General features: G+C 57.9%; 102 protein-coding genes, 3 tRNA genes and 1 other RNA gene (2 of these 106 cut by a window edge). 60 read left to right on the top strand and 46 right to left on the bottom strand.

From position 1 onward, the window contains the following. Nucleotides 1-318, top strand: partial view of a DUF4245 domain-containing protein gene (locus CKROP_RS02870; RefSeq protein WP_012731238.1) — the 3' portion only. Its footprint begins 300 nt before the window's first position; the window shows 318 of its 618 coding nt (coding positions 301-618); its start codon lies beyond the left edge, outside the window; it ends in the stop codon at nucleotides 316-318. Here CKROP_RS02870 and CKROP_RS02875 read toward each other — a convergent pair. The 7 genes from CKROP_RS02875 to CKROP_RS02905 form a co-directional block, all read right to left on the bottom strand. Continuing rightward, nucleotides 246-581 carry an exodeoxyribonuclease VII small subunit gene (locus CKROP_RS02875; protein ID WP_041628768.1) on the bottom strand — a complete coding sequence of 112 codons (336 nt, stop codon included), beginning with the start codon at nucleotides 579-581 and terminating at the stop codon, nucleotides 246-248. The genes CKROP_RS02870 and CKROP_RS02875 overlap by 73 nt on opposite strands. A 64-nt stretch (nucleotides 582-645) precedes the next feature. Further along, nucleotides 646-1,920 (bottom strand): exodeoxyribonuclease VII large subunit, encoded by a 1,275-nt coding sequence (xseA, locus tag CKROP_RS02880; protein WP_012731239.1) that lies wholly within the window; start codon nucleotides 1,918-1,920, stop codon nucleotides 646-648. A gap of 118 nt (nucleotides 1,921-2,038) precedes the next feature. After that, nucleotides 2,039-2,944: a DUF6542 domain-containing protein gene (locus tag CKROP_RS02885; protein WP_012731240.1), complete on the bottom strand. Its 906-nt coding sequence runs from the start codon at nucleotides 2,942-2,944 to the stop codon at nucleotides 2,039-2,041. Between the two features lie 26 nt (nucleotides 2,945-2,970). Further along, complete coding sequence (locus CKROP_RS02890; RefSeq protein WP_012731241.1) at nucleotides 2,971-4,317, bottom strand: AI-2E family transporter; 1,347 nt, start codon at nucleotides 4,315-4,317, stop codon at nucleotides 2,971-2,973. Continuing rightward, entirely contained in the window at nucleotides 4,317-5,678 is a 1,362-nt protein-coding gene (locus CKROP_RS02895; protein ID WP_012731242.1) for an AI-2E family transporter, read from the bottom strand. Before CKROP_RS02895 ends, CKROP_RS02890 begins: the two co-directional genes overlap by 1 nt. Nucleotides 5,679-5,736: 58 nt before the next feature. Continuing rightward, nucleotides 5,737-5,901 carry a methionine/alanine import NSS transporter subunit MetS gene (gene metS, locus CKROP_RS02900; protein ID WP_012731243.1) on the bottom strand — a complete coding sequence of 55 codons (165 nt, stop codon included), beginning with the start codon at nucleotides 5,899-5,901 and terminating at the stop codon, nucleotides 5,737-5,739. Continuing rightward, complete coding sequence (locus tag CKROP_RS02905) at nucleotides 5,898-7,667, bottom strand: sodium-dependent transporter (RefSeq protein WP_012731244.1); 1,770 nt, start codon at nucleotides 7,665-7,667, stop codon at nucleotides 5,898-5,900. The genes metS and CKROP_RS02905 overlap by 4 nt, the downstream gene beginning before the upstream one ends. 329 nt (nucleotides 7,668-7,996) lie before the next feature. On the opposite strand from CKROP_RS02905, the gene ychF reads away from it, so the two are divergent. From ychF to alsS, 4 genes are all read left to right on the top strand, one after another. Then, nucleotides 7,997-9,076 (top strand): redox-regulated ATPase YchF, encoded by a 1,080-nt coding sequence (gene ychF / locus CKROP_RS02910; RefSeq protein WP_041628770.1) that lies wholly within the window; start codon nucleotides 7,997-7,999, stop codon nucleotides 9,074-9,076. After that, a complete protein-coding gene (locus CKROP_RS10595; protein WP_052292340.1) occupies nucleotides 9,077-9,481 on the top strand; it encodes an alcohol dehydrogenase catalytic domain-containing protein in 405 nt (134 codons plus the stop codon). After that, nucleotides 9,468-10,031, top strand: a complete 564-nt coding sequence (locus tag CKROP_RS10600; RefSeq protein WP_169302949.1) for a zinc-binding dehydrogenase — start codon at nucleotides 9,468-9,470, stop codon at nucleotides 10,029-10,031. Before CKROP_RS10595 ends, CKROP_RS10600 begins: the two co-directional genes overlap by 14 nt. Before the next feature lie 389 nt (nucleotides 10,032-10,420). Next, nucleotides 10,421-12,082, top strand: a complete 1,662-nt coding sequence (alsS, locus tag CKROP_RS02920; protein WP_012731246.1) for an acetolactate synthase AlsS — start codon at nucleotides 10,421-10,423, stop codon at nucleotides 12,080-12,082. A 22-nt stretch (nucleotides 12,083-12,104) separates the two neighbouring features. Here alsS and CKROP_RS02925 read toward each other — a convergent pair whose 3' ends face one another. Both CKROP_RS02925 and CKROP_RS02930 read right to left on the bottom strand, forming a co-directional pair. Continuing rightward, the gene (locus CKROP_RS02925) at nucleotides 12,105-12,461 is read right to left on the bottom strand and encodes a hypothetical protein (RefSeq protein WP_012731247.1); all 357 of its coding nucleotides are present in this window, start codon (nucleotides 12,459-12,461) and stop codon (nucleotides 12,105-12,107) included. A 74-nt stretch (nucleotides 12,462-12,535) separates the two neighbouring features. After that, complete coding sequence (locus CKROP_RS02930; RefSeq protein ID WP_012731248.1) at nucleotides 12,536-13,432, bottom strand: aldo/keto reductase; 897 nt, start codon at nucleotides 13,430-13,432, stop codon at nucleotides 12,536-12,538. Between the two features lie 421 nt (nucleotides 13,433-13,853). On the opposite strand from CKROP_RS02930, the gene CKROP_RS02935 reads away from it, so the two are divergent. From CKROP_RS02935 to CKROP_RS02950, 4 genes are all read left to right on the top strand, one after another. Continuing rightward, nucleotides 13,854-14,546: a TetR/AcrR family transcriptional regulator gene (locus CKROP_RS02935; protein WP_012731250.1), complete on the top strand. Its 693-nt coding sequence runs from the start codon at nucleotides 13,854-13,856 to the stop codon at nucleotides 14,544-14,546. Nucleotides 14,547-14,711: 165 nt separating this feature from the next. After that, complete coding sequence (locus CKROP_RS02940) at nucleotides 14,712-15,569, top strand: aldo/keto reductase (protein ID WP_012731251.1); 858 nt, start codon at nucleotides 14,712-14,714, stop codon at nucleotides 15,567-15,569. 188 nt (nucleotides 15,570-15,757) lie between these two features. Beyond that, a complete protein-coding gene (gene gdhA, locus CKROP_RS02945) occupies nucleotides 15,758-17,101 on the top strand; it encodes an NADP-specific glutamate dehydrogenase (protein WP_041629182.1) in 1,344 nt (447 codons plus the stop codon). Between the two features lie 111 nt (nucleotides 17,102-17,212). Beyond that, nucleotides 17,213-18,253, top strand: coding sequence for an LLM class flavin-dependent oxidoreductase (locus tag CKROP_RS02950; protein WP_012731253.1), 1,041 nt, complete (start codon nucleotides 17,213-17,215; stop codon nucleotides 18,251-18,253). 14 nt (nucleotides 18,254-18,267) lie between these two features. Here CKROP_RS02950 and CKROP_RS02955 read toward each other — a convergent pair whose 3' ends face one another. From CKROP_RS02955 to CKROP_RS02970, 4 genes are all read right to left on the bottom strand, one after another. Continuing rightward, entirely contained in the window at nucleotides 18,268-18,933 is a 666-nt protein-coding gene (locus tag CKROP_RS02955; protein WP_012731254.1) for a YdhK family protein, read from the bottom strand. A gap of 270 nt (nucleotides 18,934-19,203) precedes the next feature. Further along, nucleotides 19,204-19,458 (bottom strand): hypothetical protein, encoded by a 255-nt coding sequence (locus tag CKROP_RS02960; RefSeq protein WP_012731255.1) that lies wholly within the window; start codon nucleotides 19,456-19,458, stop codon nucleotides 19,204-19,206. A gap of 157 nt (nucleotides 19,459-19,615) precedes the next feature. Beyond that, complete coding sequence (locus tag CKROP_RS02965; protein WP_041628771.1) at nucleotides 19,616-21,388, bottom strand: choline/carnitine O-acyltransferase; 1,773 nt, start codon at nucleotides 21,386-21,388, stop codon at nucleotides 19,616-19,618. A gap of 96 nt (nucleotides 21,389-21,484) precedes the next feature. Then, nucleotides 21,485-22,939: an MFS transporter gene (locus tag CKROP_RS02970; protein ID WP_012731257.1), complete on the bottom strand. Its 1,455-nt coding sequence runs from the start codon at nucleotides 22,937-22,939 to the stop codon at nucleotides 21,485-21,487. 199 nt (nucleotides 22,940-23,138) lie between these two features. Between CKROP_RS02970 and CKROP_RS02975 the strand changes: the two genes are divergently transcribed. Further along, nucleotides 23,139-23,966, top strand: coding sequence for a TetR/AcrR family transcriptional regulator (locus CKROP_RS02975; protein ID WP_012731258.1), 828 nt, complete (start codon nucleotides 23,139-23,141; stop codon nucleotides 23,964-23,966). Between the two features lie 33 nt (nucleotides 23,967-23,999). Here the strand turns inward: CKROP_RS02975 and CKROP_RS02980 are convergent, their stop codons facing one another. Next, a complete protein-coding gene (locus CKROP_RS02980) occupies nucleotides 24,000-24,929 on the bottom strand; it encodes a patatin-like phospholipase family protein (RefSeq protein ID WP_012731259.1) in 930 nt (309 codons plus the stop codon). Nucleotides 24,930-25,125: 196 nt separating this feature from the next. Here CKROP_RS02980 and CKROP_RS02985 point away from each other — a divergent pair, with 196 nt between their 5' ends. The 4 genes from CKROP_RS02985 to CKROP_RS03000 are packed head-to-tail and all read left to right on the top strand — an operon-like array spanning nucleotide 25,126 to nucleotide 28,850. Further along, complete coding sequence (locus tag CKROP_RS02985; protein ID WP_012731260.1) at nucleotides 25,126-25,740, top strand: ECF transporter S component; 615 nt, start codon at nucleotides 25,126-25,128, stop codon at nucleotides 25,738-25,740. Next, the gene (locus CKROP_RS02990; RefSeq protein WP_012731261.1) at nucleotides 25,740-27,353 is read left to right on the top strand and encodes an ABC transporter ATP-binding protein; all 1,614 of its coding nucleotides are present in this window, start codon (nucleotides 25,740-25,742) and stop codon (nucleotides 27,351-27,353) included. The genes CKROP_RS02985 and CKROP_RS02990 overlap by 1 nt, the downstream gene beginning before the upstream one ends. Next, the gene (locus CKROP_RS02995; protein WP_012731262.1) at nucleotides 27,350-28,117 is read left to right on the top strand and encodes an energy-coupling factor transporter transmembrane component T family protein; all 768 of its coding nucleotides are present in this window, start codon (nucleotides 27,350-27,352) and stop codon (nucleotides 28,115-28,117) included. Before CKROP_RS02990 ends, CKROP_RS02995 begins: the two co-directional genes overlap by 4 nt. Nucleotides 28,118-28,130: 13 nt before the next feature. Beyond that, nucleotides 28,131-28,850 carry a hypothetical protein gene (locus CKROP_RS03000; protein ID WP_012731263.1) on the top strand — a complete coding sequence of 240 codons (720 nt, stop codon included), beginning with the start codon at nucleotides 28,131-28,133 and terminating at the stop codon, nucleotides 28,848-28,850. Between the two features lie 62 nt (nucleotides 28,851-28,912). Here CKROP_RS03000 and CKROP_RS03005 read toward each other — a convergent pair whose 3' ends face one another. Beyond that, nucleotides 28,913-29,665 (bottom strand): DUF4232 domain-containing protein, encoded by a 753-nt coding sequence (locus CKROP_RS03005; protein ID WP_012731264.1) that lies wholly within the window; start codon nucleotides 29,663-29,665, stop codon nucleotides 28,913-28,915. 193 nt (nucleotides 29,666-29,858) lie between these two features. On the opposite strand from CKROP_RS03005, the gene CKROP_RS03010 reads away from it, so the two are divergent. Further along, nucleotides 29,859-31,028, top strand: coding sequence for an acyl-CoA dehydrogenase (locus CKROP_RS03010; RefSeq protein ID WP_012731265.1), 1,170 nt, complete (start codon nucleotides 29,859-29,861; stop codon nucleotides 31,026-31,028). A 3-nt stretch (nucleotides 31,029-31,031) separates the two neighbouring features. On the opposite strand, the gene CKROP_RS03015 is transcribed toward CKROP_RS03010, so the two are convergent. Continuing rightward, the gene (locus CKROP_RS03015) at nucleotides 31,032-31,346 is read right to left on the bottom strand and encodes a DMT family transporter (protein WP_012731266.1); all 315 of its coding nucleotides are present in this window, start codon (nucleotides 31,344-31,346) and stop codon (nucleotides 31,032-31,034) included. 44 nt (nucleotides 31,347-31,390) lie between these two features. On the opposite strand from CKROP_RS03015, the gene CKROP_RS03020 reads away from it, so the two are divergent. Then, complete coding sequence (locus tag CKROP_RS03020) at nucleotides 31,391-33,163, top strand: formate--tetrahydrofolate ligase (RefSeq protein WP_012731267.1); 1,773 nt, start codon at nucleotides 31,391-31,393, stop codon at nucleotides 33,161-33,163. A gap of 71 nt (nucleotides 33,164-33,234) precedes the next feature. Here the strand turns inward: CKROP_RS03020 and CKROP_RS03025 are convergent, their stop codons facing one another. Then, complete coding sequence (locus tag CKROP_RS03025; protein ID WP_012731268.1) at nucleotides 33,235-34,014, bottom strand: HAD hydrolase-like protein; 780 nt, start codon at nucleotides 34,012-34,014, stop codon at nucleotides 33,235-33,237. An 83-nt stretch (nucleotides 34,015-34,097) separates the two neighbouring features. Between CKROP_RS03025 and CKROP_RS03030 the strand changes: the two genes are divergently transcribed. Then, on the top strand, nucleotides 34,098-35,312 hold the full coding sequence (locus CKROP_RS03030) for a TIGR03364 family FAD-dependent oxidoreductase (protein ID WP_012731269.1): 1,215 nt from the start codon (nucleotides 34,098-34,100) through the stop codon (nucleotides 35,310-35,312). A 94-nt stretch (nucleotides 35,313-35,406) separates the two neighbouring features. Here the strand turns inward: CKROP_RS03030 and CKROP_RS03035 are convergent, their stop codons facing one another. From CKROP_RS03035 to bchH, 4 genes are read right to left on the bottom strand one after another with little or no spacing between them, the layout of a single operon-like run. Further along, on the bottom strand, nucleotides 35,407-36,015 hold the full coding sequence (locus CKROP_RS03035; protein WP_041628773.1) for a DUF402 domain-containing protein: 609 nt from the start codon (nucleotides 36,013-36,015) through the stop codon (nucleotides 35,407-35,409). After that, the gene (locus CKROP_RS03040) at nucleotides 35,966-37,963 is read right to left on the bottom strand and encodes a VWA domain-containing protein (RefSeq protein ID WP_012731271.1); all 1,998 of its coding nucleotides are present in this window, start codon (nucleotides 37,961-37,963) and stop codon (nucleotides 35,966-35,968) included. Before CKROP_RS03040 ends, CKROP_RS03035 begins: the two co-directional genes overlap by 50 nt. Nucleotides 37,964-38,011: 48 nt before the next feature. Further along, a complete protein-coding gene (locus tag CKROP_RS03045; RefSeq protein WP_012731272.1) occupies nucleotides 38,012-38,947 on the bottom strand; it encodes a magnesium chelatase ATPase subunit I in 936 nt (311 codons plus the stop codon). Nucleotides 38,948-38,967: 20 nt separating this feature from the next. Then, nucleotides 38,968-42,738 (bottom strand): magnesium chelatase subunit H, encoded by a 3,771-nt coding sequence (bchH, locus tag CKROP_RS03050; protein WP_012731273.1) that lies wholly within the window; start codon nucleotides 42,736-42,738, stop codon nucleotides 38,968-38,970. A gap of 223 nt (nucleotides 42,739-42,961) precedes the next feature. Here bchH and typA point away from each other — a divergent pair, with 223 nt between their 5' ends. From typA to dapC, 6 genes are all read left to right on the top strand, one after another. Continuing rightward, nucleotides 42,962-44,884, top strand: coding sequence for a translational GTPase TypA (gene typA / locus CKROP_RS03055; RefSeq protein WP_041628774.1), 1,923 nt, complete (start codon nucleotides 42,962-42,964; stop codon nucleotides 44,882-44,884). A 69-nt stretch (nucleotides 44,885-44,953) separates the two neighbouring features. Further along, nucleotides 44,954-46,969, top strand: a complete 2,016-nt coding sequence (locus CKROP_RS03060) for an ABC transporter family substrate-binding protein (RefSeq protein ID WP_041628775.1) — start codon at nucleotides 44,954-44,956, stop codon at nucleotides 46,967-46,969. Beyond that, nucleotides 46,962-48,155 carry a PIG-L family deacetylase gene (locus tag CKROP_RS11915; protein WP_052292343.1) on the top strand — a complete coding sequence of 398 codons (1,194 nt, stop codon included), beginning with the start codon at nucleotides 46,962-46,964 and terminating at the stop codon, nucleotides 48,153-48,155. The genes CKROP_RS03060 and CKROP_RS11915 overlap by 8 nt, the downstream gene beginning before the upstream one ends. Before the next feature lie 13 nt (nucleotides 48,156-48,168). After that, nucleotides 48,169-48,681, top strand: a complete 513-nt coding sequence (locus tag CKROP_RS03070) for a hypothetical protein (protein ID WP_012731277.1) — start codon at nucleotides 48,169-48,171, stop codon at nucleotides 48,679-48,681. A 244-nt stretch (nucleotides 48,682-48,925) separates the two neighbouring features. Then, nucleotides 48,926-49,243 carry a ferredoxin gene (fdxA, locus tag CKROP_RS03075; protein WP_012731278.1) on the top strand — a complete coding sequence of 106 codons (318 nt, stop codon included), beginning with the start codon at nucleotides 48,926-48,928 and terminating at the stop codon, nucleotides 49,241-49,243. A 120-nt stretch (nucleotides 49,244-49,363) separates the two neighbouring features. Beyond that, a complete protein-coding gene (gene dapC, locus CKROP_RS03080; RefSeq protein WP_012731279.1) occupies nucleotides 49,364-50,512 on the top strand; it encodes a succinyldiaminopimelate transaminase in 1,149 nt (382 codons plus the stop codon). 8 nt (nucleotides 50,513-50,520) lie between these two features. On the opposite strand, the gene CKROP_RS03085 is transcribed toward dapC, so the two are convergent. The 3 genes from CKROP_RS03085 to CKROP_RS03095 form a co-directional block, all read right to left on the bottom strand. Continuing rightward, nucleotides 50,521-50,721 (bottom strand): hypothetical protein, encoded by a 201-nt coding sequence (locus CKROP_RS03085; protein ID WP_012731280.1) that lies wholly within the window; start codon nucleotides 50,719-50,721, stop codon nucleotides 50,521-50,523. 25 nt (nucleotides 50,722-50,746) lie between these two features. Continuing rightward, nucleotides 50,747-51,736, bottom strand: coding sequence for a 2,3,4,5-tetrahydropyridine-2,6-dicarboxylate N-succinyltransferase (dapD, locus tag CKROP_RS03090; protein WP_012731281.1), 990 nt, complete (start codon nucleotides 51,734-51,736; stop codon nucleotides 50,747-50,749). 66 nt (nucleotides 51,737-51,802) lie between these two features. After that, the gene (locus CKROP_RS03095; RefSeq protein WP_012731282.1) at nucleotides 51,803-53,206 is read right to left on the bottom strand and encodes an amino acid permease; all 1,404 of its coding nucleotides are present in this window, start codon (nucleotides 53,204-53,206) and stop codon (nucleotides 51,803-51,805) included. A gap of 179 nt (nucleotides 53,207-53,385) precedes the next feature. Between CKROP_RS03095 and dapE the strand changes: the two genes are divergently transcribed. The 7 genes from dapE to CKROP_RS03125 all read left to right on the top strand — a co-directional run bounded on the left by dapE (nucleotide 53,386) and on the right by CKROP_RS03125 (nucleotide 59,565). Further along, on the top strand, nucleotides 53,386-54,519 hold the full coding sequence (gene dapE, locus CKROP_RS03100; protein WP_012731283.1) for a succinyl-diaminopimelate desuccinylase: 1,134 nt from the start codon (nucleotides 53,386-53,388) through the stop codon (nucleotides 54,517-54,519). A gap of 37 nt (nucleotides 54,520-54,556) precedes the next feature. After that, nucleotides 54,557-55,504 (top strand): LOG family protein, encoded by a 948-nt coding sequence (locus CKROP_RS03105; RefSeq protein ID WP_420838948.1) that lies wholly within the window; start codon nucleotides 54,557-54,559, stop codon nucleotides 55,502-55,504. 124 nt (nucleotides 55,505-55,628) lie between these two features. Next, complete coding sequence (gene folP / locus CKROP_RS03110; RefSeq protein ID WP_012731285.1) at nucleotides 55,629-56,441, top strand: dihydropteroate synthase; 813 nt, start codon at nucleotides 55,629-55,631, stop codon at nucleotides 56,439-56,441. A 38-nt stretch (nucleotides 56,442-56,479) separates the two neighbouring features. Then, complete coding sequence (locus tag CKROP_RS10605; RefSeq protein WP_169302950.1) at nucleotides 56,480-57,049, top strand: DivIVA domain-containing protein; 570 nt, start codon at nucleotides 56,480-56,482, stop codon at nucleotides 57,047-57,049. A gap of 160 nt (nucleotides 57,050-57,209) precedes the next feature. After that, a complete protein-coding gene (locus CKROP_RS11070; RefSeq protein ID WP_012731287.1) occupies nucleotides 57,210-57,377 on the top strand; it encodes a DUF3117 domain-containing protein in 168 nt (55 codons plus the stop codon). Nucleotides 57,378-57,453: 76 nt separating this feature from the next. After that, nucleotides 57,454-58,326 carry a methyltransferase domain-containing protein gene (locus CKROP_RS03120; protein WP_012731288.1) on the top strand — a complete coding sequence of 291 codons (873 nt, stop codon included), beginning with the start codon at nucleotides 57,454-57,456 and terminating at the stop codon, nucleotides 58,324-58,326. 342 nt (nucleotides 58,327-58,668) lie between these two features. After that, a complete protein-coding gene (locus CKROP_RS03125; protein WP_081429386.1) occupies nucleotides 58,669-59,565 on the top strand; it encodes a MarR family winged helix-turn-helix transcriptional regulator in 897 nt (298 codons plus the stop codon). 107 nt (nucleotides 59,566-59,672) lie between these two features. Here CKROP_RS03125 and glgA read toward each other — a convergent pair whose 3' ends face one another. Then, entirely contained in the window at nucleotides 59,673-60,851 is a 1,179-nt protein-coding gene (gene glgA / locus CKROP_RS03130) for a glycogen synthase (protein WP_012731290.1), read from the bottom strand. A gap of 113 nt (nucleotides 60,852-60,964) precedes the next feature. Here glgA and glgC point away from each other — a divergent pair, with 113 nt between their 5' ends. After that, nucleotides 60,965-62,200, top strand: a complete 1,236-nt coding sequence (gene glgC, locus CKROP_RS03135; RefSeq protein WP_012731291.1) for a glucose-1-phosphate adenylyltransferase — start codon at nucleotides 60,965-60,967, stop codon at nucleotides 62,198-62,200. A gap of 9 nt (nucleotides 62,201-62,209) precedes the next feature. Here the strand turns inward: glgC and CKROP_RS03140 are convergent, their stop codons facing one another. Continuing rightward, nucleotides 62,210-62,866, bottom strand: a complete 657-nt coding sequence (locus tag CKROP_RS03140) for an O-methyltransferase (protein WP_012731292.1) — start codon at nucleotides 62,864-62,866, stop codon at nucleotides 62,210-62,212. A 216-nt stretch (nucleotides 62,867-63,082) separates the two neighbouring features. Here CKROP_RS03140 and sigE point away from each other — a divergent pair, with 216 nt between their 5' ends. The 3 genes from sigE to CKROP_RS10610 all read left to right on the top strand — a co-directional run bounded on the left by sigE (nucleotide 63,083) and on the right by CKROP_RS10610 (nucleotide 65,143). Then, the gene (sigE, locus tag CKROP_RS03145; protein WP_012731293.1) at nucleotides 63,083-63,766 is read left to right on the top strand and encodes an RNA polymerase sigma factor SigE; all 684 of its coding nucleotides are present in this window, start codon (nucleotides 63,083-63,085) and stop codon (nucleotides 63,764-63,766) included. Between the two features lie 117 nt (nucleotides 63,767-63,883). Beyond that, nucleotides 63,884-64,438, top strand: a complete 555-nt coding sequence (locus CKROP_RS03150; protein WP_012731294.1) for an anti-sigma factor family protein — start codon at nucleotides 63,884-63,886, stop codon at nucleotides 64,436-64,438. Between the two features lie 60 nt (nucleotides 64,439-64,498). Beyond that, nucleotides 64,499-65,143 (top strand): twin-arginine translocase TatA/TatE family subunit, encoded by a 645-nt coding sequence (locus CKROP_RS10610; protein ID WP_148209628.1) that lies wholly within the window; start codon nucleotides 64,499-64,501, stop codon nucleotides 65,141-65,143. A gap of 19 nt (nucleotides 65,144-65,162) precedes the next feature. Here the strand turns inward: CKROP_RS10610 and CKROP_RS03160 are convergent, their stop codons facing one another. Genes CKROP_RS03160 through CKROP_RS03170 form a run of 3 tightly spaced genes read right to left on the bottom strand, consistent with a single transcriptional unit; the run spans nucleotide 65,163 to nucleotide 68,381 of the window. Further along, nucleotides 65,163-66,299 (bottom strand): Mrp/NBP35 family ATP-binding protein, encoded by a 1,137-nt coding sequence (locus tag CKROP_RS03160; RefSeq protein ID WP_012731296.1) that lies wholly within the window; start codon nucleotides 66,297-66,299, stop codon nucleotides 65,163-65,165. Nucleotides 66,300-66,311: 12 nt separating this feature from the next. Further along, nucleotides 66,312-66,899: a DUF1003 domain-containing protein gene (locus CKROP_RS03165; RefSeq protein ID WP_012731297.1), complete on the bottom strand. Its 588-nt coding sequence runs from the start codon at nucleotides 66,897-66,899 to the stop codon at nucleotides 66,312-66,314. Between the two features lie 21 nt (nucleotides 66,900-66,920). After that, a complete protein-coding gene (locus CKROP_RS03170) occupies nucleotides 66,921-68,381 on the bottom strand; it encodes a magnesium transporter MgtE N-terminal domain-containing protein (protein ID WP_081429387.1) in 1,461 nt (486 codons plus the stop codon). A gap of 55 nt (nucleotides 68,382-68,436) precedes the next feature. Here CKROP_RS03170 and CKROP_RS03175 point away from each other — a divergent pair, with 55 nt between their 5' ends. Continuing rightward, complete coding sequence (locus CKROP_RS03175) at nucleotides 68,437-68,958, top strand: general stress protein (protein WP_012731299.1); 522 nt, start codon at nucleotides 68,437-68,439, stop codon at nucleotides 68,956-68,958. Between the two features lie 7 nt (nucleotides 68,959-68,965). Here the strand turns inward: CKROP_RS03175 and corA are convergent, their stop codons facing one another. Beyond that, on the bottom strand, nucleotides 68,966-70,138 hold the full coding sequence (gene corA, locus CKROP_RS03180; protein WP_012731300.1) for a magnesium/cobalt transporter CorA: 1,173 nt from the start codon (nucleotides 70,136-70,138) through the stop codon (nucleotides 68,966-68,968). Between the two features lie 133 nt (nucleotides 70,139-70,271). On the opposite strand from corA, the gene CKROP_RS03185 reads away from it, so the two are divergent. Together CKROP_RS03185 and CKROP_RS03190 are read left to right on the top strand one after the other, a co-directional pair. After that, nucleotides 70,272-70,601, top strand: coding sequence for a hypothetical protein (locus tag CKROP_RS03185; protein ID WP_012731301.1), 330 nt, complete (start codon nucleotides 70,272-70,274; stop codon nucleotides 70,599-70,601). Nucleotides 70,602-70,620: 19 nt separating this feature from the next. Beyond that, nucleotides 70,621-71,400 (top strand): type 1 glutamine amidotransferase family protein, encoded by a 780-nt coding sequence (locus tag CKROP_RS03190; RefSeq protein ID WP_148209629.1) that lies wholly within the window; start codon nucleotides 70,621-70,623, stop codon nucleotides 71,398-71,400. 131 nt (nucleotides 71,401-71,531) lie between these two features. On the opposite strand, the gene CKROP_RS03195 is transcribed toward CKROP_RS03190, so the two are convergent. From CKROP_RS03195 to CKROP_RS03205, 3 genes are all read right to left on the bottom strand, one after another. Next, nucleotides 71,532-75,386 carry a multifunctional oxoglutarate decarboxylase/oxoglutarate dehydrogenase thiamine pyrophosphate-binding subunit/dihydrolipoyllysine-residue succinyltransferase subunit gene (locus CKROP_RS03195; protein ID WP_420838947.1) on the bottom strand — a complete coding sequence of 1,285 codons (3,855 nt, stop codon included), beginning with the start codon at nucleotides 75,384-75,386 and terminating at the stop codon, nucleotides 71,532-71,534. A 180-nt stretch (nucleotides 75,387-75,566) separates the two neighbouring features. Then, nucleotides 75,567-79,622, bottom strand: coding sequence for an ABC transporter ATP-binding protein (locus tag CKROP_RS03200; protein WP_012731304.1), 4,056 nt, complete (start codon nucleotides 79,620-79,622; stop codon nucleotides 75,567-75,569). A 20-nt stretch (nucleotides 79,623-79,642) separates the two neighbouring features. Then, nucleotides 79,643-80,533, bottom strand: coding sequence for a hypothetical protein (locus CKROP_RS03205; protein ID WP_012731305.1), 891 nt, complete (start codon nucleotides 80,531-80,533; stop codon nucleotides 79,643-79,645). A gap of 203 nt (nucleotides 80,534-80,736) precedes the next feature. Here CKROP_RS03205 and CKROP_RS03210 point away from each other — a divergent pair, with 203 nt between their 5' ends. Next, complete coding sequence (locus CKROP_RS03210; RefSeq protein ID WP_012731306.1) at nucleotides 80,737-82,119, top strand: glycine--tRNA ligase; 1,383 nt, start codon at nucleotides 80,737-80,739, stop codon at nucleotides 82,117-82,119. After that, a complete protein-coding gene (locus tag CKROP_RS10615; protein ID WP_012731307.1) occupies nucleotides 82,120-82,812 on the top strand; it encodes a hypothetical protein in 693 nt (230 codons plus the stop codon). A gap of 118 nt (nucleotides 82,813-82,930) precedes the next feature. On the opposite strand, the gene CKROP_RS03220 is transcribed toward CKROP_RS10615, so the two are convergent. Continuing rightward, on the bottom strand, nucleotides 82,931-85,201 hold the full coding sequence (locus CKROP_RS03220) for a TPM domain-containing protein (protein ID WP_012731308.1): 2,271 nt from the start codon (nucleotides 85,199-85,201) through the stop codon (nucleotides 82,931-82,933). Between the two features lie 131 nt (nucleotides 85,202-85,332). Here CKROP_RS03220 and CKROP_RS03225 point away from each other — a divergent pair, with 131 nt between their 5' ends. Both CKROP_RS03225 and CKROP_RS03230 read left to right on the top strand, forming a co-directional pair. Then, nucleotides 85,333-85,950: a YdcF family protein gene (locus CKROP_RS03225; RefSeq protein WP_237698438.1), complete on the top strand. Its 618-nt coding sequence runs from the start codon at nucleotides 85,333-85,335 to the stop codon at nucleotides 85,948-85,950. A gap of 60 nt (nucleotides 85,951-86,010) precedes the next feature. Next, on the top strand, nucleotides 86,011-87,321 hold the full coding sequence (locus tag CKROP_RS03230; RefSeq protein ID WP_041629202.1) for a deoxyguanosinetriphosphate triphosphohydrolase: 1,311 nt from the start codon (nucleotides 86,011-86,013) through the stop codon (nucleotides 87,319-87,321). A gap of 21 nt (nucleotides 87,322-87,342) precedes the next feature. Here the strand turns inward: CKROP_RS03230 and CKROP_RS03235 are convergent, their stop codons facing one another. After that, complete coding sequence (locus CKROP_RS03235) at nucleotides 87,343-87,672, bottom strand: guanyl-specific ribonuclease (protein ID WP_052292344.1); 330 nt, start codon at nucleotides 87,670-87,672, stop codon at nucleotides 87,343-87,345. Between the two features lie 298 nt (nucleotides 87,673-87,970). On the opposite strand from CKROP_RS03235, the gene dnaG reads away from it, so the two are divergent. After that, the gene (gene dnaG / locus CKROP_RS03245) at nucleotides 87,971-89,908 is read left to right on the top strand and encodes a DNA primase (protein WP_012731312.1); all 1,938 of its coding nucleotides are present in this window, start codon (nucleotides 87,971-87,973) and stop codon (nucleotides 89,906-89,908) included. 111 nt (nucleotides 89,909-90,019) lie between these two features. Here dnaG and CKROP_RS03250 read toward each other — a convergent pair whose 3' ends face one another. Next, nucleotides 90,020-90,277, bottom strand: a complete 258-nt coding sequence (locus CKROP_RS03250; RefSeq protein ID WP_193339735.1) for a hypothetical protein — start codon at nucleotides 90,275-90,277, stop codon at nucleotides 90,020-90,022. Nucleotides 90,278-90,316: 39 nt separating this feature from the next. Further along, entirely contained in the window at nucleotides 90,317-91,189 is an 873-nt protein-coding gene (locus CKROP_RS03255) for an aldo/keto reductase (RefSeq protein WP_148209630.1), read from the bottom strand. 346 nt (nucleotides 91,190-91,535) lie between these two features. Here CKROP_RS03255 and CKROP_RS10620 point away from each other — a divergent pair, with 346 nt between their 5' ends. Both CKROP_RS10620 and CKROP_RS03265 read left to right on the top strand, forming a co-directional pair. Continuing rightward, complete coding sequence (locus CKROP_RS10620) at nucleotides 91,536-93,950, top strand: MFS transporter (protein WP_012731315.1); 2,415 nt, start codon at nucleotides 91,536-91,538, stop codon at nucleotides 93,948-93,950. A 232-nt stretch (nucleotides 93,951-94,182) separates the two neighbouring features. Continuing rightward, nucleotides 94,183-95,109: a hypothetical protein gene (locus CKROP_RS03265; RefSeq protein WP_012731316.1), complete on the top strand. Its 927-nt coding sequence runs from the start codon at nucleotides 94,183-94,185 to the stop codon at nucleotides 95,107-95,109. Between the two features lie 91 nt (nucleotides 95,110-95,200). Here the strand turns inward: CKROP_RS03265 and CKROP_RS03270 are convergent, their stop codons facing one another. Continuing rightward, nucleotides 95,201-95,593 carry a hypothetical protein gene (locus tag CKROP_RS03270; RefSeq protein ID WP_148209631.1) on the bottom strand — a complete coding sequence of 131 codons (393 nt, stop codon included), beginning with the start codon at nucleotides 95,591-95,593 and terminating at the stop codon, nucleotides 95,201-95,203. A gap of 81 nt (nucleotides 95,594-95,674) precedes the next feature. Continuing rightward, nucleotides 95,675-96,385, bottom strand: coding sequence for a DUF1720 domain-containing protein (locus CKROP_RS03275; protein WP_012731317.1), 711 nt, complete (start codon nucleotides 96,383-96,385; stop codon nucleotides 95,675-95,677). A gap of 211 nt (nucleotides 96,386-96,596) precedes the next feature. Here CKROP_RS03275 and CKROP_RS03280 point away from each other — a divergent pair. The 5 genes from CKROP_RS03280 (at nucleotide 96,597) to CKROP_RS10625 (ending at nucleotide 99,049) form a co-directional block, all read left to right on the top strand. Beyond that, nucleotides 96,597-96,669: transfer RNA gene (locus CKROP_RS03280), tRNA-Asn, on the top strand. A gap of 148 nt (nucleotides 96,670-96,817) precedes the next feature. Next, a tRNA-Ile gene (locus CKROP_RS03285) sits at nucleotides 96,818-96,891 on the top strand. Between the two features lie 69 nt (nucleotides 96,892-96,960). Further along, the gene (locus CKROP_RS03290) at nucleotides 96,961-97,719 is read left to right on the top strand and encodes a trimeric intracellular cation channel family protein (protein WP_012731318.1); all 759 of its coding nucleotides are present in this window, start codon (nucleotides 96,961-96,963) and stop codon (nucleotides 97,717-97,719) included. Beyond that, nucleotides 97,643-98,437, top strand: coding sequence for a serine hydrolase domain-containing protein (locus CKROP_RS03295; protein ID WP_041628778.1), 795 nt, complete (start codon nucleotides 97,643-97,645; stop codon nucleotides 98,435-98,437). The genes CKROP_RS03290 and CKROP_RS03295 overlap by 77 nt, the downstream gene beginning before the upstream one ends. 120 nt (nucleotides 98,438-98,557) lie before the next feature. Then, nucleotides 98,558-99,049: a DUF3145 family protein gene (locus CKROP_RS10625; RefSeq protein WP_081429391.1), complete on the top strand. Its 492-nt coding sequence runs from the start codon at nucleotides 98,558-98,560 to the stop codon at nucleotides 99,047-99,049. 46 nt (nucleotides 99,050-99,095) lie between these two features. Here the strand turns inward: CKROP_RS10625 and CKROP_RS03305 are convergent, their stop codons facing one another. Together CKROP_RS03305 and aceE are read right to left on the bottom strand one after the other, a co-directional pair. Further along, nucleotides 99,096-99,323: an acyl carrier protein gene (locus tag CKROP_RS03305; protein ID WP_012731321.1), complete on the bottom strand. Its 228-nt coding sequence runs from the start codon at nucleotides 99,321-99,323 to the stop codon at nucleotides 99,096-99,098. Nucleotides 99,324-99,435: 112 nt separating this feature from the next. Beyond that, nucleotides 99,436-102,156, bottom strand: coding sequence for a pyruvate dehydrogenase (acetyl-transferring), homodimeric type (aceE, locus tag CKROP_RS03310; RefSeq protein ID WP_012731322.1), 2,721 nt, complete (start codon nucleotides 102,154-102,156; stop codon nucleotides 99,436-99,438). Nucleotides 102,157-102,449: 293 nt separating this feature from the next. Here aceE and CKROP_RS03315 point away from each other — a divergent pair, with 293 nt between their 5' ends. The 5 genes from CKROP_RS03315 (at nucleotide 102,450) to CKROP_RS03335 (ending at nucleotide 106,279) form a co-directional block, all read left to right on the top strand. After that, nucleotides 102,450-102,830: a DUF3052 domain-containing protein gene (locus CKROP_RS03315; protein ID WP_052292458.1), complete on the top strand. Its 381-nt coding sequence runs from the start codon at nucleotides 102,450-102,452 to the stop codon at nucleotides 102,828-102,830. Nucleotides 102,831-103,030: 200 nt separating this feature from the next. Further along, nucleotides 103,031-103,103 (top strand) — tRNA-Val (locus tag CKROP_RS03320). Between the two features lie 316 nt (nucleotides 103,104-103,419). After that, nucleotides 103,420-104,298, top strand: a complete 879-nt coding sequence (locus CKROP_RS10630; RefSeq protein WP_148209632.1) for a hypothetical protein — start codon at nucleotides 103,420-103,422, stop codon at nucleotides 104,296-104,298. 32 nt (nucleotides 104,299-104,330) lie between these two features. Further along, a complete protein-coding gene (locus CKROP_RS10635; protein WP_012731325.1) occupies nucleotides 104,331-105,332 on the top strand; it encodes a hypothetical protein in 1,002 nt (333 codons plus the stop codon). Next, nucleotides 105,326-106,279 (top strand): CobD/CbiB family cobalamin biosynthesis protein, encoded by a 954-nt coding sequence (locus CKROP_RS03335; protein WP_012731326.1) that lies wholly within the window; start codon nucleotides 105,326-105,328, stop codon nucleotides 106,277-106,279. Before CKROP_RS10635 ends, CKROP_RS03335 begins: the two co-directional genes overlap by 7 nt. Before the next feature lie 17 nt (nucleotides 106,280-106,296). Here CKROP_RS03335 and CKROP_RS03340 read toward each other — a convergent pair whose 3' ends face one another. Further along, nucleotides 106,297-107,418: an SURF1 family cytochrome oxidase biogenesis protein gene (locus CKROP_RS03340; RefSeq protein WP_012731327.1), complete on the bottom strand. Its 1,122-nt coding sequence runs from the start codon at nucleotides 107,416-107,418 to the stop codon at nucleotides 106,297-106,299. A 2-nt stretch (nucleotides 107,419-107,420) separates the two neighbouring features. Continuing rightward, entirely contained in the window at nucleotides 107,421-107,918 is a 498-nt protein-coding gene (locus CKROP_RS03345; protein ID WP_012731328.1) for a low molecular weight protein-tyrosine-phosphatase, read from the bottom strand. 13 nt (nucleotides 107,919-107,931) lie between these two features. Here CKROP_RS03345 and CKROP_RS03350 point away from each other — a divergent pair, with 13 nt between their 5' ends. From CKROP_RS03350 to rnpB, 5 genes are all read left to right on the top strand, one after another. Then, a complete protein-coding gene (locus tag CKROP_RS03350; protein WP_237698439.1) occupies nucleotides 107,932-109,296 on the top strand; it encodes a pyridoxal phosphate-dependent aminotransferase in 1,365 nt (454 codons plus the stop codon). 72 nt (nucleotides 109,297-109,368) lie between these two features. After that, nucleotides 109,369-110,487 carry a Nif3-like dinuclear metal center hexameric protein gene (locus CKROP_RS03355; RefSeq protein WP_012731330.1) on the top strand — a complete coding sequence of 373 codons (1,119 nt, stop codon included), beginning with the start codon at nucleotides 109,369-109,371 and terminating at the stop codon, nucleotides 110,485-110,487. 157 nt (nucleotides 110,488-110,644) lie between these two features. After that, nucleotides 110,645-111,394: a zinc ribbon domain-containing protein gene (locus CKROP_RS10640; protein ID WP_012731331.1), complete on the top strand. Its 750-nt coding sequence runs from the start codon at nucleotides 110,645-110,647 to the stop codon at nucleotides 111,392-111,394. Continuing rightward, nucleotides 111,394-112,071 carry a histidine phosphatase family protein gene (locus tag CKROP_RS03365; protein WP_012731332.1) on the top strand — a complete coding sequence of 226 codons (678 nt, stop codon included), beginning with the start codon at nucleotides 111,394-111,396 and terminating at the stop codon, nucleotides 112,069-112,071. Before CKROP_RS10640 ends, CKROP_RS03365 begins: the two co-directional genes overlap by 1 nt. Before the next feature lie 11 nt (nucleotides 112,072-112,082). Next, nucleotides 112,083-112,538: RNase P RNA component class A (gene rnpB, locus CKROP_RS11000), an RNA gene on the top strand. 36 nt (nucleotides 112,539-112,574) lie between these two features. Here the strand turns inward: rnpB and CKROP_RS03370 are convergent. Then, complete coding sequence (locus CKROP_RS03370) at nucleotides 112,575-113,885, bottom strand: hypothetical protein (protein WP_012731333.1); 1,311 nt, start codon at nucleotides 113,883-113,885, stop codon at nucleotides 112,575-112,577. Nucleotides 113,886-114,082: 197 nt separating this feature from the next. Here CKROP_RS03370 and CKROP_RS03375 point away from each other — a divergent pair, with 197 nt between their 5' ends. Then, entirely contained in the window at nucleotides 114,083-114,274 is a 192-nt protein-coding gene (locus CKROP_RS03375) for a hypothetical protein (protein WP_012731334.1), read from the top strand. A 7-nt stretch (nucleotides 114,275-114,281) separates the two neighbouring features. Here the strand turns inward: CKROP_RS03375 and CKROP_RS03380 are convergent, their stop codons facing one another. Further along, nucleotides 114,282-115,025, bottom strand: a complete 744-nt coding sequence (locus CKROP_RS03380) for a CYTH domain-containing protein (RefSeq protein ID WP_012731335.1) — start codon at nucleotides 115,023-115,025, stop codon at nucleotides 114,282-114,284. A 28-nt stretch (nucleotides 115,026-115,053) separates the two neighbouring features. Continuing rightward, nucleotides 115,054-115,343: the final stretch of a 3-methyl-2-oxobutanoate hydroxymethyltransferase gene (gene panB / locus CKROP_RS03385; RefSeq protein WP_012731336.1), read on the bottom strand. The gene runs 568 nt beyond the window's last position; the window shows 290 of its 858 coding nt (coding positions 569-858); its start codon lies off the right edge, out of view; its stop codon occupies nucleotides 115,054-115,056.

Genomic DNA, 115,343 nt, shown 5'->3' on the forward strand with positions numbered 1-115,343 from the left:
GTCCATGACAAAGACTGGATCCGATTTGTTCAAACGAGCGCATCCGTCGACGACGTAGCCCAGGGGCTCGACGGTAAAGCCCGGGAAGAAAAGGGAACCAAAGACATCGACGGAACAACGTGGCATGTGTTTGAGGGGTCCGACGATGACGTCCGCACGGCATGGGTCGTGGATAAGAAAGACGTGCGATGGGCTGTATCGGGCACCGGCAGCACCGATGAATTCGCGACGATGGCGAAGGCTATTCAGGAAGCAAAGCCAGAGCCGTCTGCAGGGGAATCGGCCCCGTCCGAAGCGTCGTCTTCACCTTCGGCGTAATCACTATCTTCTAAGGCTTTCTCAACGCGGTGGCGGGCTCCCTCGAGGTAGTCTTCGCAGGTCCGGGCCAGTGCCTCGCCTCGCTCCCAGTACAAAAGTGACTCATCAAGGCTCATTTGGCCAAGTTCGAGAATCCGCACGACTTCAATGAGTTCCTGGCGTGCTTCTTCATAGGATAATTCTTCGACGGGCTTAAAGCGGGGGTTGGATTCGCCGGAACCGATGGTGAATGAGTCGGAATCGTTGCGGTCGGGCTGTGTCATAGATAGCTCCTTCGAAAGCATTACGTGTGGTTAATCGTGGCGTGTGGATAATCGTGGGGTTGGCTCATTGAGCTGGCGAGGTCGACATCGTGGCCGCAACGATTGATCCGTCGTTGAGCCGGATCCGCAGCTGGGATCCCGGCGGAGTTTGATCAATCGAGGTCGCCACTTCGGACTCTTCACCGGGGCGCTGTACCTGGACGATGGAATATCCTCGAGCAAGTGTTGCCGACGGGCCCAATGCTGAGACTTGCCCGCGCAGATGAGCGATCTCGGAGTTCGCTCGCTCCAGCAAGAGCGTGATATTTCGCCTGATGGACGACGCATCGCGTGCCACATTTTCCGCGTGGCGGTTTATCGGTGTCATCGGGTCAGCCATCACGGGCCGTTGGCGCAGGTCATTCAGACGATCACGCTCATAGTCCAGCCATCGGAAGAGCGCTTGCTGCCCGCGCTGCCGACAATCACGGATTCCCTCGAGCTCAGTAGCCATATCGATCACGACACGTTTTGCCGCATCCGTGGGAGTCGCCGCCCGCAGGTCGGCTACGTCGTCGAGAACAGGGTTATCGGTCTCGTGCCCAATAGCGCTGATAATCGGTGTCCTCAGCGTGCTGACATGGCGAACGAGGCTTTCGTCGGAAAAAGGAAGAAGATCTTCGACGGAACCGCCGCCGCGCGCCACGATGATGACGTCGACGGTGGGATCACGATCAAGAATGGTGAGCGCCTCTTTGACTTCAGGGACAGCGCTGGCGCCCTGGACTGGTGGATTGAGTGTCCGAATGTTCACCGCAGGCCATCGCTCTTGCGCGATAGAAATTACGTCGCGTTCTGCGGCAGAACCCCGGCCAGTAATGAGCCCGATGCGTCGGGGGAGAACGGGGAGTGGCTTTTTCCGCTCGGGCGCGAGTAATCCTTCGGCAGCGAGGAGCTTACGTAGTTGCTCGATGCGAGCGAGCAGTTCACCAATCCCCACAGGGCGGATGTCGGTAATGGATAGTTTCAGCTGGCCACGACTGACGGAATAATTCGGTTTCCCCAGAACAATGACCCGGTCACCATGCGACAGCGGAGTGGGAAGAGACGTAATGACATGATTCTTGGCGATCAGTTCGATCGACATCTCCGCTTCGACGTCACGGAGAGTGAGGAACGTCCAGTACCGGGTTTGCTTCATCTGAGTGAGCTGACCCTCTACCCACACTGAACCGAGTTTCGAAATCCAGTCTCCGATTTTGCGGTTGAGGATGCGGACGGGCCACGGGGCTTCGGGGGAGGTAAGTCCGCCTCGAGCGGTGCGTGACCCCGACGTGGTCGGATCCTGTTTCGCAGTCATATGCCCCACTTTAATGGCTAGCTAGGACATAACTGCTAGCTCGTGCGAAAGTGCTGAGTGCCACGGGTTTTCTCTGTGGTTTCGACGTGGGTGCTGTAGCCCGGTCCGCGCAGCCCACTTAGTCCCGACGCGAGTGCCGCGGCCGCGTCGTCCGGGGTGGAAGGGAGGATGTGCCGTCGTCGGGACGGTAAGTCCGCGGTGTGAATTTCTTCGACGGATACGTGGAAGACTGATCGCGGTACCGTTCGCGATCCCCTTGGTGCGTCGGCCGGGAAGGGGCGTCATGCTGCCGACGCGATACTTCGGAGCCCTCATATCGATCCTCATACCGGCTGCTCACTCGCGAGGAGCGGTTCGTCTCATATGAACGTGGCTGGTGACGCCGCGACGGTGAGGAGGACCGTCGAGAATCGGTGCGTGCCGAATCTACCGACGTGCTCGTCGAGTCAGACCGATATTCCTGGGGCCGGTGGGCACGAGAAGTAGAAGCTCGTTGCTTTTGTTGCCCATTCCGCGGTGCCCGCGATGAGGCAGTTTGACGTCGTGCAGTGACGCGTGCGGTTTGCCGTCGATACAACCAGCACCGCACAACCGCGATGATCGCGCTGATCACGACCGTCCAGAAGAGGACGAAGAAGTGCTGGACAACCGGGAAGAAGTTCGCCAACAGTGAGGTCTTAGAAAACACCCCGACGCCCTCGGAATGTCCGCTCAGCTTTCCGGCGAGGAGGGAACAGATGGGCGTGAGCACTGTGAAAAGGATGGGTTGCGCACAGACGGTGACGAGCAGCCCTTGTACCTGGACGAGCAGCGTCGTGATGAGTGACGATGCAACGAAGAAAATGAAGTACCACCGGCCCAGGGTTCCGTCACCGGCCGAACTGATGAGCATGCCGGTCGCCATGGAGGCAGCGATGATCGCCAGGGGAGCCCACCAGAGCAGTCCCCAGAACCGATTGTCGTTGCTGTTGGAGCGCCCCGAAGAAGTTCTCGGGGAGGCAGCAGGAGTTCGATATTCTGACACAGGGAATTAGGGTACCCGTTTAAGTCCTATTTATTGGTAGGCAGACCGGTAACGGGCATTGTTGGGGTTGTTTCGGAGTCTCGTCGTACATTTTCAGTATATTGACGATTGCTTAGCGCTTTCTTTCGGGTCGTAACTTCTTTATCGATAAGTTCACTAAAGTATCGCAACCACACCGCAATGGTGGCCATAACGGGGACAGCCAGGAACGCACCGATAATTCCATACAAATTACTGCCGACGGTGACCGAAAGAAGAACAATCACCGGGTGGAGATTCATCGCCTTTGACTGCAGAACAGGGGAGAGAACATTTCCTTCAAGTTGCTGAACCGCGATGATGATGGCGAGCACGATTAATGCTGTCGTGAGTCCATTCGATACGAGGGCAATAAGAACGGCGACGGCTCCCGCGACGATCGCACCAACGATGGGGATGAAACCACCCATAAATGTGATGACGGCCAGCGGCAGAGCAAGCGGCACGTTGAGAATGATCAGCCCCAGGCCGATGAAGAAAGCGTCGATGAGGGAAACAACCGCTTGAGCACGGATGAATCCTCCGAGCGTGTTCCAGGACCGCTGCAGGAGTTCAACGATGTGGCCTTCGCCCCGTTTGCCTGAAATTTTCCCAAGCCAGGGGAGGAAACGATCGCCGTCTTTCAGGAAGAAGAAGGTGATCATCAGAATAACGCCGAGCATCACTGCTAATTCTGATGCTTTATTCACACCGGTGACGACGCCCGCAATGATTTGATCCGAGCTGGATTTAATCTTGTCGATTCCCTCGTCCAGGTAATCATTGACCTGTTGATCGTTGAGATTAAGCGGCGGGCCCTGAACGTAGTTCTGAACCTTTTCCAGCCCTTTGATAGATTGATCCGCCAATTGGGAGGATTGTTCGACAGCACTCGGCGCGATGAGGCTGAACAGTCCGACGATGATAGCCAAGGCTCCTAAGACAGAGACCAAGGCCGCGAGCCACCGGGGGAAGTGCGCTTTGCGCATCCAATTCGTTGGAACCCAGAGCAGCGTGCAGATAATGAGGGCGATCAAGATAGGAAGAACGCCGCGCCACAGCAGACCGATTGCTCGCCATGCGACGATGCCACCGGCGATGAGGAGGATCAGCCGTATTGACCAAGCAGCGGTGATGGAGACGACGTCACCAATGACTGCGAGGCGGTCCTTGGGGGCGTCCGAGGGGTCGACCTCGGGGTGGTGTTCGCCACCGCGGAATGGCGTACTGGGGTCGTGAGAGTGGCCCTCCGCGTTGTCCGCGTTCGTCGACGGGGCTACCTTGCGGCTTCCCTTCGACGCGGCCGAGTCTTCCGCGTCCTGACCGTGCTTTGTGCGGCGGTTGAAGAGTGACATTATTTGTTCTCCTCCGTGCCGTCGTCGTTAGTAGATGTGGTACCGCGTGCGTCCGAGTGTTCCGGCTCTGGCCCAGGCCGTGCCGTCAGCGAACTGTGGTCCGTCGTTGTGCTTGTTTCAGGATCAAGAACGACGATGGGCTGCACGGGATCAACAACGTGACTATCCACCTGCTCACTGGCGTATCGGAGTAGGACAGCACCCACGGCCGCGAGGGGAACGGCGAGGAACGCTCCGACAACACCGTAAACGCTCCCACCGATGGCCACCGACGCCAGAATGATGACCGGATGCAGATTCATTGCCCGCGATTGCAGGATGGGGGAGAGCACGTTGCCTTCAATTTGGTGCACCAACAGGATGAGCAGCGCGGTCAGCAGCGCCGAGATCCACCCATTGGCGACGAACGCGATGACAACCGCCACAGCACCCGCAACGAGCGCGCCGAAAATCGGGATAAACCCGCAGAAGAAGTTGAGTACAGCGAGCGCGAGAGCCAGCGGAACATGAAGAATCGACAGCCCAATCGCGATAAAGACTGAGTTCAGGAAGGAAATGATTGCCTGCGCACGGATGAACCCTCCGAGAGTTTTCCATGACCGAGCGAATATTTCGTGGAGATGCGTTCCGATCGAGCCAGAAAACTGACGGTCAATCCACGGTAAAAACTTGTGGCCGTCGTTCAGGAAGAAGAAGGTCAGCATGAGGACAATGCCCAAGGTGACCGCGACTGACGACGCAGCCGACGCTCCTGACAAGACGGAGCTAACAAGGGAGCCGGAATGCTCCTGAATGTGAGCCGCGGCTTGGTCAAGAGCCTGGTTGAGCTGGGCGTCTTTGATGTTGAGCGGGGGCCCGTTGAGCGCTTCTTTAGTTTCCCGTAAGGAGTGGGAGGCGCGGTGGGCCAAAGACTCAGACTGGTCGATAACGCTCGTCGTGACGAGGCTGAGCGTGCCAATCACAATCACTGCAGCACCCAAGATCACCACAATCGCCGACAGCGCGTGTGGGACCTTGTGCTTGGTGAGCCAGTGAACCGGCGGCCACAGCAAAGTGCAGACAATGATCGAGATCATCACTGGCAGGAGTGCACTCCAGATCAGTCCTAACCCATACCAGAGAAGAAACGCAGCTAGGGCGATCGCGAGGAACCGCAAACACCACAAGGCTAGGCGCTTGATATTCACGGCGATCGACGCCGAGCGGCTTGCCTCGGTGAGCGGCGCATGGGCGTAATACGGAACGCCCATGACATCGTCGGCGTTATCGCGATTGGCCAGCTGACTCGCATGTTTTTGGCTGAGGGGAGCGAGCGAACCGGGCACGCGCCCCGGTTCTGGTTCGGAAGAGGATTTCATCATCACGGACTATTGTGCACTATTCGGTCAGATTAGTGTGATCTCTGAAGCACCGTTGCTTTTAATAACCCTGATCGTAGAGCTTTTCATCGGTGGCTTCGGGGTCGTCGCCGAGCTTCCCGGAGGTCTCATCGGGGTGCTTCATCAGCGAGTACGTGCTCGTCGCTAGGCCACCCCAGATGACCAACATGAACAGGACCATCATCATGACTGCTGTTCCACTCATTGGTCTTTATCCTTTCCGTTCTTCGCGTCGCTCATTGTCGACGTCGTATCCGCGGTGTTGCCACTCGTGACAGGCTGACTCGATGAGCCGCCACGCTGCGCATCGAGCGAGACCGCCTCGACGCGACCGCGACGTTGGCGTCGGCGCTGTTCGGCGGCGAAACCAGCTTTGCGCGCTTCATGGCTCTGAGGTGTGACGATGCGCTGATGCACGTTGAACTCCACGCCGAAGTCCGTACCGGGCGGGCCGGATAGAGACGGGTTTCCGCGCCAAGGAACAACGGACATCATGAAGGCGACGACCACGATGAGCCCGACAACACCCCATCCGTAGAGATCGATCTGTTGGTCGGAGTAATCCCCGTAGTTGGACTTGAACAGGTTCTGGAGCTCCTGGATCAGCGTGTAGCCAAGAATGATCGGCGTGACGTTGGTGACGCAGATTCGCCAGAAGTTACCCACTTGGAACGACGACACTGCGTTGAGGTGCAGAGAGAATTCGTCGAGTCGACGCAAAATCCAATCGACGCACACGATGGTGATCAAGGAGACGCACACAATGCCGACGTTGTTGGTGTACTTATCCATGATGTCCAGCGTGGATAGACCGGACGTCGTGGAAAAGAGGGCCAACGAAATAATGCCCATGACCACGCCGGTGCCGATGGCCGCACTCTTACGATCAAGGTTCAACTTGTCTTTCACCGCGGAGACAACGACCTCCAACAGTGAGAAGAGCGACGTGAAGCCCGCAATGGCGAGCGAACCGAAGAAAAGGACACCGAAGACGGCGCCACCAGGCATGGAATTGATGATCGTCGGGAATGCCACGAACGCAAGGCCAATACCGTTGGAGACGACCTTATCCACGGGAACGCCTTCTTGCGTCGCCATGTAGCCCAATGCGGCGAAGACACCGATGCCGGCCAGAAGCTCAAACCCCGAGTTCGCGAAGCCGGTCACCAGGCCGGTTCCGGTGAGGTTGGTGCGTGGTTTCAGGTACGACGAATAGGTCAGCATGATGCCGAATCCCACGGATAGTGAGAAGAAAATCTGCCCGTACGCTGCGACCCAGACTTCTGTATTCGTCAGTGCGGACCAGTTCGGGGTAAAGAGTGCGTCCAATCCCTTTGACGCGCCGTCCATAAACAGTGCGTAGATCACAACGATGAGGAACAGCACGGTGAGCAAGGGCATAAACAACTTAGAGACTTTGCCGATGCCCTCGTCGACACCCATTGCCAACACGATGATCGTCGCTACCCACACTAAAGCTAGGGCGATAGCGATTTGCCAGACGATCGACGTCGAAAATGTTTGTGTTGCTTCGGAATGGAGGAACTCGTCGGAGAAATAGGCGTCGGGTTTGCTTCCCCATGCGCGGGTGAATGATTTGATGGTGTACAACCCGGCCCACCCAATGATGGCCGCGTAGTAAATCGAAATGAAGAAGGCGATGCCGACCTGGATCCAGCCAATGGGCTCGGTCCAACCGCTGATGCGCTTAAACACAAGGGGAGCTGACCCGCGGAACCGGTGTCCCAGGGTGTAGTCGAGGAATAGAAGCGGGATTCCTGCAGTCAGCAGCGCGATGATGTACGGAATGAGGAACGCGCCGCCACCATTGGAATACGCCACATAGGGGAAGCGCCAAATATTTCCTAGACCGACGGCTGAACCGATGGCAGCCAGGAGAAAAGCTGAGCGGGAAGAGAACGTTTCGCGCGATGCAGCGGAAGCGTCACTCTCTGAGGGGGAATGAGACATATAAAAGATGCCTTTCCGCTAAGGCTTCGACCCAACCGAGTCAGGCGGCTAGTAAGCGCATCTGCATGGCTCGACGGGAGTTGCCGTGATGGGGAGAAATGGATTGGTCCGTACGGGTGGGGGACGCAAGCCGGCATCACGCCGGGGGTGGTGGCGTGCTCGACCGTGAAAATACTATCACCCTGTGTCCGACGTCCCGACGGCGTTCCGCCGAGGTTTTGTCGGCACGAATGGCGCGTGACGTGCGACAGTGTGTCGCTGGTGGGCTGTCCCGCTGAGTCGAGGTCCCCGCATCGATGGCGATTTTTACTGCACGTAGGATGTGTGGCATGAGTCTTACCCTCGGAATTGTCGGTCTACCCAATGTAGGAAAGTCCACCCTTTTCAACGCCCTGACCCGCAACAATGTGCTGGCGGCTAATTACCCCTTCGCGACGATCGAGCCCAACGTCGGCCTGGTCGAATTACCGGACGCGCGCCTGAAACGCTTGGCGGAGATGTTCGATTCTGCGGAGATCATCCCGGCGACGGTCTCGTTCGTGGATATTGCGGGAATCGTGAAAGGCGCCTCTGAAGGGGAGGGGCTGGGCAACCAGTTCCTGGCGAACATTCGCGAGGCAGACGCGATTTGCCAGGTTGTTCGTGCTTTTACGGATGACGACGTGGTGCATGTTGATGGAAAGGTCGATCCATCGAGCGATATTGACGTTATTGAGACTGAGCTGATCTTGGCGGACCTGCAGACCCTTGAAAAAGCGCTGCCCCGTCTCGAGAAGGAAGCGAAGAAGGATAAAGACAAGGCGGCGGAACGCGACGCCGTCGGCGAGGCCTTGAAGGTGCTGGAGGATGGCCACACGTTGTTCTCCGCGAAAGATTCGGTTGACTTATCGGCGTTGAAAGAATTGAACCTGTTGACGGCAAAGCCGTTCCTTTACGTTTTCAATTCGGACGAAGCCGTCCTGACTGATGAGGCAAAGAAGAAGGAATTGACGGAGTTGGTTGCTCCGGCTCAAGCGGTGTTCCTCGATGCCGAGACCGAGGCTGAATTACTGGAGCTTGACGACGACGAAGCCGCGGAACTGCTGGCATCCGTGGGGCAGGATGAACCCGGTCTGAACAAGCTGGCACGCGCTGGTTTTGCCACGCTGGGGTTGCAGACGTACCTCACTGCTGGCCCGAAAGAGGCGCGCGCGTGGACTATTCATCAAGGGGATACTGCGCCTCAAGCGGCCGGCGTTATTCACTCCGACTTTGAACGTGGATTTATTAAGGCAGAGATCGTTTCGTATGATGATTTGAATGAGTTGGGCTCCATGGCGGAGGCCCGGGCGCATGGCAAGGTCCGTCAAGAAGGTAAGGATTATGTCATGCAAGATGGTGATGTTGTTGAATTCAAGTTCAATGTTTAATTGATTCGCGTTTCTTCTCCGCCCGGCGAGCTCCCCATTCCCGAGACCGGACCGGGGGAGATCCGGGCGAAGGTTCGGGCGAGCGGGCTCAATCCCTCTGATTTCCAGCGTGCTGGTTACGAGTTACCTGGTGCTCCATACCCATTTGTTCTGGGAATCGACGTTGCCGGCGTGGTTGATGCGATCGGCCCGGATGTTCGCCGTTGTCAGATCGGTGATCGGGTAGCTGTCCATAACGATATTCGTCGACGCGGTGGATTTGAGGAATATGCGGCGGTGGACGCGCGTGCCACCGCGATCATTCCCGATAATGTGTCGTGCACGTCTGCAGCTGCTGTTCCTTCTGCCGGCCTGACCGCTTACCAGGCAATTTATCGGAAACTGCATGCAGGTGACGAGCAGTGATACGGTTCTGAACACCGGTGCAGGTGGCGGTGTCGGTGGCTTTGCTGTCCAAATTGCGGCCAACCGAGGTGCTCATGTCGTCGGGGTCGCGTCGGGAAAGCATGAAAATCGTGTGCGGTCCTTGGGCGCTCACGATTTTATTGATTATCGGACTACCGACGTCGGTGATCGGGTGAAGGAGATCACGAACGGGAGGGGCGTTGATGCCGTTCTTGATGTAGTGGGGTCTGAGTCAGCGACTGAAAAGCTTCAATTGCTGGCGTTTGGTGGTCGGATTGCGACGACGGCGGGTGACCCTGATTTCAGCACAGTGAACTCGCTCGATACCGGGCTGTCATGGTTTGGACTGGCCACCGGGCTGGCTTACTTACATGGAACCGACAGTGATGTTGAGGAGCTGGGGCTGATGTTGGAAGAGCTCTTTGCCCTGGTTCGCGACGGCGATGTTGATCCGATGGTGACCTCAACGATTGGTCTCGAAGAGGTGCCGCATAGGCTCGCGGAGATGGCTGCAGGCAAATCGGGAGGGAAAACTGTCGCCGTGCTCTAACGGTGCCCTGATCTTAGGATGCATAGCATTTCGGCAAATCCCTCGATGCTGTTTTCTTTAGTGCATCCTTCTTTAATACATCATGGGCCATTGGGGGTACCGAAGAAAAATTTTTATTGCTTCACTATGACGAAAAGTGATCCCTCTTATTCCACGCTTCTTTAGTTAGAAGGGGCCGGATTAAGGATTTCTATTTTCGGTTGAATAGTCGATCTACTGCTTTTCGGTTTGAACTGCTTAGCTCTAAGTTATAGCCGGTCATGCTTGATGGTGTACCATCGGCGGACGGTACAACGCAGTCTCTTAATCACGTCGGCTCTTGAGTCTGACGTGTGGAGCAAACGGCTCATCCTTATCTTTTCTCCTGCCTGATAAGAAAGTGTGACTCAGTGAAAAGCGCACAGCTCATTGTCCAAACCCTTCGAGCACAAGGTGTCCGGTATATTTTCGGGGTTCCCGGAGCCAAAATCGATGAAGTGTACGACGCTCTTGTCGACGCGGACGATATTGAGGTCATTGTATGTCGTCATGAGCAAAATGCCACGTTTATGGCCCAGGCTATCGGCCGATTAACCGGGAAACCGGGGGTTGTTTTGGTTACCTCGGGGCCGGGGACGACGAACCTGGCAACCGGGCTTGTTACGGCAAATACTGAGCAGGATCCCGTCGTTGCAATTGCGGGCACCGTAGGGTTGCCAGACAGGCTGAAGAGAACGCACCAGTCTCTCGATGCTGTGAACTTTTTAGCACCGATCACCAAATTCACTGCTGAATCGACGTGTGTCGATGACGTTTCGGAACTGATCACCAACGCATTCCGTGAAGCCCAGCAAGAGCCGCGCGGTGCCGCCGCCGTCATGGTCCCGGCGGACGTCGCTGGGTCTGAAACATCTGCCCCTCTTCTTGAGTTTCCTGACCCGGCGCCTCTGGGGCCGGCATCGCAGGCGCTCGTCGATAAGGCTAAAGAACGCATTGAAAACGCTAAATTGCCCGTTCTGCTCGTGGGAATGCGAGGGGCAGGGGAGAGTGCGGTCCGCGAACTCCGCCAATTAGTGAAGACCACGAATCTTCCTGTTGTTGAAACCTTCCAAGGAGCAGGCGTTATTTCTCGTGAATTAGAGAATAACTTCCTTGGGCGTGTTGGTTTGTTTAAAAACCAACCTGGTGATGTTCTGCTCAATAAGGCAGACTTAATTATTTCTGTTGGTTATGATTCGGTGGAATATGATCCGCGTGTGTGGAATTTCAATGGCCAGCACGACATTATCCATATCGATTCCATTCAGGCCGACGTCGATACTCACTACCGGCCAACCTTAGAACTCGTCGGCGATATTTCGGGCACACTTCATGAGCTAAATAGTGTGATGGATCCGATTGACGTTGAAGAGACTGAGCGCTCATTTATTGATCGACGGCTTGAAGCCTTGGCTCGTACTCAGCGTCAGGGTGCAGAGCAGGCGACGAGTGATTCGGGTGTTAATCCTGCTCGGCTGGTGCTTACACTCCGGGAGCTTATTACCGACGACAAAACAACGGTGGCGGCGGATATCGGGACGCATTCCATTTATCTCGCGCGGTATTTCCGCACGTATGAGCCCCGGACGTTGCTGTTTTCTAATGGCCAGCAGACCCTCGGCGTTGCGTTGCCGTGGGCAATCGCAGCGGCTTTAGTTAACCGGGATCACCCAGTTGTATCTGTGTCCGGCGATGGCGGTTTCCTTTATTCAGCGCAGGAATTGGAGACGGCGACGCGATTAGGACTCCATCTTGTCCACGTTATTATGCGAGATAATTCGTATGACATGGTCAAGTTCCAACAGGAGAACAAATTTGGCCGCCCGTCAGCCGTTGAATTAGGCGACTATGACGCGGTGAAATACGCAGAAGCATTCGGGGCCAAAGGGTACCGGGTTCACATGCTGGAAGACTTTTCCACCGCGTTTTCCCAAGCAATGGACGACGACGGGGTATCGATCGTCGATGTGTCCGTCGATTACACGGACAGCGTGTCGTTAGCTCAGCACTTAGACTTCTCCGTGCTGAACTAATAACCGCTAGTTTCTCGGGCGCTTAATCCTTCTTAGCGTCTTTCTGACGCTCTGCCTGCTTGACGGCGTGCTCGAGTTCGTTTTTATCCATGTCGGATCGGCCCTCGATATTCAGGCGCTTAGCGTCTTCATAGAGCTGAGCTTTCGTCCGTCCTTGTGGGCCCTGGTGGGAGCGTTGTCCCCCTCGCTCAGAGGGAGAATTATCATTGACAGACGTCGATGAAGCCTGTTCAGATTCACCCTGTTGCGCACGGGTTTTATTGACCGTGCGGGCTGCGATCTCTTCGGCAGTACTTTCCGAGCGGCCCTTGTCCTTGAGTGAATCCTTAATGTGCTCGTATTGCCGTTCGCGTTTCTTATTCCATGCTTGTTGAGGCATAACAATCACCGTCCTTGTCCTATAACGATATTCTCGTCGATCGGGGTTCGGAGGCAATTGGGTGATATGAAACGCTATGCTTCGGGAATATCTGCACCATATTCTTCGATCGTGATGTCAGTGGGTGCCGGGCCAGTACGGTGTCCGGTATCCAACGCATCGATGGTGGCCAGTTCATCTTTCGTTAACGAGAAATCGAATACGTCGAAATTCTCCTTGATACGAGACTCATGCACTGACTTTGGAATTGCAGAACGACCCTCATCAATATGCCACCGCAACATAACTTGTGCCGCAGTTTTACCGTACTTCGCCCCAATTTCTTTGAGAGTGGGGTTATCAAGAGTACTGGTCCGGTCTTCTCCCCATCCCGGGTAGAACGTAATTCCACCAATCGGTGACCATGCCTGTGAGAGAACACCATGTTTGGCGTCCGCCTCGAGTGTCTCCGTGTTTCGGAAATAAGGATGAATTTCCACCTGATTAACCGCGGGAACTACCTCCGTCTCTTCGACAAGTTTGTCGAGATGCTCGGGCAGGAAATTGCTGACGCCGATGGCCCGCACACGTCCCTCTTTCAACAGGGATTCCAATCCACGATATGCATCGAGCGTGAGGTCAAAGTGGGAAGGCAGTGATTGATGCAAAATCAACAGGTCAATTGTGTCAACACCCAATTTCCCCGCGGATTTGTCGAAAGCGTGGCGGGTTTTGTCATAGCCGAAGTCGTTAATCCACACCTTGGTTTCTAGGAAGACCTCGTCGCGGGAAACACCGGAGTTTCGGAGGCCTTCACCAACTTCGCGTTCGTTGCCATAGATGGCCGCCGTGTCGATATGGCGATATCCGGTTCGTAACGCGGTTTCTACAGCTTGTGCGGTGTCTTCCGGGCTGGATTGGAAAACGCCGAAACCCAGGGATGGGAGTTCAACACCATTGTTCAAAGTTAGGGTAGGGATGGAATTCGTCATGATTCTCCAATCAGATTTGATAGCTGCTCATCGCAGTGTGCGCCGACAAGCACTCGTCGGAAATGCTCGCTGAGAAAATAAATTCTTTTTACACAATCGCGACGACGATAAAAACGTTGTGGATCTTGGTGGAATTGTTGGCAAAAAGTTGGGGGTCTCGAGTTGCTTACCCGACAGGGTTTCATTTGCCTTTGACAATCGTCGTTGTTGGTTCGCTGCTCAGTAGTGTCACCTCCACGAAGTCATTGTCGGGTGTGAGCTCGGTTCGATGCCTTAAGTGGATGTCAAGTATCCGCTACCACGTAGCGTAGCAAAGATGTGGATATCGTGCATCCACTTGTTATGGTTGCTGTGGCGAAAACACGCGAACTGATATCTTCCGTCGCTCTTAATGGGAAAACAGTGGAGGAAACCTACCCTGATGGCTCAATCCAAATTGCGAAAAGATGCTGCTCACAATCGGGAATTGCTCCTCGAAGCGGGGCGAGACTTATTCGCTCAGCGGGGCTTGCGCGTCACTCTTAATGATGTTGCTCATCATGCCGGGGTAGGGGTTGGAACTGCTTATCGCCGTTTTCCAAATAAGGAAGCGCTGTTGGAGGCGATCGTCGAACGACAAGTAGACGAATTGGAAGAGATTCTTCACGATGCACTCGAAGAAGACGACCCATGGGCCGGCATTGTTACATATTTAGAGAGGTCGTTGGTCCTCCAGACGCACGACCGCGCCATGGCACAGTTGCTTTCTGGACGCCATATGTCACCCGAGAGCTTCGACCGCGAACGGGATCGGCTTGCTCCGCTGATTAATTCCCTCGCTGACCGTGCTCGCCGGGCAGGGGTGATCCGACATGACATTGTCGGAACGGATCTTGTCATGATTCAGATAGCCGTCGTATCAGTGGCGTTGACCTGCACAGATCGAGAAGGTGTGAGTAGACGTGATGATGTTGCAGAGGTGTATCGACGGTATCTGTGGATTATGCTTGACGGACTCAAACCCGCACGTGATGGTGTTTCGCCCTTGCCCGTCGATCCTTTAACCACGGAGCAAGCCCACGCCCTCTTGGGCTCAAACGGTGTACCGTCGAAACTCGGGAAGGATTTTTCCTGACCGTAACGTAGATGAATCGCGGTTTAACTGTCACTATATTGTCGGCCACTCTGGCATTTCTGTTATTTCAGTCAGTTCATACTTATGTGTTATAGAAAACCATGTGGTTCGCGAAGTGGCTCCCAATCTTTGTATTAGTTTCATTTATTTGAGAAAGGTGACGACATGAGCGTCATAGAAGAGAAATATACGTTGGCCAGTGGGGTTGAGGTCCCGAAACTAGGGCTTGGTACCTGGTTTATTGACGACGACAAAGCGGCGCAAGCTGTTCGCGACGCCGTGAAGATTGGTTACCGCAACATTGACACTGCTCAAGCGTATGGCAATGAGCGTGGCGTCGGTGAAGGAATACGGACGGCGGATATTCCGCGAGAAGATTTATTTGTCTCAACGAAGCTAGCTGCTGAAATTAAAAATTATGAAGAAGCAGTTAAGGCTATCGATGGGTCCCTGGAGACCATGGGTTTGGATTATGTGGATCTGATGCTCATTCATTCGCCACAACCGTGGGATGATTTCCGTGGTGGCGACTACTCCGAGGGGAACCGCCAAGCATGGCGTGCTTTGGAGGAAGCGTATCAAGCTGGGAAAATTCGTGCTATCGGCGTTTCGAACTTCTTGGAGTCGGACCTCAATAACATCTTAGATTCTTGTTCGGTCAAGCCATTAGTTAATCAGCTGCTTGTGCATGTGGGAAATACACCCCATGAACTGCTGTCTTTCTGCGCATCTAACGACATACTTGTTGAAGCCTATTCGCCAATTGCTCACGGCGAAATGCTGAAGAATAAAGACGTTGCCGAGATAGCGGAGAAATATGGCGTAAGTATTCCGCAACTGTGCATTCGTTACACCCTGCAATTGGGAACGGTATCGCTGCCAAAGACAGCCAATCCGGATCATATGCAGAGCAATGCAGACGTTGATTTCGTTATATCGGATGAAGAAATGGATGCACTGAAGAAACTAGATGCCCAAGATTATGGCGAGAGCAGCCAATTCCCCGTGTACTCCGGGAAGTAAAGCTCGCTGTTGGGTACATAGTCCACTCCGTTACGACTATCCGCGCTCCATTCACACACTATTGGTTCGGCCAGACTCCACCAATGGTGTGGTCCGCCCTGAGGGATAAGTCACAACTCGATCGTCGCTGGAATTTCGTGCACTACACTGATCGACGCATGTTTGAAATCAACCCCGGAAGGGAGATCATGGACGTCGACAAAACAGTTGATGAGTATTACCAGCAGATTCTCAAGCGGAACCCGGGCGAGCCTGAATTTCATCAAGCCGCTCAGGAGATCCTCAGCAGTCTGAAGTACGTCCTCCGAAAAGACGATCACTACGCAGATGAAGGCCTTATCCAACGTCTCGCTGAACCTGAACGTCAAATTATCTTCCGTGTTCCGTGGATTGATGACCAAGGGAATGTCCAGGTCAACCGCGGTTTCCGTGTTCAGTTTAATTCCGTCCTCGGGCCATATAAGGGCGGTCTCCGCCTCCACCCCTCTGTGAACCTGGGCATTATCAAGTTCCTTGGCTTTGAACAGATCTTCAAAAATTCCTTGACCGGCCTACCCATCGGTGGCGGTAAAGGCGGTTCGGACTTTGATCCGAAAGGTAAGTCCGAACATGAAGTGATGAGATTCTGCCAGTCGTTCATGCTGGAGCTCCAACGCCATATCGGCGAGGACATCGACGTTCCCGCAGGTGACATCGGCGTCGGTGGGCGCGAAATCGGCTACCTTTTCGGTCAGTATCGACGCATCACGGGCCGTCATGAGTCCGGAGTTCTCACTGGTAAAGGCCTCACCTGGGGTGGATCTCTCGTCCGCACGGAAGCCACAGGGTACGGCGTCGTCTACTTCATGCAGGAAATGATGGCGTCGAACAAAGAGCGGCTCCATGGCGCCAAAGTCATCGTCTCTGGCTCGGGGAACGTAGCTATTTACGCCATTGAAAAGGCACAAGAGCTTGGTGCCACGGTGGTCGCGTTTTCCGATTCGTCGGGGTATGTCTCTACTCCCGAAGGGGTGGACGTCGAGCTTCTCAAAGATGTCAAAGAAGTGCGTCGCGGCCGTGTGTCGGACTATGCCAACGAAACCGACAAGGCGACGTTCCACGAAAAGGGCAACATTTGGGAAGTTAAGGCCGACGTCGCGCTCCCGTGTGCCACGCAGAACGAGTTGGGTGAGGAAGACGCCAAGATGCTCGCGGACAATGGCTGCAAGTATGTGGCTGAGGGCGCGAATATGCCTTGCACGCCGGAAGCGATCGACGTCTTCAATACCCGCCACACACTTTTTGCCCCTGGCAAAGCGGCTAACGCCGGTGGTGTGGCGACCTCCGCGCTGGAGATGCAGCAGAACGCGTCGCGTGATTCATGGTCGTTCAACTACACCGATCAGCGTTTGCGTGACACGATGCATAACATCTTCAGGGCCTGCAATGACACCGCCAATGAGTATGAAGTCCCTGGTGACTACGTTGTCGGTGCAAATATTGCCGGTTTCAAGAAGGTTGCGGATGCCATGCTCGCGCAGGGTGTGATTTAGTAGCGCCTGATTGATTAGGGCGCGGCTGAACCGTCGCCACGATGAGGGGATCATGTATCCCCTCATTTCTTCATGACGAATGTCTTACTAATCAATGGTGTTCCTATAAGCATGAAGAAATTTGGGTCTTTGAGTTTCGGCCACTATTCGGGACGTGCGACCGATGGCAACGGATACACGGCTCGCAATGCTTTGCAAGAAGCCGTCGAATTAGCGAAAGCCGCCGATGAGTTAGGCGTTAATGGTTCATATCTTCGTGTGCATCACTATCTTCCGCAGCACGCGAGCCCCATTCCGTTATTGTCCGCCATGGCAGCGGTGACGAAGAATCTCGAAGTGGGCACTGGCGTCATCGATATGCGCTACGAAAACCCGCTTTACCTGGCAGAAGAGGCCGCTGCCCTCGATTTACTCAGTAATGGCCGCGTTGCCCTCGGTGTGTCGCGGGGATCACCCGAAGCTGCTGACCGCGGTTGGGAGTCCTTTGGGTACACCGGCTCAACAGATCCTCGCGGCTCCGATATTGCCCACCAGCATTTCGACACCTTCCTCCGTGCAGTGCGCGGGGAACCCATGGCCACCGCCGCGGAGGATCAGTATCCTGCGATGTACCGGCCGGGCGCTGGTCTGCCGGTTATGCCTCAGTCGCCCGGTTTGGATCGCCGCATCTGGTGGGGTGCTGGCCGTCGTGAAACCGCAGAGTGGGCTGCTGAACAGGGCGTTAATCTGATGAGTTCCACGCTCCTCACTGAGGCCACCGGCGAAGCCTTCGCGGACCTCCAGGCGCAACAATTGCAGCACTACCACGACGCGTGGAAACGGGCGGGCCACGATTGGACCCCGCGGGTGTCGGTAAGCAGGACTATTTTCCCGATTATCGACGGCTACGACCGCAAACTCTACTTAGGGGGCCAATCCAAAGACGGTATTGGCGTGATCGATGGTGTTAATGCAACCTTTGGAAAGACCTACGCAGCCGAGCCGGACAAACTCGTCGAGCAATTGCGTAATGACGCAGCCGTGATCGATGCGGATACGCTCATGCTGACTACTCCGAGCCAGCTCGGCGTCGAAGCGAATAAGAAAATTCTTAAGTCCTTCGCTTTGTATGTCGCGCCTGAGCTCGGCTGGGAACCAGCTAATCAGGATTAATTAACTGATGGAGATTAGTTGTTAGCGGGCTTGATCTCGTCCTCGACGACCCACTTGTGGTTGGTGACTTTCATGCCGTCGGCTTCATAATTCACCATGTACACAGTTTGGTCAGTAGAGGACACAATCTTTCCTTTGGCGCCCTTCATTCCTTTCATATGGTCTGCTTCGATAGTGACTTCGGTGCCATCAGGAATTCTTTCGGTGCCAGCATCTTTTATTTCTTGCTGAACGACCCACTTGTGGTTTTTCACCGGCTTGCCGCCATCGGTCGGGGTGTAATCCACTTCATACGTGTACGTGGAGAACGCTCCCGCGATCGTGGCCTTCGCGCCCTTCATGCCCTTCATATGGTCAGCGGTCAACGTGACAGTGCTACCGACGGGGTAGGTAGGGTGAGCATCAACCGTGATGCCTTCCGGTGCGGCACCGCCGTCCATGGAATGATCCATCCCTTGGTGAGCGTCGTTGTCCTGAGAATCGCTCGGTTGAGACGACTCTGACGTGCTCGTTTCGGATGATGACGACTGCTGAGACGCAGTGGTGGTTGCTGAGGTTGTGTCCTCGGATGACTGGTCAGAATCCTCATCGACCGTGCATCCGCTGAGAACGAGTGCACTGCTGACAGCGCCCACGGTGAGTAGTGAGGCAATACGGCTTCGGCGGCGTAATGAACGCATGATCCCTCTTCTTTTATTTCTTATACTTCGCTGTTCTATACCACTAATACGCCCACTGTAATACGCCATTTTTCCCGAGGGTAGCGATTCACTTTTATTGCGCACCATTGTCGGCGCACACATGAGTGAGTGGTGAACGAGGGCTGAACCGCAGCGTCGAAAAGCGGACAGCGTCGGGATATGTTCAGCGTCGAAACACAGCTAGCAGTTCGTCATCGGATCCGAGCGGAGTGGTGTGCCACTGGATCCTGAAGGAAAGCTATGCCAATCTCACGCCATGGGGTTATAGAGTTTCGTATGAGTGACTAACACTTCGCGATCACCGGTGGGCTGTTGGAGTTCTTTATTCAGCTCCGCCATGACTGCTTCGCGTGCTCCGTCGTAGTTATCAAAAAAGCCGAGTACGTCACTATCTGATTTCTTTTCACCGTTATTCTTAACGACCACATAGGTGGCGGCGTCTGGAGCAGAAACCTGATGCTTAATGTGGGTAAAAGGATCTCTATAGATGAATGACGTTGACACGAATAAGTCTCCTGAGTTCTAAGTCCAGATTGTTAGGGCAATCGCCGGAAACAAGTTTAGTAGTTAGTTCACCAAAAGTGGGCGCGTATACCCCTCTATTTAGTGTTATGACCAATTATTGATACGGGACCGTTACAGTCCCGGTGTTCTAGCACCCTTATTCATGGAGCGACGTGACAAAAGACCACAACAGATCCGATGCCTGTGGAAGCGCGCGAAGGAAATCATCAGGCTGATCAGCGCGTGAAGGATGCCATGTCACGCAATACTCGAAGGACTCGGGCTGGGGTGTATAGCTGATCCCAAAACCCTCCGGCACACTGGGAACAAAGGCATAGCGCACGAAATAATCGGCCCCACCAATCGACGTGGTGGAAAGGAAATCATATGTCGTTGCAGCAACACCCGGGTCGGTTAGAAACCCTGTCCCGGTGAGCTCTTTGCCTGCTTCTTCCATAGCGGCGGCCGTAAACCGGAGACCCAAAAGGTGGCGATCGACGCCGGCCCCACGCTTGCACGCCTTGACCCACGCTCGATGGGCGCCGAGGACATCGTCAAGATCCTGGCGCGTTGCCTCTCCACCAAGCAAAAGCGACGCGAATTCCACAGCTTGTGGAGTGACCGCGCGCAAACACTCAGTACGCCCGGCGCGGTATTCACGCATGTCAACGGCTTCGTACACTCCTCGCGCCCGGCCGTAGGTCTTGAGTTGCGCGATCGTCAAAATGAGTTGTTGCGCGGCGTCGGCACTAATTCGGAAGGGAAGCTGATCGGCAGGTGGGTGGGGGACTGTCACGATATGCGTGGCTATGTCGGTGAGATCCTGGGACACGCCTTCCGCAGCTTCTTTAAGAGTAGAGATGTCCTCACCCGACCATTTCCAGGTCAACTCTTCCGGTGGCGCGACCGGTTCCGGGGAAGCAGACACGGACGCGGGAACAGTGACATCATGCATCCGCCGTACCGCTGTGACCAGCGTCGCGCCGTCCACAGTGGAATGTTCCACGTTTAGGCTCAACCAGGAGTCGGCCAGGCTTATCTCATAGCTGATCGGTTTGTATGCCCAACTGTGTCCCGGCTCGAATGCGGAGCGGCGGAGATGGTCTGCGTCGTCACGTGCCTCGTCGGTCAGGGTCACGGTGAAGAGGAAATTCGTCAGGCGTCGGTAGGTGTGTTGGTTGTGGGGTTGCTTGAGTGCTTGCTCCAGGATCGGGGCAAGAGTCTCGCTACCGACGGCTGACGGTACGGCAAAACCGAGGTCAACAGCGGTTTGCTCACGTAATGCAGGTTTGTCTGCGTCGGGGTGAATAATTGCGGTGATCGACTCTGCGAGGGAGTCGATATCACGGAGCGCTCCGTCATGATTGGTTACGGGCACGGCGAAGAGTCGCCCTGCCCAGAACACGCCTATTTCTCGATCGCGGTCACCCAATTCGGAGCGATGAATTGTGTCGAAGTCGGGCTGTGGGTGGCGTATTCCGCCATCAAAACACTGCCATTGGTCCATCGTGGTGGGGTTTCCGCGGGCATCGGTTTCCTGAGGAGTGGTGCCTCGGGCTTGGTCGAGGTGAATGGTTGCGGCGCGGTAGATGAACTCCGCTGCCCGGCCGACGCCCGGGGTAGAGGGCAAAAATCCCGAGTTGATCTGGAACGACACATTCGTACTGTGAAGCAATGAGGTGCGCGTGGAGAGGTAGCTGCGCAACCATTCCGCTGAAAACCAACTCCGGCCCGCCTCTCGCTCTGTGGCCGCGAATTTTTCAAGTTTGGCTTGGACTTCTGGCCCCGAATGCTGCAAGAAAGCTGAACCCGCGGTGCGCGTGGTGTCCACGACGTCCGCGGGTGCGACGGCACGAGCAGCGGACACGAGCGCTGCGACAGTCTGTTCAAGTGAAGGCAGGGGAAGGGTTTTCGGTTCCGGTGCGGTCATGTATTTATCTTCTCTACCCAGGGAGCCGACGGACAACCCCCGCCGGCTGTTTTCCACCCCCTTGCTGCACCCGATCGCCACTTTCCCTATAGCCGGCTACAGCCCTTCGGTGTCATGTGAATTGCTGAGCGTCCGTAGTCCGATAGCTGCGGTAACCGTGAGCAACCCAGCAATAATCGTGAAGGCGATGCGCTGCGAGTGAACGAATGTGTCAACGACGGCGTCGCTCCATGCACCATGCGGAAGGTCCACACCAACCACGATCGCCATGACAGTACCGATAACCGCAACACCGATCGAGTTGCCGAGCTCCTGCGCGGTGTCGTTCAGTGCCGCGCCGATCGAGGTGTGCTCTTCGGGCAGCGAACCAATCAATCCCACAGCAGCCGTGGTCATCACGGTCCGCATACCGATGGTCATGAGCAGCATTCCGGTCGCGCACCAGGCGTAGTTCGTGCCGACGCCGACCCACCACACAACCAGGCTGACCAGGACGAATGCGGTACCAACGGCACAGGTAAAACGCTGTCCATACTTTTCAACCATCTTGTCGACGACGGGCCCAGCGGCCAGCATGCCAATGACGAACGGCAGGTTTGCTACGCCCGCAACCCACGGCCGCCATCCCCAGGCGTATTGGTACAGTTCGGCCGACGCGAACATGACCGCCGCCATGGCCAGCTGAGTTGCGACCTGCAGGATAGCCGAGCCGGTCAGGGTAGGGATCCGGAAGAATGACAGGTCCAGCATCGGGTCTTTAGCTGTGTGTTCCCGCCAGATGAAGGCGACGAGCGCGAGAACGGATCCGCCAAGGGACATTAGGGTTCGCGGAGCACCCCACCCGAGTTCTGCACCGTTCGTCAACGCATAGAGCAACAGGCTGACGGCTAACCCGGAGAAGATGGCGCCGGCGAAGTCGATCGGGCCACTCTTTTTCGCTTGTGTGTCGTCGTGGGCTAGTCCAAAGTAGACGCCTAACCAGGCGATTAACGCTGTCGGAGCATTGAGCATCAGCAGCCAATGCCAGTCCCAGTTTTCGACGGCCAAACCTGACAGCACGGGTCCGATAGCGAAGCCCGCCATCGATACGGTGATGATCACGCCGATGGCTTTTCCGCGCAGGGCGTCGTCATCAAACAATCTAAAAACTAGAGACATGGTCAGTGGCGCAATGCCGGCGGCGAAGGCACCCGATAATGCACGGATGGCGATGAGCTGGCCTGTGGTGTGGCAGAACATCACACATAATCCCGCGAGACCGAAGAGGGCCAGGCCCCACAATAAAGTTCGACGACGGCCGAGTCTGTCTCCCAGGGTGCCGCCGACCATGAGGAACGCGCCGAAGGTGAGTGAATAGGCGCTGACGATCCATTGCAGACCGGTGGAGGTGGAGCCGAGGTCGCGGCCGATGACGGGGAGGGCGATGTTCAGGATTGAGTTGTCGAGCATTTCGACGAGCATCGTGAGGCAGAGGCCGAGGAGAGCCGGCCACGCTTCGAGTAGCGATTGAGCTTTTCTGTCCTCGCGAGGAGGAGCCGTGATGGTTGTCATGAGTGCCCTTTGTTCGTGGTTGTGACTTCGTGTTCATGGAACAGATTCGTGAAAAGACTGATCGAGTACCGCATTCGGAGGGGCGAGCGCTATCGGTAGCGATCCTTATCGAATGACGTTCGGTTACTCGAATTGTGTTCGAATATAGAACGACGTTCGTTTGGTGTCAAGGGGAGAGGCCGGCTGATACGATCGAGACATGCCCAGCAGCGAAAAGACAACCGATCGGAAGCGTTCACCAGGTAAAAAGCTGCCTCCCTCGGTGCAACGACCATCGGCACGCCGATCGGCCCGCCGCGCGGTGCTGTCAGAGGAATCCATCATTCGCGTGGCAATTGCGCTTCTGGACCGTGATGGCGCGGACAAACTGACCTTGCGCAAGATTGCGTCCGAACTCGACGCCGGTGTGGCGAGTTTGTACTGGTACGCCAGCGGAAAAGATCAACTTCTCGCCATGGTGTCGGATGAACTCATCCGCAGAGCGATCGCAAAGAGTGAAGAACTTGAGCAGCACGGACTACTGGCGCCAGACGCTTTCTCTGAAGTGTCCTTTGCTGAACCTCATCCCTCGACGAGTGACGTAGCGGCTGAGGCCTTGGCTCAGATTCGACGCTTATTATTGTGCCTTTTTGAACAAATGATTGAGCACCGTTGGCTCGCCCTTCAATTAATGAATAATGGCCCCGACCAGTGGTATGCGCTCCGGTTTTGGGAACTGATTGGCCGACAAATTCAACGGCTTGGTTTACATAAACGCGAAGAATTATTCGCCACCAACGCCGTCGTCAATTATGCATCGGGAATTGGTGCGGAAGCATCGAGCCACACAGGGCATAAAAACTTGGATCCAGCTGAAGCTGAAGAAGATATGCATGCTCAAATTAACGAGTGGGAACAATTAGACCCAGTGGAGTTTCCGTTTGTTCACGATATTGTGGAGGAATTTACCGAGCATGATGATATTGCCGAATATTCCTACGGCTTAGAGTTGCTCCTCGGCGGACTGGAAAGGCAAACCTGGAAATAAGCCTTGGCCCGTGGGAGTGAACCGGTTTGCGGCCTACCCGCGTAAGAATTCCTCCCACCGTGGCCATTCGCGTACTACCTGGTCAACGCCCATTTCATAGGACTTCTGCAATTTCTCCACGTTCCGCTCTTTGTTGTGGACAGGCATCTGGTCGGGATAGAACACCATTGCCCGTCCTTCTTTTTCCCATTGCGCTATTTTTTCTTTGGAGCGGTTGTAATGTTCTGCGCGCTGAAGAATAGCTTCTGCAACAGCAGGTTGTTTGCGGAAGTAACTCCGAATCAGACGGGCCTGTGACATGGGTTCCCGTCGAAAAGACTTCGGACGAGTAAGGATGAAGAGGAATTTAGAATAACCGTCCTCGATGGCAGCATCATAGGCAAATCCGCCCGTCGGTCCCATTGCGCCGTCGTAATAGTCATGCCCGTCAACATGGGTCACCGGCATAAAGAACGGAATTGTTGAGGATGCGCGGGTGTAGGCAGATAACTGTTCCAGCGTCTGAACGTCGTCGCGTCGCCACCATGTCATATCCCCGGTATCGGCACGTAGTGCGCCGATAGCGAATTCGGGAGAACTTTTCATAAAGGCGTCGAAATCCATCTCGGCTATTTCGCCAGGCATAACGGATTCGGTGTAGATAAATTCAGTATTGAAATATCCTTTGCCTTTAGCGAAAGTTTTCCATCCTCCGAATCGTGGGTCCTCAACAAAATCCACAAAAGATGCTTTAGCTCTCGTCCGATTCTTAATGAGGAAATTGACAACATGCGTTGTTCCTGCTGATATTCCGCCGACCCACCCCGGGTTAACCTTGTGGTCAATGAGCGCCTGAACTGCACCAACGGTGTAACTATTCCGCATTCCGCCACCTTCGAAAACAATGGCAACATCTGGGCAGTCCAGGGGAGAATCGGACGTTCCCCACGGGGTGGTCGAGGGATCTTCAGCAGATGACGTCATAAACTCAGCATAACCTGAGTGTTATCCTCAGATCAGTACTTCGCGGGAGCCCAGCATAGAGGGCTGAGAAAACACTTTTCCTTCACCGCGCGGATATCGTCGTCGTGCCGATATCGCGAACGGATATCACGTGCCGGGGAAGAATGTTGACCGTATGAACCTGATCCGGGTTATACCGGCGATAGGGAGTAAAGCTGTGAGGAAAGATAAAAATACTGGTAACGCGCGTCCTGCCCGACGGTGGAGGGTCGTCGACATCATTACGGCCGCCGTGTTGGGCGTGGCGACGGGCTTAATTTTCTGGGTCTGGAACGGCCTGGGTGGCGCATGGTACAGCGCTATCGAGTCGCTTTTGCCCGGTTTTGGTGGCCTCGTGACCGGGGTTTGGTTGCTCGGCGGCGTGTTGGGTGGCCTGATCATACGCAAGCCGGGTGCCGCGATCATGGTGGAAGTCATCGCCGCCATCATCTCTGCGGTACTGGGCAACCAGTGGGGGATCACCACGGTGTATTCCGGTTTGGCTCAGGGGATCGGCGCCGAACTCGTCTTCATGGCGTTCATGTACGCCCGCTACACCTTGACCGTCGCCATGCTGTCCGGGGTGGGCGCGTCGGTCATCGAGTGGTGCTACGAATGGGCGTCGGGAAACTATGCCCGGTCAGTCCAATACAACCTGATCTACCTTGTCTCCCTGTCCGTGTCGGGTGCCATTCTTGCCGGTGCTCTGGGCTTCTTCCTGGTCCGGGCGCTCGCTCGTGCGGGTGCGTTGGACCGGTTCGCTGCTGGGCGGGAAAGCACTGAGCTGGTCTAGTGGCGCACGTACACGACGACGTTCGGACGCCCGCGCGGGTAGTGGCCGAGAGCTTCGGTTGGCGGCACGCGGGGCGTCGGCAACCGGCATTAGCCGATGTGAATTTTCGCATCGAGCCAGGCGAGAAAGTCCTGCTCCTCGGCACATCAGGCTCGGGGAAGTCGACGCTGATGGCGGGGATGGCCGGGGTCCTCGGCGACTCGGATGACGGCGATTACGCCGGTCGATTGCTCATAAACGGGGTGGATGCTCGCAGTGTCCGCGGGCAGGTCGGCCTGGTGCTGCAGGACCCCGATTCGCAGGTCATTTCCTCGCGGGTTGGCGACGATATTGCCTTCGGCTGCGAGAACTTGGGTTTCCCGCGTGCGGAAATCTGGGAGCGTGTCCGGTGGGCTCGTGACCTCGTCGGGCTCACTGTTCCCCTTGAGCACCCCACCGAGCAGCTCTCCGGCGGGCAGAAGCAGCGCTTGGCTCTCGCTGGTGTCCTGGCCATGGGTGCCGGCTTGATCCTCTTGGATGAGCCCACCGCGAATATCGACCCTGAGGGCGTGGCCGATGTCCGCAAAGCCGTGATCGCCGCCGCCGAGAGCACCGGCGCAACAGTCGTCATCGTCGAGCACCGCGTCGACGTCTGGCGCGATGTTGTTGACCGGATCATGGTGGTGGGGGATTCCGCGATTCGTGCCGACGGTCCCACCGACGAGGTTATTCGCATGATGGGGGAGCAGCTCGCGCATGATGGAGTGTGGATTCCCGACGTTCCTCTGCCGCTTGCTAATTCGTGGCGACGAAAGCGTCAGGACCACGCTGGGTCTGACCAGCAGCGCGCTGTGTCTGACCAGCACCGCGCTGTGTCGGGTGAAGCAGGCGAGGGCCGTGGGGCGTCATCGACGAACACGCTGCTCCGGACGCATGACCTGGCCGTCGGCTGGGATGGTCGCGCGGTAAACACCGGCATCTCGCTTGACGTGACTCCCGAGCCGACGGTCATCACCGGGCCCAACGGTGCCGGTAAAACAACTGTTGCCTTGACGCTCGCCGGGCTGTTGGCGCCGGTGGAGGGCGACATCGATGCATCAGCACTCATCGCCAGGGAAACGGCCGGCAAGGCCGCGTCGGTAGCAATCCATAGAAAGCGTGACGCCAGTAAAAACCCGATGGAGTGGTCGTCGAGGGCCTTAGCGCAGCGCATCGGGACCGTGTTCCAGGACCCTGAGCACCAATTTGTGGCGCGCACCGTCCGCGACGAATTGCTCGTCGGCCCCCGGGTGTGTGGGATTGATCCTGATGTTGGTGAGCGCCGTGCCGATGAACTTCTCCGACGCCTACATCTAGAAAACCTAGCCAAGGCGAATCCGTTTACCTTGTCGGGTGGCCAGAAACGTCGGCTCTCTGTGGCGACGGTGTTGTCCACCCATCCCGACGTGGTGATTGCGGATGAACCGACGTTTGGCCAGGATAGGACCACGTTTATCCAGCTCATTGAGTTGCTGCGCGAGATGAGTGACGACGGTGTGGGGGTGCTCGCCATCACGCATGATCCGCTGGTAGTGGATCTGCTGGGTGTGCGCCACGTCCGGTTGGCCTCGGGAGGAATGGAGGTTCAGCGATGACCCGCACCACGCCCCGAGGTGTGAACTTCAACCCGACGGCTCGCATTGCCGCGATGGCTCTTATTGCAACGCCACTTCTCATTTCGGTCGATATCGTGTCAGCCGGTGTGGCGTTGGTGTGCGAACTGCTGGTCGCCCCGTTCCTGGGGATGGGGTGGGGCCGGATTATTCATCGCGGGTGGCCGGTTTTTTTGCTCGCGCCGCTCACGGGTGTGTCGATGCTGCTCTATGGTCGGCCTGAGGGTAAAGAATATCTATCCTTCGCATTCGCCCACATCACGGACAATTCGGTGTCCCTAGCTCTAGCGATCATGGTGAGGGTCCTGGCCATCGCCCTGCCCGCAGTCATCCTGTCCGCTGATACCGACCCCACCGACCTTGGCGACGGTCTAGCGCAAATCTGGCATTTGCCCGAGCGATTCGTCATTGGATCCGTGGCCGGTGTGCGCTTGGTGAGTTTGTTCGAGCGTGATTATTCGGCGATGCACCGTGCTCGTCGTGCCCGTGGCCTGGCGGACTCGGGCCGAATTCGTCGTACGCTCACTATTTTCTTCGCCTTGTTAGTTCTTGCGCTTCGTCGCGGCGGGAAGTTGGCGACGGCCATGGAAGCCCGCGGGTTCGGCTCGGACCGGCCCCGGACCTGGGCTCGAGAATCACGCCTAGGGTGGCCGGACTGGGTATTGATGGTCGGTGCGCTCGTCGTCGCGCTGATGGCCCTGGTGACAGCGTGGATGACCGGATACTTGCGCTTCTTGGGGGCATGATGCGGAGGCGGCGATGACAAGCGACATCACCAGGTTGTTTCGCGAATCGGGAGCGACGTCTTCGCGGTTAGCCTCCGCTGTTGGAATCAGAGTGGCCAGTACCGACGAGGGGCCGGCCGTATTACGTCGGTTAGTCAATCAAGGAACGATTCCCGATTGTTTTTCCGCGGGGCCGGGGAGCACCGTGCTCATCGACGGATTGTCGGGGTCGGGCAAAACAACGCTCGCGAAATACCTGGCAGAGATGACCGGGGCCCGGGTGATCCACTGTGACGAGTTTTATCCCGGATGGTCTGGGCTCATGGAGGCCTCCCGGATCGTGGCGGATTCCGTTTTGGCACTTGCCGACGCTGGTTATCGCCGGTGGGATTGGACGGCCAACGAGCCCGGGGACTGGGTAGCTGTGGATCCGGCCGAGCCGCTCATCGTTGAGGGCGTCGGCGCGGTAACGCCCGCTTCGATGGACGCTGCCCGTCGGAGATTGTTAGACCAGCGACGGTTGCGAAGTGGTCAGCGGCCGCGTCGAAGTGGTCAGCTCCCGAAACCCCAGGAAGATGCGGACATCGTGGCTATTGAGGTGCGCGCTGATGCACACCGTCGACAGCAGCGGGCACTACACCGCGACCCAGGATTTAAAGAGTTTTGGGCTATGTGGGCTGAGCAGGAAGCCGACTATGAAGCCTCGCGCGGGAAGCCAACCGTCGCTATATGGAATGACCTCACCGCTGGATAAGACTTAGCCGTCCCCACTGGCCGCGTTTACTGGCCTAGCTCCCCGGCAGCTCCGGCAAATTCCTATTTCTTGGTGATCGGCCCAACATGCATGTCCACGGTATCGCCCGAACATGCGTCGGTGGGGTAATCAACAAAGAGAGCAGCCTTCTCGTCAGGCGGATATATCCGCAGGCCACGAGCCTGTTGGGGCTTACACGACTTCGGGGAGTAATTCCCCGCCTGCGCTTTCTTGACCGTCACAGTGGCAGCCTCCCCAGGGGCAACGGTGACCAGAGACGCCGTGGCATTGCGGTCCTTATCAGCCGGCTTACCAATCTGGTGCCCATCGTTCCCGCCGACGGCACTGACACCGGGATATCCATAAAACGTGCAAGAATGATCGGACTGGTTAGTCAGCGTGATCGTGAGATAACTGGACCCGGCCGCTCCGCTCTCAGTCTTCAGGGACGCTGCGATATCCGCTGTGTGGCACCGATCGTCACGCCCCGTCGACGCAGCACCCGCCGCATTGTGCGCTGCCGCGTCGTTAGGTTCTGAACCATTCTTCGTCGACGGCCCTACTGTCGACGAACCAGACAGCGACGGCGACGGCGCGGCGGATGATTCTGACGGGATGCCCTGTGCCTGTGAACTCACGGAAGGAACCGTCGACTCTGATCCCGTGTTGGTGGAGGACGTACCGCTCCCACATGCTGCGAGGACACACGCGCTCACCGTAAGTGCAGCGAAGACGGCGCCGCGCCGGGCTAATACGCAGCGCCGGGCCGATCCATGAGAGCGTGCGTGTCGCTGTGGCTTCGGTGAGTGGTTCATATGTCCGAGTGTAGCCGTCGGCAATGGTGAGGCTGGGTGGAGAAAACCGAATTAGCACCCAATTACGTGAACTATGTCTCATAGATCGCCGGAAACCTTTAAAATCACAGTCATTCGTTGTTAAAAAAGTGGCGTATCTGTGTCTGATCGCGGGCGTGCGTCTTACCGATTTCTATGTGTGAGAGGAACCGTCATGGCTCTGAACTCTGATTTTGATCTTTACCAGTTGCCGGAGGATTACCAAGGGGTGCGCGAAGCCATCCGGGAGATCGCGGAGAAAAGCATCGCCCCGCACGCCGCTGATGTCGACGAGAATGAGCGTTTTCCTCAGGAAGCCCTGGACGCGCTGGTAGAGACGGGTTTCAACGCTGTGCACATTCCAGAGGAGTACGGCGGAGCCGGCGGGGATTCGGTCATGGCGTGCATCGTCATTGAGGAAGTCGCGCGCGTGTGTGGTTCGTCCTCGTTGATCCCGGCCGTGAACAAGTTGGGGACGATGGGGCTCATTTTGAAGGGCTCAGAGGAGCTGAAACAGCAGGTGCTCCCGGATATCGCCGGCGGGAAGATGGCTTCGTACGCGTTGTCGGAACGAGGAGCAGGCTCCGACGCGGGATCGATGAAGACGCGTGCTCGCAAAGATGGCGACTCGTGGGTGCTCAATGGGTCGAAATGTTGGATCACTAACGGCGGCAAGTCCACCTGGTACACCGTGATGGCGGTCACCGACCCGGACAAAGGCGCTAACGGTATCTCCGCATTCATGGTCCACGCCGACGATGAAGGCTTCGTCGTCGGCCCCAAAGAGAAGAAGCTGGGGATCAAAGGGTCTCCGACGGCTGAGTTGTACTTCGAGGATTGCCGCATTCCCGCTGATCGCATTATTGGCGACGAGGGGACAGGCTTTAAGACTGCCCTAGAGACCCTGGATCACACGCGCCCGACGATTGGCGCGCAGGCTCTCGGCATCGCGCAGGGGGCGTTTGATCAAACTGTGAAGTACGTGAAAGAGCGCGAGCAGTTCGGCCGTCGGATTGCCGATTTCCAAAACACGCAATTCATGCTTGCTGACATGAAAATGAAGATCGACGCTGCTCGCCTCATGGTGTACACGGCAGCGTCGAATGCCGAGCGCGGTCACGCCGAGGGCGGCGAGCGCTTAGGTATGCTTGCCGCGGGGTCGAAAGCCTTCGCGTCAGACGTCGCTATGCAGGTGACGACGGACGCTGTGCAGTTGTTCGGTGGTTACGGATACACCCGCGATTTCCCGGTTGAACGCATGATGCGCGATGCCAAAATTACGCAGATCTACGAGGGAACGAACCAGATCTGCCGCATGGTCATGGGGCGACAGATCCTGAAATAGGTTCTAACCCGTCGCTTTAAGTCCTGCCACACCGCCGATGATCATGCATAGGAACATGATCTTGAGCAGGGAGACGGCCTCTTGCCCCGTGGCCATTCCCCATACGACGGTGCCGACGGCCCCAATGGATACCCACACGGCATAGGCCGTGCCGACGGGGACATCGCGCATTGCCAGCGACAGTCCCACCATGCTGAGTGCGGCGGCGATGACGAAAATGACGGAGGGCACGAGCCGGGAGAAGCCCTGTGACTCGTGGAGCGCTACGGCCCAGGTGGTCTCGAATAGGCCAGAGACAATCAGGATGATCCACGCCATGGTGTCCGTTACCTCTCTTTTTCTTCATCCGCACTCGGGTAGGCATGGCCGTAGGTATTCTGGGAACCGTGTCTGCACCTGAACAAAAACCCTCGAATCCGTCCTCGTCTGGTCATGAAAACAGCCAGCCTTCCGACGTGTCCATCGCTCAAGCTCATCACTTAGAACCTATTGCCGACGTCGCTCGGCGTACCGGCATCCCCGAAGAAGCTACGGTGCCCTATGGAACGACAAAGGCCAAGGTGACCGTCGGAAAGTTAGCACAGAGTGCAACGAAGGGGAAGGTTGTCCTGGTGACGGGCATGTCTCCGACGCCCGCGGGGGAGGGCAAATCAACTGTCCTCATCGGTCTGGTCGACGGGTTGGCGTCGGCCGGTGTGAAAGCGATGGCTGCTTTGCGGGAGCCGTCGTTGGGGCCAGTGCTGGGTATGAAAGGTGGCGCTGCGGGTGGGGGATACTCGCAGGTCGTCCCCATGGAGGACATCAACCTGCATTTCACGGGGGATCTGCACGCGATCACGTCGGCTAATAATGCGTTGGCCGCGCTGATCGATAATCACGTCCAGCAGGGGAACTCGCTGAATCTTGACCCACGAAAGATCGTGTGGCGACGGTGCCTGGACGTGAACGATCGTGTCCTGCGGAACATCATCACTGGGTTGGGTGGCAAAGGTGGCGGCGTGCCACGCGAAGCCGGGTTTGATATCACCGCGGCCAGCGAAGTGATGGCGGTTCTGTGCTTAGCGCGGGATCTCGCCGATTTGAGGGAGCGGCTTGGCCGTATGCTCATCGGCTATACGCGCGATAATGATCCGGTCTTCGTGCATGACTTGGGTGTGGAGGGGTCGCTTGTCGCGCTCTTGCGCGATGCGTTGTCGCCGAACCTTGTCCAGACATTAGGCGGAGCGCCGGCGTTGATCCACGGTGGGCCATTCGCGAATATTGCGCATGGTTGCAATAGCGTTATCGCGACCAACGCAGCACGTGAATTGGCTGATGTTGTGGTGACAGAGGCCGGTTTCGGCGCGGATTTGGGTGCGGAAAAATTCACGGATATTGCCTCGGTGGCCGGCGATTTTGCCGCAGACGTGGCCGTCATTGTGGTGACTGCGCGGTCGCTGAAATACAACGGCGGTGTGGCACGCGGCGGCCTCAACGAGGAGAACGTGGAGGCCGTGCGGTCCGGCTTGGCCAACGTGGAACGTCATTGTGCATCTTTACGGAGGTTAGGAATGCAGCCGATTGTGGCCGTCAATAAGTTCCTTACTGATACCGATGCGGAACTCGCGGTTATCAAGGAGTGGGCGGCCGACCACGGACTCCGCGTTGCAGTAGCGAATGTGTGGGGCGAAGGCGGTGCAGGGGCCGCTGACTTGGTGGCCCAGGTTCGTGAAGCGTTAGCGGACGAGCCGGTGCGGACCGGCACTGGCCAATCGGGTGCAGCGCGGACGCGTATTTATGACCCGCAGGACGGTGTCAAGGCAAGCATCGCAACCATTGCGCACGACATTTACGGCGCTGAGCAGGTGGAATATTCCCAGCAAGCCGGTAAAGACCTGGCTCAGCTGAAGCGCCACGGGTGGGACACGTTGCCGGTGTGTATTTCCAAGACCCCGTATTCGTTTTCTGACGATCCGTCAGCGCTCGGAGCGCCGAAGAATCACACCCTGCATGTTCAACGGCTGATCCCCAAGCTCGGCCCTGGATTCGTCGTGGCTCTCACCGGAACAGTTTTCACGATGCCGGGGCTGCCGAAACACCCGGCTGCGATGGAGATCGATGTCACCGACGACGGAACCATCACAGGGCTGTTTTAGACGCGTTTGGGCTGTTTGGGGGCGGGCTGTGCGGCGGAGTGAAGCGAGATTTTCGCGTTTAGCCGTTCGGTTTAGCCATTGAGTTCGGTCACGGCTTCGCCCGCAGCATTGAGAGCCGACAGCGATTCCGATGAGCCCAGGTCAGCCAGTGATTCCAGCACGATGGTGTGCGGCCGGGCCTCCAAAACATCACGTGATAATGACCCCGTGAGAACACCGACTCCGCGCACACCCGCGTTGGTGGCGGCGTCAAGATCAGCGGTGGTGTCGCCCGCAGAAATCACCTCAGCGACGTTCGTCACGCCGGTGAGTTCCATGGCGTGATGAATGAGGTACGGCGCGGGTCGCCCCGCCCGTACGGTGTCACTTGTTACCAGCGCGTCGACGGAAAATGGAGCGTTGTCCGCGTCGTCGATAAGTCGGGACGAAACGGTGGTTTCATCCGGGGCCATAGACAGAGCATGGGCACCCCACCCAGCCGCGGAGAGGACGATCTCGGCAATCGACCGCTGAAAGCCGGTGGTCAGCGCAACTTTTCCGCCCTTGCGCTGGAACTCGCGTAGAAGCTTTTCAACCCCCGGGATAGGCGTCGGAGGGTTGTTGGTGTATTCGGTCTGCAGCCCTTCGAGGAAATCGTTGTATGCAGTGTTGATGGTCTCTTCCGACGGGGTAAAACCGCCAGAGCTCAGCAGCGTGATAATCGCGCTGCGCTTCTCAGTGCCCTTGACCTGGTTAACTTGATCAGGCGTGACAGTGATGCCCTGTTTCTCCACGCTTTCGCGCAATTGGCGGTACACGACTCCGCCTTCGTCGATGGTGGTGCCAGCAATATCGCATACAAGGAGCGTCATGCCTGAACACTAACAGTTTTCGTGTTGTGGTTAAGAAAACTCGACAGATCTCAGTAATAGCGACCACCATAGAGGGTATGGATATGTTTAGGTCAGCCGAGGAAACACAGTCTCACGGGAACGGAGTGGGGAATAAAACCGATCTTATTATCGCGGGCGGAGGCATCGTAGGCCTAGCTACTGCGTGGCGCGCTCACCACCAGGGCCGACGAGTTCACGTTATTGATCGCGCTAGTCGCCCGGTTGGCGCATCTATCCAAAACTTCGGCCACGCGTGCTTTACTGCCCAAGCCGACGCTATTCAGGATGTCGCGGCAGACTCCCGTGATGGATGGAAAGCAGCCGCCGCTGAAACTGGCTTGTGGGCAGCGCAACCCGGCACAGTCGTACCCGCTGTGAGCGAGACCGAGATGACCGTGCTCCGCCAGTTCCACGACCACCGCGGTTCTGAGCAGGTCACCCTCTTGAGCGCGGATGACACGTGTGAACGGCTGGGCCTCACGGGCTCCGAAAACAGCGGCACTGGCGACATCATCGGTGGGGCACTTTTACCTCTTGATATGAGAGTCAACCCTCGGGAAGCCGCGCCGCGCCTGGCAGAATGGCTCGCCGCGAATGGCGTCGAATTTAGCTGGAACACGGCCGTTCACCACGTGGGGGACGGCCAGGTTGATACCTCCCGAGGCACGTTGTCCGCCGACGAAGTCGTTGTTTGCCCCGGGCACCATGTCGGGAATATTTTCCCCGATATTGCGGAGCGTAATGGGCTGAGAACCTGCATCCTGACCATGGCGTTGATTGACCGCCCCGACCATATTCCCGCAGACCTCGCGATGCTGACGGGGACGTCGCTCGCCCGCTATGACGGCGTTGCCGCGATGCCCGGTGTGCCGGATCTGCGTGAAGAATTATTAGACACAAAGCCCGAATTAGTGGGATGTATTGCCAACCTTATGGCTACTGCTTTGCCGGACGGCGCAATTCCTGGTCTCAACTCCAGTGGTAGCGGAATATTTATCGGCGATTCCCACGATTACGCGCAATCACCAGAACCATTTATTCAGCAGAGCATTGCAGATCTGCTTATGGACAATGCGTCTGCATATCTCGGCATCGAGCATCCCGTGGTGCGTCAGCGCTGGCAGGGCCGATACGCGGACAGCCCAGACACCAACCTTGTTCTCGAACGGCCGGATGATCGCACCACCGTGGCCGTCGTCGCTTCTGGAATTGGGATGACGCTGTCGTTCGGGATCGCAACCCTGATTACTGAACACCGCGATGCACCTGACTTCTAGCCGTTTTTAACCGTCAGTCTTAGTACAACGAGCCAGACAGTGGCTGCCGTTTGTTGTGGACACATTGCCCAAGCAATGTGTCCAATAGCGACGATTAAGGCGCAGGTGTCAATGAGATATCGTCGGGGTTTTCCCACGTCAAGGCGATATTGAATTTCTCTAACCAGGAGTCAATATCCCCGTAGGTTGTCAGCCCGTCGACGACGGTGGCCGTCACGGAGAGAGCATGCGCCAATTCGGCGGCAGTGATAAAGCCCTGCGTGTAGGCGTCTTCGAGCTCGTCTAAATCGAGGACTTCCATGGAATAGCGGCCGTCCGCGCCTGGGTCGCGGTTGTAGAGAACGATGTCCGCGTAGTAGTCGGTGGTCGTCCACCTCGGGCGCTCGCTATCACGCGCATTGTGTGCGATGTCGATATAAAACTCTTGCCTGCCGGTGAGTGGCTCGGTTGCTTTCGTCTCTGGCCGAAAGTGGAATTTGGTAATTCGGATATCCGGTTCGCGCAATAGCCAGGCTTCGATATATCCGAACCGTGGATGGTCGGCTCCTCTGGCCATGTAAAGACCGAATGATGTTTCGACATACTTATCGACGTTGCGCGTAAAGCCTTTAGGGTCAATATTTGTCTTACTGTCGATATCGAATGTTTCGTGTTTAGGCGCGTGGGTAGCTCCGTGATGGGGCTGATTCGTTGGGGATTGCATAGCCGTCCTGAGTTAATTCTGCTGGTTTGTTCATTGTGCCGGTTGAATTTCGACGATTGCGGTTGCGGGCCCGGCGTCGCCGTCGAGACCGGCCCCGCGAGGAAACAGGTATGCACGTCACTGATGACACCATGGCATCGAGTTCATACTTCGCCCGATCGGCGTCATCGGCCGGGTTGCCGTGTGAGTGGGGGAGGCCGACGTTGGCACGGCCGTCGGATAGTTCGATCACGCGGACTAATTCGGGCGGAAACCGTCGGGCGATACTGGCTGCTCGAAGCCTCGCCGAGGCAAGGGGAGTGCCACCACCGGTGGGCAGTGAGGTGAGGCACCGTCGGGCGCGTGACAGACTCCGGGTGACGGGTAGCCCGATTGCTGCTTCATGTCCTCGGGCGACGATGATGCAGACTTTGCTGCGGTCCCGATAGCTCGATTGCAGCACTTCCAGGGCGGTGGATTTCGCCGTGCGGATGGCGCCGCGGCCCATGGATCCGGATGCGTCAACAATGATGATAACCAGTTCGCCGCCGGCCGATCCGCGTTGGGCCGTACGGAGGTCGTCGCGGGTCAGGATAATCCGACGCTGATCGTCCTGGTGGCGATGCCGGAATCGCTGCCACGGCGCCGCTGCAGCAAGGGTAGGAAGAATCGCGAGATCGGTGTCATGCGTTCGTGCTGGCATGACTCGACGAACACGGCCGCGGTGCGAAATCCCACGAGGCCCATGACGCCCAGGCCACACCGTGGTTGACGTCCGTCCCCGTCGAGGGATGTGGGGGATGGCTAAGGGCTGGTCATCAGGCTTATCGACGGGGTCAGTGTTTCGGGCTTCCGCTCCCGTGGAGGCGTCGTCATTGTGGGGAGGATCGTTGCGCTCCTCGCGCGATGTGTCACCGGAGTCGCTCTCCGATGGCGATGAAACCTCGGGGGCCGTATCCGCGCCAGGCTCCTCATCGGAGGTGGTGTCGGCATCGTCCGGTCGTGCTGCGGCCGGATTCGCGTTCTTACTCAGCTTGTTATTCTCTTCTTCGCTGTTTCCGTCGTGGTTCTCGTCGCCGCCGTTCTCGTCGTTATCTCGTGGGTGATCGTCAAAGTCCGAGTCGTCGACGTCCTCGGGGAGTCGAGGCCGGATAAACATATCGACGATGGCTTCGTGTACGTGTTCCGTGGCGTGCCCGAGGGTCCGCGCTCCATGGGCCATATAAATGGCGTCGAGGAGTAATCCTGGCGTCGCCTGGCTCCCGAGGTGCGTCATGAGTGCTCTGGCCACCCATTGGCTGAGCTCATCATCACCATTGACAGGCTGAACGTTGTCCTTCCTGGTGTCAGAATTTTTAGTGCCGACGTCGGAGCCGTCGGCATCACCATGTTCGTCGGTAACACGAACCTCGTCGACTGTGGTCGTGCGGGAAGCGACAGCGGGCATGTCGCGCGACGCGAGTGTGGCAATCATGTCAGGGTCGGTGGCGTAGGGAGCCGAAAGGATCGGGCCGACATGATCGAGAATGACGGCGGGTACCTCATCGAGCGTCGAGGCCTGCCGTGAATCGGGCACGGCAGAAATGACATGGCATGACGAAAAGTGTTGAGCGACAGCTGCGGCGGTATCTACTTCAAGAAGATGAGCGTTGTGAATGATGACGAGCCCATCGCGCTGGGGTGCGTTGCGTTCGGGCACATCGTCCCCGAGTGCACTCCCGTCTCCGCGCGCGACGTCGGATCGGTCGTGATTAAACGACGTGCTCACCTGTGTGACGTCAGCGGGCGTCATGCTGGGGCTCACACGGATCACTGATCCATGCTTCGTGTCCGCCCAAAGTTCCCCCAGCACATCTAACGATTCGTTGATGCGAACGGAATCGCCTGTGAGCAACAGCCACGAAGGACGGGCCTGCACCCATACCTGTAGTGCATCAATGGCATGTGCTAAAGAGTCAGGATGTGCCATGGTGTCACTCTCGTTACTGGTCGGGCTCATTATTGGTCGGGAAAATAGTTATTCACATACCTGATGAATCGTGCGCGTTAACCGCGCATCAACATCACCCGGCGCTTCGAATGCCTCGGTCGGCACGCGGTGCCGGAGCGCCGCGAGAGCCACCGCGCCAACATCTTCCCTGGCCACAGTGTCGTTACCGTGGAGCGCAGCTCGCGCACGTGCGGCACGGGTAATAACCAGCTCGCCACGATGCCCCACGCATCCCGTTTCGGTACAGACCTCAACCGCAGTGAGCACGGCATCTTCACTGAGCTCAATATCACGGACGCGGTCACGCGCCTGCTCAATAGACGTGGCTAGCTCCTGCTCTTCCTCCTGGGCGTCATCAAGAAAAGCCTCAGGGTCAGCGTCGAAGGCAAGCCGCTCGCGAACAATAGTCATACGCTCAGTCGGGTCGGTAAGAGTGTCCACGCGCAAGGCCAGGCCGAATCGGTCCTGCAATTGTGGCCGTAAATCGCCCTCTTCAGGATTGCCCGACCCCACCAGCACAAATCGCGCCGGGTGCGTGTGACTAATGCCGTCGCGCTCCACAATGTTGACCCCGGACGCCGCGACATCGAGCAAGACATCCACCAAGTGGTCGTCGAGCAGATTAATTTCGTCGATATAGAGGAACCCATTGTTGGCGTCGGCCAATAATCCCGGGCGGAACCGCGCCTCGCCAGTGGTGAGTGCGGCGTCGATATCGAGCGATCCGATCAGGCGGTCTTCAGTCACGCCGAGGGGGACGTCGATAACCGGTGTGTGTCCGGACGAACCTTCACCATGTTGTGACAGCAATTGCCCTAATGCGCGGACCGTCGTCGTTTTCCCTGTTCCTCGGTCTCCGAAAGCGAGCACGCCGCCGATACCGGGATTGATGGCGCAGAGGATCAGTGCTTCTTTGAGCTCATCTTGTCCGTGGATGTGTGTAAACGGATAGACGCGGTTCATTCGGTTACCTACGATTCGCGTTAGTGCCGGGCGGAAGACATCGGAGTAACACCTTCGACGGTCGCATCCAGGCTATCTGAAATATCTTCCAACTGGTCAAGCACATCATCGTCCGCCTCCCACAGACCACGGTCCGCGGCCTCAAGCAGACGCTCCGTCATTGAGAGAACGGCCGCAGGATTGTGCTCGGCTAACCGATCGCGCATGTCATCGTCGGTAATAAATGTGGACGCAGTTCGGTCAAAAACCCAATTATCGACGACGCGGGCCGTAGCCTGCATACCGAACGTGTTCTCAAAACGGGACCGGATGTTCGCCACACCCTGATAACCGTGCCTGAGCTGTGCCTCATACCAGGCGGGATTGAGCAGACGCGTCCGCGACTCCAACCTCATCGCATCATCCAGAGACTCAACATTGGTCTCATGCTGCCACGCGTGAGAAACCTTCGCGGACGGGCGCGCACCCGAAACCGTCTCGACGACGCTGGACACCCCGCCCAGGAACTCGAAATAATGGTCGACGCCGGCCAATGAAATCTCCGTCGAATCCACATTCTGGAATGTGGCGGAAACGCGAGACAAACTGGACTCGAGGAGGGCCCGGTTCTCTTTGCCCTTAACGTGCTTGCCCCACGCGTGACCCATGCGATGCAGATACACCTCGGCCAAATCGGAATTGTCATCCCACTCCGACGACTGCACGAGCTTGTTGACGCCGGTCCCATAATTGCCCGGCGCGGTCGCATAAATGCGGTTCGCGGCCGAATCCAGGTCCAGGCCAAGCTCTTCCGCCTGTTGCATGGCGTGGGCGCGGACGGGGTTGTCCTCTGGTTCTTCGGGTAGCGACGCGATCGCGTGGATAGCGTCGTCAAGCAGTTCCATGGGGCCCGCAAGAAGGTCGCGACCGACGCCCGACATGGTGCAGACGACGTCGACGCGGGGGCGGCCCAGCTCATCGAGGGGAACGATCCGGAATCGGCTCACGCGTCCCCGTTCATCGGTGAGAGGCTCTGCCCCGATCAGGTGAAATGCTTGCGCGATGCCCTCGCCATTGGTTTTGACGTTGTCCATTCCCCAGATCACCATGGCGATAGATTCGGGGTAGTGGCCTTCTTCCTGCCGTAATTGTTCGACGAGTGCGTCGGCGGTGGCGGCGCCGCGCCGGGCCGCGGTGGGGGTGGGCATGGTGGCTGGGTCGGCGCCATGTGTGTTCCGGCCGGTGGGGAGCGATTCGGGGCGTGACGCGGGTTCTCCGCCGGGCGCGGGTGGGATGTACGCCCCGGATAGCGCAGCGAGGAGGCCATCGGTTTCCTTCGAGGACGTTAACTGGGAGTGGAGCCGACGGAGGTGTCGGAACCACGACGCTGGGGTTGCGTTTGCGGGCTCTGAGCCGTTTGCGGTCTTCGCGTCGCTTGTGGTCTTCGCGTCATTATCGAATGCGCCCGCCACGAGCGAAGTGAATCGCGCGAAATCATCATTGACGACAGCGTCGACGGCCTCCGTGATGTGTTCTTCGTCCAGGTGATCAGCAAGTGGATCGGACGTCGCCAACGGATAAGTGCAGGCGAGGCTCAGTATCCGCGCGGTTTTGTCCTGGCTGAGAGGTTCGCCGAGTGTGTGGAGACCTTCTGGAATAGGGGTACGGCGGATTCGCTCTGCGATAGCGGAAACGTGACTGACCCATTCGTGCCAGGGGTTATGCGAACCGTCGTCTTCGCCGTGTTCCACCTTTCCCGCATCGGCGCTGTTAGGCGGGGGACAGTCGGTCAGATCAGCTTCGGCGGCCAGCGTCACCAATTCAGAATAGGTGTCAGCATTCAGCTCCACCGAGCCATCCTTTGCCGACGTCAACAGCCGGAACGCTTCCTCGGCGGCAGCGGCCAGGGCACCATGGAGGCCAGCGTCGATAAGTTGAGGAGTGAGGTAGCTGACCAAACCGGCGAAGGATCGACGTTTCGCGATCGTGCCCTCAGCGGGGTTGCTCATCGCGTACAAATACGAGTGCGGGACGCTGCCGGTGAGGAGCAGCGGCCAGTCGTCCCTGGTCAGCCCGGTTGAACGCCCGGGCATGAATTCCAGAGCCCCATGGGTACCCCAGTGGAGCATGACGTCGTGGCTGAATTCGTGTTCGAGCCAGAGGTAATAGGCGGCGAAAGAATGCGAGGGGGAGGCCTCGGGCGCCATGAGGACGTTGAGGGGGTCGGCAACATCGCCAAAATCCGGTTGGACGCCGATGAACACATTGCCAAGGCGCACGCCGCGGACGAAGAGTTCGCGGCCGTCTGTGTCGATCATTCCCGGGGTTCGCGTCCATAGTCGGTCGATCCGGCTGACCTGCGACGACGTTAACGCCTCGTTGTACTCGGTGGCGGGCCATGTTGCTGCGACATGACACGTGCTGCGGTTACCCGCGTCGGAATCAAAAAGGCTATCGACGAGGGCCTCCGGAGTTTGGGGGATGTCGACGGTATAGCCCTCCGCGCGGAGGTGGTGGAGGAAGTTCCACAGCGAGCGGAATACATCCAGGTGCGCGGCGGTACCGATTGTCCCGTCGGCGTCGTGGCCAAAAATGGTGATGGAGAGTTTTCGTTGTTCCGCGGGCAGGCGGCGAAGTGCCACGGTTCTGATGGTGCGGTTCACCACGAGTGCGCACATGTAGGGGTCGGGGAGCATTCGCTCGACGGCGAGGCGTGGGTCTGCAGCGTGATCGGGGTCGTCGGTTTCAACGGCCGGGATGCCGCGCCCACCGATTACCCACGGCGCTAGCCCTGATTCGAATTCAGGAATAGCGATATTCATTGATACCTGCCCTGCTGTCAGGCCAGGCAGATCAGACGTTTGCCACCGGTCCAAGGCCATCCGCAAGAGGGGGACCGGGGTGATCATGGGAACGCCTGTCTCCGTGAGGAATTCGACGCCATTATCGACACGGGGATTCGCGTGCGTTCCCGCAAGCGTGAAACCGGTGAGGTTCATCCACGCGTCCACGGCCGGTGGAGGTTCGACGCCATCGGGCACGTCGGTGGGATCTCCTGCCCACACGATGGCTGTAGCGCCACTGGCCTCAACGAGTTTCGCGATATATGAGGCCGCGAGGGTGTCGTGGCTGGCAACCTGGAAAGGGCTGGCGGCAATCCCAATGCGTACGCCTTCAGGAGCGTGAACGATGTGGGGGCGGTCATCTCCATCGGCCGAAGTTTCCCCACCGGTCGGAGTTTCCCCATCGGCCGCCCTCACGGCATATCCGCAGGCCCGCAAGAGGTCATCGTCGTCAAGAGAAATGATGCCGTGCGGGCGAGACTGTGCGAGAGAACCGGGATCGGGAGCCCCGGCTAAGACTGTTTGGACCAGACGGATGGCGTGGCACATTCCACCGGGCGTGAGTTGCCGGAGCGCTTCCCGCAGACTCGCTGTGATTCCTGGCCGTGGTGAGGTTGCCCGGTCAACAATGGGGTCGGCACAAGGCACGGATGCGGAGACCACGAATGCACGCCCAGACTTGTGCGCTTCCTCGATGGCCGTATCAAGGGCCGCCCCCAGAGCGTCGATATCCTCCGGTGTCATCGGACCTTGCAGGAACACAGCATCGGCAGCAGCCAGTTCTGCATCAAGATCGTCCGCGGTTGCCAGCGTCCCGGCATCGAAAGGCCGGTGACGTAAATCAACAGCCCCAGCGCTCTCGTCGTCAGGGCTCGCGGTGTCTGCAGCAAACTTTTCGCGGAATTCGTCCCATGCGGAGTGCATAGTGAGCGCAATGGACCCACCGAATCCGAGAAAAAGAATGCGCATGACAGTGTCCTAACAAGAAGTTGGCGTGACAACGAACCGAGAACGAACCAAGGCTGTACCACCACACAGCATAGGAAAGATGAAAGGGATGGGGGGAGGTGGTAGCCTGAGCACGATTCGCACGTTCGGGTGCCCCATTGTGTGACCGGTGGAGATGCCGCGTCACGCTCGCTCATCGCCCTTGACCTACGGTGAGCTTTTCTACCCCAGGAGATTTTGCTCAGTGAGCCATCCAGAGTTTCGCAATGTTGCCATTGTCGCCCACGTTGACCATGGCAAAACCACACTTGTTGATGCCATGCTTCAGCAGTCAGGCGTGTTCGGCGATCATGACGAGGTCGTCGACCGGGTCATGGACTCGGGGGATTTGGAGAAGGAAAAGGGTATCACCATCCTCGCCAAGAATACGGCTATCCATCGCAAGGGGATGGGCAAAGATGGCACCGATTTGATCATCAACGTCATCGACACCCCTGGCCACGCCGACTTCGGCGGTGAGGTTGAGCGCGGACTGTCCATGGTTGACGGTGTTGTCCTCCTTATCGACGCTTCCGAGGGGCCCCTTCCTCAGACGCGTTTCGTATTGGGCAAGGCGCTGGAAGCGAAGATGCCCGTCATCATCGTCGTCAATAAAACCGACCGTCCCGACGCTCGTATCGACGAGGTTGTCGACGAAGCCCAGGACCTTTTGCTCGAACTGGCCGCGTCCTTGGATGACCCGGAGGCGCAGGAAGCCGCCGAAAAGAACCTGGAGCTGCCCGTACTGTATGCGTCCGGTCGCGCCGGGAAGGCGTCCACGGAAAACCCCGGCAACGGAAATGTCCCGGAGGCCGAGGATCTGCAGGATCTCTTTAACGTGTTGTACGACGTGTTGCCGGAGCCCTCTGCTGAGATCGACGCTCCTTTGCAGGCACACGTCACCAACTTGGACTCCTCCTCGTTCCTTGGACGCATCGGCCTCGTGCGCGTGTTCCGCGGCATCCTGAAGAAGGGCCAGCAGGTCGCCTGGATTCACCACGATAGCGACGGAAACCCGCACACCAAGACCGCGAAAATTTCGGAACTTCTGCGCCAGGACGGCGTGAAGCGCGTCCCCACCGACCAGGTCATCGCGGGCGACATCGGAGCCGTCGCTGGTATCGACGAAATCATGATTGGCGACACCCTCGCGGATCCAGAGCACCCCGAAGCAATGCCGCCGATCACCGTCGACGAGCCAGCGATCTCGATGACCATCGGTGTGAACACCTCGCCCTTGGCCGGTCGTGGTGGTGGCGACAAACTCACCGCTCGGCTGGTGAAGTCCCGCCTGGAGCAAGAACTCATCGGTAACGTTTCGTTGAAAGTCTTGCCGACCGAGCGCCCAGATGCGTGGGAGGTTCAAGGCCGCGGAGAAATGGCACTATCCGTGCTGGTAGAAACCATGCGCCGCGAAGGCTTCGAGCTGACCGTCGGCAAGCCACAAGTGGTGACCCGCACCATCGACGGCACACTGCACGAGCCCTTCGAACACCTCGTTATCGACGTCCCGTCCGAGCACCAAGGTGCTGTTACGCAGCTCATGGCCTCTCGTAAGGGCACGATGCTGTCCATGGACAACGGTGCCGGCGGGTGGATCCGCATGGAATACTCCGTGCCTGCTCGTGGGCTCATTGGATTCCGGACCACGTTCATGACGGAAACCCGCGGTACCGGTATCGCGAACTCCTACAGCGACGGCTACAAGCCGTGGGCCGGCGACATTAAAGACCGTGCGTCGGGATCCTTGGTTGCTGACCGCGCCGGGCAGATCACCGCCTACGCCTTGCAGCAGCTGGCTGACCGCGGTCAGTTCTTCGTCGAACCTGGTGTTGAGGCCTACGAAGGCATGGTTGTTGGCGCGAATAACCGCGAAGAAGACATGGACGTCAACATCACCAAGGAAAAGAAGCTGACCAACATGCGTTCCGCGACGGCGGAAACGACGGTCACGCTGGCCAAAGCGCATACCCTTTCCTTGGACGAGGCCATGGAGTTCTGTGGTGGCGACGAATGTGTCGAGGCCACACCGAAGAACATCCGTGTGCGTAAAGTGATCTTGGACGCCAAAGAACGAGGACGCGCTGCTGCGCACGCTAAGCAGAAAGCGAAGCAGGGCAAGAAATAACGACGGTGGCCTTCATGGCCGCGATGGACAATGAACACAACGCGTAAACGACATCGACCCACTCTGCGGGTGCGCTCCCATGCTCACCCGCGTGGTGTGACGTCCACTGCCGTGAGGGCTGTCGTGGCCACGGGCGTTGCTGTGGGGGTTGCGTCCACATCGTTACTGGCTGGGTGTAGCGCGCGCCCCGGGTCGGCGCCCGTCGTCAATTCCGGTGACGGGAATAAAAACAATGCCGACACCGTGTCTCAGCAGTCGGAAAAGATCACGTTTGCGGTCAGTGATGTCAGCCCGGGGTTTAATCCGCATTTGGTTTCCGACGACACCCCGTTGGTCGATCACATGGCCTCACTGGTGCTGCCCAGCCCGTTCGTCGAAAAGGATGACGGGGAACTGGAGCTGAACCAGGATCTGCTTGATTCCGCCGATGTGGTGGAAGGCAGTGGCACAGGTTCCTCAGCATCGACGCCGTCGTCAGAATCGACGACGCCTTCTGGGGCAGCGTCGTCTCAGCCGTTTACGGTGCGCTATACCATCGCGTCGGATGCGCAGTGGTCGGACGGCACTCCGATCACGGGGGCTGACTTTGAGTATTTGTGGAAGCAAATGATCTCGCAGCCTGGGGTGGAAGACCCGGCGGGGTATGAAGCCATCAGCAGCGTGACCTCGACGGAGAGTGGCCACCAGGTAGACGTCCATTTTGATCGGCCGTACGTGGCATGGCGGTCGCTGTTCACCAACCTGCTGCCCAGCCACCTGTATCGCTCATCCAGTAACTTCCAGACGATGTTGAGGGACTCGGTTCCTGTCTCGGGCAACCGATTTTCGGTGGAGTCGATTGATAGCGGCCGTGGCATTGTGACATTGGTCCGCAATGACCGCTATTGGGGAAGCAACCTGGCGAAGACGGACAAGATTGTCCTCCAGGCCCAGGACAATGCTGCTGAGGCCGCGGAAATGTTGCGCAATGGTCAGGTCCAGGGGGCTGCGTTGCGTCCGAAAGCAACCACGCAGCTGTCGCTGGATTCGGTGCCGCACTCCGTGGTGCAGCTGTCGCCGAAAAACCGGTACCTCATGTTGTCGCTGAATACGGCCGCTCCGCATATGGATGATGTGGGGGAGCGCGCGCGAATACTCAACAGCGTTGATAGGGATACCGTTGCTCGTATCGCCGGGGAGCGGATGGAAGTGAGCGCGCCGCATGATGAGGCCACAATTTCGGGCACCTCTGTTCCCGGGTCGGGGTCCGCATTTCCATCGTTGTCTAGGCCCTTCCGGATCGCCGTTGATCAGTCGGATGACGCCGCAGTGACGGCCGCGCGAACGGTGGCGGACCAGCTCACCCAGGCCGGTTTTCCTGCGAAAGCACTCGTTATGCCGGCGCTGGACATCGTCGAATCTGTTCTCCCCCTTGGTCTTGCCGACGCGACCGTGGCGTGGCAGTCGGGCGATACCACCGCATCCGCGTTAGCCAGCCACTACGGCTGCACGTCGGCTGATCGCCCGTCGAAAGAGATGGACTCCGATAAGAGCTCGGAGTTGATAGAGCCGGAGAGCTCAACGCCGTCATCGCCATCGTCTGAACCACAACCGACGTCGGACAGTGCTGCGCCTAGTGCTACGGATACCGGGGATGCACGCAAGTCCATGGAGAAAAAGTACGCCCGAGCAGCCAATATGTCGGGGTTGTGTGATCCGGAGATCGATACCCAGGTGAGGGAAGCTGCCGAGGGGTTCGCCGATGTCAATGACACGAAGCAGAAGGTTATTGAGAAGGTGAATTCCCAGGCCGTCAGTCTGGCGTTGCTCCAGGACACCGAAGTGTTCGCGACGACTCCTGCTTTGGAGGCTCCTCGTTTGCCGCTGAAGTCGGGCGAACTCCCGACGACGGAACGCGGTGGAATTTTTGTCACGGCGCCTCTGTGGACGCGGAACGAAGACTACTCGGTGCTCCAGCCCGGCAGCAGCCCGACTACCGACAACAAAGGCGATACGGACGCCGAGAAGAAGAACGACAACGATAAAGCGGACGACAAAACAGACGAGAATAAGGACGACAAGGAGGATGCCTCCAGCAATGAGTGATTTGCGTGGCCTCCGAGTGATGGCCGTTCATGCCCACCCCGACGACGAAGCCCTGTGGACCGGTGGTTTATTAGCGCACCTGTCCCGGCGCGGCGCTGATGTTCGCGTGGTCACGTGCACGTTGGGGGAGCAAGGTGAGGTCATTGGAGAGCCGATGCAGGGCCTCATTGCTGACGAAGCCGACATGTTGGGCGGCTTTCGTTATCGGGAGCTTGAGGATTCGCTCCGGATCCTGGGCGTGAATGGTGTTCACCATCGCCCCTGTGTGTTGGGCGGTGTGGGTTGCTGGCGGGACTCGGGGATGGTGGGAACGCCGTCGGCGGATCACCCGCGCGCATTCGTGAAGTCCGGGCAGCAGGCTGTTGATGCGCTCAAGGCCCTGATGAGCGAGTTCTGCCCCGACATCGTGGTCACTTATGGGCCTGATGGTGGTTACGGGCATCCCGATCATATCCGTGCTCATGAGATCACTCATGCAGCTGTTGCAGAGCTGCCCCATACGTCCGCGCCTGAATTAGGTGGCGATAATACGGATCTGTTCTCTGCAGTTCTGGCACGCCGTCACGGTGGCCGCGAGACTTCTGCGGACCATGGCATTCCGGATCCTGTTGTTCTTTGGGCAGTCCGTGGCGAAACAGCTCTCAAACAGGCGGGTCGCGCGATCTCTCGTATTCCTGATGGATGGGTTGCCCCCAGCGGGATGGATTTCAGTTTTGTCGACGGCGCCGCGGGGGCCGTCGACTCTGCGTCCTCGGAGAAAACCCCGGACAAGATCACTGAGCCAGATCTTGCCTTCGTCCCCGACGATCTGGTGGACCTCGCCGTGCAGTTGAGTGATGCGGATATCGAGGCGCAGGCCAATGCGATGGCTGCTCATGCCACGCAATTGTGGATCGCCGATGGCCGGCAGAGCTGGACAAACCCCGAATCCGCATGGGCGGTCAGCGATCCCACTGTGGCCCCGAAGGTATTTGCACTCTCCAACCGTATTGCTCAACCGCTGATGAGAGAAGAACACTATGTGGTGGCGTACGGTGGAAGCGGCCCGTGGGCGAAAACCACACCGGCCCGCTACGCGTATGATTCCTCAGTCGTGCGCGCACGAGGACGGAGTGCGTTTTCATTAGATCAGGCAGATGAGGGAGCAGCACACGATACATCCGAGCAGTCTGGTCAGCGTCGATAAGCGGGGAAGAACTATGGAAAAACATTGGGGAGACCCCAACCATTCTCAGCCGCGTGAAGACGTGAGCAAGGGCGAGCGCATTGCAGGCATCGCCTGGTTAACCGTCGGGTCCGTGCTGTCCTTCTTCTTGGAAATGGTGTACTTGGGCAGCCGGATCACCATCGGCGGCCACACCTATCCGTTCCCCTATATGATTCTCATCGCAGCTGGCTTCAACTATGTCCTCGGGACGACGTCGCTGCTGTGGACGAAAAAGTTGGCGTGGGCCAGCATCCCCGGTGTGACCTGGATCGTGCTCTACTTCATCGCCGTCACGTGGCCGTCGCTACCGGGAACGCGGGGAACAACGTGGATCGTGCCCAACCTCGTCGGAGTTCTGTTCATGATCGCCGGTGTTGCAGGTGCGGCGTGGCCGTTGATGCGGTCGGTGGTCTCGTCGATGGATCAGGTTAACCCGCCACCACCCACCACGACGACGGGTGGCAAACGTTCCAAGGAGAAAAATAACCCCACAAAGAAAAAGTAAATAGCCTGGTAGTGGCCATAAAATGCTGCCCCCGCAGACGAAAAGTAGACAGATAGGTTCATTTTTTGTTTGACGCGTGGCATCATGGAACCGCTTGACGACATGGGGCGCACCCTGACCCCAGTTCGGTCACTAAGAACAGGCATGGCAAGACCAGCCACGGTGCAGCGAGCCGACGGTGACGACGTCGCAACGCTGCACAACAGGAAGACAACGGGAAGAAAAGGCGAAAGAGGAGGAGACTATGGCTTACACCATCGCGGAACCGTGCGTTGACGTGAAGGATAAGGCATGTGTTGAAGAATGCCCGGTTGACTGCATCTACGAGGGCGTTCGCAGTCTGTACATCCACCCAGACGAATGCGTCGATTGCGGGGCATGCGAACCGGTGTGCCCCGTGGAGGCGATCTTCTACGAGGACGACGTCCCCGATGAGTGGATCGACTACAACGACGCGAACGCCGCGTTCTTCGACGATCTCGGATCGCCGGGTGGTGCTGCCCGGCTGGGGCCACAGGACTTCGACGCGCCCCTCATCGCAGAGCTTCCGCCGCAAGCCTAGGATTTCACTCGGGTTCCCGAACGCTATTGTTGGGATAGTATCGGGCTGTCCGATGATCGTATTTTTCTTCCTGTCCACTCGCGTCCCTGTGTCGCGTCCGTTTCTGCTGTGAGGCTTTATATGGCGCACCCGCCCCGTATTGTTCGTTCGTCTTTGCTTCCGGATTTCCCGTGGGATTCCCTCGCGGATGCTCGCGCGAAGGCCGAATCTCACCCGGATGGGTTCATCAACTTGTCGATGGGAACACCCGTCGATCCGGTGTCTCCTGCTGCTCAGCTGGGCCTGGCAGAAAACTCAGGGGCTCCCGGCTATCCGCAAACCGTCGGCACGCAGGAGTTGAGGCAGACCATTGTCGACGCGATGACTCGTCGCTACGGCATCATCCCGCTTGATCCTGAGCGGCAGGTTTTGCCGGTGATCGGGACGAAGGAAGCGATTGCGTGGCTGCCATATCTTTTGGGGTTGGGCGAAGGGCACACCGTCGTGATCCCGGAGCTCGCTTACCCGACGTACGAGGTCGGTGCCTTGTTGGCGGGGGCGTCGATTGTCCGGGCGGATTCCACTTTCCAGCTTGGCCCGCAGGCGCCGACGCTGATGTACATCAATTCGCCCTCAAACCCGACGGGCAAAGTTCTGGGCCTTGAGCACCTTCGGAAAGTTGTGTCCTGGGCTCGGGAACGTGACGTCATCGTCGTCTCTGATGAGTGTTACTTGGGCCTGGGGTGGACGACGAATGCCAACGGTGTTCGCGGTGAACGGCCCACGCAACCGGTGTCTCTTTTGCACCCCGATGTGTGCGATGGGGATACCACCAACCTGATCGCGGTTCATTCGCTATCGAAGACGTCGAACATGGCGTCGTATCGCTCTGGTTGGTTGGCGGGCGATGAAAAGCTCATCCACGAGCTGCTGGCGGTCCGCAAGCACGCGGGTTTCATGGTTCCTCAACCGATTCAGGCTGCCACTGTCGCAGCGTTGAAGGATGACGGCTTTGAGCAGCTCCAGCGGGAGATTTACCGGAACCGTCGTGAGATCCTCGCCGCGGCTCTCCGTGATGCTGGTTTTACTATCGACAATTCCGAAGCTGGCCTGTACTTGTGGTCCACTCGCGACGAGCCATGCCGTGACACCGTCGATTGGTTTGCAGAGCGCGGAATCCTCGTGGCCCCGGGCGAATTCTACGGCCCGAAAGGTGTTAAGCACGTCCGCGTTGCGTTGACGGGCACCGATGATCAGATCACCGCTGCAGCCCAGCGGATCGCGGGGTAGAGGTTAGGTCACCATCGCCCTGACCGGTCCCTCCACACCCGCAGGCCGAGCCCCACGACCAAGCTGATCATCACGATCGCAGCGATAATTTTTACCGCGGTGTAGGGGACGAAGGCGCACGCCACGCACACCACCAGCACAACAATCAGACTGGTTGTTTGTGCTCGGTCTAATTCAGTGGGGCGTGGGGGCTTGGTTTGCTTCGCCATGTCTTTCGCGCAATCTCGTTATGGCTTAATTCGCGTGAAGGTCGTCATTCAGCGTCACCGTGGAGGACTGCCATGCAACGGCTTCGACGGATCCCGACAGGGAATTGCGGCGGAACAAGATGTTGTTCGCACCGGAGAGCTGAGCGGCCTTAATCGGTGAGCTGTCCTTCAGCCCCATCGCGTCCGCGACGGGTCCCCGGGCAACAACCTTGGTGCCGTACGTGATGTACAGTCCGGCTTCGACAACGCAGTCATTACCGAGGGAAATCCCGACACCGGAGTTGGCTCCCAGGAGGCAGCGCTGCCCAATAGAGATGACCTCTTTGCCGCCGCCGGACAGAGTCCCCATGATGGAGGCTCCACCGCCGATATCGGTGCCGTCATCAACGACGACGCCGCCGGAGATTCGTCCCTCCACCATGGAGTGCCCGAGTGTGCCGGCGTTGAAGTTGACGAAGCCCTCGTGCATGACCGTGGTACCGGGCGCTACGTGTGCCCCCAGGCGGACACGGTCAGCGTCGCCAATTCGGACACCGCTGGGCATGACGTAATCCACCATGCGCGGGAATTTATCTACGGAGAACACGGTGACGGGGCCGCGGGTTGAGAGCCGCGCGCGCGTTGATTCGAAGTTTTCGGTGGAGCAGGGGCCGTAATTCGTCCACACGACGTTGGTCAGTTTGCCGAAGATGCCCTCCACGTTCACGGTGTGGGGGCGTGCGATGCGGTGAGATAAAAGGTGAAGGCGCAGGTAGGCGTCGTAAGCATCGATGGGCGGGGTTGAGAGGTCTTTAATCTGAGTACGGATCGCGACACGGCGCACCTGGCGATCTTCATCGCTGTGTGCCGCCGCAGCGAGTTCCTCGGGGGCGTCGGAACCGAGCTCAGTGGTGGTGGTTTCGCTGATGTCGTCGCTGAGAGACGGGGACGGGAACCACGAATCCAACACGATTCCGTCGTCGGTGATGGTGGCAAGACCATCGGCAATGGCACCTGTAGTTAAAAATGAAGTCATAGGGGCCACAATACCCAAGCGTTGCGACACACGACGCCCAGGTGCGCAGAGGCCCCAGTGAAGTGTCTACTTCGCGGGAACCGCCGACGCATTCCGACGACGGGCGACGGCCGACAAGGCAACCAGTGCGGCGAAGAAGACGCCAACCGCGATGACTTGTGGGCGCGCTGAGTTGTCGAAAAGCATGAGAATAGTCAAAGCCAGCAGACCAATCAGCGCGACATAACTCATGTACGGATATCCCCACATTTTCACGGGGAGTGTGCCTTCTGCTTCCATTTCGGGCCGCAGCTTGATCTCTGAAGCGGCGATCATGAACCAGAGCACCAAGAGCGAACCGCCGACGATGTTGAAGAACAACTCGATGAGGTTCGCCGGGCCCCAGACCTGAAGCGCCACGGACAAGTAGGCCAGCGCCATGGAGAGGCACACCGCGCGTGTGGGGACGCCCTCGTGGTTCGTCTTGGTGAAGAATGTCAGGCCGTCGCCCTCTTTGGACATGGCGTAAATCACGCGGGAGGTTGCGTAAATCTGCGCGTTAAATGCCGAGAGCAGCGCCAACGTGATGATTATTTCCATGAACCCAACGACACCGGGGATATCGGCTTGGGCGAGGACGCGAGTGAAGGGGGAATCGGCAGCGCCTTCTGCTTGGCCCAAGGTCGAATAGGGAAGCAGGAAGATTATGACCAGCACAGATCCCAGATAGAACACCGAGATGCGCAAAATAACCGAGCGCACAGCGGTGGCGATGGCACGGCTGGGATTCTCAGACTCAGCAGCCGCGATGGTCACAATTTCAATGCCGCCGAAAGCGAAGGCGACAGCCAGCAGACCGGCAGCGATCCCGCCCACTCCGTTCGGGGCGAAACCGGATTCCCTCACGTGCTCAAACCCGACCATGGGGTGCCCGGGAAGAAGCCCGAAGATCAGAAGAACGCCGACGACCAGGAAGAAGATAATGACCGCGACTTTGATAAACGCGAACCAGTATTCGAATTCACCGAAACCACGGACTTTAGCCATGTTGATGAAGGTGAAGATGATGACGCAGACAAGCGCTGGAATCCAGCCGTCGACACCGAACCAATTACCAATAAACGCACCGGCACCGGTGATTTCGGCGCCCATGACCATGACCAGCATGAACCAGTACAACCAGCCGGTCGAGAAACCGGCCCATTGACCGAAAGCTTGTCGGGAATATGCAGAGAATGTTCCTGTATTGGGGCGGGCGGCACCGAGTTCACCCAGCATCCGCATCACCAGAACAACGAGGAATCCGGCAACGATATAGGAAATCAAGACTGCCGGTCCCGCGGCTTTAATGCCGACGCCTGTTCCAAGGAAGAGCCCTGCGCCGATGGCAGATCCCAACCCCATCATCGTGAGGTGCCGAACTTTCAACCCATGTCCCAGTTGCGAGGTGGAATCGGAAGATTCATCGCCCTGTGAAGCATTGTTCGTCATGAAGTGCCCTTTGGTATTGGGGGAGCAGTGAGCTACGCGCCCATGCTGATACATCTATTCGATCTGTTCAGAATAGCCGGTTCGTTACTCAGGGGTGACCACGGCGTCGGTCAAGCGCGGGAATCCCGCATGAAAACATCGCGCATGCGCGTGTCCGCCCCGGCGGTTAGTCTGGTGGCGTGATTGACCTGACTCAGCACCCTATTGATCTCACCAGGGCACTCGTTGACATTGAGAGTGTCTCTAAGAATGAAAAAAATATTGCCGACGCCGTCGAGGCAGCGCTGCGAGCCGTCGCTGCGTCCGCCGACGAGGCGAACGACATAACGGTTGAGCGTTTTAATAACACCGTGATGGCCAAAACCAACCGAGGTTTGCCCTCACGCGTGGTTTTGGCAGGCCACCTGGACACTGTGCCCATTGCCGACAACGTCCCCTCCACGCGGGGCACGGACAAGGACGGCCGCGACACACTCTTCGGCTGCGGAACCGTCGACATGAAGTCGGGGGATGGGGTGTTCCTCCATGCCTTTGCCCAATTAGCCGAGTCGCCAGACCTGACCCGCGACATGACGATCATCATGTATGAAGCGGAGGAAATCGCGGCCACAGAAAATGGGCTGAGGAAATTAGCTGAACATTCCCCGGAGTGGTTACAGGGCGATATCGCCATCTTGGGCGAACCCTCGGGTGCCGTGATCGAGGCGGGATGCCAAGGCAGTGTCCGCGTGAAAGTGACCGCCTTGGGGGAGCGCGCTCACTCCGCCCGATCGTGGCTAGGAGACAATGCCATGCACAAGCTGGCCCCAGTCATCGCGCGGGCTGCTGGCCATGATGGGGATAAAATCGTCGAGATCGACGGCTTGGAGTACCACGAAGGCTTCAACATCGTGATGTGCGAATCGGGAGTGGCCACCAACACGATCCCCGACGAAGCGTGGATGTTCGTCAACTACCGTTTCGCGCCGGGAAAGTCGACACAGCAAGCGTTGGATGAGACCTTCGCGATTATCGGTGTCGGCACTCCCGATAATCCGGAACCTGGTTTCCGCCTTGATATCGACGATGAATCGCCGGGTGCGCTGCCGGGCTTGCACCATGCCGCCGCTGCCGAGCTCATTGAGGTGACCGGTGGGAATGTGCGCGCGAAGTATGGGTGGACGGATGTTGCTCGCTTTGCTGCGATGGGGATTCCTGCAGTGAATTTTGGCCCGGGTGATCCGGCCTTTGCTCATAAAAAAGATGAGCAGTGCCCAGTGGAAATGATTACCGACGTATCAGACCAGATCATGGCTTATCTGACGAGTAAGTGACGGGAAGGACAGCACGATGGGGCGGAAGACATCCCGCATGATGGGCGGGAAGGACGACGATCGAGGCCATCTGCGGTTCCGTGGCCCGGTGGTGTTTCGCGATCGCGGCGGCAAAGCGCATGACCACACTCACGCACGATCCACCACCGACCAGCGCCTTTTGGACGTTCAGAAGGATGCGGATTGGCTGCACACCGATCCGTGGCGGGTCTTGCGCATTCAAAGTGAGTTCGTCGAAGGATTCGGCGCTCTTGCTGAGATTCCCCGCGCGGTCACCGTATTTGGTTCGGCGCGCGCTGAAGTCGATTCGCCGTACTATAAGAAAGGCGTTGAGGTCGGTCGCGCGCTGCATGAAGCCGGCTACGGTGTCATCACCGGCGGTGGCCCGGGGCTGATGGAAGCGGCGAATCGTGGTTGCGCGGAGGCCGGTGGATTGTCCATTGGCCTGGGCATTGAGCTTCCTCATGAGCAGAACTTGAATGCCTGGGTCAATCTTGGTTTGAATTTCCGTTACTTCTTCGTCCGCAAGACAATGTTCCTGAAATATTCCCAGGCATTCGTGTGCCTCCCGGGTGGTTTCGGGACGATGGACGAGCTGTTCGAAGCCCTGGTTCTGGTCCAAACCGGGAAGGTGACTCGATACCCCATTGTACTGATTGGGACCGAGTTCTGGTCGGGCTTGGTGGAGTGGATTCGGGATCGCCTGATTAGTGAAAAGATGGTGTCGCCCGACGACCCAGATCTCTTCCTCGTGACGGACGATGTCGAGGAGGCCGTGGGCTACATTACGACGAAGCACGAAGGTTTTGTGGAGGAATTGGGGCGGCGGTTAGAGGAAAACAGTCTTTCTCATTCGCAGCGGGCTGGAATTTTGCGCAGTGTAGGGAAGCTCGCTGAGGACGGTGATGCGTCCAGCTCGGAGCCGTCTACCGGCGATGCGTCTGACCAAGACCCCTCCGATGGTGGCTCCTCTCGTGACGCATAATTATTATGGTGCCGAGCCCGATCACGGGGAGTCGGATTCCGCCACCATCAAAGGGGAAAGTGCGACGTCGGGCCCTGGAGACCGCCCCCGCAGTTTTTACCAATCTACCGCTTTACCAGCGATGATGGCGATCGTTAATCGCACTCCCGACTCTTTTTATGACAAGGGAGCAACGTTTACCGACGACGCAGCCCTGGCGTGGGTTAGAAGCTGTGTCGACGCCGGCGCGGAGATCATTGATATCGGTGGTGTCAAAGCGGGCCGGGGTGATCCTGTCTCGATCGCTGAGGAGATCGATAGGGTGGTGCCCTTCGTTTCTGCTGTGCGTGAGGAATTTCCCTCGGTTCACATCAGTGTGGATACCTATCGTGCCCCGGTCGGGGAGGCTGCAATTACCGCTGGTGCGGATCTGATTAACGATACGTGGGCAGGCGCAGACCCCGAGCTCGTCGAAGTCGCTGGCCATTATCACCGGGGCTATGTGTGTTCGCACACGGGAGGGATGGAGCCGCGCACGTTGCCACGCCGTGTTCATTATGACGACCTAGTCGGGGACGTTATCCGCTCCACGACACAACGCGCGAAACACGCGGTGAACTGCGGCGTTCCCGAGGACAAAGTCCTCATCGACCCGACCCACGACTTCGGGAAGAACACTTTCCACAGTTTGGCGTTGGTACGTCATGCTCGCGATCTCGTGTCGACGGGGTGGCCGGTGCTCATGGCCCTATCGAATAAGGACTTCGTGGGAGAAACTGTCGGGCGTCCGGTGGACCAGCGATTGGCAGGTACTCTGGCGGCAACCGCCCTGGCAGCAGCGCAGGGTGTGTCCGTATTTCGTGTTCACGAAGTGGCCGAAAACCTGGATGCGTGCCGCATGGCATTGGCCGTGCAGGGCGTTATTCCGCCGTATGCGACGACTCGCGGTGTGGAGTGAGAACATATCGAGCGTCCGGCAATCAGTAGACTATGCACGTGCTGTATTGGATCGTGACCCTCATTGTCCTCATCGTTGTCTCTGCCGGTTTGTGGTGGGTGTTCTCCTCCTTGTTCGGCCGGGGAGAAGAATTAGGCCCCGCCGAACGCCCTGATGAGCGGAAAGACTTAGAACCCGGCGCCACCGTTGGTCCCGATGAATTGTCGACGATCCGCTTTTCCTTGTCCTTCCGCGGTTATTCCCCGCGCGAAGTTGATATGGCGCTGCAACGCGCCAAGGAACACATGATCGAGCTGGAGCACGACCGCGATCGTTATCGACGTCGCGCTGATGACGCAGAAGAACAGTTGAAGGCCTCGGGTGCGGGCACGGCGTCCACCAACGACGCGGGCGCTGCCGAGGGCACAGCGAACACAGGAAGTGCACCTGTAGGATTCCAATCGGACGGGGCTCAGTCCACGCATGGTTCAGCCGAAGCCGCAGATCATGGAGAGGCGTCGCACGCCGGGGACGCGCACGTCGACGACCGTCACCAGAACTCCGTCGCGCACCAGCACTCCGTGAAGACGAACCGTGCTCAGGGGAAGCGGAAGAAAAAGCGCAAGTAATCGAAGCGTCGTTAACAACGTCGGGAACGGCGTCGGAAGTGGCATCGGGGGAGGTAGGAGCACGGCTGCAAAGGCCCGGATTGGCGGTTGTCACAACGCTTTCGGGAAAACAGGGCTACTCTGGAGTTATCAAGCTTTTTATAGTGAAGGGAATTCGCCCATGGCAGCAATGAAGCCCCGGACCGGTGATGGCCCGATGGAAGCAGTTGAAGAAGGACGCAAGATTGTGATGCGTATTCCAACTGACGGTGGCGGCCGTTTGGTCGTCGAACTTAACCACGAGGAAGCCGGTGAGCTTGCCTCGGTATTATCAGAAGCTGCTGGTTAGGCACAGTAATCGCCCGATGTCTGGTGCGCTGGCTAGAGTAGAGTCCACACGTTATCGATTGAAGATGAGGTAGACCTTGCTCTCCGACGTTCTTGATGTTTTATCTGACCCCATCGACGGCTCTTCGCTCCACGATGGCGGTAATTTAGCCACCCTTGTCTCTGATACCGGCCATAGTTACGACGTTGCCCGCCAGGGGTATGTGTCCCTTGTGGGCGGGCGTGGCCTGAGATATAAGGGCGACGATGCCTCGATGATTCAGGCCCGCGAAAAGTTTCTTGCCAGTGGTCATTTTGGCCCATTCGTTGAGGCCGTGACGGGGAATGTGCAGGATGTTCTCGATGATGCGGGGGTAGGCGATCACGAGCATCCTGTCGTCATGGAAGTGGGCGCGGGGACCGGCTATTACTTAGCCCACACACTCGACGCCGTTCCGGGTTCGCGCGGAATCGGCATTGACGTTTCTGTTCCTGCTGCTAAGCGCATCGCTGGCTGCCACCCTCGTGCGGGAGCTGTTATTGCTGATGCATGGTCCAGGCTTCCTGTCAAAGATAAGTCCATCGACACGATTACCGTCGTTTTCGCGCCGCGTAACGCGGAAGAATTCGCGCGAGTTCTTACCGACGGAGGACAAGTTGTCGTTTTGACAGCCGCGCCCGGTCATTTAGCTGAGCTTCGCGAGCCCCTTGGAATTATTGACGTTGAAAAGAACAAAGTTCACCGAATGATTCAGCAGGCGTCGGGGCACCTTACCCCTGATGGCGAGCCTGAAGAGGTTGAATTCGAGATGAATCTGGGCCGCGATGCTATTGAAGCTCAGGTGGGGATGAGCCCGTCTGCTCGGCACATTCGTCCGGAGGATTTAAAGGAGAGAATTGCAACCTTGCCGGACTCGATGACAGTGACTGCGCGCGCCACGGTGACGAGGTTAAAAAAGAACCATAGGTAGGTCCCCTTAATGGTCTTTGTGTGCTATGGTTAATTTCATTCAGGGGGGATACTCCGAAAGTACTGCCTGTACCTGACACGTACTCGTGGAGTTCCTGGCTTTACAACAGGGCTCACGCACGGGTTCGTAAGAATATGTTGGGGGAGTCCGTTCTTAACCACAAAAAATTGGTTGCAGGTGTTAACAAAAAAGCTGCAAAAGCGAAATAATAAGTGAGGTTCCTCTAACCAAGGAACACGTACTATCGCACCTTCACTGATTCATGTGGTTGCTAGGTGTTCGCGTGATCGCGTCATCATGGCCCGCTGGGAGTCTCGCTGAACTCACTGACCATATCGAATCATGGAGGAACTTACTGACATGAAGTCTGTCACCGTTACTGCACCACAATTTAATGGTCCTCGACATCAGATGTCCGATGACCCCTCAGTAGATGCAGCAGAAACTGCAGTTGTGGGGTACCCATTGAAGGACCCACGTGGTGCGGATGACGGGAAGTCTCTCAGTAAAGAAGCGATCAGTACGGCACTAGCACGTGGTACAACCGGGTGCGATGCGTCCTTTGGCGCAGCCGCCGGAAGTGCCGCGTTAGACAGTAGCGTTTTGAGCACTATCGCGGAGAGTACAACCCTAACGATGAATCCTGACAACAATAATTCTCATCAGATGTCGGCCGCAGGAGTCAACGGGCGCACGGATATGCGCCGTGGCACAGCTTCTGACGGCTTCGACGAACCCATCGGTCATAGCACGGTGAACTCATCAGTTGGATCGAGCATCTACGAGCCAGGTTCGGTTGTTCCGTCCGATGCTTTGGGAACTCCTGCTTTTGCGGCAGAAGTCGCGATGATGTGTTCGCGCGTCATTCGGACTGCACTGTACCGGGCAGGAATGGCCCCCTCCTCTGCTACGTGGAGAGTGGTCCGTTTCATTCAGAACAATGGCCCAGTCAGAATTTCTGACGTTGCCCGCCGCGAGCGGTCGACGATGGCTACAGTGTCCACACTCGTCAACCGCCTGGTCAAGCAGGGGCTGGTCAATAAGGAAAAAGATACTTCCGACGCACGCCAGTCGCTTCTGACAGTGACGCCTAAGGGGCGCAACTTGTGCAATGAGTGGCAGGATCGCTTGGGCGAAGCGGTGGCGGAAGATTTTGCGTCACTGTCGCTCGACGAACTGACAGTTCTGGCTGAAGCGCTCCCCGTGATGCGCAAGCTCGTCAGCGAAGGCGAGCGCTAATCCAAGCGCGAGCGCCCGGGCCCTTGCCTAGGGCCCGCCCTCAGGTACCGGCCGCACGTGGTGCTGTTCCACGTGGCGCGGGTCCATGTGGTGTAGTTCGGGGGATCCTACATCAATGACCGGTACACATCGAGGGTCCGCTGTGCGATCGTCGACCAGCTAAACGTCGTGACTGCCCTCTCACGCCCGGCCTTCGCCATCCGGCCCGCAAGGTCAGGGTCGCCGGCGATGCGGTTGACCGCACTGGCCAGCCCTTCTTCGAATGCGCCGATATCGTCGGCATCGTAGTGGACCAGTTCACCCGTCTCACCGTCATTGACAACCTCAGGGATACCTCCCACATCAGAGGCGACGACGGCGGTGTCACAGGCCATGGCCTCCAGGTTCACGATGCCCAAGGGCTCATAAATGGATGGGCACACGAAAACTGACGCGGCGCTGAGGATCTCCTGCAGCAAGTCATGGGGGAGCATATTGCGCACCCAGAACACGCCGTCGCGAGTGGACTTCAACTCCTCGACCAAGTTGGCGATCTCAGCCTCAATTTCCGGAGTATCCGGTGCACCTGCGCACAACACGAGCTGAATGTCCTCGTCGAAGCTGTGCGCGGCCTTCACCAGGTGGGCCACGCCCTTTTGCCGTGTGATTCGCCCCACGAAGGCGACAATCGGTTTATCTTCGGCAACACCCAGTTCAGCCAATATCGAGTGCTCAGCTTCAGCGAACGTCGGGCGCGGGCGCCAGAGCTTCGTGTCAATACCGTTGAGAACAACGTGAATGCGGTCCGGATCGATACGCGGATATGCATCCAGGATGGCGTCTTTCATCTTCCGCGAAACAGCGATAAGCCCATCGGCGTTTTCCATCGCGTTCTTCTCTGACCACGATGACACGTCATAGCCGCCGCCCAGCTGCTCACGCTTCCACGGCCGGTGCGGCTCAAGGGAGTGAGCCGTCGCTACGTGGGGAATACCCTTGAGCAGGCCGGTCAGATGCCCACCAAGCCCCGCGTACCACGTGTGTGAATGGACAACATCAATATCTGATGCCGACGCCAGGTTCGCCATCCGTAGCCCCGTCGACAAGGTTTTGAGGGCAGGGTTGGCGTCGGCAAGAGCATCATCGGAGTTGGACACGTACACATTGGCTTCGTCACGCGGCCCGCCCATGCAGTGAACATCGACATCGCACAGCTCGCGCAAATGCCGGGTGAGCTCAGCCACGTGGACACCGGCGCCACCGTAGATTTCCGGGGGATATTCTCGAGTCATCATCGCTACGCGCATGACTGTGAGCCTAGTCGGTCGGGGTGACACACTGCCCGCCGACAAAGGCGACGGGGGAGAGAACAGGGGTACTTGTCCAGCATAAATAGCGAGGACTGAATAAATTAGTACCCATGAGGAGCCAACCACACGTCCTATCCATTGTCCTCGCGGGCGGCGAAGGGAAGCGACTCTTCCCCTTCACGGCCGACCGTGCCAAGCCAGCTGTTCCTTTTGGGGGTTCATATCGTTTAATTGACTTTGTCTTATCGAACCTGGTCAACGCCGGGTACATGAAGGTTTGCGTCTTAACTCAATACAAATCTCACTCACTTGACCGGCACATTTCGCAATCGTGGCAACTCTCCGGATTAGCAGGTGAATACATCACCCCAGTGCCCGCCCAGCAGCGGCTCGGGAAACGGTGGTTCACAGGTTCAGCGGATGCCATTTTGCAATCGCTCAATCTCATTTACGACGAAGATCCTGAATACATCATCGTGTTCGGCGCGGACCACGTGTACCGCATGGATCCCGAACAGATGGTGAAGGAACATATCGAGTCGGGAGCGGCGTGTTCCGTCGCCGGAATTCGTGTGCCACGCAAAGAAGCAACCGCATTCGGCTGCATTCAAGCAGACGACGACGGCACGATTACCGAGTTCCTGGAGAAGCCAGCCGATCCGCCGGCTACCCCAGATGACCCCGACGTGACCTTCGCCTCCATGGGTAACTACGTCTTTACAACCCAGGCGTTAATCGATGCGCTGAAAGAGGATTCTGAAGACGAGAACTCGGCGCATGACATGGGCGGCAACATCATCCCGTATTTTGTGAACCGGGGCGAGGCGCACGTTCACGACTTCTCCCGCAATGTCGTGCCCGGGGAAACGGATCGTGACCACGGCTATTGGCGCGACGTCGGTACTGTCGACGCTTTCTATGAAGCTCATATGGACCTCATTAGCGTGTACCCCGTCTTCAACCTGTACAACCGCAAGTGGCCTATTCACACGTCCGACGACAGCAACTTACCGCCGGCGAAATTCGTCAAAGGCGGAATTGCGCAGTCCTCCATCGTGGCTGCAGGGTGCATTATTTCCGCTGGCACCGTGCGTAATTCAGTTCTCGGGCCGGGCGTTGTTGTCGAAGAAGGCGCCAGCGTCGAGGGCTGTGTCCTGATGGATGGCGTGCGCATTGGAAAAGGCGCTGTGGTTCGTCACGCCATTTTGGACAAGAACGTCCGCGTCGGAGATAACGCGCTCATTGGCGTGGATCGGGCTCGCGATTCTGAACGGTTCACGCTGTCCCAGGGCGGTGTCGTGTGTGTCCCGAAGAATTACGAACTCCACGGCGCTGACGAGGATTAATAGCCGACGCTAGCTCGTCGGTGCGTCTTCGTTCCGCGAGATCAGGACCATCCCGGCGCCCAGCGGTAGCCGGGAGAGGTAGATGTCCTCGCGCTCGCGGAGCGACTCGTCGAGGCGACGGGCCGCCGCGGTATCCCGATCCTTTCGTGCCGGATTCGCGATGGTGCCGTCGAGAAGAATATCCGCGAGGATAATCAGCCCGCCCGGTTCGAGCAGCTCGAGGGCCTCGTCGACGAGGGTTGATGCGTCGGCGGGGGCAATTTCGGCGTAGATCAGACTGTATGAGCGCGCTGCCAGGCGGGTCATGACCTCGAGCGGGCGCGAGGGGAGAAAACGGTATTGGTTGGAGCGAATGTTGGCCGCGGTGAATGCCTGGCGGGCAACCCGCTGGTGGATCGCTTCCGTGTCAATGCAGGTCACATGACCGTTCGGGCCCATTCCCGCGAGGATGGCCAAGCCTGAGACGCACGCGGAGGGGGAGACAACAACTGCCGACTTATCCCTGCAGTACGAGGAACTAATCGTCGTTAAAAACGACGCCGTGAGTTCGTCGGGAGCGGTGAGGCCGAGCTCGTCGGCGGCATCGCGCGCAAAGCCCATCGCGTCGGACTCGTCGGTGGTGGCGTTAATAAAGTCAGTCATCAGGTCAAGAGCAGAATCGGTCACGGTTATTCATGCTAGTGATAGAGACGGAGTAAAGGGTGTGGCTCGCCCATAACTGCGACAATGAAGCAGACATTCGTGGCTTTTACTGCGGAAATGATTTACAATTCCCCTCGTGACATGCCCCTCGCGGGTTCGTGATTTCAGTGGTTTCACCTTCACAGGAATTTCCCAGGCGGAATTCATGCTTCGGAAACGAATGCATGTGACAGTTAAATCATGACACCGGCGTCAGGCGCTTTTCACCGTTCCGAACGGAATACACCCACTCGCACGACCTCAGCTTCCACAATCGACCCACACAAAGGCGATGATGTAATGGCTAACCACCCTGCGGGGAGCGAACCTCGCACTGGTACCGCAGCATTCGATGCTGGATCGGGGGAAATGCCGAGCTGGAGTGAGCTTGTTTCGGAGCATGCGGATGGTGTGTACCGCCTCGCTCTTCGCCTGAGTGGTAATACGCACGACGCGGAAGATCTGACCCAGGAAACGTTCATGAGGGTTTTCCGGTCGCTCAAACGGTACAAGCCCGGAACTTTTGAGGGTTGGCTCCACCGGATCACAACCAATTTGTTCCTGGACATGGTGCGTCGACGTCAGACAATCCGGATGGAAGCGCTGCCTGAGAACTATGACGCAGTGCCTGGGACCCGGAACGACCCCGAGCAGTCCTATATCGACGCCAATATTGATCCGGAACTGCAAAAAGCCCTGGATTCGTTGCCGACCGATTACCGCGTAGCCGTCGTGTTGTGTGATGTTGTCGGCATGAGCTACGACGAAATTGCAGACACCTTAGGGATCAAAATGGGAACCGTGCGTAGCCGCATTCACCGTGGTCGTGCCCAGTTGAGGAAGAGTTTGCAGTCATCCGAAGGCATTTTGCACTACGTTGGGTAGAAAGAGATCATCGACGCACCCATTGTCGGAACATAACCTGACGGTGTCAGTGCTTCGTCGATAACTCGCGTGCTGAGCCTGGCCGGGCGAATTGTAGTGTGCAAGGGGTGATGTCCAATGGGCCGTTCGTCAAAGCCACGACAATTCTCTTCGATTGAGCATCTGTCAGAAGAAGCTGTGGCCGCATTTGTCGACGGCGAAATGCCCCCGCGAGCCCAACGTCGAGTTCTCCGCCACCTCGTGCATTGCGAAGAATGTCGACGCGATGTCAAAGCCCAGCGCGATGCGGCCCAGCGCATGAGGGAGGCAGCGAACGAACCCGTCCACATGTCGACGGAGCTGCTGCATAAGCTGGCCGCGATCCCGACCAACTGTGACCCGCAGAATCCGAGCGGATCACCGGCGAAGACCGAACACCATGGCCAGGGGAAGAAAGCTCAGGCCACTGGTGGCGGTCATGACACCGATTCCGACCGCCCTGATGTCTATGCAGCAGGCGACGAATTGAGCGACCTACGGCACGACAACGCGTTGAGTGCCGCGAAAAGTGCTGCCTTTGGGGTGATGCGCACCGTCGAGAACGGGGCAATGAGCGCCATAGACACGGTCGGTGAATACGCCGACCAGCTGCGATGCGCATGGAAAGACCGCAGTAACTCACCAAAACGCTGACATTAGAAGTCTCGCCGTCACTCCGTCGTCCCATTTGCCAAGCTCTGTACAATATCTGACGTGTTCTCAAGTATCGGTTGGATGGAAGTCATCATCATTGTGGTGGTGGGCTTCCTCATCATCGGCCCCGACCGTTTACCAGGCGTTATGAAGGAAATCCGCGCGGTCCGGCTGGCCATTAAAAACGCCGTCGCAGATGCGCGGAAACAAATCGACGGTGAACTAGGCGAGGATCTCCGAGAATTCAGCGAACCGATCAAAGAATTTAGCGAGCCCCTCCGACAATTCAATTCGTACCGATCAATGGGGGCGAAGGGATTCATCGCCAAAGCTCTCTTCGACGACGACACTACCGATCTTGATGCGACGAAAGACGCCATCGACAAGCCCCTGCAGACGATGAGGACAACAACCCCGCAGCGGGCCATCCAAGACTATTTCGCCGCTGACAAACCTTCTTCGACGAAAAATGCCGACGACGCTTCGTCGACGACGAAGTCTGCCGCGGGATCAAGCGCATCGGTCCCCTCAGTGGAAAAACACAACCAGGGGAGCGAAGGTAGTGACGCGGTGAGTTCCCACTCGGATTCACAGGGCCGTGATAGTGGACGGGGAACGGCAACAGGGGAGCCAGGAAAGGAACAATCCACCGACGCTAAGAAGCCGGTGTACGGCTCCTGGAGCGGGTTCGACGAAGTCCTCTAAAAGTGCCCGTTGCACCCCGCTACGGCGTCACTCCAAGGCCCAGCGACTTACCCGCCAAAGACGTCCGACGGTGAGTGAGCTGGTCCGCGATGGCATTCAGCGCCGCACCCGTTTCAGATTCCGGGGAAGAAATGGCGATCGGTTCGCCACCGTCGCCACCCTCGCGCAAAGCGGGATCAAGAGGAACCTGCCCCATCAGCGGCACCTTAGTCCCCGTAATCCGGGACAGCCGATCGGCGACAATCTCGCCGCCGCCCTCGCCGAAGATCTCGTTGTGTGAGCCATCGGGCATGACGAAGTAGCTCATATTCTCAATAACACCAGCGATGCGCTGCTGAGTCTGCTGCGAGATGGACCCCGCCCGCTCAGCGACTTCAGCCGCGGCCATCTGTGGCGTCGTCACAATGAGGAGTTCAGCATTCGGTATGAGCTGGGCGACGGTAATCGCAATGTCACCGGTGCCGGGGGGCAGGTCGAGAAGCAGAACATCGAGATCACCCCAAAAAACGTCGGCAAGGAACTGCTGGATAGCGCGGTGCAGCATCGGACCGCGCCACACGATAGGGGAGTTGCCCTCAATAAAGTGGCCGATGGAGATCATCTTGATGCCGTGTGCCTGCGGCGGCATGATCATGTCATCCACCTGGTACGGGCGGTCGTCCGACCCTAACATTCCGGGGATCGAGTGGCCGTAAATATCGGCATCAAGCACCCCGACATTCAGTCCCTTCGCGGCCAGCGCAGTGGCAATGTTGACGGTCATCGACGACTTACCGACGCCACCCTTGCCGGAGGCCACGGCATACACGCGCGTGTGACAATCAGGCTTACTAAACGGAATCTCCGGCTCATCGACGCCACCGCGGGCCTTCTTCCGCAACTCGCGGCGCTGCTCGTCGTTCATGACATCCGTGGTGACGGTGACGTTCCCAACACCCTCAATGCCCTCGATCGCCGCGCGAGAATCGTCGACAAGCTTGTTTTTCATGGGGCAACCGGCGATGGTGAGATAAATCTCCGCCGAAACATCAGCGCCGTCGATGGCGACCGATTTCACCATGCCTAAATCGGTGAGCGGCATGCCGATATCGGGGTCTTTGACTTGGGCTAATGCGTCGCGAACAGTGGATTCGGTGATAGTAGATTCAGATGCCATAACGCCACCATCCTACGACGACTCATTGTGTTGGCCGCTAGGGCTGTCCAATCCCGCGCGACGCTCATCATCGCCCATGTATTCCAGGTCCACCGGCGCATCCGCGGCAGCGTCATCCAGACGGCCCTCAATGCGCTGAAGGACTGTGGTGAGGTCCTCGAGCTCGTGCCGCAGGTAGTCGCGGGTCACGGTTTCTCCCAGGGCGATACGAACCCCGGCGAGCTCGCGTGCCAAGAATTCCGTATCCGCCTTTGTTTGGGCCGCACGGCGGCGGTCTTCGTTCAGCGTGACGCGGTCGCGGTCATCCTGGCGGTTCTGTGCCAACAAAATCAGGGGAGCTGCATAGGCCGCCTGCGTGGAAAAGGCGAGGTTGAGCAGGATGAATGGGTACGGGTCCCAGTTCCACCACATTCCGCCGATATTCAGGAGGATCCAGGCCGTCACGATGATGGTCTGCCAGCCTAAATACTTACCGGTTCCGAGGAAACGAGCAACCTTTTCCGCAGCAACGCCGACCGCATCACCATCCATCGACAGTAACGAGCGGCGCTTAGCGCGGACCGGAGTGTCCAGGTCAGTTCGAGCAAACGAATCAGCCATATAATAAGCCCCTCTCGTGGGTTAGTTTGAGTGAGAATTCCCTGCCGACGGACCCTGCGGAGTGGATCCCTGTTGGCGGTCGCGTCGTCGCTCACCAGCTTTCTTCACGATGACCGACCCCGCCTTCTGGGCACGAGAACTGCGGCCGGGGGCACCGTGCGCTCCAGCAGCGCGCCCCAACGTGCCAGCCTGGTGGCCCGATGATCCCGCCTCAGGGCGGATTTCCTGCTCACGCCACCCCTCGGGGAGGAGGTGATCCAGCAAATCGTCCACTGCGACGGCACCGAGCAGGTGATTGTCCTCATCAAGGACCGGACCACACACTAGGTTATAGGTTGCGAAGTAACGAGCAGCCGTCTCGTGGGTGTCGTCGGCAAAAAGTGGGGGAAGATCCGGATCCAGAATGCTGGAGACCAAGGTTGATGGTGCTTCACGCAGCAACTTCTGGATGTGAACCGTGCCCAAATACTTACCCGTCGGCGTTGCCTTCGGCGGGCGCACCACGTACACCATCGAGCTCAACGACGTCGACAAATCAGGGTTACGAGCATGAGCAAGAGCCTCTGCCACCGTGGCCTGCGGAGTCAAAATGATCGGCTCCGATGTCATCAAGCCACCCACGGTCTCCGGGGAGAAACTCATCAGACGGCGGACCGGCTCTGATTCCTCCGGATCCATCAACTCAAGGAGGACGTCGGCCTTATCATCAGGCATCTCGCCCAGGAGGTCCGCGGCGTCATCGGGATCCATTTCTTCCAACACGTCGGCGGCACGCTCGATGTCGAACGTTTCCAGGACGCCCATTTGTTCGTCCTCAGGGAGCTCCTGGAGGATATCGGCCAGACGGGCATCTTCCAGCTCAGAGGCCACATTATTTCGTATGGTGCTGGGAAGGTCATGCAGGATTTGAGCAATGTCGGCGGGGCGCATGTCGTCGAATTCCGCGAGGATTTCCGCCGTTGCATCAGCAGGACCCGCACCGGAGACGGATAAACCATGAACATGGTTCCACTCCACCACCGACAGGGGTGGCCGACGGCCGAACCGGTTGCGCTCCTTAGACACAGCCACGCGGCTGATGATCCAATCACGGGTACGTGACTTTTCAATCTCCACGTCCGCGATATCCACCGGTCGACCATGCAAATCCTCATGCTCAGGATCGTCAATGTGGATCTTGGAGCCCACTAACTCGGACATGACGCGCAATTCACCGGCGCGAGATTGGTACGGCCGAAGGTTGACAGAACCTGAAACAAGGGTGATTTCCCGCGGATCGATCGACGCGACGCGAAGCATAGGAACGAAGATCTGTCTGTTTTGCGCAGCAACTTGAACAACTAGGCCAATCGTGCGGGAAGCCATGCCACGGGGCCGGATGGTGACGACGATATCGCGGACGCGACCAATCGATTCACCATCGGGGCCAAGGACAACCATTCCCGCTAGGCGACCAGCAAAAACTCGATTCACGGCACTCACGTCCGACAGTGTACTGGGTGTTTACGTCATAGCCGTATTTCAGTAGGCTAAGGGCATGACTACACCCTCTGCCTCAGGTTTCGGTGCCACCTTGGGCGCACAAGGTTCCCAAGGGCTTCCTCAACGCCCCGAAGGATGGCCCATCGGTAGCTTCGAGGATTACGAATCTGCACAACACGCGGTGGATTCTCTCTCTGATGAGGAAGATTTCCCGGTGGACGACATCACCATCGTCGGTGTGAACTTGATGCAGGTTGAACGTGTCACATCACGCTTGTCATGGGGCAAGGTGCTCTCTGGCGGTGCGATTTCAGGCGCGTGGATGGGTGTTTTCTTCGGTCTCCTCGTCGGATTATTTACTAACGAGTTCCTCGGCCCTCTCGCATTGGGCGCTGCGATGGGTGCTCTTTTCGGCCTGATTTCCGTCGCTATTCCGTATGGTGCGATGAAGGGACGCCGTGATTTTGCGTCGACGACGCAGATCGTTGCGGGCCGATACGACGTTCTGAGTAAACCCCGGTCAGCACAACGTGGCCGCGAGATTTTGTCGCGCAAAAACTGGTCAAGCAGGAAGTAAGTAGCCCTCACAGCCACTTGTTTCGTCGGAAAATGAGCCACAACCCGACACACGCGGACAACATGACAATGAGCACAATGAAGTACCCGGCGGCCCAATGCGTCTCTGGCATATTGTCAAAGTTCATGCCGTAAATACCGGCGATCAGCGTCGGCACCGCCGCCATCGCAGCCCACGCCGATATCTTTCTCATATCCGTATTCTGCTGCAGCGACACCTTGGCGACGGCGGAATCGAGCAGCGTCGACAGGCGTTCGTCGTAACTAATAATCCGATCAGCCGCAATGGTGTGGTGATCCAGGATGTCCCCATACAACGACCGAACACTCTTACCCGCGGTCCCTTTGGTCACCGTCAACGTTTTGAGCACCGCCGTCATAGGGTCGAGAGCGTGCCGCATCTCAAGGTTCTCCCGCTTGAGCATATAAATCGGCTCAATATGCACCGGCGAATCCGGGATAAACACCTGGTCTTCCATGGTGTCCACCTTTTCTTCGAGTTCCTCGGCGATGTGGAGATAATCGTCGACAAGCCAGTCCAAATGGGCATATGCCACCGACGCCGGCCCCACCGACGTCAGCTGAGGCGAACGCTCAAGCCGTTGCCGAACATTGTCGGGAATGGGCACGTCGCCGTGTCGGATAGTGAGGACGAAATCCTTGCCTCGGATGATGTGTAGCTCATTGGTCTCAATGAACTCATTCGTACTATCGACGGGGGACGGGTCGTAATGAACCGTGCGCGCGACGATGAAAACATAATCACCCAAGATCTCGAGCTTCGGGCGCTGGCGGGCCTTGACGATGTCCTCCACCGTCAAGGAATGGAGATGGAACAGTCGCGCAATGGGCTCCATGTGCTCCATGGTGGGAGAGACCAGCGACACCCAGACAAACGCCCGCGGGGTGGAGTCCTCCTCGGAGTGTGAGGTGTGGGGATCGGACGAATCGTGCTGGTTTTCCTGGTGAACACGGTCCAGGGCCGACGCGATGGTGAAGGGGCCATCGACTTTGCGTCCCTCAACGAAAACCGCGCACCGCGCCACGGGATGGTGCGAGGGCTCGGGAGAATGGGTGGCGTCGGTGGTGTTGATAATCCAGTCCGACGCGTTCATGACCGCTTCATGTTCCACAGCCCGAACTAGCTCACCGGTGTCGGGGTAGTCATCATTCCGAGGCATAGTTACTTATGCTACCGAGCGCCGGTGAGAAAACCTCACCACCTCGTCGCGTGCGGGTCGTGTTTTGAGGGTCGCGCGGGCCCATGACGAGCCGTAGGTTGGTTTAGCGGCCGGGTTGGCTAAACTCGAGACGATGGTCGGACAGTATGACGTTGCGGAAACGCGGCAGTGGTATCAGAAAACTCGGGTCACCCCTCTCGTGTCGTTGATTCGCGGCATAGCCGCGGGGTTGGCGTCGGGAATGGTGCTGGCTACGGTGGTCTTAATTGTGGTCCAGCTGGTGCCGAGCACTGATTGGACAACCCATGGGGGACAAATGGTCGTTGCCCATGCTGTGAGTGCGGTCGTGTCCGTTCTCATGGTTCACCGCGCGGACCGCTCGCGGAGCCTCGGGGCGGCTCTCTGGTCGGTGGGGGCGCTGGTCATTATTGCAATTGTTCTGTGGTGGATGTGGTGGTCATAGCATGAAAAAAGTCACCAAAATGACAAAGAGCGTTACCGCCAGTGTGGTGGCCGCCTTTGCCCTTAGCGGACTGACATCATGCCATGTCACAGCAGATTTTGGCGACGACGGTCACTCAGGGAGTTCGTCGACCGCGGTGTCCACCGTGCAGAAGCTGCCCTACACCGACACCGATCCCGTGCTGATCTCAGCAGCCGTTGGGAAATACGACGACATCACCGCCGCGCTTTATGACCAGGTGTTCGACACAACCAACGCTGGGCGCCCAACGCCGCGAAAAGCCAAAACGCAGGCGTCGGAAGATAATGTGCAGGACGCGATTGAGTCTTTGCGCGCCGGGAAAAATACGCTTGTCCTGGTGTGCGCGGGTGATTTGCTGAACTATCTGGACAAGAATGCGGCCAGCACAATCCTCGACCAGATGAAGAAGAATGTCCGGCAGGGTAAAGCCCCGGGCAATACGATAGGCAAAGTGTGGGAGAAAATTGCGCAATCCCTGCCTTCTGATATCAGCGTGACGGACGCGTCGAATGCGCAGTGCTCCACGGAAACGGAGACCCGGAACGCGAGTAGCGATACTCCGGAGGACGAGGTCACGCTTCCGCAGAACATCGTGCCGGTGTATCTCAAGCCCACGATGAGTACCGAGGATCGACGCTCTCTCACGTGGGTGTCGGGCAACCTTGGTTCGACCCGCGACCTGGATAAGCTTTACAAGAAAGCGGAATCTGCGCCAGCTGACCGTGTGGCGAAGAACTATTTGCAATCACAAGGGCTGGCGTTTTCCAAAGAAGACTAAGCGCTTCCGCAGCTGGTAGGCGCATCACGCGCAGCCGGTAGGGAAGTGCGCTTCCCGCATCAGAACACACGAAGAGCCCGCCACGTGAGTACGTGACGGGCCACCACTTTCGTCGAGTAGAGGTCTGTGCCTTAGTCCGCGAAAGCTTCTTCGATCAGCTGCTTCTCCTCGATCTGGTGAACCTTCGATACACCGGTCGCCGTCGAGGACTGAGCCCGTCGGGACACACGCCGCATGGGGAGCATGTCGGGCACAAGCTCCGGCAGATGCAGCGCGAGGAATGGCCACGGCCCCTGGTTAGCAGGCTCATCCTGGCAGAACCGAATCTCGGTGGCGTTCGGGTACATGTCGAACGCTTCCTTCAAGCGACGGAACGGTACCGGGTGCAGCATTTCCAGACGGATAATGGCCAGATCATCACGGCCATCCTTCTGACGCCGCTTCTCTAGATCCCAGTACAACTTGCCGGACACCAGCAGGATCTTCTTCACCTTCGACGTATCACCGATGACGTTGCCGTCGGCATCGACGAAGTTCGGGTCATTAATCACCGAGTGGAAGCGCTTGACCTTGGTGAAGTCCTCCACCGAGGAGGTCGCCATCTTGTTGCGCAACATTGACTTCGGTGTCGCCACGATCAGCGGACGGCGAAGATCACCCAAAGCATGACGCCGGAGAAGGTGGAAGTAGTTCGCCGGTGTGGACGGCTGAGCCACAGTCATCGAACCCTCGGCGCACAGTTGCAGGTAGCGCTCGATACGCATGGAGGAGTGGTCTGGGCCCATGCCCTCATAGCCGTGCGGCAGCAGGAGGATCAAGCTCGATTGCTGGCCCCACTTGGCCTCACCCGACGACACATACTCGTCGATAATGGTCTGCGCACCGTTGGCGAAGTCACCGAACTGTGCTTCCCACGCGACGACGGCATGGGGATTGCCGACGGAATAGCCGTATTCAAATCCCATGCCCGCGAACTCAGTCAGGGCGGAGTTGTAAACGAGGAAGCGGCCACCGTTGTCGCCGTCCTGCGCCAGCTTCTGCAGCGGGTTGTACTCATCGGAGTTTTCCGCGTCGATGTAGACCGCGTGGCGCTGGGTGAACGTACCGCGGCGGGTGTCCTCACCGGCCAGGCGAACGAGTTTGCCCTCACGCGCTAACGAACCGAGCGCGAGCAGCTCGCCGAAGCCCCAGTCGATCTTGCCGTTGCGGGACATTTCGCCACGCTTCTTCGCCAGGGGAGCGACGCGCGGGTGGAGGTGGAACCCTTCGGGCGGGTTGGTGAAGACATCGCCGATAGCGGCAACTTCTTCTTCCGTAATCGAAGTGTCCAGCCCACGAGGCAGTTCCTGCGCTGAGGTAATACCCGATTGCTCAGCAGGTTTGCCACCCTTCTCTGCGGCGCGGACGTCGTTAAACACGGTTTCGAGCTGCTCGCGGAAGTCGCGCTTAACGATCTCGACTTCGTCCTCAGAGAGGTCACCACGCCCGACCAGGCTGCGGGTGTAAATGTCACGCACGGTCGGCTTGTTATCGATGATCTGGTACATCTCGGGCTGCGTCATTGACGGATCGTCAGCCTCGTTGTGGCCGCGGCGTCGGTAGCAGATGAGGTCAATGAACACATCTTTACCGAACTGGCGTCGGTATTCGACGGCCAACTTGGCAACCCAGACCACGGCTTCGGGATCATTCCCGTTGACGTGGAACACGGGGCACCCGAATGCCTTGGCCAGGTCCGTCGCGTATTGGCTGGAGCGGCCCGAATCCGGGGTCGTCGTGAACCCGATCTGGTTATTCACCGCGATGTGGACAGTACCGCCGACGGTGTAGCCGCGCAGCTGCGACAGGTTGACGGTTTCCTGCATGATGCCCAGGCCCGTCATCGCGGCGTCGCCGTGGACCAGGATGGGCATCACAGAGAAGCCCTCATTGCCGCGGTCCAGAATGTCCTGCTTGGCTCGGGCAATGCCCTCAGCAACGGGGTTCACGGCCTCCAGGTGAGACGGGTTCGCCGTGAGCGTGACATCCACTTCGCCGTCATTGAACATGGAAATGAAGTGGCCGGTTTCACCCAAGTGGTACTTCACGTCACCGGAACCACCGGGGGAGGCGGGGTCGATATTGCCCTCAAACTCGGTGAAGATCTGTGAGAAGGGCTTGCCGACGACATTCGCCAGGACGTTCAAACGCCCGCGGTGAGCCATACCGATGACAACTTCGTCGAGCCCCTGAGCAGCGGCGGTGTCAATGGCGGCATCCATCAACGGAATGAGTGACTCCGCACCTTCGAGGGAGAATCGTTTCTGCCCGACGTACTTCGTCTGGAGGAAGTTCTCAAAGGCCTCAGCAGCGTTGAGCTTCTGCAGAATGTACTTTTGCTCAGCCCGTGACGGCTTGGGTTGGCCGGCCTCGATGCGCTCTTCCAACCAGAGGCGCTCGTCGCGGTCCAGAATGTGGTTGTATTCGTAGCCGACTTTGAGGGTGTAGGCAGACCGCAAGGTGCTCAGCACTTCGCGAAGTGTCATGACTTCTTGTCCAGCGAATCCACCGACATGGAAGCGTCGGTCAAGATCCCACAAGGTCAGCCCGTGCGTCGCGAAATCGAGATCGCGGTGGTCGGGGATGGGAAGCCCCGGCTGGTGCCACTGCAGCGGGTCGGTATCCGCGATCAAGTGACCGCGCGACCGATACGCTTCGATCAGCTGCATCACGCGCGTATTTTTATCCACTCCAATGTTGGGCAGATCCTGCTCCCACCGGAAGGGGACATACGGGATCTTCAGAGACTTGAAGATGTCATCCCAGAATTCGTCGTTAATCAGGAGGCGGCCCAGCTCACGGAGGAATTCTCCAGACTCCGCACCCTGAATGATTCGGTGGTCATAAGTCGACGTAATAGTAACTAGCTTGCCGACGCCTAATTCCGCGAGGCGGTCTTCTGATGCGCCTTGGAACTCCGCGGGGTAATCCATGGATCCGACGCCGACGATCGTTCCCTGTCCCTTGGTCAACCGGGGAATCGAGTGGCGAGTACCGATGCCACCCGGGTTCGTCAACGAAATGGTGACGCCTTGGAAATCTTTCATAGTCAGCTTGCCATTGCGGGCACGGACAACAATGTCTTGGTAGGCGTCGACAAACTCGGAGAATGAGAGCGTCTCTGCAGCTGGAATGGAGGCAACAACCAAGTTGCGGCTGCCATCCTTATTTGTCATGTCGATGGCCAGGCCCAAGTTGATGTGCTCTGGCGTGACGATGGTGGGTTTGCCGTCGACAACCTCGTAGCGGTTGTTCATCGACGGGTGAGCTAAAACGGCCTTGACCAGCGCGTAGCCAATAATGTGTGTGAAGGAAATCTTCCCACCACGCGTACGCTTGAGCTGCTCATTAATCATGGCGCGGTTTTCGAACATGAGCCGCGCGGGCATATCGCGCACCGACGTTGCCGTCGGAATCTCCAGCGAGATGTCCATATTCTTCGCAATGGCCTTCTGCGGGCCACGGATCTTCTTCGACCCAGCCTCAGGCAAGGACGAAGGAATATCTACGTGGTCACGCTTCTGAGAAGGTGCCTCTTTCTTGGCCCGTAATTCGCGCTGCACTTGTGCGCGCTTATGAACCTTCGGTTCGTCGTGACGGGCGGGCTTCGCCGCGGCAGGTGCCGATGCTTGGTTCGTATTTCGGGCGTGGGCAGAAGGCTCTTCAATGTGTGACTTTGTTCGGTCAGCCGTCTTCTCTGCCACGTTTTGTTGAGAGGGCTTCTTCTCTGCGGCCTGGTGTTCAGCGCGCTTGCCCTTAATAGTTTTTGCTTCGCCAGATGCGGAAGAAGATGTATCAGATTTCTTTGCAGCAGTATTGCTATTGGTAGCTTTGTGAGCTCCGGAGGGTTCGGTGCCAGCCGACGATTCGGGGGCGCCATTTTTCTCAAAGAACTCGCGCCATTCCTTATCCACTGACTCCGGGTCCTTCGTGAACTGCTGGTACATGTCGTCGACCAGCCACTGGTTCTGGCCGAAGGAATTATCGCTGTTCACAGCGGGTGCTCGCCTCATTTCGTCGATTGTGACTCACTTCTCTACAGAGTAACCGCTTATGCCTTTTGTCGCCCAAAACGGGGCCCTTTTGGAGGCCTTTTCCGCACAAGAGGGTGCCCCCGTTGGTGTCACCTAGGTGTCGCTTCCTCCGGAGACAGAGTGTTTCCACAGGTCAGCGTAGATTCCGTGGCGGGCGAGAAGTTCATCGTGATTCCCCGTCTCGACGATCCGCCCCCCATCCATCACGAGGATTCGATCAGCTTGAGCCGCGGTAGCCAAACGGTGAGCCACAATCACGCTCGTTCGATTCGACATCAACCGCGTGCTGGCCGAAAGGATCGTTTTTTCCGTGGCCGGATCAAGTGTCGACGTCGCCTCGTCAAGGAGCATGAGCTGCGGTTTTACCAGTTCTGCGCGCGCGAGCGCGATGAGCTGACGCTGGCCAGAGGATAAGCCGCGCCCATCTTCACCCACCGGCGCAAGGAAGCCTCCGGGGATGGCGGCGATGGCGCGGAGGGCGCCGATACAGCGCGCGGCATGAATGACCTCATTCGGCGTTGCTTCAGGTTTGCCATAGGCGATATTAGACGCGATAGTCCCCGCAAAAAGGTGTGATTCCTGCGGGACGAATCCGAGCGACCCACGCCACGCCGCCAGGGTGACGTCGCGGATATCCGTATCCACCGCCCGCACCGCGCCAGCTGTCGGATCATAAAAACGAGCCAAGAGCTTCACAATCGTTGATTTACCCGCGCCCGTCGCGCCGACGACTGCCACAGTGGAGCCCTCGTCGATAGTCTCTGACACCTCGTGAAGGACGTCCACACCGTTCGAATACGCGAAGGTGACGTCGTCTAAGGACAACGAGCCCTCCGGAACATGCGTCTCGCGCCCAGAGTCGGGGACCGACGTCGATTGCGACAACAAGTCACTAATGCGTCGCAACCCGACCTCGGCCTGCTGATACATGTCGAAAACCTGAGATAGCTGCTGGATGGGCGCGAAGAGGAGGTTCATGTAGATCATGAACGCCACAAGCACACCAGCTGTCACCGTGCCATTGAGCACCATGACTGCACCCACTCCCACGACAGCGGCGGAAGCCAATTCGGAGAGCGCATTAATGCCTGGGAAATAAATGGAGACCACCGTTTGCGCCTGCATGCGGAGCCGTCGATATTCCAGCGCACTATCCGTGAAGCGCTCAACATCGGAGTCCTGCTGGTTGTACACCTGCGAGGTGCGGATGCCATTAACCAGTTCCTGGAAATCCGCATTCACCGTTGAAATTTGGCCGCGAGCCTCGGAATACAAGCGCGACGAAATCCGTCGGAAGATCACCGTGGCCACAATCACAATGGGTAACGACGTCAATGCCACCAGCGCCAGGCGAGGCGCAGTCACCAGCAACATGATGCTGACACCGATCAAGGTCGCCCCCGACACGATGGCCTGGGCCAAACCCTCTTGGAGGAACTTCGACAAGGAGTCGATATCCGTCGTCATGCGGGTCATAATCCGGCCGGACTGAGTCGTCTCGAAGTAATCGAGCCCGAGGCGCTGAACGTGAGCGAAGGACCGTAAACGGAGCCCATAGAGCAGCCGTTCACCCGCCCGCGAGGTCAAAATGGTGTTGATCGTGCTGGCAATCCATGCTGCTACCACGATGATCAGCCCCAACACGGTTGCGGTGACCAGCGCGCCCGTATCTTTATTGCCGACGCCGGCGTCAATGGCGTGACGGACGAGGATGGGGAAGACGACGTCGGCAGTGACCAAGACACATAACGTGGCAATGACCGCGACGAGTAGCCATTTCACCGTGCCAAGTAACCCGCGCAAACTGAACGGTGTGGAGTCGTTGCGGAACGATTCCGCGTCAATCTTGGGTTGTTCGGTAGCTGGGGAGAGTTTCTCGACCATCGCCAGCACCTCAGGAGTGGCGGGCATTCCGGCGGCTGAGCTTCCTTGGCCCAGGCCAGCGCCTAGGCCACTGCCTGCCAGTGCGGCTCCGGACGCAGACAGGTCGTCTCCCGCGGTGGCTGCCGCGCCGGGCTCATCCATGTCCTGATCCGCGGGCCACAGCGTCGCCAAGTCCGGTTCGTTCCCGTCGTCGAAGGGGACGACGGATGCGTCGGCGTCGTGGCGGGGCAAGGCCATGAGCTCGGAAAAGTGGGGGCTTGACTCCTGGAGTTCGTCCAGGGTTCCGTACGCGGTAACAGTGCCGGCCTCGACGAGTGCGATGTGGTCGGCCAGCGCAAGAGTGGAATGGCGGTGCGCGATAAGGAGCAGCGTGACGGACCCTTTCCGCGCCTTCAACGCCGCGATAATGGCTGCTTCGGTCGTGGCGTCGATAGCCGACGTCGCGTCGTCCAAAATCAGCACGCGCGCACCAGAAACCAGGGCCCGCGCTAATGCGATCCGCTGTCGCTGACCACCCGATAGCGTCAGGCCGCGTTCCCCAGCGACGGTGTCATAGCCGTCCTCCAGCTCCATAATGAAGTCATGGGCGCTGGCATCCTTAGCTGCGGAGATGATGTCCTCATCCGTCGCCCGCGGGTTCGCCAGCGCAATGTTCTCTCGCACAGACCGCGAATAGAGGAAGGGCTCATCGAAGACAGCGGAGACCGCGTGCCGCAGATCGCATTTTCGGATATCCGTGATATCAACAGACTCATGGTCGGATCCAGATTGGCCGACGCGGGATTCGTGCGTGCCGACGGCAGCGCCGACGTCACTATCGTCGCCAGTGCCTTTGTGGGTGCCGTCGTGTGCAGGGGAGGGACGCCCCGAGGTTGTTAATCGAATTGTCCCCTCTGAGGCCGGATAAAACCCCTCCGCGAGTTGGACGAGCATGCTTTTACCCGCGCCGGGTGGGCCTACCAGCACCATGGTTTCGCCAGGGGCAATGTCCAGGGAAAAGTGGTTGAGAATACGCTCACCCGCAGGCTTTGACGCGTCCGCCGAGTTCGCCGGCCTACTGTCCAACCGCTCACCATCAATGCTCGTTTGAGTCTCAGCGTCCGTCTGCGGCTGGGAGAAGGACACGTTGTCGAAGGAAATCCCCAGCGGACCGTCGGGAATGCGCGAGGGAGAAGAGGGATCGGAATCCGCTTCCAGGTCGACAACATCGAAGACGCGGGACACGGACGACAAGGCCATCTGCATGGAGATCGCCATATTGGACAACATGCGGCAAATGCCGGTCAGCGTCGTCAAATACGTCGAAAACGCAAGGAAAATACCAATGGTGATGTGCCCGTTCAACGCCAGCCAACCACCGATCGCCACATTGGCCACCAACGCGAGGTTCGGCAGCTCAGCAAGCGTCGGCAAGAATTTCGCCTGTTGATGAGCAGCGCGCATCTGCAGCGCGTAGAGCGTCCGGCCCAGTTTGTCCAGAGTGGTGATCTCGTGCTCCTCTTGTGCGAATCCCTTAACCACCCGCACACCCGTCACGGTTTGCTCAACATGGGTAGCAACATTCGCGGCCTGCTGCTGAGCCGTCCAGGTCGACGCGAAAATCGAGCGCTTACTCCATAAACCGACGATGACCAGGATTGGCGTCACGATCACCGCAGCTAGCGACATCTGCCACGACAGTGTGAACATGACCACAAGAATGATGGCGAACTTGACGACGCTTCCTGCGGCGAGCGGAAACATCGCGAGGAGCCCCTGGACCATGTTGAGGTCGGAGATAGAACGGGAAACAACTTGCCCTGTGCGGATGTCGTCCTGATCCTTACCGCCCAGGCGAACAAGGCTGCCAAGGACACGAATCCTGAGCTCATGCTGCGCCCACTGGCTCATCTGCCCTGCTAGGTAGCGTCGCGAGAATTGGAACGCGTATCTCAAGAGCGCAATGACCACCATGACGACGATCACGCCGGTGAGCGGCGTCCACCCGGTCGAGGAAGTTATCCACGACCACAAGGCGGTCGGGCGCGCTTGCTCCGTCGCTGTGTCGACGGCCCGCGCGGTGACAAGCGGAATCAAGATTTCTGCGATGGTGACGGCCAATGTGGCCGCCATCGCTCCCCATGTGTAGTACGGGTGAATCATGCATACGCGGAAAAGTCCACGTAGATCATGCTTCCGTGGGGCTTCGGCATCAGTCTTCTCACTGGCGGCGGCGCCAGTGGAGGTATCCTTGGTGTTCGTCGTTGTCGTGTTCCTTGTTTCCAATGATTGTTAGCGTTTGTTCGTTAGTCGCTGCTGCTCTTGTCGTTACTCTTGTCATCCCCGCTCTGCGCCATCTTTTCCCATGCGGTTTCTAACGCCGTGGCAGCGTCGGATGTTCCGGCGTCACCTTGCTCCAGGGCACGGGTAGTGTCCGGCCACACGAGCGGCGGGTCGCCCAAAGTTGCGCTGACGTGTTCGATGGCTTTCGAGGCAATTTTCCTGTTGAGGGTGCCGCCCATGATCGCGCCAATACCCAGCGGTAGAGCCTTGGCAACCATGCTGGTGGCGGCCCGTTTACGAATCCTCTTCAGCGCCATCGAGGCCAGCTGGTTATTGACCTGCCCAACAGCCGGCTGGCTCAAAGACCTCAAGCGGAACACACTTCCGCTTCCCAACACTGTCGCGATGGCTTCGTTTGCCGACGACCCATTGATCGCGAGCAAAACAAGTGCGGTACGGTCCTTGTGACGCGAAATGTCGATTCCGCGGAGGTACGCCGAGGACAGGGTGTACCACGTCGTAAGCTCCAGGAATAAGAACGCGTCGCCCGTCGAAACGCCTAGGGATGCGAGTGTGCCAACGCCGGGAACGGCAGCCGACGCTCCAGCACCCACACCTGTCGTCGTCGCGAGACGTCGGAAGTGTTTATTAATGACTTCCTGGATCTGGGTGGGGCTATCGCCTTCATGCTTGGATTCCACCATGTCGACATAACGCGCAATGGGTCTCACCTGTATTTCTGCGGCGCGTTCGACAGCCGAAAGGATCCGCGACGGCTTTTCTTTATTCTCAAGGTTGTCATTCTCGACGTTCTCACCGCCATCGAGCTCGTCGTCGGACTGCTTGTCAGAGTGCTTTTTTGATGAGAAACGGTCTTTTATCGCGCTGGGTACAACGTTAAGTAATGAAGCCATGAAGACAATTCTATTAGGAGCCTGTGACAAGCGGGTTCTTCTGTGTCCGTGTGTGGACGTGTCGTGCCTGTGGGCTAGGCTGGTGGACGCGATTATGTGTGGTGCGTCGACGGTTGATCGTCGGGCGCATGACGCAGAATGTACCGGAAGTGAAGAACGCGTCGTTCGGCGTACCGCGTCGTGTGAAGTACAAGGAGATTTGCGTGGCTGCATCGGTAATTGACACTGTGGTGAACCTGTGTAAACGCAGGGGCTTGGTGTATCCGAGTGGTGAAATCTACGGGGGAACTCGGTCGGCGTGGGATTACGGTCCGCTCGGCGTTGAACTGAAGGAAAACATCAAGAAGCAGTGGTGGCGGACATTCGTTCAGTCCCGCGGTGACATGGTGGGCCTGGATTCGTCCATTATTCTTCCGCGTGAAGTCTGGGTGTCTTCGGGCCACGTGAAGACGTTCACTGATCCGCTGGTGGAGTCCTTGCACACGCACAAGCGGTACCGGGCTGACCACCTCATCGAGGCATACGAGGCCAAACACGGTCACCCGCCGGCTAATGGTCTTGCGGATGTTCCCGATCCAGAGACCGGGCAGCCGGGAGAGTGGACTGAGCCGCAGATGTTCTCCGGCTTGATGAAGACCTACCTTGGTCCCGTCGACAATGAAGAGGGACTGCATTACCTTCGCCCGGAGACGGCCCAGGGCATTTTCGTGAACTTCAAGAATGTTCAGACGACGTCCCGCAAGAAGCCGCCGTTCGGTATTGGTCAGCTGGGCAAGGCGTTCCGCAACGAGATCACGCCGGGGAACTTCATTTTCCGGACCCGTGAGTTTGAGCAGATGGAGATCGAGTATTTCGTTCCGCCTGCTGATGCCCCACAGCACTTTGACCGCTGGGTTGAGGATTGCTGGAACTGGTTTGTTGACCTGGGCATTGATCCCGATCATTTGCGGAAGTTCGATGTTCCAGAGGATGAGCGCGCTCACTACTCCGATCGGACGATTGACTTGGAGTACCAGTTCGGTTTCGCTGGCTCGGGCTGGGGCGAGCTCATGGGTATTGCGAACCGCACCGACTTTGACCTGCAGAGCCACATTAAGGGCTCGGGCGAGGACCTCAGCTTCTTTGCTCAGCCCACCGGCGAGCGCTATGTCCCGTACGTCATCGAGCCGTCGTTTGGTCTGACGCGCTCGTTGATGGCTTTTCTTATCGACGCTTACCACGAGGATGAAGCTCCCAACGCCAAGGGTGGCGTAGACAAGCGCACGGTGTTGCGTCTGGATCGTCGCCTGGCTCCGGTGAAAGTGGCGGTGTTGCCGCTGTCGAAGAAGGACACGTTGACGCCGACGGCGGAGAAAGTGGCGCAGGACCTGCGCGGTTTGTGGAACGTCGACTATGACATTTCGGGTGCGATTGGCCGGCGTTACCGCCGCCAAGATGAGATCGGTACGCCGTTCTGTGTGACCGTCGATTTCGACACGCTGGATGATCACGCGGTGACTGTCCGCGAGCGCGACACGATGGAGCAGGAGCGCGTCAGCATTGACAAGTTGCAGGGTTACCTGGCTGAGCGGTTGGCAGGGTGCTAAATGAAACTATCGTGGGGTCCTCGTAAAGAAGACGGTGGCGTTGCCCACCTTGATCTTTTCCGTGACGACGAATTAATCGCGCGGTTTTCCCAGTCGAGGGAGTTGACATCGGCGCGGGTGAAGCCAGGCGCTGCTGTGGCGGGAGGTGACCAGCCGTCCTCTGAGCCGAGTGCGGATCCGGAGTCGTGGCCCGAGTGGACATTCGTCCCACACACGAAGGGGAGGCTATCCGCGTCGGGGCCTGATGGGCAGAACTTTCACGCTGATCCGCAATCTCAGCGCGAGGGGAAAGAAGGGCAGATCGGGCGTGCAAAGCGTGTGGCCCTGGACATGGGTAGCGCAGAGACGCCTTCTGCCGATCCTGCTTCGGACAGTGCTGAAGTGTCCAAATCCAGCGGCGCGTCGGAGGGCGTGCCCGCAGTTAATATCGTCAACTGCGGCAAATTGGACTTCGTGTTCGAGACGCCCGATGAGACGAAATTAGGGCAGTTCACCGGCGGTAATCGCGGTGTCCGGCACGTGGTTGTTGAACTAGAGCCCGGCCAGGAGTCTGCGATGACCACCGACCAACAAGTGTTCCTGGCGTGGGTTGCCCGGATGCAGTTGGAGTCGCAGTTAGTCACAAGCACCTGGATGTGGACGGTGCTGTTGATTGTGCTCCTGCCGTTTATGTTGTTGGTGTTCTTGCTGTAAGAACATACGGCTGGGGTGGCCGGTTGGCGTTCGGCTGGATCGCGGCTACCAGGAGAGCGGCGGCCACACCGGCGGCCACACCGGCGGCCACGCGACCACAGGCGACCGTCGGAGCGCGTTAGAACGCTCCGTCGAATCCGCTGCCGCCGTCGCTGAAACCGCCGTCGCCAAATCCGCCGAAACCACCAAAGTCGTCGCCGAATCCATCACCGAACCCGCCGCCGTAGTTGCCGTACCCTCCGTAGTGGCCACCGCCGTGGAAGAGGGAGGAGATCAACATTCCGGCGATGAAGGCGCCGCCGTTGCCGCCGCCACCGAAGTAACTCTGATTGCGTCGAGTGAAGTCATCGATATCGTTGCGCGCGGCTTGTTCGGCCCGCCTGCCTAATTCACCAGCGTGGCGTGCCTCCGAGATCGCACGTCGCGTGTCAGTGGTCCGCAGAGACTGCGCCTGGCTTAATTGCCGTTGAGCGTCAGAGAGCAAAGTTCGTGCTTGCGAGCCGACAGCTTGACCACGGGTAGAGATCAAACTATCCGCTGCCTCAATCTGCGCGGCGGCATCATCGCGCGTCCGATCGAAAACCCGAAGCGCCCGGTTACGGTCGCGGTCCGAGTCACGCGCTTGTTCAAGCAATGCATCGAGCTTTTCATCCGCCTCCAACAAGCGCTTGTACATCGCCAGAGGATCAGCACCGGCTCGCGTGAGCTCTCCACCCTTTGCGTTGGTTGATCCACTTTCATCCTGGTCGCCACCCGTAGTAAGGGCAGTCGCTGACGTCCCCGTCGGCGCGTCGATAGCGCGCGCGTCCTCTACCGCATCCCACGCTTCAGTCGCAATGGCATCCATCTTGTCGAAGTCGAACTGCGCACCCTGAGCACTTGCCCGCGCGCGAAGTTTTCCAGCCTCGGTCAGCTCCTCGGTGATCTCGTCAATGAGGGAGTGAATATTGCTCCGAGCCTCGGCAATGCGCTCGTCGGCCTGCTCGATATCGGTGAGAAGATCGTCGGCTTGGCCGGTGGTCATTTCCGCGGTGCGGATATATTCCACGAGTCCGCCCTGCTCACCTGCGGGTTGGTGGGTGAGGGCGCGGCCTTTATCAACGGCCCGCTCGGCGTTATCCAGGTGCTCGGTGGCAATATCAACATTGTCCGCGATGGAAGCCAGGGCATCGGACGCGTACTTCGTGCGCAGCTGGCTCAGCGTCGATGATGCCTGAGGTAGCCGTGCGCGAAGCGACACAATGCGTTGCGTGAGCTCGTCGAGCCGTCGGTCCGAATCGATGAGCAGCCCGCGAAGTCGCGAGAACTCGTCGGATTGTTTATCCAGGCCACGGTCGGCCTGCCCACATGAGCTCACGATATCCACAAGCATGGCCTTGCGCTCTTCTTCAGAACGCACCGTCCCCGAATCAATTTTGCTGCGAAGCTGGAACGCCCTTTCCAGGGTCCGCTTCGAGTGATCCATGGCCCGGATGAAGGGCCGCGCCCGGTCTTCACCGAATTCCGCAATGGCCAGCCGGAGTTCGTCGTCGGCTGTCCGAATCGACGCATCCGTACTCGTGAGCTCTTCCTGCGCGCGTTCCTCCAGCACGGAGTATGGCAATTCGTTGAGCGACGTCGTGTCATCCGGGTTGATGGTCTGGGCATCCTTGACCATCGTTTCCTGTTGCTTCTTCGTGCGTCGCCGGTTCATGTACCACACACCGCCACCGGCAGCGATGATGGCAATAGCCCCACCACCCAGCCAGAACAGTGCCGCCGAATTATCATTCGCATCCTTCGCGGCGTCGATTTTGTCGGTGATAACGGTATTCCAGTCGGGGTTATCCTCCGCGAGTGGTTCCTTGGCAGCCTCGTACGTTTTCTTTGTCACAGCATTGCCGACGTTCCGCCCGCCGTACACCCCCTGCGTGCGCTTAGTGACGTCGAAAGCCACGATAAGCACATTGGACTGCGGGTTCTCCTGGAACCGCTCGTGCGCCCATTCTTTCCCCGACATGCTGCCAAAGCTGTTGGCGATGTCGACAGTCATCGCGATGTCATCGTCGACCTGTAGCTTCTTAATTTTCTCCGTCAGGTCCTTCTTCTGACTGTCGGTGAGGGCCCCAACGCTGTCATTGATGCGTTCGCGGGTGGCCACACTGGAACCGCTAGTGTCGGTACTTGATCCTGTGGAGTCACTTTGAGCGACGACGCCGGTCTGCGCGGTGTGTGCCGCCTGAGCTGAGGCTTCGGGCATGGTTGTGCTGCCCAGGAGCACCCCGCCCGTGAGTGTGAGCGCGGCTGCGGTTGCAGTGAGCCGCACACCGCGTCTGCGGGCGGTGTTCGCCGAATGGGCGACGTGTGTGGTGTGCTCAGTGATGTAGTGGTCGTTCCGGATGACTGCCATGATCTAAAGAATAGAGAAAACTGTGGAGTGTTTGCCTACACGCATGTGTTTGGGTGTAGGTTAGCGGGCTGTACCTGGCGGTCGTGGATGGAGGACGTGTGGGGCGTTGGTTGGGCCGGACTCTCTGGCGTGTGGTGGTTGGTGCCGTGTTGATCACCGCTGTATTGGTCTGCGGTACGGCGTTACGAATTTGGCAGTTTGCCCGCCATGATGACGACACTCCCTCTGATGTGATCGTGGTGATGGGGGCCGCGCAGTACAACGGGACGCCGAGTGAATGGTTTGCCGCGCGCCTAGACAAGGCCGCCACGATGTACCAGGAGGGCACTGCCCCCGTTATCGCAACCTTGGGCGGCAAGCAGGAGGGCGACCAGTACACGGAGGCTGAGGCCGGCAAGATGTACTTGGAGAAGCTGGGCGTGCCGTCGTCGGCAATTGTTCCCATCAGTGACGGTTCGGATACCTTGACCTCTGCGCGGGCCCTTGCGGAGTACTCGCACAATGAGAACCGTCATTGGTCCTCGGCGGTGGTGGTGACCGATCCGTGGCATGCGTTGCGTGCGCGCACGATGGTTCGGGATCAAGGGTTTACGACGCATTCCGTATCGACGCGCCACGGGCCGTCGGTGTGGTCGCGTGATGCGCAGTTTTCGGGGATTCTGCATGAGACCGGCGGTTTGATTTTTTATCAGGCGACGCATCGCTCCAATGTGATGTCGGAGCAGGATGTAGAGGATTTGTTGAAGTAGGCGCGCCTCTAATGATTTGCGGCGTGTAGTGCGACAATAGCGTGTATGAAATTGCGGAAGGTGTACCCGTATTCAGAGCGGGATCATGAGCGCCGTGTGGTGGAGGGGCCGAAGGACGCTCAGTTGGCGGGGGCGACGCCGGAAATGCGGGACGATTTTGATCGAGATCGCGCCCGGGTGCTGCATTCTGCCGCGTTGCGTCGGTTAGCGGATAAGACGCAGGTGGTCACTCCGCAGACGGGGGATACGCCACGGACTCGGTTGACCCATAGCCTCGAGGTCGCCCAGATCAGTCGGGGCATTGCTGCGGGGCTCGGGGTGGATACTGATTTGGCCGAGTTAGCGGGGCTTAGTCATGATATTGGCCATCCGCCCTATGGCCACAACGGGGAGCGGGCTTTGGACGAGCTCGCCCAGGATTGCGGTGGTTTTGAGGGGAATGCTCAGACATTGCGTATCTTGAGCCGTCTTGAGGCGAAGGTGTGCGATGTTCGCGACGGCCACCCGGTGAGTGTGGGGTTGAATTTGACGCGTGCGTCGCTGGATGCGACGTGTAAGTACCCGTGGACGGCATCGAGCCCGCAGGGTGTCGCGAGGAAAAAATATTCGGCCTATGACGAGGATGCTCCGCTGTTGGAGTGGATCCGTCGCGGTGCTCCCGAGGGCAGGAAGTGCCTGGAAGCCCAGATTATGGATGTCAGTGACGACATCGCCTACTCGGTGCACGACGTGGAGGACGCCGTGTTGTCGGGCCGCGTCAGCCTCAACGTGTTGTGGGACCTGGTCGAGATTGCCCAGTTAGCGCAAGAGGGCGCGGGTGTCTTTGGCGGCGATCCCGATGCACTCGTCGACGCTTCCGATCGGTTGCGCCAGCTGCCGGTCATTGCCGAGGCTGCTGATTACGACGGGACGTTGGGCGCGTCGGTGTCCTTGAAGGCGATGACATCGCAGCTGGTGGGTCGCTATATTTCCGCGACGGTTGCTGCGACTCGACGTGCGATGACGAATGGGGACGAGTCGGCGTGGACGGAGGAGATGGCCGCAGGGAGGTTTTCCAACGACCTCGTTGTGCCACCCGATATTGTGGCCGAAATCACGCTGTTGAAGTCGGTGGCGGTGCTCTACGTCATGGATCAGTCGCTGCATCAGAAGAACCAGGAGCGTCAACGTGATCGGCTCTTCCGCGTGAAAGATTATCTGTATGCGGGCGCGCCGACGAGCTTGGATCCCCTCTATCAAGGCTGGTGGAATGAGGCCTCGACGGACGCCGAGCGGTTGCGCGTTGTCATTGACCAGTTGGCCTCGATGACGGAGTCCCGGCTCGAGCGGTTGGATAGGTCCGCTCGAGATTGGTCAGCAGGATGGAGTTAGCGGGGAGCTAGCAGGGTCGAGTTAGTTTTCCTGCATCTCACAGAATGATGAGTAGTGGTCGCTGGTGTAATACCACACGTCGGGGTGCGTGGCGGTCGAACCGCCCGTAATGATCCTGGCCGGCCCGCGGCTGTGATCCGTCTTGTCCTCGTCGACGGTGTATTCGCGGTAGTAGTTGCTCTTCTTGTGAGGGAGTGCGTTCTCGTAATTCCCGAAGTGAGATCCGTCCTTCTGCGGGTAATCAAACGGTCCACCGGACTTGATATCGTCGACGACCACGCGTGCCTGATCAGGCAGCTGGTTCGCGTTGCACGCAGGGATGGAGCCTGATGCCCCCCTTATGCGAGCCACTCGACGAGCTGCCGCCCGATCCTCCCGATGACTCGGTTGATGACCCGCTGCCCTCCGATCCGTTGTGGCTCGGGTTGTTGACGGAATACCATCCCCACAAGCCGATCGCACCCGCCACCACAGCACCAAGGATCGATGTCAACGTGCGAAGGGACAACACGTGACGCCCCCGTCGGGAGTTCTGTGATCCGTTGTGTGTGTTCTTCTGAGGTGCACCCGGCATGGTCGATATTGTGTCATACCCTGGCGAATGTCACGGCACTCCTCGGGTTTGACATGACGACGTAGCATAGTTGCCATGGCCAGAGGACGAATCCCGGAGAGTGACATCGATGCGATCCGTGAGCGCACGCCGATCGAGGAGGTCGTGGGCGAATATGTGCAGCTAAAACCCGCCGGCTCAGATTCGCTCAAGGGGCTATCGCCCTTTAAAGACGAGAAGACCCCGAGTTTCCACGTCCGCCCCAACAAGGGGTACTACCACTGCTTTTCGACGGGGAAGGGCGGCGACGTTTTCAGCTTCCTCATGGAAATGGAACAGGTGTCGTTCCCGGAGGCCGTGGAGCAGTGTGCGGAGCGGATTGGTTACACCATTAACTATCAAGGTGGGGGTCCGGGACGTCGGGAGGAGCCGGGAACTCGCCAGCGACTCGTCGCCATTAATAAAGCCACCCAGGAGTTTTACCGCGAACACCTGGACACCGATGAAGCTGCGCCGGCACGGCAGTTCTTACTCGACCGCGGTTTTTCTCAGGACCACGCGGAGCAGTTTGGGTGTGGCTACGCGCCGGGCGGATGGGACACGCTGACAAAGTTCCTGCTCCGCAAGGGGTTTGACGTCAAAGAACTGGAGGCCGCTGGGGTGACTTCTCAGGGCCGTCGTGGGCCGATTGACCGTTTTCATCGACGCCTGACCTGGCCGATCCGCAACACCGCGAACGATGTCATTGGTTTCGGTGCCCGCAAACTCTTCGACGACGACAAGCTGGGGAAGTACATGAACACCCCGGAGACCTTGTTGTACAAGAAGTCGAAGGTGCTGTTCGGGATTGACCAGGCGAAGAAGAACATTGCCGAGCGGCACCAGGCGGTCATCGTTGAGGGCTACACGGATGTCATGGCCATGCACGCCGCTGGGGTGACGACGGCGGTTGCCGCGTGTGGAACAGCGTTCGGGGCGGACCACTTGCAGATGGTGCGACGCCTCATGCTGGATGACTCCCATTTCCGCGGTGAAATGATTTATACCTTCGACGGCGATGAAGCAGGGCAGAAAGCAGCCATGCGTGCCTTCGAGGGAAACCAGGAGTTCCTGGGCAAAAGCTTCGTCTCTGTCGCACCGAATGGTCAGGACCCGTGCGACTTGCGCTTGTCCGGCGGTGATGCCGCCGTGCGTGATTTGGTGATGTCTCGGATTCCGATGGTGGAGTTCGTTGTACGAACGACGCTTGCCTCGTTCGATCTTCACACGACGGAGGGGCGGTTGCAGGCCATGGAGGCCGTTGCCCCCGCGGTCGCGAGCGTCAAAGACACCACATTGCAGAAGGCGTACGCCAGGAAGCTGTCTGGGTGGCTTGGTTGGGATGATGTGAGCGACGTTGAAGCCGCTGTACGGCGAGCCGCCCGCAAGCCACAATCGTCCGGGCTGAAGCGCGGACGGGTACGCCAGCAGCGGGATACGTGGAGTGTGAAATCCCCAGCCGCGAGTGGTCCGCAGGGTTCCACTCAGCCGCGTTTTACCAGGCCGAACCCTCGCAATGGTGAACTCGCCGGGGAACGTGAGGCGCTCAAGATCGCCCTGCAAGAACCAGCTGCCGCCGCTGAATTGTTCGATGTTCTGCCCGCCGAGAGCTTTCGGCACCCCACCTACCGCGAAGTATCCGAGGGTATTCGTCGCGCCGGGGGGTGCGCTGCGGCCGCGGATGTGGAGTCTGGTGGGAATTCGTGGGTGACGAAGGTTATTGAGAATCTCCCGCAGCCGATGGGGGAGTCGATGGTGACTGAGCTCATGGTGGAGCCGATCCACTATGAGGGTGAAGACATGGAGTGGTTCGTGCGGAGCACGATGGTCCGACTGCAAGCAGTCTGGGTGGGCAACCAGATTGCTGAGCTCAAGTCGACGCTGGAACGCCTGCGGCCGAGCGACGACGAGTACAACAACCTGTTTGGCGACTTGGTGGCGCTCGAGCAATACAGGACGGGTTTGATTAAGCAGGCGACGCAGCGGCCTCTATGAGGCCAGCTGAGTATGGTTGTTTTAGCCCTGCGTACGCTGCCTCACCCTGCGCCCACGGACGGCGCCACCCGTGTGACCCGCGCCACCCGCGTGGCGTCTGTCGTCGTCGCGTTAGTCCTCGTCGGGGACGTAAATGGTGGTGCCGTCGTCTTGGTGCCGGGTTCTGATATTCCGCGCTCGGAGTTCACGCATCCGCGGTTCCGGATCAAGAGCGTTGGCTAATGCCTTCCTCCCCGCGTGGAGAGCCGATTTGGCGACGGGGGAGTTGATCGCTGCCTCATAGCCTCGTCGGATCTGGTCGTAACGCTTCCGACCTGCCTTCGTGCCCATGACGTAGCCCGCTGTGGCACCGGCGATGAACGTAGTCAAACGCATATGTTTTCTTTCGTGTGGTGGCGTCGGTTGGAGTTAGAACTCTTCGTACTCGTCGGGGTCTTGGTCCTTCTCACGGCCGTCGGGCTTGGTGAGGGCATTGATCGCCTCGACCTCGTCGCTCGTCAGCGTGACATGTAAGGAATCGAGGTTTTCCTTTTGACGCTTTTCCGACGCGGACTTCGGAATGGCGAGGCTCCCGATGGCCCGGTGCCATGCAAGAACAACCTGGCCGACGGATGCGTCGTGGTTCTTCGCGATGGAAACGATGGTGTCTTCCTCAAAGACGGCACCTCGGGCAAGAGGGCTCCACGCCTCGGTGATGATCCCGTGCTCGTTGTCATAGGCGCGAGTCTCAGCCTGGTTGAAGTATGGGTGCAGCTCGACCTGGTTAATGACGGGAAGCTCGCCCGTCTCCCGCCCGAGGGTGTCCAAGTGCTCCGGCGTGAAGTTGCATACACCGATGTTGCGGATAAGCCCACGATCCCGGGCTTCCATTAATGCTTTCCACGCCTCAACGTATTTGCCCTGTTTTGGGTTCGGCCAGTGGATAAGGTACAGGTCGATGTAGTCCAGTCCGGTGCGGTACAGGGATTCCTCGATGGCGCTCAGTGCTTGGTCATGTTCCTGGTATCGGCCGGGAAGTTTACTTGTCACGGTGACGTCGTCGCGCGAGACAATTCCTTTATCGATGGCTGCGCGAATTCCCGCCCCGACGGTGCCTTCGTTTTCGTAGTTGTAGGCGGAGTCGATGAGGCGGTAGCCCATAGTGAGCGCGGTCTCCACGGACTTTGCACCGCTTTGTCCCCACAGTCGGTACGTGCCAAAGCCCAGCGCAGGGGCGGTGTATCGGTCGGTGGACAGGGTGGGAATTGATTGTTGGTTAGTTGTCTTGGAGGAATCAGTCATAGGGCTAGTGTAACCACGCTCGCCGACGACCGGCCACGAGAAGGAGTGGGATTCGGCGTCAGCGTCGGTGACATAGACGGCGCCACAACCGGCCCGATGTTCGTTTAACACGTTGTCCGGTTGTTCGTGGCAGACAAGGAACAGCTAGTGTTGATAGCGAACTTAAATGCGTTTCTGCTCTACGTTTTTCATATCGCCGCGAGCGAAGGTGCGCACCCACGGTGGTTGCTCCTCTTTAAGTGGCGACGCCTGCCTCGTGGCCATGTCGGTGGCGGGGTAGCAGTGTGTTGTGGTCGCACTGCGTTTTGCGTAGGGCCGGGGCGTCTTTACCCACTGGGAGGACCTCGTGGACTCTAAGGAGCCATCGTCTGCGTCGGACAGCCAATTTGCTGGCCGAGCTAGTAGTGCGGACAGTGCGTATGACCCGTGGAAGGGTGATCCGTCAGGCGTGGATGACGCGTCGGCGCCGGAAGAACGTAACGCGCCGGCGTTTCCGTTTCTCACGTTCGATCCAAGTTTGAAGGAATTGACCTCGTCGGGTGGCCGCCATCGGCGCCGTGAAGTCGATGTTCTCCGCCCCGAAGACGAGGTTTCTTTCATGGGGTATCCGCTCACCGGTGGCGGACAGCGTCATCGGCAGGATGAGTCGGAGTCCTCGGGATCGGGGTACCCAGGCTTTCCCTCATCGCCGACGGGTGTGTCGGGCTATGACGGCGAAATCCTTGAGGGTGAGATCCTCGGTACCGACGATGGAGCAGACGCTGCGCCGGGCCGAGAGGATGACACTTCTCATGATCAGGGCCTTTATGCCCAGCCCTTGGAAGATTCGTTCGATCGTCCTGAAGTCGGGGACGCGGATTCCCGTCCCGACGACCCCCTGAGCGGAGACGCCGACAGTGGTGGCGTACCCGCCGCTGACGTAACGGGGCCACAATCCTCTGCAGTCAAAACAAAGCCTGCAACAAAGACGGCTAAAAACTCCGGGGCGAAAACGAAGCCGGCCAAACCGGGGAAGAAACCGACTGGCCGTCGTTACCCTCACGCGAAGTTTTGGTCCACCGTAGCGGGATCTGTTGCCTCGCTCATGATGACCCTTGACATGACGATCGTCCTGGTGGCACTGCCGGACATCGGCGAGAGCCTCAAGTTGTCATTGTCGGGCTCACAGTGGATCGTCAACGCATACACCCTAGCGTTCGCGGCGTTGTTGCTGGGGGTCGGCAGTCTGTCCGACTTGGTTGGACGCCGAGGCATCTTTATAGTTGGGCAGTTGGTATTCGTCGCTGCATCGGTCGGATGTATGACGGCGGATGCCGAAAACTGGATGATTGTGGCTCGAGCTATTCAGGGGGCCGGGGGTGCCATGGTCTTCGGGTCCAGTTTGCCCCTTCTTTCCGACGTTTTTGGCCCTGGCGAGGAAAAACAGCGGACGAGCGCGGTGGCTGTGTTCATGGCGGCCGGTGCTGCAGCGGTGGCGTTGGGCCCACTCGTCGGTGGCGCCATTGTCGAATTCTTCGACTGGCGCTGGATCTTCGCGATCAACATTCCGATCGGGTTACTGATCATTATGGGAACGTTGATCGGTGTGCCAAAAGACGCGCAGCAGTGGCGTTGGCAAGCTTTGGAAGATAGGAAAGCACGCCTGCTAGCTGAGGGGCGCTTCGACGAGGCGGAGCAGCTTGAAGACCAGCAGGTTGAAGAGACGGTGCCGCCGATCTCGTGGCTCACGCTCATTGTGGCGTCGGTATTCCTCTTTGCCTTGAACTATGCGCTCCTGACCGGCCCGGATGATGGCTGGACTGATGGCAAAGTCTTCATCGGTTTCGGCGTAAGCCTGGCTGGTTTAGTTCTGTTGGTGTGGATGCAGTTGGCTAAGGGCGACAAGGCCATGATTGACGTCCGCATGTTTGCCATCCCGTCGTTCTCTGCGGTGACCATTGTTGCGTTTGCGGCCCGACTGTTCAGTTTCGGAATGATGCCGTACATCGTTCTCTGGCTATCCGGGGCAGTGGGCTTAAGTTCGCTCGAAGTTGGGTACGTGACGACGGCACTTGCTATTCCGATTATTCTGTTCTCACCTGTGGCGATCCAGCTGGGTAAGAAAATTAAGGTTTCTGCCATTCAGGCCTTGGGAATGATCATTATTGCCGCTGGCCTGCTCCTCGGCCTAAAGCTGAATTCCAACTCTGGCTGGGTGGACATCATTCCGATGTACATCGTGGTCGGCATTGGTACAGGGCTGATGCTTCCGCACTTGATGGATGTTGCTGTCTCTGTTGTTGCTCCGCGTAAAACGGGTACCGCAACGGGTATTGCCAACACAGCTTTCCCCTTAGGGACGAGTTTCGGTGTGGCTATCTATGGTGCGATTTTGACAGCCGCAACGTCATCGGGGTTGAAGGCGGTTTCCTTCCCGACGGCATCAGTGATGAATACGCAAGCGGGTGCGCAGCAGTTGCCACCGGGGGTTCCTACGCCTGCGCCTCAGCTGCCACCGGGAGCGGTGTTATCGCCGGATAAATCGACCATCACGATGGATGCTCCGCAGAAGATTGTCGACTTAGCGTCGAGTGGACAGTTCCCGCTGATTCGCCAGCATGCCCCGATGTTTGCTGACAAGGCCTTGGAGTCGTACATCAACGGATTACATAACGTGCTGATTATTGCCGCGGTTTTGGCTGCTGTTGGCGCTCTTGTCGCACTGATCTTTATTCGCGATAAAGACCGTTATGAAATTCGGAGCCAGAAAGAGTATAACTAGGATTTCTCGTTAACGGAGAAACGGCCACTCAAGCATATAGCAGTGGCCGTTATTTCTATGGTTGACTTGGAATTAGTTTTAATAGAAACTCTGCTCCCTGTGAAGAAACACTAACAATTAATTAAAAACTGTGTCTTATTTAAGATAAATGGGTTAGCATCAGTGCATGTAGTGAGCGTGCTGCTACTTATGTTCTATATGCTCCCCATTGAGTGAAAGCGGTTCTAGGACGATGAGTCACATCGATTTATATAATGAGCTTTCGTTGGATCGCTCGCTGGATAGTGACGAGATTGATAGACGGTTAGCTCAACAGCTTGCAGAAACTCCCGAGAGTGACAATGCGCGCCGGGATATGTTGGCGACCTCGCGAGCTATTTTGGGTAATTCGCAGCGTCGGGCTGTTTACGATAATGGTCTTGCCGATCCCAACTCGCCCGAGTGGACTGTTCGCCGTTTGCACAGCCTAGCTAGTGGTCAAGACGTTGATTCAAATGGTTCCGTGACATCTGGTTTCACTCCTAATCCAGCTGACACGGGTAATTCGTCAACGGAGTCTACAAACGAAGGAACTTTTGCTAGGCACTCGGCGCCTTCGTACGAATCGCCTAGTACGTCAACAAGCTCGGTTAACCGAGGTGCGAATAGCTTCGGGAATGGGAGTAACAATTCTGTCGGGAATAATTTCCCAGCGGGTTTTCAGTCCAGCGGTTTCGGTAGTGCACAACCGAATAACGGAAATGATGCGTTTGGGCAATCGAGTTCGTCATCATCTGTCAACATTGATTTGGCAAAATTCGCGGTAAGTCCGGAGCGTAAACGGCGTGAATCGCTGATGTGGACCATCGGTCTGGGGATTATTGCCATTGTGTGGCTGTATCTGGGTATTCGGCTGTTGGGAGTTGCGTTTACATCAGGATCTTCATCATCGGGCGATGATAGCTGGATGTCTGACCTTGTTGATTCAGCGAATAAAGCTGACGCCTCGTTGGGTGTGCTCTTAAACATCGTGTTTACCCTGCTTCACACTGTCGCCATGCTGGTATTTTTGCAGCTGTTCTGGAACATTCGCGTCTTGCTGTGGAAAAGGTTCACAAGGATGGTGCCCAGTCAACCGGTAAATAATAATTTATCGTTTGCTGGACTTGAACCATGCTAAGGCATGAAAATGCCCTTCCCGGTGCAAGAATTTCTACCGGGAAGGGCATTTCACTATTTACATGTCGACGTTCTTTGGGGTACGGGTAGTATTACTCCTTTGTCAAGGTCAACTCCTCATTATTTTCACCCTTAAGAATGAGAGATTTCCCTTCAAATCTGTACTCAATTACATCATCCTTGGTCATGGACTTCTTTTCTTGAGTACTGAGTGAAAATGCGCGCCCGTCACCCCAATCTTGTTTATGTATTAGAAATGCTCTTTTTGGCCGGTTTATTTTGCCGGCCAGTTTGGCTTCAAGGTCATCGTCGTCATACGATTTTAGACTGAAATCATCGCCGTCAACCTTTAATATCACTTCTTGGCCACTCGAGTCGGATTTACTCCATTTTCCATCTGAAAGCTTGTCGCTTGATGAACATCCAGAGAGTAAAACTACCGAGGCAAGGGAAATGCTAACGATGGGGAGCAGTTTGTTGCGCATTGGGGACCTAATCTTCGTAGAGGGGAAGGATAGGGAGTTTTGGGTTATGTCGGTGTGGTTGGAGCGCTATCCCGTGTTCCGCTAACCCCAACCATTCTCCTCTGTCTGGGTGTTTGAGGAATTGCCGTCGGTTCGTTGTGGCTGGCTGTATCCGTTAGCTACACCAGGATTTTGATAGTTGGTGGGGTTAGGTTGTTGGCCTCCTCGTTGTTGTGGAGCGCTGAATTGCGACTGTGGGGCTTGGTTCTGTGGGGTGTAACCGATGTACTGGTTGAATCCGTTGGAGAAGTTAGTCACTTCTGTGTGTGCCAGGGCGGAAAGGTCGACTTCGTCCTGGCCACCAAAGTTATCGGCAATCACCAGCCTCGATCGGTATGAGTTGGCAGCCAGACCGATGGTGAGCAGCATGCAAATCAGTGACACGATCAGAATGAGTGGGCTGATCGTTCCGTTGGGATGTTCACTGTAGTATTCGTCGATTCCTGGTTTCTTCGCATGGAAAGAGCTGATAAACCAAGTCAGACTGAGAACAAAAAGGAACGCCGAAGTAATTAAATAGGTGAGATTAAACGTTTTCTTCGTCTCGGTATGAGATACTGAGCCCAACTCGATGTTATTGAGCCGATTACCGATGGGGACTAAACCGAACAATAGACGTGGCCGGTTAATAGCAATGCGCTGATCGGTAACCGCTAACGTGGTTTTCTGCCAGAAGGTAACCAGTCTTGATGGGGCCTTAGCAAGGTGAACGCCGTTTTCGTTGGGGCGCAAAGAAACGTTGAGATCAGACATATTCTATTTTTTTCATTTTCGCTAACTTCGGTCTATGGCCTTAGGGTACGGTACCCGCATTATGGTGAGCGTCGTATGGATGAATGAGGCGGGGGCATCATGGAACCGTGCTTAGCGGTTCCGTCCGCATAAGCGCAGTTCAATCCACTGATTTGCCTCTGCTGTGGTCTCTCTGTACAGTTCTATCTCGTTGCGGGCATCATCCGCAGAATCCCCCATAGCTCAATTGGCAGAGCATTCGACTGTTAATCGAAGGGTTACTGGTTCGAGTCCAGTTGGGGGAGCTTTTTCATATCCACGGGCCTATCGTGCAAAGGCCCGTGGTTTTATTTTTACCCTCTGTACCTGGCTGGTTAACCGTGTCTCTCACGCTGTGTAGAAACCGGGTGAAGCAATAGCGGTATTCTCCCGATCGTTTGCTATCATCCTCACGGGGCTATAGCTCAGTAGGTTAGAGCCACGGACTCATAATCCGTTGGTCGCGGGTTCGAGCCCCGCTGGCCCCACATCATCCCTTGTCTATTCTCATAGGCAAGGGATTTTTAGCTTCACATGGTTCAGATTGGTGAATAACCATGGACATTATCTCCGTCTATCGCATTATCGACTTAACCGGTGTCTTCATCAACGGTATCCTGGGAGGCGCAATCGCGCGTCGTCGAAAATTCGACGCTATCGGGTTCGGCCTTCTCGCGATCTTGTCCGGCCTCGGCGGCGGTTTACTCCGAGATACGCTCCTTCAAAACGGACTCCCCGCCGCGTTAAAAGAGCCGATTTACCTCGGCGTCGCATTATCGGGCGGACTCGTCGCCATGACAGTGTCGCTAGAGCGAGAACAATGGAACAAGCTCCTCAAAATCGGTGACGGCATCGTCCTCGGAGTCTGGGCAGTAACCGGGACAATTAAAGCCCTCAACGCTGGTTTGTTATGGCCCTCCGCGATGCTCCTTGGCATGATTACCGCCGTCGGCGGCGGAATGATCCGCGATATCACCATCGGCGTTGTCCCCGCGATTTTCGGTGGCAACACCCTGTATGCCACGTCGGCACTTCTTGGTAGCGGGATGATGGTGCTCTTCAACAGTTTCCAGCTTCAAACCGTGGGCATGGTGGTCTCAGCGTCGTTCGCATCCATCTTGTCCATCGTCGCCTATTTCAAAGGGTGGGGGCTACCCAATAACCCCGATTGGGCACCAGTCACCATGACAGCAGGTCAACTCCGACGGCTCATGCTCACGCGCGCTATGGTTGAACCTGATGAACGATTGGCCCGTAAACAACGCCGCAAGCTCCGTCGACGGAAAGATGACGGGGGATCCCACTCGAGTATTTGAGCTCGCCAGCGTCACCAAACTCCTGACTTCCCGCGCTGTGCTGGTCGCCGTGGAGGAGGGAGTCTGCGACCTGACAACACCCGTAGGTCCAGCGACGGTGGCACATCTGCTTGCCCACGCTAGCGGCGTCGGTTTCGCCACGACCGAACCTGAAAAGGCTCCGGAAACTCGACGTATCTATTCCTCAGCGGGCTACGAGATCCTGGCGGACTACATCGAAAAAGAAACCGAGATCCCGTTCCCGGATTATCTGCAAGAAGCGGTATGCCAGCCTCTGGGAATGACTGACACTGAACTTTATGGATCGGCAGGCCACGGTGCGCGATCCACACTGCGCGACATGGACTTGTTCGCCCAGGAAATGATGAACCCGGAATTGGTGTCGGACCCCCACTATGAAGTGTGGTACCCGGATCTGGCCGGCGTTGTTCCCGGCTACGGGATGTTCAAACCGTGCCCGTGGGCTCTGGGGCCTGAAGTGAAGGGGAAGAAGGGACTCCCGCGTGAACGCGGAGGATCGGGCCGTCAACACTGGACCGGCACAGTATTGCCCTCACATACCGTTGGGCATTTTGGGCAAAGCGGAACGTTCCTCTGGACCGTCCCGGGTGAGCACTACGCCGTGGTCCTCACCGACAGGGACTTCGGCGACTGGGCCAAGCCATTGTGGAGCACATGGAATGATGCACGGGCCCGAGAATTGGGATACAGCGCTTAATTCATGGGCCATGAGCGGGTCGTTAGCGGGGGGGAGGGGGAGACATAAACGAGGACTCCGCCGGCCGGTACCGTCAGTCACACTAGTTAACTTGTGCAACATGCGTTATGACCTGCACTTATGTCGCAAACCCACTCGGGGGATAAAGCGCTACTTGAGGTTGCGACGTCGGGAATGTGTTCCGGAATATGGGAGAAAGCAAGCCGTCGGAGCTGGAGGGGAAGCCAGCTCACCGCGCTTCTTGGTGACAACCTAAGGAGAACGGTGATGATTTACGTCGACAACGGTGGGGCCGAATTGGTGCGCCAACTTTTGCGTACCGGAGAGCCCTTTTGCGTTATTGAATACGGAAAAAGCATGTGGAGGTTTACGCCGAGCCTAGGGCTGCATGTTGCAGATATTGATGATTTAGGAAACGTCGTCCTGACGGAGCATCGGCTTCGCGCGATTCTTGCCGAGACAACAACTCGTCAGGAGATCGACGCTGCCATTCGCAGCGCATTAGGTGAAGCCTGGGATTACGCTCCAGAGCTAGTGCCCGCCGCCGACGATGAAGCGGCGAACGTGGATTTGGACCGCGACTACGACGCGACGCTCGTGCGTCAAACATGAACACCCGCTGACACCGCGTCGTTGAGCACGCATGACACAGCGACGGTTAGGAATCCTGCTCCATGAAGTCGACCATGTCCCTAATCGACGTGAACGAATCGATCTGTTCCTGGTCCACGCGGCGCCCCGAGTGTTCCTCGATGCCCACGCCGATATCGATTACTGATAGTGAATCCAGGCCAAGGCTATCCACGGTGGAGTCAAGGGTGATGTCGTCCGGGTCAACGTGTCCATATTTCGCCACAATGCTTTTGACCTCATGAAAAACGTTCACGGGGCCAGGCTACCAGGCGCGAAGCCTGGCGCTGTTCCCCGTGGACTGTCGACAACGTGTGTCGCGGGTCAGCCCCGTGGGCCGGCCCCGTAATCAGAGCCGACCCGAGGTGTTATGCCTTAGTGGGGTCGTCGATGTGGAAGTCCTTCGCGGCTTGATCAGCCACCGAGACGTCGATCTTCCCTTCCCGGGCTAACCCAGCTAAGACAGCGACGACGATTGACTCTGCGTCGGTGTTGAAATACCGGCGGGCAGCGGCACGAGTGTCGGAGAACCCGAAGCCATCGCAGCCGAGCACAGTGTAATCACCGGGCACCCACTTGCGGATTGTTTCACCGATCGTCGTATCAAAATCAGACGCAGCAACAAACGGACCGTGTGCCCCGCTCAGCTGCTTCTCCAGGAACGCTGTGCCGACATCCTTCGACGGGTGACGCAACTGCTCGCGATCATGGCGGACACCATCGCGAGCCAATTCCGTCCATGACGTCACCGAGTAGATGGCTGCATCGACGTCGAACTTGTCGGCAAGGATATCGCGGGCCTTCAGAGCAGCCTGCATACCGATGCCCGACGCCATGATGGTCGCATCCTTACCATCCTGGTACTGGTAAATGCCCTTGTGAACGCCCTCGACGTCGAGGTTCTCCGGCTCAGCCGGCTGGTGGATGGGCTCGTTGTAGCAGGTGAGGTAGTAGATGACGTTTTCACCCGGGCAATCCCCGTACATGCGTTCAATTCCGCGAGGAATAATGTGCGCCAACTCGTAGGAGAACGCGCAGTCGTAGGAGACAACGGACGGGTTGGTCGTCGCCAGCGTCAAACTGTTGCCGTCCATGTGCTGGAGGCCTTCGCCGGTCAAGGTGGTCCGTCCGGCTGTGGCTCCGATGAGGAATCCACGTGCCATTTGGTCGCCGGCTGCCCAAATCGAATCGCCAGTGCGTTGGAACCCAAACATGGAGTAGAAGATATACAGCGGAATCATCGGTTCGCCATGGGTGGCATACGACGTACCAGCCGCCTGGAACTCCGCCACCGATCCGGCCTCGTCAATGCCCTCATGCATCATCTGTCCGTCGGTCGCCTCGGTGTAAGACAGCATCAGGTCATGATCCACAGCCGTGTACCGCTGACCGTGCGGGTTGTAAATCTTGTTCGTCGGGAACCAGGAATCCAAACCGAATGTACGAGCCTCATCCGGAACAATCGGCACCACGCGGCGCTTGATTTCCTTGTCACGCATCAGTGCTTTCATGATGCGGACAATGGCCATCGTGGTAGCCACTTCCTGCTTGCCGGAATCCTTACGCATCTGCTTGAGCTTGTCCACGCCAGGAACCGAGAGAGGCGTGAACGTGTTGCGTCGCTCCGGCAAGAAACCGCCCAGCTCTTTCCTGCGCTCCAGCATGTACTTGATCTCGGGGGCGTCGGGACCGGGGTTGTAGTACGGAGGCAGCTTCGGGTCCTTCTCTAATTCCTCATCAGAGATCGGAATGTCCTGCTTCGTCCGGAAGAGCTTGAGGTCGTCGAGGGTCAGCTTCTTCATCTGGTGGGTGGCGTTGCGGCCCTCGAAGTTGTGGCCCAGGCCGTAGCCCTTAATCGTGTGGGCCAGAATGACGGTCGGCCGGTCCTTCGTCGCCAAAGCACGCTGGTAGGCGGCGAAAATCTTGCGGTAGTCGTGGCCACCGCGACGAAGGTGCCAAATCTCCTCATCCGACATATTTTCGACGAGCTTCGCGGTGCGGGGATCGCGACCGAAGAAGTGCTCGCGGATGTAGGCACCGTCGTTGGCCTTGAAGGTCTGGAAATCGCCGTCATGCGTGTTGTTCATGAGGTCGACCAGGGCGCCCTCTTTGTCGGCGGCAAAGAGCTTGTCCCACTCACGTCCCCACACGACCTTGATGACGGACCAGCCGGCACCGCGGAAGAAGGACTCCAATTCCTGGATGATCTTCGTGTTACCGCGGACAGGACCGTCGAGACGCTGCAAGTTACAGTTCACAACGAAGGTGAGGTTATCCAGGTTATTGAGCGACGCGATCTGCAGGAGGCCACGCGATTCTGGCTCATCCATCTCGCCATCGCCGAGGAACGCCCATACGTGCTGCTGTGATGTGTCCTTAATACCACGGTTAAGGAGGTAGCGGTTGAACCGCGCCTGGAAGATTGCCTCCATGGGGCCGAGGCCCATCGACACCGTGGGGAACTCCCAGAAGTTCGGCATCCCATGCGGGTGCGGATAAGAAGGAAGGCCACGGTGTTTGCGCGAGACTTCCTGACGGAAACCGTCCATGTCCTCTTCGCTCAAGCGCCCCTCAAGGAATGCGCGGGCGTACATTCCTGGCGAGGCATGTCCCTGGAAAAATACCTGGTCACCGCCACCCGGATGATCTTTGCCTTTGAAGAAGTGGTTAAACCCGACTTCGTAGAGAGGAGCAGCGCCGGCATACGTCGAAATGTGTCCCCCGACTCCAATACCTGGGCGCTGCGCACGGTGAACCATGATCGCCGCATTCCACCGAATCCACCGGCGATAGCGCTTCTCGATGTCCTCGTCGCCGGGGAACTCGGGCTCCATCGTCGTCGGAATAGTGTTGACATAGTCGGTCGATGTGAGGGACGGGAGGGAAACGCGTTTCGCCGTTGCACGCTCAATCATGCGCAACATGATGTAGCGCGCACGATCGCTATCTGCGTTCTCCAACATCCCGTCCAGGGACTCGAGCCACTCACGAGTTTCTTCGGGGTCGCTGTCATTGAGGTAGGACGCGACGCCATCACGAATGAGGGCGAAATTGCTGTCTCGCGACGAATCGGGCGAGGTATCAGTCATCGACGTGTACTCCTGAACTTGTGGAATGTGGCCAAAACTCTTGGACAATGGCCGATATCTTTATCTGAATCGATTCTACGCAGCGGCACTCTTTCCAGCAGAAACCAATCAATTTGGGTGGGGGTGACAGCATTATTGACGCCAGGGGTGTCATTCTGGGGGACGTCGTGGGAGAGTCGAGGAGATAATTTCACGTAAAAACGGTAACCTCGCTAATAATTCAATCCATATTGTCAAGGAGGCACCAAACCGTGGGCGAGGCGGCCACGCGCGACAAAGACTTTGCTGATCGCATGGGCGTGACAAAAGGAAATATCATCCTGGAACTCGGGTGGGATGACGACTGCGATTCCGCAGTAAGCGAATCGCTTGAAGATGTCATAGACGAACCTCTCTTGGATGACCCCGACACCGACGAAATCGTCGACGTCGTCTTGTTATGGTGGCGAGACGACGACGGAGACCTCGTTGATGGACTCGTAGATGCCACACGTGCACTAGCGGAAGACGGCCAAATCTGGTTGGTGACCCCAGGGGCAGGGCAAGCAGGCACCGTTCCGCCGGGGGATATCGCTGAAAACGCTCAGCTGGCCGGGCTGGTGCAGACCTCCGCATTGCGGCTGGGGGACTGGCAAGGTTCCTGCCTAGTTCAGCGTGGGACGCGTCGGAACTAAAGCCGGACTTAACGCGGGTATTAAAGCTATAGCGGGCGCAGGCCTTAGGTGGTTTGGGCCGGTGGCGGTTTACTGTGCTCGATTCCTGTTTTGGCCGGTGTGGAAAGCCCGGTTTTCAGCGGTTTTCTCTTTCCAACGTGGCATATGCTAGCTTTGTCTACGGCCTGAGAGCAGCACAGCCTTGAGCCATGAACAATTAAGCGCCTTTAGCTCAGCTGGAAGAGCAGCTGGTTTACACCCAGCAGGTCGGCGGTTCGAACCCGTCAGGGCGCACAACAAAAGAACAACCTCTATTCGCACAGCGGATAGAGGTTTTTGTCATATAGACCCCGCTTTTACCCTCAGGCTGGGGTAGGGGAAATGGCTGATACACGTACCGGACTCTATGTCGCTGTGGCCATCTGGGTACACTGCTTGTGGCCAACTGCCGTCCATTGCTCACGCGCTGACTGTTTATAAAGGGGTATTCTCCATGAATCACGAGCCCGGTCGACGTTTGGAGAATTCGACTTCAGGAACCGATGGCGAATGGGGATCCTTTTATCCCCCTCAAAATAACGAGTCTAAGCCTCCGAAAAAACGGAACCTTATGCCCATTAGCATAACAGTCGTCATAACTGTTGCCCTCGTTATTGGGGCTTCAATTATTTGGGTTGCGTTGAAGAATGCCGACAAGAATAGCGGACAAGACGAATCTGTCGCAGTGGCCAGCAGTGGAACGTTGGAAAGCCAGTCAGAGGCACCGCAGCACGGGACCGCCAACCCCTCATCGCCGGCCGCGTCTGATGGCGACAAAAAAGCTTCGACTGATCGTTGCGATGAATCCTACCTGCGGAAAAATATCTCGGAGATGACGGGCGAACATGAAGTGGTGTATTGCTCGGGCGATTGGTTGCTGTTCGGTGCGCCTCGAAGTGACGGGTTAAATCACTATCACTGGTCGAATGGTCACTGGTCCAAGTATGAACGAGACGGAGTTTCCGGGATTAGTGGGTACGGCTGTTATCTCAGTTCACGGCTAGACGCTGATCATGTGCCATCGGAGATACGATCGAAATTCACCGAATGTGGTCCCGATGACACCTCGAAGAGCAATGAGTCATCGTCGTCTAGCAACACGGATTCCAATGGCTATATTTCGTCGGTCACTGTTTCTGGCCGGACTGTGCGTGCCTCGTCGCCGGCATGTGACGGAAGAAATATCGTTATCAAGGATTCAATCGTCGATACGAACAAAGACGCTACAGCCGGAAATATTTCACGAGTACTCGTGGCCAACCCTGGTTCTGAATTTATGACGCCGGGACATTGCTCGTCATTACGTGGACAGCTCAATGGCGATGACATTTATCCCGTCTATGAAGATTTCGGTTCCGACAGAAGCGCCATGTGCCAAGAAGCGGGGTCGAGAAGTAACTGGTATCCACGAACCCTCAATGATCGTGGTGACTTTAGCTCCCCGTGCTAGTCACACTGTGACAGCCCACCAAGGATGAAACGATGAGTGGAAACAATCAATGGAACGGCGGAAACGATCAATGGGGTGCTGACGGTGGTGCACCGAACCAGCAGGCTCCTCAACAGGTTCCCCAGCAGGTTCCCGACCAGCCGAAAAAACGCTCACGTGCCATCCCCATTTTGTGGACCATTCTGGCATTGGTTGTGATCGCCGCGGTCGTCGTTATTGCGGTGCAATTCATTAATAACCGTGCTAGCAACAATACGTCTGCCGACGGTGGTGCGGTGTCGTCAGAAGCTACGACCTCGCCGGCTGAAGATAGCCAAGAAACTAGCTCTACAGAAGAGGCTGACGATGGCGACAATAAGAGTGGCCCCTCTGTGAGCGAGCGGTGCACCATTGGTTACATGCACGAAACCGGTGTCGTTCCCGCGGAGCTTGATGATGTTGAAAGGTGTGACGGCACATGGGCGGGAGCAATTCAGCACGGTTCGGATTGGCTGATCCCTCTTCATTGGACGGGGTCCAAATGGGAGGAATATTACCCCGATGAAGATAATATTTATTCACCAATAGGTGGCCGATGCTACAGCGATGAAAGAATGCAGCGCGATGGTGTTCCGGAAGATACGCAACGCATGTTTGGCCGGTGTACTCCTGCATCAGAAGCGAAAAAGCACCCGAACAATAACAACAGCGACGGAACCATCACCTCGGTGTCGGTTAACGGAAGCACCCGATCCATCCGCAATGTCACCTGTGACGGTGATTATGTCTTGATCGTGCAATCTGTCATTGATCAACCGGGTGGGGACACGAAAGGTAAGTTGCGGTCAGCGTTGGCGAGCAACTCCGATGCTTATTACACCTACCCGGGTGCCTGCCCGTCGTTGCGGAAGAAGGATTCCAACGGCAACCTGGTCTATCCCGTGTTAGTCGATTACGGGAACGATCTCGATGCTGTCTGCGAGGCCGCTTCCAGGACAAGCGGTGCTTTCCCTCGTCGGCTCAACAATGACGATAGTTATTCGTCGCCATGCTAGGCCGTAGTGCGCATCGGTTCCTCCGCCTCACTCCGGAACAATATGGGCTAGTCGGGGGCTTTCTTGCCGACGCTATCGTCGGAGACCCGGCGTCCTATCACCCCGTGGCATTATTTGGGCGCGCAGCCCAAGCACTGGAAAAGCGGATTTATGCCGATTCGCGGTCCCGTGGTGTTGCGTTCGAAGCGTTGTCAGTCGGTATCCCCGTACTTGTCACCACAGCGCTCGCCGGCCCTCGTCGCACCACACGGCACGCGGTTGTGCTTGGCGTCGTCACATTCTTTAGCCTCGGCGGGACAAGCCTGGCCCGGACAGGTGGCCGAGTTGCCTCGGCATTAGAGCAGTACCAATCCGGCATGACTACTATCGACGAGCCACGCCAGTGGGTTCCGTGGCTGTGTTCGCGCGATCCGAACTCGCTCGATGCCGATGGCATTGCTCGCGCTGCGGTCGAGTCCCTGGCCGAAAATACGTCCGATGCCAGCGTCGGAACCCTGATCTGGGGAGCGCTGGCGGGAGCTCCCGGAGTTGTGGCGCACCGTTGCATTAACACCCTCGACGCGATGGTGGGCTACAAGAGCGACCGATACATGAATTTCGGGTGGGCCGCTGCCAAGCTGGATGATCTGGCAAATTGGCCGGTCGCGCGGGTGACGGCACTCACTCACTCCGCCGTTGGTGGGCGACGGTCGATCAAGGCGTGTCGGAAACAAAACCATCCCAGCCCTAATGCGGGAGTTGTGGAATCCACCGCCGCGGGTGCTTTAGGCGTGCAATTGGGTGGCGCCACGCAGTACTCCTACGGAGTTGAAATGCGCCCAATCATGGGGGAGGGGCCTGCACCAACTATTGCCGACGTCAGACGGGCGGTCACGCTGTCACGCGGTGTTCAATACGCGGCCTTGGGGATCGCGCTTGTTCTTCAGCGGTGCATGGATCGGCGATAACGAGAACCAGTCTCCAACTAGAACCGCTCTTCGTCCTTCTTAAAACGCTGAGCGAAAGCGTTACGGCGTTTAGTTCCCCCGTAGCGGTTGTCGTACAAATCCTGCTGATACGTCGGCTCCGATTGTGAGTCGCGTCCAGCGGTCTCCTCGTCGGCGCGCGATGGTTTGTCCTGGCTTTGCCGGTCTGAGGGCACGCGTTCCGACGATGCTCCTAAGCGCTCCTCGGAATCTCCTCGCTTAACGGAGTCAGCATCCTCGCCGGAAATCGCCGCATTCTCTCCAGCATCCCGATCATCGTCAGCTGCCTCGTCGGCAATCATGTCATCGGAGGTGACGTCTTCGTCGCCCAGTGCACCGTATTCTTGCTCTTCTTCGCGGGTTTTGCGGCGTTCCCGAATCTCAGCCCACGCAAAATATCCCAGCCCCAGAGGAGCTAAAATCCCGAACGTTATCCACTGGATGCCGTACGACAGGTAGGGGCCAGAATCCAGCTGCGGAAGCGGAATAGCATTAAGCGTCCCAGGTTGGTTGTCCTCCAGCTGGACATACCCCTTAACAAAATGTTCCTGGGGGATCTCTTTCTTGTACCAGGATGACGATAGGTTCGTGATCTCGGTGTAACCATCGTCATGGGTCGTTTTCGGCTCTTCAGGGGCGGGCTCGTCCAAACGAACATAGCCTTGGATCGTCACTTTTCCGCTGGGTGGCGGAGCAAATGACGGAATCCGGCTTCCGGACTCAGGCCTCACATAGCCGCGGTTCACCATGATGACCGTGCCATCGTCGGCACGGAACGGGGTCAGAATCTGGTACGCGGCATCGGAATTGACCGGGCGGTTGCGCAGCACCAGTTCCTCGTCGGCAAGAAAAGAACCTTGAAGTTTGACGCGCTTCCACTCGTTCGATTCGTCGATGGTACCGGCCGGTGCCGACGCCGTCTTCGTGATGACCTTCGACAGAGGTACGGGGTCCGCATGGAACGCTTTTTCCAACCTGTGATTGGTCGCCTGCGTCCGTGAATTTTTTCCGAGTTGCCACGGCGCTAGGACTGTGAACGCCACATAGGCGAACGCGATCACCAGGATTGCGGTAATTACCCATCCTGGTTTGAGGAATGTTCGCCAACCCCGTTGAGCCATTCTTATCGGTCCGATCGATCCTCTAATTCACGTGTCACCCACGACAATAGCCCCGGCAGCGCGGCCTCGATGGAGTGATAAACGTCAGTGAAATCCTCTTTCGTTCCGTAGTAGGGATCCTGCAGTGGTTCATGGCGTCCACCAGCGGGATCGAAGGAGCGAAGGAAACGGATCTTGTGCGACGGGACACCATCGTTCCGGAGGGCACGTCGATGCCCGTCGTCCATGACGATGAACAGATTCGCGTCGGCAAATTGCGGACCATATTGTTTTGCGCGATGCTTAGTCCCATCGAGCCCATGCTCACGGAGGGTTTCGACGGCACGATTGTCGGCGCCTTGTCCCACATGCCAGCCGCCAAGCCCGCACGATTCCACGCGCACTTGGCTGAGGAGTCCTTCGCGCTCGAGGGCATCACGCGCCATCACGTCAGCCATTGCCGAACGGCAAATGTTACCCGTGCATACGAAGACAATTTTTAAGGTTTCGGTACCTGTCACAGGTGATCCTTTCGTGGTGGTGTTGACGCCAACAATGGGGATATCCACGGTGCAGGCAGAGCCTATTGCCGACGCGACTATCTATCGTAGTGGTGGCGTGGGACTCGCTGAAGTGCGGCATGGGATGAGCAGCGATTGGATGGGCTGTGATTGGGATAAGCCGCGATTGGGATGGGGGCCGTGGCCCGTGGGTACTGTGTTCACTGTGAATGACGTGATGAAGATTCATGGGGATCAAGCCGCGCGGGGGGCGGACCTTGATTTCGCAGTGAATGTTCGGCACCCTGCGCCCCCGACGTGGCTGCAGGAGGCGCTGGCGCATCGCTTGGGTGATCTCGGCGCGTATCCGTGGGAAGAACAGGAAACGCGCGAGGCTATCGCCGATTTTCATGGGTGTGATCCGTCGGAAATCATGCTTCTTAATGGTGTGGCTGAGGGCTTTTCCTTGCTTCCCCAGATTTTTGGTGGAGGCCGAACTACGGCCGCGGGAGGTGCCGCTTGCCGACGGGGGGATGGTCTTCGGGCGGCTGTTCTGCATCCTTCCTTTACTGAGCCCGATCTTGCGTTGACCAGCGCTAATATCCCGGTCACGCGTGTTATTCGGTGGTCTCTTACCGACGAAGACTGGCCCGGCGTGATTCCTGACGACGCGAACCTCGTGGTGATTGGAAATCCGACGAATCCGACAGGTGTTCTTCACCGCCGGGAGGATATTGAGCGGGCGCTGAAACCGGGACGGATCGTTCTGGTGGATGAGGCGTTCATTGATATGGCCACGTCAGGGCCTATTGATGACGCTGATGCTACTGATGGTGTGCGTTCTGAGCGCCAGTCTGAGAACGAGGGTGAGTGCCCCGAGTCGCTTGTGCCACATCGGCCGGCCGGGGTAGTGGTGGCCCGATCGTTGACGAAGACATTTTCGGTGGCGGGGCTGCGGTGCGGATATTTCGTCGGTGATGCAGACGTGATTGAGAGACTTAGTCACGGACGTCCGCCGTGGGCGGTGGGAACGTTGGCATTGGAAGCGATGCGTCAAGCGGTCAGTTCCCGCGGCATCGAGTGGTCCCGACACGATAAAGAAGAGATGGTGCGCAACCGGGTGGCGATGGTGGAGGCCTTGACCGCGGCTTGCTGGAATGTGTATCCCTCCGCAGCGCCATTTATGCTGGCCATTCCCCCGGAACGGTATGGCCCGGCATCGCCGGAATCAACGCGTCGTCTGACTCAGGAACTCGCTGCACGAGGCATCGCGGTCCGGCGTACGGACACGTTCCCCGGACTTGATGGCACCGCACTCCGGCTAGCTGTGCGGCCTCCGCGTGACGTGGAACAGCTCATTGACGCTGTTCAGCACATTCAAAGTAGCCGTCGGGCATAGCCACGTGGCCGTCGCGCACCCACAAAGCGTTATTGCCCTAGTCGTGTCCTAGCCTCATGCCACAATAGGGCTATGACTACAGTCGCTGATATTCGTCAGACCATGGATGCCGCATTTCCCCCGGCCCTGGCAGAAGAGTGGGATCGCGTGGGCCTCATTTGCGGAGATCCGTCCGCGAATGTTTCCCGAGTCGCCGTCGCGTTAGAGGCCACGGATGCCGTCGTCGATCACGCCATCGACCAGGGCGCGGACATGCTGATTGTCCACCACCCTTTGTTGTTGAGGGGCACTCATTCCGTGGCGACGGATGATCCAAAGGGTCGGTTACTCCACCGGTTGATTAAAAACGACTGCGCGTTATTTGCCGCCCACACCAATGCCGACGCTGCTCAGGGCGGCGTCAATGATATCTTGGCAGACCTCCTGGGTGTGACAGAGACAAAGCCGCTCAACCCCATTAAGTCGACGCTGCACAAGTGGGGTGTAATGGTCCCCGTCGACCATGTTGAGAAGGTGAAGGACGCGGTATTCGCCGTGGGGGCGGGCAAGATCGGCCAGTACTCCCATTGCAGTTTCGAGACCGAGGGTAAAGGCCAGTTTTTGCCGGAGGACGGTTCCCACCCGGCGTTAGGTAGCGTCGGCAAGATAGAGCATGCCACCGAGGTAAGAGTGGAATTCGTTGCTCGTCCAAACCTCGACGACGACATTATCGACGCTATTGCCCGCGCTCATCCGTATGAGGAACCCGCTTTTGATTGCGTCACCATGAGCGGTGGCGTGATCGGCGGGATTGGTCGCGTCGGGAAACTCGCTAGCCCAACGATGCTCAAGGAGTTCACTCAGCGGGTTGCGGACGCGCTACCGGAAACCGTGGAGGGCATCAGAGCAGCTGGCGATCCCGATACGCGCATTGAAACAGTGGCGTTGTGCTCGGGAGCGGGTGACAGTTTCTTGGACCAAGCGCGGGCGGTGGGTGCTGATGTGTATGTGACTTCGGACCTCCGCCACCATCCGGCCGACGAGCACCTTCGTAGCGGAAAGCCTGTTTTGGTGGATACAGCGCACTGGGCCAGCGAGTTTCCGTGGTGTGCATCCGTCGCCACCATGATGCGTGAGCAGTTGGGTCTGCCCGCCGAAGTGATTGAGGTGAGGACGGACCCTTGGACAGTCCACGCCACCAAGAAGCGGTAGGACGAGTCCGAATGACCCAACGGCCTGCCGAGATGTGCGGCATCAAGTGCCACACGGACGGCCGGTTTGCTGGTTTACTAGAGATCAGTGTTCTAGAGATATAACTGCTAGTGCTGGCGCACCAGGCGCTTCAACCGTCACGATGGAGGAGGACAGCATGAAATGCTCAGTGCGGGATCAAAAGAGGCTTCTTGATATCTCCCGGCTCCATAACGACATTGAGGTTCTGGAAGCGCGGGCCGTCAACCTGCCAGAAAAACAGCGGCTTGACGAAGTTTTGAGGCAGAAAGCCCTCGCTCGGTCTCGTACTGTTGCGGCATCGGTCACGCTCTCAGAGATGGATGCTGAATTATTCAAGCTCAATAGTGATATTGCCAAGCTTCGTCGTCGAGAGGCCGATGATCGTCAACGGCTCACTGTGACCTCAGACCGTGAACGACGACGCGACCTTAACCACGACATTAACGCTGCCCAACGGATCCGAGCACGGCTGGAATCTCGACGCGACGACGTCGAAACCCAGCGTGACCAGCACCTCAAAAGCCCTGATGGGCAGGACCAGCCACCGGAAACAATTGACTCAGGTGATTCCGTTGCGGCTGCTCGTCGCGCATTGGATGACTCGATCATGGCGGTGCAGCGGCGGATAGACGAAAAGCACCGAAAAGTTCAGGTTATTAAAAACGAATTGCCCGACGAGATCGTCGAGGCCTACGACATACAGCGTGAGGATCACGGAGTCGGAGCCGCTCAGCTGATAGACCGCGTGTGCCAGGGGTGCCACATGTCGCTGGATAATGCCACGTTAACGGCATTTCGCAAGGCCCCCGCCGACGAACTCCTCCAATGCCCGGAGTGCAATACATACCTCATTCGGTACAACCCTGAACTGGAAGGAGCGGTCTGATGGCTGCCTGGCTACCGGGATCATCCGAGACACAGCGCTGCCGGTTAGTGTTGCTCCGTCATGGGCAAACGCCGTACTCCTCACAAGGTAAGTACGCGGGTCGCGCCGACATCCCTCTTACCGACGAAGGACACCGCCAGGCACGTCGAGCTGGCCGATGGCTACGCGACGCCGACTTAACCGCCGCGGTGACATCGCCTGCGTTACGTTGCCGTCAAACCCTTGATGACCTCACAGAAGAGTTGGATCCCGGGTCGGAGCAGCCTGCGGACTTGCCCGTCGACGTCGTTGATAACTTCATCGAACTCGATTTTGGTGAGTGGGATGGGCGGACGTTCAAAGACGTTCATGATCACTTTGGCGAGACTCAAGAAAAGTGGTTCACCGATTGGACGATGCCCGTACCCGGAGGAGAAAGTGTTCAGGCCGTAGATCAGCGGGTTCACCGGGCGGTGACGGAACTCGTTGACCAGCACTGGGGAGACAACCTGCTGCTCGTTAGCCATGTGACCCCCATCAAGTCGGTTCTGCGCCGAGCTTTGTGTGCCGACTCTGACTTCTTTGTTCGGCTTCACCTGGATACGTCGTCAATCAGTATCGTCGATTTCTATAGCGACGGTCCCATTTGTGTGCAGGCCATCAATTCCACCGCGCACCTTGTTGATGGGGTAGAGTGAAGCCTCGCGATTGAGCCGGCCGGGTAATCGCGGGGGCGGAATCGACAGCACAGCGAGTCTCTGCTTGCAGAGACGGTGCCTGATGCTGCGCAGACCGTCGTCGAGGAAAGTCCGGACTCCACAGAGCACGGATGTTGCTAACAGCAACCCAGGGCGACCTGAGGGCACGTGCAACAGAAAGTAGACCGCCTGCAGACGCAATATCTGCAGGTAAGGGTGAAAGGGTGCGGTAAGAGCGCACCAGCACTGCAGGTGACTGTGGTGGCTAGGTAAACCCTTCCGGGAGCAAGGCATGATGGCGCACCAGTATGGTGCGCCGGCGCGGGCGTTTGAGGGCTGCTCGTCCAAGTCCGCGGGTAAGCCGCGTGAGGCTGCCAGCGATGGCAGCCCAAGATAGATGATTACCTCCCATGCCAGGGGAGACCCCGCATGGCAGACAAAATCCGGCTTATAGGCCGGCTCATTCGCTATCTGTATGTGTGGGGGGGCTGTGGCTTTGTTGGCTACGTGAGTGGGAGCTGTATGTGTGCCGGCTCGGCGAAAGATAGTTCCGTGACTGTTATTCCACCGTGTCGTGGGCCTTCGCTCCGTGGCCCGTCGCTCCGCATTTCGTCGCCAGTTTGTGGTTGAGGCCCGTCGTGCTCTGGCTTCACCAACGCGAGTACCGACGTGGACGCGCCGGGAACAGGTCGTGTAGCAACAATCCTCTGACCAGGGATCTCACTGAGAAAACCAGAAGCAGCCGGCGTCGCAATGCCTCTCAGTATTCGCCGCTGCGTGGGCGTTGCAGCAGAAACCAGCTCGATAAGTTCGTGGCCTGACGTCGTGAGCGTCGAGGCCACCCGGGTCGTGCGTCGCGATTTCACGTCCATCGCCGCGTGGCGCGCACGTGAACTATCCCGCCCGCATAACTGCAGCCACTGGCGCGTCTCCAACACGGATGGATAGTCCGGCTGCTGTTCATCAGCAGTCGTGTCGCGCCGGGAAATATCAAGCCACTCCAGGACACGCTGCGGAGCAGAGGGCAAGTCCCGTAGCGTTTCGACGCCGAAGGTGGAACATGCGCGCCACAAGAAAGCGTCGTTACGCTGGGCTTTCGAGGTCCAGGCCTGGATGTGGTCGAGGTCCTCGTCGGTAGGCGTAGCAGAGAGCATCACTGGATGGAGAGGCTCCCGTTCGTCAGAAAAAGGCAGCGCGGTGACGGCGTCGTCGAACTGTGTGAGATGAGTGAGCGTCCCGGGCTGACTACGGAAAATGACTGACGGCCGCCACCAGCATGTGGGGGCGTGCGCGGACTGTCGGAGTGCCTTTGCCGTGAGCGTGGCCAGTGTGGGTGGGCACGGTGGATCATCCTTGCCGGATAGCGCCGTCGCTAGTGCCATGGTTATCGCGGCGGTGACTGCAGCGTGTTCCCCGAAACCTTCGCGGGGTGGAATAGAGGACATGATCGTCACGTAGAGGAGAGTCGACCGTCGAAGCCCACTTTGCTGATGTGCCACAGTATCCAGCACAGTGCGCACCACGTCGTCAGCGTCGGCAATGGGGTAAGGACCGGCCGAATGAATACCGAAGGACATACCGTTTTGAGATGTGTTTAGCTGATCGTGGTTGCCCTGTGGTGTAGTCGTTGTGAGACTGATCGCGACCTGAACCGACGGCTCGATCGTCTGCGCGATTGTGGTTCCACCAATGGGCGCGGCATATTCGCCCAGCCACGCCAGTGTTCCGGGTGCAGAAACAATCCATGTCGGATCAACACCCCATGCCCGAGTATGCGCATCGGTAAGCGAAGCAGGGGAGGGTGAACCGGACATGAAATCCTTTCTGCTGAGAGGCTTTCGATTGAAAGACTGAGGCCTACGAATATTGAGGCCTACGAACAATGGTAGGTAGATATTGGTCTACCGCGGGCGAGGTAGACGAGAGTGAAATAAACTTGTTATGCGCCTGTGAAAAAATTGCGATTTTTACGCGGTGACGGTTTTCACATACTTCAGGAAGGGCACTTGTTATGGCCACCGATGATCAAAAGTGGTACTTCAATTCAGAAACTAAGGAAGTTTCGCAGGGGAAGAAGTCGAGCTGGTTCAACCGCATGGGCCCGTATGACTCCAAAGAAGAAGCCGAGCACGCGCTTGAGCGAGCTCATGAGCGCAATCAAGAGGCCGACGAAGCCGATGAAGAGTGGGACGACGAGGACTAACCGACGACTAGTCGGGCATGGTATCGCCCATAGCCATGATGAGCTTGGACGGACTCGACGATTTCTTCGCTCCCGCTGCTAGAGCGTGCTGAGAGAGTCGGTCCAAAAAGTCATCAGCAAAGCCACGAGCATCGCGCTGGGCGTCGCCATCGTGGTGATCGTCGAGGATCTCGGGGCTGAGTTCAATTTCCCATTCCCGCCAGTGCTGGGCTTGTCCACCGTCGAGGAGCCCGCGCGATGAGACGTGGTCGTCGCAGAATTCAGCTCCCTTGTATGAGGTAGCGCTTCCGACTGATTCAGCACCTCCGTGCGAGCTGGGGGAGTCCACCATCACATCGGTCACGTGCCGCTCGTTGTCAACTTGTGCGATGGCGATAAAGTCCGCCGAGCTATCGTCTACCGGTGCAGCAGGCAGTGCCTCATGAAGTGCCTCAAGTAGCGTGCGAGGCGGATGAACATGGTGGGGGTCCGTTGCGTCCCCCGCGTCCAATGGGGCATGGACTTCGCGACGCCCGCGCGTCCCCTGAAGTTTGAGATGCCATCCTTCGTCGGGGCCCCCGCTGCGACGTCGCAACGTGATCTTATTCCTGGTCAACTGGAGGTCAGGTGTGTCGTAATACGTCGCCGAGAGCGTAAACCGCTGTTCAGCCCCAACCCCAGCGACTCCCTCCACCGCGGAAAAATCAGGCACCGGGGTGGCGTCGTCCACGGCAAATTTAACTTCGACTTCCAGCTGATCAGTAGAACTCATGACGCCAAGTGTAGGTGCGTGCCGCCGTTTAAGCCTTCGGGTTGTCCGAGAATGCGTGGTCAGCGTCGGGGAAAGTGCCTTCGGCTACCCGGTCCCGGTACCGCCGGGCAGCGTCGCGCAGTTCCTGGCCAATCTGCCCGAATTCCTCGACAAAAGACGGTGTGCGACGCCCCGCCGGCATCGCCGCCATATCCTGCCAGACGAGTATTTGGCCGTCCGTTCCAGCGCCGGCACCAATACCGATCGTGGGGATGGGAAGCTCCTCCGTGATCTCCCGGGCAATCTCCTTCGGCACCATTTCAAGAACGACGGCCGACG

It is taken from the genome of Corynebacterium kroppenstedtii DSM 44385 (assembly GCF_000023145.1).
In the GTDB taxonomy this organism is placed as follows: Bacteria; Actinomycetota; Actinomycetes; order Mycobacteriales; family Mycobacteriaceae; genus Corynebacterium; species Corynebacterium kroppenstedtii.

Bases quoted from the DNA above. Each gene is read 5' to 3' on its own strand.
- CKROP_RS02875 (WP_041628768.1), bottom strand. From the start codon at position 581: ATGACACAGCCCGACCGCAACGATTCCGACTCATTCACCATCGGTTCC.
- xseA (WP_012731239.1), bottom strand. From the start codon at position 1,920: ATGACTGCGAAACAGGATCCGACCACGTCGGGGTCACGCACCGCTCGA.
- CKROP_RS02890 (WP_012731241.1), bottom strand. From the start codon at position 4,317: ATGTCACTCTTCAACCGCCGCACAAAGCACGGTCAGGACGCGGAAGAC.
- CKROP_RS02895 (WP_012731242.1), bottom strand. From the start codon at position 5,678: ATGATGAAATCCTCTTCCGAACCAGAACCGGGGCGCGTGCCCGGTTCG.
- metS (WP_012731243.1), bottom strand. From the start codon at position 5,901: ATGAGTGGAACAGCAGTCATGATGATGGTCCTGTTCATGTTGGTCATC.
- CKROP_RS02905 (WP_012731244.1), bottom strand. From the start codon at position 7,667: ATGTCTCATTCCCCCTCAGAGAGTGACGCTTCCGCTGCATCGCGCGAA.
- ychF (WP_041628770.1), top strand. From the start codon at position 7,997: ATGAGTCTTACCCTCGGAATTGTCGGTCTACCCAATGTAGGAAAGTCC.
- CKROP_RS02925 (WP_012731247.1), bottom strand. From the start codon at position 12,461: ATGCCTCAACAAGCATGGAATAAGAAACGCGAACGGCAATACGAGCAC.
- CKROP_RS02930 (WP_012731248.1), bottom strand. From the start codon at position 13,432: ATGACGAATTCCATCCCTACCCTAACTTTGAACAATGGTGTTGAACTC.
- CKROP_RS02935 (WP_012731250.1), top strand. From the start codon at position 13,854: ATGGCTCAATCCAAATTGCGAAAAGATGCTGCTCACAATCGGGAATTG.
- CKROP_RS02940 (WP_012731251.1), top strand. From the start codon at position 14,712: ATGAGCGTCATAGAAGAGAAATATACGTTGGCCAGTGGGGTTGAGGTC.
- gdhA (WP_041629182.1), top strand. From the start codon at position 15,758: ATGGACGTCGACAAAACAGTTGATGAGTATTACCAGCAGATTCTCAAG.
- CKROP_RS02950 (WP_012731253.1), top strand. From the start codon at position 17,213: ATGAAGAAATTTGGGTCTTTGAGTTTCGGCCACTATTCGGGACGTGCG.
- CKROP_RS02955 (WP_012731254.1), bottom strand. From the start codon at position 18,933: ATGCGTTCATTACGCCGCCGAAGCCGTATTGCCTCACTACTCACCGTG.
- CKROP_RS02965 (WP_041628771.1), bottom strand. From the start codon at position 21,388: ATGACCGCACCGGAACCGAAAACCCTTCCCCTGCCTTCACTTGAACAG.
- CKROP_RS02970 (WP_012731257.1), bottom strand. From the start codon at position 22,939: ATGACAACCATCACGGCTCCTCCTCGCGAGGACAGAAAAGCTCAATCG.
- CKROP_RS02975 (WP_012731258.1), top strand. From the start codon at position 23,139: ATGCCCAGCAGCGAAAAGACAACCGATCGGAAGCGTTCACCAGGTAAA.
- CKROP_RS02980 (WP_012731259.1), bottom strand. From the start codon at position 24,929: ATGACGTCATCTGCTGAAGATCCCTCGACCACCCCGTGGGGAACGTCC.
- CKROP_RS02995 (WP_012731262.1), top strand. From the start codon at position 27,350: ATGACCCGCACCACGCCCCGAGGTGTGAACTTCAACCCGACGGCTCGC.
- CKROP_RS03000 (WP_012731263.1), top strand. From the start codon at position 28,131: ATGACAAGCGACATCACCAGGTTGTTTCGCGAATCGGGAGCGACGTCT.
- CKROP_RS03005 (WP_012731264.1), bottom strand. From the start codon at position 29,665: ATGAACCACTCACCGAAGCCACAGCGACACGCACGCTCTCATGGATCG.
- CKROP_RS03010 (WP_012731265.1), top strand. From the start codon at position 29,859: ATGGCTCTGAACTCTGATTTTGATCTTTACCAGTTGCCGGAGGATTAC.
- CKROP_RS03015 (WP_012731266.1), bottom strand. From the start codon at position 31,346: ATGGCGTGGATCATCCTGATTGTCTCTGGCCTATTCGAGACCACCTGG.
- CKROP_RS03020 (WP_012731267.1), top strand. From the start codon at position 31,391: ATGGCCGTAGGTATTCTGGGAACCGTGTCTGCACCTGAACAAAAACCC.
- CKROP_RS03025 (WP_012731268.1), bottom strand. From the start codon at position 34,014: ATGACGCTCCTTGTATGCGATATTGCTGGCACCACCATCGACGAAGGC.
- CKROP_RS03030 (WP_012731269.1), top strand. From the start codon at position 34,098: ATGTTTAGGTCAGCCGAGGAAACACAGTCTCACGGGAACGGAGTGGGG.
- CKROP_RS03035 (WP_041628773.1), bottom strand. From the start codon at position 36,015: ATGCAATCCCCAACGAATCAGCCCCATCACGGAGCTACCCACGCGCCT.
- CKROP_RS03040 (WP_012731271.1), bottom strand. From the start codon at position 37,963: ATGGCACATCCTGACTCTTTAGCACATGCCATTGATGCACTACAGGTA.
- CKROP_RS03045 (WP_012731272.1), bottom strand. From the start codon at position 38,947: ATGAACCGCGTCTATCCGTTTACACACATCCACGGACAAGATGAGCTC.
- bchH (WP_012731273.1), bottom strand. From the start codon at position 42,738: ATGCGCATTCTTTTTCTCGGATTCGGTGGGTCCATTGCGCTCACTATG.
- CKROP_RS11915 (WP_052292343.1), top strand. From the start codon at position 46,962: ATGAGTGATTTGCGTGGCCTCCGAGTGATGGCCGTTCATGCCCACCCC.
- CKROP_RS03070 (WP_012731277.1), top strand. From the start codon at position 48,169: ATGGAAAAACATTGGGGAGACCCCAACCATTCTCAGCCGCGTGAAGAC.
- fdxA (WP_012731278.1), top strand. From the start codon at position 48,926: ATGGCTTACACCATCGCGGAACCGTGCGTTGACGTGAAGGATAAGGCA.
- dapC (WP_012731279.1), top strand. From the start codon at position 49,364: ATGGCGCACCCGCCCCGTATTGTTCGTTCGTCTTTGCTTCCGGATTTC.
- CKROP_RS03085 (WP_012731280.1), bottom strand. From the start codon at position 50,721: ATGGCGAAGCAAACCAAGCCCCCACGCCCCACTGAATTAGACCGAGCA.
- dapD (WP_012731281.1), bottom strand. From the start codon at position 51,736: ATGACTTCATTTTTAACTACAGGTGCCATTGCCGATGGTCTTGCCACC.
- CKROP_RS03095 (WP_012731282.1), bottom strand. From the start codon at position 53,206: ATGACGAACAATGCTTCACAGGGCGATGAATCTTCCGATTCCACCTCG.
- CKROP_RS03105 (WP_420838948.1), top strand. From the start codon at position 54,557: ATGATGGGCGGGAAGGACGACGATCGAGGCCATCTGCGGTTCCGTGGC.
- folP (WP_012731285.1), top strand. From the start codon at position 55,629: ATGGCGATCGTTAATCGCACTCCCGACTCTTTTTATGACAAGGGAGCA.
- CKROP_RS11070 (WP_012731287.1), top strand. From the start codon at position 57,210: ATGGCAGCAATGAAGCCCCGGACCGGTGATGGCCCGATGGAAGCAGTT.
- CKROP_RS03125 (WP_081429386.1), top strand. From the start codon at position 58,669: ATGGAGGAACTTACTGACATGAAGTCTGTCACCGTTACTGCACCACAA.
- glgA (WP_012731290.1), bottom strand. From the start codon at position 60,851: ATGCGCGTAGCGATGATGACTCGAGAATATCCCCCGGAAATCTACGGT.
- glgC (WP_012731291.1), top strand. From the start codon at position 60,965: ATGAGGAGCCAACCACACGTCCTATCCATTGTCCTCGCGGGCGGCGAA.
- sigE (WP_012731293.1), top strand. From the start codon at position 63,083: ATGACACCGGCGTCAGGCGCTTTTCACCGTTCCGAACGGAATACACCC.
- CKROP_RS03150 (WP_012731294.1), top strand. From the start codon at position 63,884: ATGGGCCGTTCGTCAAAGCCACGACAATTCTCTTCGATTGAGCATCTG.
- CKROP_RS03160 (WP_012731296.1), bottom strand. From the start codon at position 66,299: ATGGCATCTGAATCTACTATCACCGAATCCACTGTTCGCGACGCATTA.
- CKROP_RS03165 (WP_012731297.1), bottom strand. From the start codon at position 66,899: ATGGCTGATTCGTTTGCTCGAACTGACCTGGACACTCCGGTCCGCGCT.
- CKROP_RS03175 (WP_012731299.1), top strand. From the start codon at position 68,437: ATGACTACACCCTCTGCCTCAGGTTTCGGTGCCACCTTGGGCGCACAA.
- corA (WP_012731300.1), bottom strand. From the start codon at position 70,138: ATGCCTCGGAATGATGACTACCCCGACACCGGTGAGCTAGTTCGGGCT.
- CKROP_RS03185 (WP_012731301.1), top strand. From the start codon at position 70,272: ATGGTCGGACAGTATGACGTTGCGGAAACGCGGCAGTGGTATCAGAAA.
- CKROP_RS03190 (WP_148209629.1), top strand. From the start codon at position 70,621: ATGACAAAGAGCGTTACCGCCAGTGTGGTGGCCGCCTTTGCCCTTAGC.
- CKROP_RS03195 (WP_420838947.1), bottom strand. From the start codon at position 75,386: ATGTACCAGCAGTTCACGAAGGACCCGGAGTCAGTGGATAAGGAATGG.
- CKROP_RS03205 (WP_012731305.1), bottom strand. From the start codon at position 80,533: ATGGCTTCATTACTTAACGTTGTACCCAGCGCGATAAAAGACCGTTTC.
- CKROP_RS10615 (WP_012731307.1), top strand. From the start codon at position 82,120: ATGAAACTATCGTGGGGTCCTCGTAAAGAAGACGGTGGCGTTGCCCAC.
- CKROP_RS03220 (WP_012731308.1), bottom strand. From the start codon at position 85,201: ATGGCAGTCATCCGGAACGACCACTACATCACTGAGCACACCACACAC.
- dnaG (WP_012731312.1), top strand. From the start codon at position 87,971: ATGGCCAGAGGACGAATCCCGGAGAGTGACATCGATGCGATCCGTGAG.
- CKROP_RS03255 (WP_148209630.1), bottom strand. From the start codon at position 91,189: ATGACTGATTCCTCCAAGACAACTAACCAACAATCAATTCCCACCCTG.
- CKROP_RS03265 (WP_012731316.1), top strand. From the start codon at position 94,183: ATGAGTCACATCGATTTATATAATGAGCTTTCGTTGGATCGCTCGCTG.
- CKROP_RS03270 (WP_148209631.1), bottom strand. From the start codon at position 95,593: ATGCGCAACAAACTGCTCCCCATCGTTAGCATTTCCCTTGCCTCGGTA.
- CKROP_RS03275 (WP_012731317.1), bottom strand. From the start codon at position 96,385: ATGTCTGATCTCAACGTTTCTTTGCGCCCCAACGAAAACGGCGTTCAC.
- CKROP_RS03290 (WP_012731318.1), top strand. From the start codon at position 96,961: ATGGACATTATCTCCGTCTATCGCATTATCGACTTAACCGGTGTCTTC.
- CKROP_RS03295 (WP_041628778.1), top strand. From the start codon at position 97,643: ATGAACGATTGGCCCGTAAACAACGCCGCAAGCTCCGTCGACGGAAAG.
- CKROP_RS10625 (WP_081429391.1), top strand. From the start codon at position 98,558: ATGTCGCAAACCCACTCGGGGGATAAAGCGCTACTTGAGGTTGCGACG.
- aceE (WP_012731322.1), bottom strand. From the start codon at position 102,156: ATGACTGATACCTCGCCCGATTCGTCGCGAGACAGCAATTTCGCCCTC.
- CKROP_RS03315 (WP_052292458.1), top strand. From the start codon at position 102,450: ATGGGCGTGACAAAAGGAAATATCATCCTGGAACTCGGGTGGGATGAC.
- CKROP_RS10630 (WP_148209632.1), top strand. From the start codon at position 103,420: ATGCCCATTAGCATAACAGTCGTCATAACTGTTGCCCTCGTTATTGGG.
- CKROP_RS10635 (WP_012731325.1), top strand. From the start codon at position 104,331: ATGAGTGGAAACAATCAATGGAACGGCGGAAACGATCAATGGGGTGCT.
- CKROP_RS03335 (WP_012731326.1), top strand. From the start codon at position 105,326: ATGCTAGGCCGTAGTGCGCATCGGTTCCTCCGCCTCACTCCGGAACAA.
- CKROP_RS03340 (WP_012731327.1), bottom strand. From the start codon at position 107,418: ATGGCTCAACGGGGTTGGCGAACATTCCTCAAACCAGGATGGGTAATT.
- CKROP_RS03355 (WP_012731330.1), top strand. From the start codon at position 109,369: ATGACTACAGTCGCTGATATTCGTCAGACCATGGATGCCGCATTTCCC.
- CKROP_RS10640 (WP_012731331.1), top strand. From the start codon at position 110,645: ATGAAATGCTCAGTGCGGGATCAAAAGAGGCTTCTTGATATCTCCCGG.
- CKROP_RS03365 (WP_012731332.1), top strand. From the start codon at position 111,394: ATGGCTGCCTGGCTACCGGGATCATCCGAGACACAGCGCTGCCGGTTA.
- CKROP_RS03370 (WP_012731333.1), bottom strand. From the start codon at position 113,885: ATGTCCGGTTCACCCTCCCCTGCTTCGCTTACCGATGCGCATACTCGG.
- CKROP_RS03375 (WP_012731334.1), top strand. From the start codon at position 114,083: ATGGCCACCGATGATCAAAAGTGGTACTTCAATTCAGAAACTAAGGAA.
- CKROP_RS03380 (WP_012731335.1), bottom strand. From the start codon at position 115,025: ATGAGTTCTACTGATCAGCTGGAAGTCGAAGTTAAATTTGCCGTGGAC.